The following is a 110,805-nucleotide window of genomic DNA, read 5'->3' on the forward strand; positions in this document are numbered from 1 at the left end:
CACCTACTGGATGAACCGGCTGCAGGACCTCGATCCTCGCCATCCGCTGTTCGTCACGCTGAACGCCTGCCGCGAGATCCGCCCGGACAAGATCATCGCCACCTATCGCTACACGCATCCGCTGTTCGACCAGCAGGCTGCCTCCGCCCAGCGGCGGCTCTGGCAGCTGCAGGGCCGGCGCGGAACCTGGTTCTGCGGCGCGCATTTCGGCAGCGGCTTTCATGAGGACGGGCTGCAGGCGGGACTTGCCGCAGCCGAAGCCGCCACGGGCCTGCGCCGGCCCTGGCAGGTGGAGGACGAATCCGGTCGCATCTTTACCGCTCCCCAGCTGGCGGCGGCCGAATGAGCACGGCCTCCGCCCTCTATGTCGGCACGGTGGTGCACCAGCGCCAGCGACCGAAGATGCACCGGCTGCGCTACAGCGTGTTTTCACTGCTGCTGGATCTCGATGAACTGGATGGCCTCGACCGTGGATTGAGGCTGTTCGGCCACAACCGCACCGCCGTCTACAGTTTCTGGGACAAGGACCACGGCACCGGCGAGGAAGGCGGGCTGCGCACCTGGGTGGAAAACCATCTTGCCGCGGCAGGTCTGCCGCATCGGGGCGTGCGCATCCGCATGCTCTGCTATCCGCGCATTTTCGGCTATGTCTTCAATCCCTTGACCGTCTATTTCTGCGAGGATCGCGACGGAAATCTGCTGGCCTTGCTCTATGAGGTCTGCAATACATTCATGGAACGTCATACCTATGTCATTCCCGCCGGCGGACGATCCGGGTCGGTTGTGAGGCATTCCTGCGCCAAGGCAATGTATGTGTCGCCCTTCGTGCCGATGGATTGCACCTACGACTTCGATATCCTGCCGCCGGGCGAGCATGTGAAAATCGCGATCAACGAACGGGACGGGCAGGGGAACCTGTTGTTCGCGAGTTTTACGGGGCACCGCCGGCCGCTCACCGATGCCAGCCTGGCGCGCGCGCTGTTCACCTTTCCGCTGATGACCATGAAGGTCATGGCGGGCATCCACTGGGAGGCCATGCGCCTCTGGCTGAAGGGCGTGCCGGTCCATCGGCACCAGCCCTCCGCCAGCCGCATTGCCAGCTCGGTGGAACATCCAGTCGTGAGGGGAGGAACGCAGACATGACGCATGCCGGACATGGAGATCCCATTCTCGTTGCAGACCGCGCACCGCTTTGGGAACGCATGCTGTGCCGCATGCTGGCCCGCACGCGCCATGGCCGCCTGACGGTGGTCTTTCCAAGCGGCCGCGAACACCATTTCGGCGAAGGCCGGCAAGGGCCGAATGCCACGATCCGCTTCAACCGCTCGCGCGTGCTGCGCCGTATCGTGACCCGCGGCAGCCTGGGTTTTGCCCGCTCCTATATGGATGGCGACTGGTCGACGCCCGATCTCGGTCAGGTTCTCGATCTCGCCATTGCCAATGAGAAGGACTGGGCAAGGCTTGCCCGACCGATGGCGCTGATGGCGCGCCTGGCCCACTGGCGCCACCGCCTGCGCAACAATTCGAAATCCGGCAGTCGCCGCAATATCGCCTTCCATTATGACCTCGGCAATGCCTTCTATCGCCATTGGCTCGACCGGACGATGACCTATTCCTCGGCGATCTACAGCCATCCCGACGCAAGTCTGGAGGAGGCGCAGCGGGAAAAATACGGCCGCATCATCCGCGAGCTCAACATTGGCCCGGACGATCATGTGCTGGAAATCGGCTGCGGCTGGGGCGGCTTCATGGAACAGGCGATCCGCAAGACCGGCTGCCGTGTTACCGGCCTGACGCTCTCGAAGGAACAGGCCGCCTTCGCCCGCCACCGGCTTTCCGAGGCCGGACTTGCGGAGAAGGGCGAGATCCGGCTGCAGGATTACCGCGATTGCCGCGGCCAGTTCACGAAGATCGTCTCGATAGAGATGTTCGAGGCGGTCGGTGAGGAACACTGGCCGATCTATTTCGAGCAGGTGCGCGAGCTTCTGGTGCCCGGCGGACAGGCGATGATCCAGGTCATTACGATTGATGAGAGCCGCTTCGAGCATTATCGGCGCCATGCGGACTTCATTCAGACCTATATCTTTCCGGGCGGCATGCTGCCGACACTCACGGGCTTTGCCGAGATTGCCCGCTCAGCTCGGCTGAAGGTTGAGGACTGTTTCCGTTTTGGCCGCGATTACGAGCGCACGCTTCTTGTCTGGGACAAGGCCTTCCGCGCCACCTGGCCAAAGATTGCGCCGCTCGGTTTCGACGAGCGATTCTTCCGCACCTGGCACTATTACCTGCATTATTGCGCCGCAGGTTTTCGAACCGGCCGCATCGATGTTGCCCAGTTCCGGCTGGAGAAGCCGGCTGTCTAAGCCTTCTCATCCCTACCCGTCATAACAAAAGGCCTCGGCGATCTGCTCGAGGCCTTTTGCAATGCATCACGCTCTTGATGAAGACCGTCATCCCGGCTTGCGCAGCATCCGCCGCGTGATGCGGAAAAGGAGGCTCTTCGGCAGGCTCGCAAGCAGCTTGATGGCGACGGCCATCTTCCAGGGAAAGATGATCTCGTAGCGGTTCGTCCTCAGGCCGGAGACAATCGCATCGGCGGCTTCGTCCGACGAGATGAGGAAGGGCATGGGAAAATCGTTCTTCTTTGTGAGTGGCGTGTCGACAAAACCCGGATTGATGATGCGAAGGCGCACCCCTTCGCGCTCCAGTTCCGGGTAAAGCGCCTGGCAGAGATTGTTGAGCGCGGCCTTGCTCGCTCCGTAAAACCCACCACCAGGCAAGCCGACGAGACCGGCTACCGAGGCGATCACGGCAATCTCGCCCTGCTTTCTGGCGATCATATCCGGAATGACGGCCTCCATGGTATTCGCCGTGCCGACCACGTTGAGGTTTATCGTGGTGGCGAGATCGCGGGCGTCGAAGCGGCGCACGCTGTCGCGCTTGTAGGTTCCGGCGGAGAAGATGGCGAGTTCGATCGGACCGTGGGTGACGCGGATGGCGTCTGCCGTCGCGAGTGCCGCGTCGCGATCCGTGATGTCCAGCGGGAAGGCAAAGACGCGGCCGGCATGCTGTTCGGCCAGCGCCTGCAGTTTTTCCGCGCTGCGGGCGCTGACGGCGACCCGCCACCCTTCCCGCGCAAGCCGTTCGGCGACCGCCTTGCCGATGCCGGAACTGGCGCCGGTGATCCAGGCGAGCCTGCCGGTCTGTGATGGGCTGGTGTCGTTCATGAAAGCCTCCGTGTCTGCTCAGTACTACGTGGCGGAGGCTGTTTGGTTCTTTCTGGATGAATGCGCGGTTCGGCAGCTGCCCGTCAGAAGGAAACGTCTAGCCGGGACGATACGCCCCCTCTGGCTGCCGCCATCTCCCCCACACTGGCGAGGGGCTATAGCAGTCGAAAAATGCCCCTCCCAACCCTCCCCACAAGGGGGAGGGCTTTAATCCAGCCGACCCGCCGAAGCCGATCGAAGCCCGGGCGGGTGCTGCAAAGTGTCTCCCCCTTGTGGAGAGAGGGGGCTTTGCCAAAGGTTCAAGCAAAAGTGGAAGGCGTCAAGCCTTGCCAAATCCGCCGGCTGTCGGCGTGCGGACGGTGATCGCCTCGCCGCTTGCAAGGTGCGTCTGGGCGCAGCCGGCCAGTTCCTCGATGGTGCCGTCGAGACGGCGAACGAGGGTCAGCCCGAGTTCGCCCGGCTCGCCGCCGTCCAGCCCGTGCGGACGGATGGTGCGGTGCGAGGAGAGGATCGCGCAGTCCATCGGCTCCAGGAAACGGATGGTGCGGTCCGTGCCGTCGCCGGCATGGAAGCGACCCTTGCCGCCGGAGCCCTTGCGGATATGAAAATCCTCCAGCAGCACCGGATAGCGGGTTTCCAGGATTTCCGGGTCCGTCAGGCGCGAGTTGGTCATGTGCACATGCACCGCATCGGTGCCGTTGAAACCGCGGCCATCGCGGAACCGGCCAGCCGGCGAACCGGAGCACAGGGTCTCGTAATACTGGTAAGTCTCGTTGCCGAAGGTCAGGTTGTTCATGGTGCCCTGGCTGGCGGCCATGGCGCCGAGCGCGCCGAACAGCGCATTCGTGACGTGCTGGCTGGTTTCCACATTGCCGGCGACGACGGCGGCCGGGTAATGCGGTTTCAGCATCGAGCCTTCCGGAACGATGATGCGGATCGGCTTCAGGCAGCCGGCATTCATCGGGATCGCGCTTTCCACCATGACGCGGAAGACATAAAGCACCGCCGCCCGGGTGACGGGTTCCGGCGCGTTGAAGTTGTTCTTCTTCTGCGCGCTGGTGCCGGTGAAATCCACGGTCGCCTCGCGGGCCTGCTTGTCGACCGTGATCTTCACCTTGATGGTGCTGCCCTGGTCCGTCGCATAGGAGAATTCGGAGTCCGAGAGCTTCTCGATGACACGGCGGACACTTTCCTCGGCATTGTCCTGCACATGGCCCATATAGGCCTTGACGACATCCAGCCCGAACTGCGCGATCATCTTGCGCATTTCGTGCACGCCCTTTTCGTTGGCCGCGATCTGGGCGCGCAGGTCGGCGACGTTCTGGGCGACATTGCGGGCCGGATAAGGATGGTCCGACATCAGGCGGATGATGCCTTCCTCGTCGAATCGGCCCTGATCCACCAGAAGCACGTTGTCGAACAGCACGCCTTCCTCATCGACGGTGGTGGCGAGCGGGGTCATCGAACCCGGCGCGGTGCCGCCGACATCGGCATGGTGGCCACGCGAGGCGACGTAGAAGAGGATATCCTTGCCCGCCTCATCGAAGACCGGTGTCACGACGGTAATATCCGGCAGATGCGTGCCGCCATTATAGGGCGCGTTGAGGGCAAACACGTCGCCGGGACGGATTTTGCCCCTGTTGGCGGCAATCACCGTTTCGACGGAACGGTCCATCGAGCCGAGATGCACGGGCATATGCGGCGCATTGGCAACCAGCGCACCATCGGCGTCAAAAACGGCGCAGGAGAAATCCAGCCGTTCCTTGATGTTAACGGAGGAGGCGGTGTTCTGCAGCGTCACGCCCATCTGTTCGGCGATCGACATGAAGAGATTGTTGAAAACTTCAAGCAGAACCGGATCGGCGGCCGTGCCGACGGCACCGGCGCGCGACAGCGTCTTCACCCGTTTCAGCACAACGTGATCGAGTGCCGTCACCTCGAAGGCCCAGCCTTCCTCGATCACGATCGTCTGGTGCGGCTCAACCAGCAGGGCCGGACCGTAAGCCTTCGCGCCCGGACGGATATCCTTGCGCAGGAAGACCGGAGCCTCACGCCAGGCACCACCGGAGAAGAAGCGGGTCTGAAGGGCTGCCAGCGGTTCGGCCTGATCGAGTTCGTGGCGCGGTTCATGCGAATCCGCCCCACCGCCGATGGCTTCCACCTCGTAGGATTCAAAGACGATCTCGCGCCCCTCGAAGGTGAAACCGAACTGCTTGCGGTGAGCCGCCTCGAAGGCTTCCACCATGGCATCTGCCGTGTCGAGCGTGACGGAGAGCGTCGTATCGGTGCCCTGATAACGCAAGTGTGCGCGATGCAGCACCTCGACATCCACAGCCGGCACACCCTGCGTCCGCAGTTCGGATATCACTGCACCGCTGAGCTCCGCCTGCAGCGACGGCAGGCTTTCCAGCGCCTCAACGAGCGGCGCCGAGACCGTGCGCTGGCGGGTGGCGCGGATATCCGCAAGACCCATGCCATAGGCCGAGAGGATGCCCGAGAAGGGATGGATCAGCACCGTCGAGATGCCGAGCGCATCGGCGGTCAGGCAGGCATGCTGGCCGCCGGCACCGCCAAAACAGGTCAGCACATAGTTCGTGACATCATAACCGCGCTGGACGCTGATCTTCTTGACGGCATTCGCCATGTTCTCGACCGCGATCGCCAGGAAACCATCGGCCACCGCCTCGGGCGTGCGCCCGTCGCCGATCTCGGCTGCAAGCTGTTCGAAGGCGGTGCGCACGGCATCGGCATCGAGCTTTTCGTTGCGGCCGGTGCCGAAAATGGCCGGAAACAGGTCCGGCGAGAGCTTGCCCAGCATGACATTCGCATCCGTTACCGTCAGCGGTCCGCCGCGGCGATAGGCCTTCGGCCCCGGATTGGCACCGGCGGAATCCGGCCCGACGCGAAAACGGCCGTTTTCGAAATGCAGGATGGAGCCGCCGCCGGCGGCAACCGTATGGATCGACATCATCGGCGCACGCATGCGCACGCCCGCGACCTCCGTCTCGAAGGACCGCTCCAGCTCGCCGTCGTAATGGGAGACGTCCGTGGAGGTGCCGCCCATGTCAAAGCCGATCATCCGGTCGAAGCCGGCGAGTTTGGACGTCTCGACCGCACCGACCACGCCGCCGGCCGGACCGGAGACGATCGCATCCTTGCCCTGGAACAGGCTGGCGGCCGTCAGGCCCCCGGAGGACTGCATGAACATCAACTGCGCGCCGTCTTCGCCGCCAGCGCCGAGTTCGCTCGCCACCTGCTCCACGTAACGGCGCAGGATCGGCGAAAGATAGGCATCGACCACGGTGGTATCACCCCGGCCGACCAGCTTGATGAGCGGCGACACCTCGTGACTGACGGAGACCTGGGTAAAACCGATCTCGCGGGCAATCTTCGCCACCACTTGCTCGTGGGCGGGGAAGCGGTAGGCATGCATGAAGACGATGGCAACGACGCGGAAGCCGGCGTCAAATTGCGCCTGCAGTTCGCTTCTGACCACATCCGCCTGCGGCTCGGCCTCGACCGTACCATCGGCACGCACGCGCTCGTCGATTTCGACGACGGCGCTGTAGAGCAGTTCCGGCTTCAGGATTTCCTTGGCAAAAATATCGGCGCGCGCCTGGTAACCGATCGCCAGCGCATCACGGAAACCGCGCGTGGTCACGAGCAACGTCTTTTCGCCCTTGCGCTCGAGAAGCGCATTGGTGGCGACCGTCGTGCCCATCTTGACGGCACCGATCAGCCCCGGCGGAATGGCCTCACCGGCCTTCAGCCCGAGGAGCTCGCGAATGCCCTGAACGGCCGCATCGCGATAGGCTTCCGGGTTTTCCGACAGGAGCTTGTGCGGGATCAGCCGACCATCCGGCGCGCGACCGACGATGTCTGTGAACGTGCCGCCGCGATCGATCCAGAAATCCCATTTTTTCTGCGTCATGTTCCCGTCTCCAGTTTCTGATTTGACGCCACAAAAACATTTCATCGACAAATCGTCAATGTTTAGTTGACGAAAAATGCCTCTTCCGTCATCATGCCTCAATCAACGGCAACAGAGGCGAAAAAGCCCGGCCGAAACCGGCAACCGAGGGGAAGCCAATGACTGCATATGCTGCGCCAAGCGGGAGGCCTTGCCATGTCTTCCGCTAAACAGAACCGCCACCATGCCCTTTTTCCCGACTGGCTCACAGCGCTGCTGGACGGGTTGTACCTCACGGCCGGATGGCTGGCCGGCGCCTTCCTGGTCGCGATCTTCCTGATCATGATTTCTCTTTCGGCGGGACGCCCGCTCGGCATCGACGTGCCGGCCGGTGATGATTTTGCCTCCTGGTGCATGGCGGCTTGCGCCTTCCTGGCGCTCGCCCACACCTTCCGTTCCGGCGAGCTGATCCGCATGGAACTGCTGATCGACAAGCTTAGCGGGCTACCGCGACGTCTGGTCGAGATCATCTGCACGGCGCTTGGCACGGCGGCGAGCGGTTATTTCGCCTGGTACGCCATCGACATGGTGCTCGTTTCCTTCGAGTTCAGCGACATGTCGCAGGGCGTGATCGCAGTTCCGCTGTGGATCCCGCAGCTTGGCATGGCCACGGGCCTCGGCATTCTGGCGCTCGGCTTCATCGATGAACTTCTCAACCTTCTGGCTGGCGGTGCTCCGCGCTACGAAAAACCGAAACCGGTAACGACGGATGAGTTCGTCGAGCGCGTGATGGAAAGCGGGGTGTGACGATGGACAGTATCCACCTGGTCGAGGTCTCCGGCCTCATTCTCGGCGCCCTCGTTTTCCTGCTGGCCGGCGGGCTCTGGATCGGTATGACGCTTCTGCTGTGCGGCTTCATTGCCATGCAGTTTGCCCCGCCCGGCATTTCCATCGGCGCGGCGCTTGCCACCAATGCCTGGAGTGGCAGCGCCTCCTGGAGCCTGACTGCCCTTCCTCTGTTCGTCTGGATGGGCGAGATCCTCTTCCGCACCAGGCTTTCGGACGAGATGTTCCGCGGCCTGTCTCCCTGGCTCAACTGGCTGCCTGGCCGCCTGATCCATGTCAACGTGCTGGGTTGCGGGTTGTTCGGCGCGGTCTCCGGCTCGTCGGCCGCGACAACCGCCACGGTGGCCAAGATCACGCTGCCGGAACTGAAGGCGCGCGGCTATGACGAGACGATCAGTCTCGGCTCGATTGCCGGTGCCGGAACGCTCGGTCTTCTGGTACCGCCGTCGATTCCGATGATCGTTTATGCGGTGGCGGCCAATGTCTCGATCATCCAGATGTTCATGGCCGGCCTGCTGCCGGCCGTCATCGTGATGGTACTCTACATGGGCGCGATCGGCGTCTGGGCCCTCATGAACCCCGGCAAGATGCCGCCAAAGCCTGCGGCCATTCCCTTCCGGCAGAAGCTGACGGAAACGCTGAACCTCATTCCGCTGGCTCTCCTCATCCTGACGGTCTTTTCAGCGCTGCTGATGGGCTGGGCAACCGCGACGGAATGTGCCGCCTGGGGTGTCCTTGGCTCGCTGGTTCTGGCCGCCTGGCAGCGGGCGCTGACCTGGAAATCCTTCCGGGACAGCGTGATGGGCGCAACCCGCATGACCGGCATGATCATGCTGATCCTGACGGGTGCCGGCTACATGTCGATCGCCATGGGTTATACCGGCATTCCGAACGCGCTGGCGGAGTGGGTCGACGGTTTCCAGCTCAGCCCCTATGCGCTGATCGCGGTGCTGACAGTGATGTATATCCTGCTCGGTTGCGCGATCGACGGCCTGTCGATGATCGTGCTGACCACGGTGGTGGTGCTGCCAATGATCCAGCAGGCCGGCTTCGACCTCATCTGGTTCGGCATCTTCCTGGTGCTGATGGTGGAGATGGCGCAGATCACGCCGCCGGTCGGCTTCAACCTCTTCGTGCTGCAGACGATGAGCGGCCGGGACAGCCTGGCCGTGGCTCGCGCCGCCCTGCCCTTCTTCCTGCTTCTCGTCGTCACCGTCGTCATCATCACGGTCTTCCCGGATATCGTGCTGATTCTGCCGAAACTGGCCTTTCCGGGATAACATCAACCAAGGGGAACTTGAGACCATGACACAGCCGATGCCAATCCTTCGCCGTCTGACGCTTGCCGCCGCAAGCCTGTTTGCCCTCAGCGGCCCATCGCTTGCCGAAACGCAGTGGGTTCTGCCCTCTGCCTATCCGCCGGCGAATTATCACGTCGAAAACCTCAACGCCTTTGCCAAGGATGTCGATACCGCCACCAAGGGTGCGTTGAAGATCACCGTCTATCCGAGCGCCTCGCTGTTCAAGGCGCCCGACATCAAGCGCGCCGTGCAGACGGGCCAGGCCCAGGTGGGCGAGGTCCTGCTGTCGCTGCACGAAAACGAAAACCCGGTCTTCGGCCTCGACGTCGTGCCCTTCCTGGCGACGAGTTTCGAACAGTCGAAGAAGCTGTGGGCGGCCTCCAAGCCGGCAATTGCCAAGGCACTCGACGGGCAGGGCCTGAAGCTGCTCTACGCCACCCCGTGGCCGCCGCAGGGCATTTACACCAAGAAGGACCTCAACACGGTTTCCGACATGAAGGGCCTGAAGTGGCGCGCCTATAATGTCGGCACCTCGCGGATTGCCGAGCTCGTCGGCGCGCAGCCGGTCACCATCCAGGCGGCTGAACTGCCGCAGGCGCTGGCAACCGGTGCCGTCGACGGACTGATGACCTCCAGCGCCACCGGCGTCGATTCAAAGATCTGGGAATCGCTGACCCACTATTATGACACCCAGGCCTGGCTGCCGAAGAACGTGACTTTCGTCAGCAAGAAGGCCTTTGCTGCCCTTGATCCGGCCACGCAGAAGGCCGTCGAAGAGGCAGCCGCCGCCGCCGAAGCCCGCGGCTGGAAGCTCGCCGAGGACAAGACCGCGGCCTACATGGCGACGCTGAAGGAGCACGGCATGACGGTTGCCGCGCCGAGCGCCGATCTCAAGAAAGGTCTTTCCGAGGTTGGCGACAAGCTGACGCAGGACTGGCTGGCCAAGGCGGGCGCCGATGGCGCCGCGATCGTGGACGCCTATAAGAAGATGTGATTTATGGGACGCCGCCGGACCTGTCCGGCGGCGTTTTTTTGCGGGAGACACAGCATGCCGAACCTCGATGACCAGACTGGGCCCATCGTTTCCTCGGAGCATCTGGCGAGCGGTGCCCTTCCCGCGCTGTCCGAAATCGAATTCGGCCTGGTGATGCTGAACCACGCCTTCAGCCGCTGGATGGTGCGCTGCATGGCCGCCTCCGGCGTTCCGGATCTCTCCCCCGTCGACACGCTGGTGCTGCACAACATCAACAGCCGCGGCAAACCGAAGACGCTCGCCGATATCGCCCTCGTGCTCAATATCGAGGACACCCACGTCGTCACCTATTCGCTGAAAAAGCTCGAGCGGCTGAAATTGATCAAATCCGGCAAGCGTGGCAAGGAAAAGCTGGTGATGGTGACGGAGGCCGGCGCCGATGCCTGTCGCCGCTACAAGGCCATGCGCGAAACTTTGCTGGTGCGTTCGGTTCTGTCGACCGAGGTTTCCGCCGAGACGCTGTCCGAAATTGCCGCACGCCTTCGTGCGCTCTCCGGCCATTACGACCAGGCCGCCCGCGCTGCGGCCTCGCTTTGACGGCCACCCTGGCGGCGACACCGACGCAGCTTCCGGTCTCTTGCTCCGCTGAGCGAGACATGCGAAAGCCCTTGCCTTCCCGCGGATTCCCCCCATTCCTTTCGTGACCAAAGAGACGAAAATGCCCCAGAAGATCATTATCGATACCGATCCCGGCCAGGACGATGCGCTCGCCATTCTCCTTGCACTGGCAAGCCCGGAGATCGAGGTTCTGGGGATCACGGCTGCGGCCGGCAATGTGCCGGTGACGCTCACCTCGAAGAACATCCGCAAGGTCTGCGAACTCGCGGGCCGCACCGACGTGAAGGTGTTTGCCGGCTGCGAAGGGCCGATGGAAGGCAGTCTGTTCACCGCCGAATACGTGCATGGCGCAACCGGCATGGACGGCGCCGACCTGCCGGAGCCCACCATGCCGCTTGAGCCGCAGCACGGCGTCGATTTCATCATCGAGACGCTGATGGCGCATGAGCCCGGCACCGTGACGATCTGCACCCTCGGCCCGATGACCAATCTCGGCACGGCACTTGACCGCGAACCGGCGATTGCCGCGCGCATCCAGCAGATCGTGTTGATGGGCGGCGGCCTGTTCGAAGGCGGCAACGTGACACCGGCCGCCGAGTTCAACATCTTCGTCGATCCGAAAGCGGCCAAGATCTGCTTCGGCTGCGGCGCACCGATCGTGATGATGCCGCTCGATGTGACCCACCAGACGCTGACGACGGCGAAGCGCGTCGCCGCGATCAAGGCGCTCGGAACGCCGCTTGCGGAGGCTGTTGTAGGCTGGCTGGAGTTCTTCGAACGTTTCGACGAGCAGAAATACGGCACCGATGGCGGCCCGCTGCACGACCCGAACGTGATCGCCTATCTCCTGAAGCCGGAGCTTTACGAGGGGCGGTTGTGCAATGTGGAGATCGAAACGGACTCGGCACTCACCAAGGGCATGACGGTTGCCGACTGGTGGGGCGTGACGACACGGCCGAAGAACGCCACCTTCATGCGCCATGTCGATGCCGACGGGTTTTATGCGCTTTTGACCGAACGGCTGGCAAGGCTTCCGGTCTGATCATCGCTTCGGCGAAAGAGGGCACCGGCTGGACGCCGAAGCCCTCTTGCAAACGTCAAGCGCTCTTCTTCAGCGCCGCATAGGCAACCGCCATGCGGGCGGCAAGGGCAGCATTGTTCTTCACCAGCGCGATGTTCGCCTTCAGGCTTTCGCCCTTCGACAATTCGTTGATGCGGGCGAGCAGGAAGGGCGTGAGGTCCTTGCGGCCGATGCCCTTTTCCTCTGCCTCGCGGACCGCATCGGCGATCGTGCCGTCGATGAAGTCCGGCGTCAGCGCGAATTCTTCCGGAATGGGATTGGCGATCATCAGGCCGGTGCCTGTGCCGAGCCCGTGATGCAGGTGCATGGCCCCGGCAATCTGTTCCGGCGTATCGAGGCGATGGTCCGCCTTGTAGCCGCTCTTCCGGGTGAAGAAGGCCGGGAAATCCTCCGTGCCATAGGCAATCACCGGCACGCGCTGGGTTTCCAGATATTCCAGCGTCTTGGCGATATCGAGGATGGATTTGACGCCGGCGCAGACGACGGCGGTCTTCGTCCGGCCGAGTTCGGTGAGGTCGGCGGAGATATCGAAGGTCTGTTCGGCGCCGCGATGTACGCCGCCGACGCCGCCGGTCGCAAAAATATCGATCCCGGCGAGATCGGCAAGCAGCATGGTGGCAGAGACCGTCGTGCCGGCGGAGGCCTTGCGCACCATGGCAACGGCGAGATCGCGGCCGGAGGCCTTCACGACGCCCTTCGCCTGGGCGAGTGCCTCGAGCTCGTCATGTTCGAGACCCGCCCGCAACTCGCCGCCGATCACGGCAATCGTGGCCGGCACAGCACCGTTTTCGCGCACCACGGCTTCGACGGCGAGCGCCGTATCCAGATTGGCCGGATAGGGCATGCCATGGGTGATGATGGTCGATTCAAGCGCCACCACAGGGCCACCGGCCGCCAGCGCCTCGGCGACCTCGCGGCTCAGTTTCGGTTTCAGAAGGGTCATGGTCATCCTTTCTCTTCGGCAAGCCGATGAAGATTGGCCTCCAGGAAGCGCGGCGAAAGCTCCGCATGCACGCTGGAGGCTGTTTCCGTGGTGAGAGCGCCGAGCAGCGCGCCCATTCGTGCCGCCCGGGCGGTCTCGTCGCCGACCAGCAGGCGATGGAGCGTGGCGGCGATCATGGCGTCACCCGCGCCGGTCATGTCGACCGGCTCGGCCTTCACGGCCGGAACGTGGCACACTGCCTCGCCGGATGCCACCGCAACGCCGCGCGGCCCCATGGTGACGATCGCCTCCTTCACGCCGAGCCGGGTGAGCGCCTCTGCCGCCTGAAAGCTGTCGTCGGCCCGCGGCTTTCCATGCCGGGCGAGCAGCGCGTTCGCCTCGTCCAGATTCATGAACAGGAGATCGATGCCGGTCAGATCCTGCGGCAGGCGAACCACCTTCGGCGTCGAGACAGCATCGATCGCCAGCCGGAAGCGGGCGCCCTGGCGGCGGATGACGAGATGCTGCAGCGTTTCCGCCGGCAGGTTGCAATCTGCAAAGACGAGGCTTGCAGAGGCAAGATGCGACCAGGCGCGGTCGACATGGCCGGGCTGGAAGAGATCGAAGATCCCCATATCGGCAAGCCCCAGCACCAGATCGCCGGCTGGATCCAGCACGGCGGCATATTCGGCCGTCGGACGCTCGCGCACGGTGACGACCTGGCTCACATCCACGCCACGTTCCCTCAGATGTGCGAGCATCGCACTGCCGGTCTCATCCTCTCCGACAATGGAAATGAAGCTGACCGGCGTGCCGAGCAGCGCCAGATTCTCCGCCACATTGCGGGCGACACCGCCAAAGCTCCTGGCACCATCGACAGGATTGGAGGTTTCGGGAATGATCGTCTGGCGCGCGCGATACTTGCGATCGAAGACGGCACCGCCGATGCACACCATGCGCGACGGCTCCGGCAGGACATAGCCGCGCCCCAGGATATAGCCCTTGTTGACGAGCTGCACCACATGCGCCGCCACCGTGGACCGGGCAAGGCCCAGCTGGTCGGCAATCTCCTGCTGGCCGGCAAAGGGATTGTCCCTGATCATCGTCAGGACAGCATTTTCCTGGGCACTCAGTTCTTCCATCGAAGCCTCGATCTGTCGTGCTGCGACTTGTCACAACTTTTGTTTCCGATGTCAACTGATGTTTTTCCAATCGTCACACGGCCTGTCCGGGCGCATCGGAGCGATGGCGCCAACGACCGTGTGACGGACTGCTGGCGCAGCATTTGCAGCTCTCCTTCCTGTCGATGATGGAGCAGACGGAACGAAAATCCTCGCGCGGGGTTCTTCCGTCATCGATCTGAAGCGCGAGAGGAGAGACCTTATGCGTAAGTTTATACTAACATCAACCGCTGTTCTTGCAGCGACTTTTGCGACTGCTGCTGCAGCGCAGGATGGAACGACGACAGGTGCGGCCGGTGGTGCGATCACCGGCGCCATCGTCGGGGGACCGGTGGGCGCCGCAGTCGGCGGCATCGCTGGCGCCGCTCTTGGCACCGCCATCGATCCGCCGCCGCAGGAGGTTGTCACCTATGTGCGCGCGCAACCGGCACCCCGGCCGGTGATGCTGGAACGCGAGGTCGTTGTCGGCGAGGCCATTCCCGACACGGTGGTGCTGACCCCGGTGCCGGAGCATGGCAACTATGCCTATGCGGTGGTCAACGAGCAGCGGGTGATCGTCGATCCGCAGACCCATACGGTCGTGCAGATCCTCGACTGATCGCGACAGACAATGAGGCAGGCGGGTTCCGGACGGCACCCGCCTTGCATCTGCCTAGACGAGGACCGCCTGTTCGACGCGGTCTTCCTGGCCGAAGAAGCGCAGGTAACGCTGCACCTCCTCCGGACTGCCCGTCGCCTTGCGCGGATTGTCGGAGAGCTTCACCGCCGGTCTTCCATTGGCTTCGCTGACCTTGCAGACGATGGAAATCGGCTTCAGCCCGTCGATCTGGCTCGGCGCGCAGCCGGCAAAATCATTGGTGAGGTTGGTGCCCCAGCCAAAACCCATGCGCACCCGGCCTTCGAAATGCCGATAGGTATCGATGATCGCATCGACATCAAGGCCATCGGAGAAGATCAGCAGCTTCTGCTTCGGATCGCGCCCCATCTTCTGCCACCAGGCAATGATCTTCTCGCCGCCTTCGATCGGCGGGGCGCTGTCGGGGCGAAAACCGGTCCAGTCAGCCACCCATTCCGGCGCATTGCGCAGGAAGGCGGCGGTTCCGAAGGCATCGGGCAGCACGATCAGCAGGTTGCCGCCATAGAGGCGGTTCCAGTCCTTCAGAACCTTGTAGGGTGCCGCGCGCAGTTCCGCATCGCTATTGGCAAGGGCTGCCACCACCATCGGCAGTTCGTGCGCATTGGTGCCGACAGCCTCCAGATCGGAATCCATGGCCAGAAGCACGTTGCTGGTGCCGGTGAAGGCCGGACCGATGCCCTCCTTCAGCGCTTCCACGCACCAGCGCTGCCAGAGAAAACTGTGGCGGCGGCGGGTACCGAAATCGGAGATACGCAGGCCCGGAAGCGTTCTCAGCCGCTCCACCTTTTCCCACATCTTCGCCTTGGCGCGGGCGTACAGTACGTCGAGCGTGAAGGGCCCGAGCGACTTCATCGCGGCGCGGGAGCGCAGCTCGTTGATGATGGCCAGTGCCGGAATTTCCCACATGGTGGTATCCGTCCAGCGGCCGTGGAAGGTCAGTTCATACTGGCCGTCGCGCTTGGAAAGCTCGTATTCCGGCAGCTGATAATGGGCAAGCCAGGCCAGGAATTCCGGCTCGAAGATCTGCGAGCGACCGTAGAAGGTATTGCCGGCGAGCCAGATCAGTTCCTTCTTCGACAATCTGAGCGAGCGTGCATGATCGAGCTGGTTGCGCAGTTCCTGCTCATCGATCTCCTCGGCCAGCCTGACGCTTTTGGTGCGGTTGATCAGCGAGAAGGTGACATCCGTATCCGGATAGAGTTTCCAGATCATCTGGAGCATCAGCAGCTTGTAGAAATCGGTATCGATCAGGCTGCGGATGATCGGGTCGAGCTTCCACGTGTGGTTATACACGCGTCTGGCGATATCGGTCTTTGCTGCCATGGCTGCCTCTGCCCTCGCCTCGTCCGGAAAGGGCTCCTTCCCTCAACATCAGAGGCATCGGCCGACGACCTCCCCGCACGTTATCGAAAAAACAGGGCTCAAAGTCCAGTGACCCAATCATCAAATCGATTGATGTTGGCGGCGGCCGGAAGCACGGCCCCGGCACGGCTTACGGCGTCGAGGAGGGCTGGGCGTTGGGATTGCCGGGCGCGGTGTCTCCGGCCGGCGGCGTTGCTGTCTGCTCGGCCGGCGGCTCGGTCGTCTGCGCCCACCATTCCACGGCGCCCCAGGCGAGCATGGCCAGCAGGAGGCCGCCCGCCAGCACCGCAATGACCGGCGCGCCGCGCCGGCCCTGGCGGGCCTCGGTGGCGCTCATCGGCATCTCGTCGCGATGCCCCTCCGGCTGGGGACGCGGATCGCTTGCCCGCGACCCACGACCGGTTTCGATCTCGTTGCGATCACTCATTGCGGCTTTCCTCCATGACGCGCCGCACGAAATGGCGCGCGGCCTTTCGGGGCAACGGGCGGAAAAGCGCTTTTGTTCCCGAACGGCTCCCGGCTACTGGCTGACGCTACCGGCCTCGACCGCACGCAGGTTGAAGGCGGCATCCATAAGCGCGCGGGTGTATTCGCTTTTCGGCGCGGCGAAGATCTGCTGCGAGGCTCCCTCCTCCATCACCTTGCCGGCGCGCATGACGATGACGTGGTTCGCCAGCGCCCGCACCACCTTCAGGTCATGACTGATGAAGAGATAGGCGAGATCATGCTTCTTCTGCAGATCGCGCAGCAGATCGACCACCTGCGCCTGTACCGTCATGTCGAGCGCAGACGTCGGCTCGTCCAGCATCACGAAGCGCGGCTTCAGCACCATGGCCCGGGCAATCGCGATGCGCTGCCGCTGGCCACCGGAGAATTCATGCGGGTAGCGCCAGCGGGTGGCAGGGTCGAGGCCCACCTCCTCCAGGGCTGCGGCCACCGCGCGATCGCGCTCGCCGGCCGACAGTGCGGGCGCATGCACCCTGAGGCCTTCGGCAATGATCTCGCCCACCGACATGCGGGGACTGAGCGATCCATAGGGGTCCTGGAAAACCACCTGCAGCCGGTCGCGCAGCGGACGCATCTGCCGGAAGGAATAGCCGCCGATATCGCTGCCGATGAAGCTGACGCGCCCTTCGGAGGAGATCAGCCGGGCAAGCGCCAGGCCGAGCGTCGTCTTGCCCGATCCGGATTCGCCGACGACACCGACCGTCTCGCCGGCGCGAAGCGTCACGTCGATACCATCCACCGCCTTCACATGATCGACCACGCGCCGCAGGAAGCCCGCCTTGATCGGGAACCAGACCCGGATCTCGCGCCCCTCCATCACCACCGGCCGCGACGGGTCCGCCTCGGGCGGCTCGCCGCGCGGCTCGGAGGACAGGAGATGGCGCGTATACTCATGCTGCGGGTTCTCGAAAACCTGACCGACGGGGCCGCTTTCGACGATCTTCCCCCCGGTCATCACGCAGACGCGATCGGCAAAGCGGCGCACGATGCCGAGATCATGGGTGATGAACAGGATGGACATGCCATACTGGCGCTGCAGCTTCTTCAGAAGCTCCAGGATCTGCGCCTGCACCGTCACGTCGAGCGCGGTGGTCGGCTCGTCTGCGATCAGCAGTTTCGGCCGGTTGGCAAGCGCCATGGCAATCATCACGCGCTGGCGCTGGCCGCCGGACAGTTCGTGCGGATAGGCCTTCAGCCGCTTCTCCGGCTCGCGGATGCCGACCTGCTGCAGGAGTTCCAGCGTGCGGCTGCGCGCCGCCTGCGGCGTCATCGCCTGATGCAGTTCGAGGATCTCGCCCACCTGCTGCTCGATGGTATGCAGCGGATTGAGGGAGGTCATCGGCTCCTGGAAGATCATGGTGATGTCGTTGCCGCGCACGGCGCGCAGCTCGCGTTCCGGCACCTTCAGGAGATCGCGGCCGCCGAACAGGATTTCGCCGGACGGGTGGCTGGCCGAGGGATAAGGCAGCAGCTGCAGGACGGAATTGGCGGTGACCGACTTGCCCGAGCCGCTTTCGCCGACGAGCGCCAGCACTTCGCCCTCGCCGATCTCGAAGGAGACCCGATCGACAGCGAGAGTTTGGCTTCCTCCCTGATGGAAGGCGACGGACAGATCGCGGACGGAGAGGAGCGCGTTGGTCATGCGGTCAGACTTTCCAGAAGGGCAGTGAGGGTTGGCTCGTCGGGGCGCTGCACCGTCAAGGACGTGATCGGCAATTTGCCGCGCAACGGGTGAACGAGTTCGTCAATGTCCGATAGACCTGTATCAGCAGACAGGAAAACGCCACATCCCGCGACAATGGCGCTTGCGAGGTGAAAGGCGTCCGGAAGCTTCGTCTTGCGTGAACCGGCTCTGATGAGCGAAGCGATCAAAAGAACCTTCGAAGATATCGGAACGGTGTTCAGCCAGGAACCACGGCCCATCCAGCCTTCGTAAGTTTCGATCAGGTCGCGGTTGCCATTCGCCAGCGGTTTCACAAGCAGATGGCTGTAGGTCAGCATGCTTGTGAAGGGTATGTTGCCCAAACTGCGGCAGGCAGCCAGAAGGGCAGCGAGCCTTTCCTGCTCCGGACCTTGAATTTCTTTGAACAGAATGAGGATATTCGTATCGAGGTACAGACGGGCAGGTGACCTCATTCGTCATCCCACTCGTCGCGTAGCTCGCGAATGCGCTGCACCGCTTCAGCCATGGATGTGCCATGACGATAGCGTTCCGGATAATCCTCACGATGCTTCAGAAGCTTCATGAGGTTTTCACCAGGATCAACCTCCTCGTCCTTCAGGTCGAAGAACGACTTCAGAGGGTCGACCTCATCCGGCATGACCTCAACGGTCACACGCGCCGACTCGGCATCGGGTAGTCCGGTCCGCATCTCTTCCGGAAGTTTGGAAATCGGGTAATGCTCCAGAACGATCTTGTTCATCCAAGCGACCTCGGGCAGGCGTGACGCCTTCGCCAATATAGCCTCACAACGGGAATAACGCGACCCTTCCTCACCGGTAGGTCTTCCTCGGGTCGAAGGCATCGCGCACGGCTTCGCCGATGAAGATCAGAAGCGACAGCATGATCGACATGGCGAAGAAGGCGGTCAGCCCCAGCCAGGGCGCCTGCAGGTTGTTCTTGCCCTGGGCGATCATCTCGCCGAGCGAGGGGGAGCCGGGCGGCATGCCGAAGCCGAGGAAATCGAGCGAGGTCAGCGTCGCAATCGACCCGGAGAGAATGAAGGGCAGGAAGGTCAGGGTCGCGACCATGGCATTCGGCAGCAGGTGGCGGAACATGATCGTCCAGTCGCCGACGCCCAGTGCCCGGGCGGCCCGCACATATTCGAAATTGCGGGCGCGCAGGAATTCGGCGCGCACCACCCCGACGAAGCCGACCCACTGGAAGAGCAGCATGACCCCGAGCAGCACGAAGAAGCCGGGCGGCAGGATGGCGGCGATAATCAGCAGGATGTAGAGCGAGGGCATTGAGGACCAGATCTCGATGAAGCGCTGCATCAGAAGATCCGTCCAGCCGCCGAAAAAGCCCTGGATGGCGCCGGCCGTCACCCCGATCAGCGCCGACAGCACGGTCAGCGCCAAGCCGAACAGCACCGAGATGCGGAAGCCGTAGATCAGCCGGGCCAGCACGTCGCGCGCCTGGTCGTCGGTGCCGAGCCAGTTGAGATTGCCGAGCGTGCACTTCGGATCATCGACGCCCTTTGGATAGGCACTGCAGCGCTCCTCGGCGCCCATCAGCCAGAAGGGGGGGGTCGGTGCGGAATGGGGAATCTCCGAATTCACCGTCTGGTAGGAGTAGCGCACCGGCGGCCAGATCATCCAGCCATTGGCGTTGATCTCGCCCTGGATGAAGTCCGAGCGGTAATCGGTCGTCGCCAGGAAGCCGCCGAACTTTTCTTCCGGATAGTTGACGAAGACCGGCACCAGAAGCTCGCCCTTGTAGGAGACGAGGATCGGGCGGTCATTGGCAATCAGTTCGGCCGACAGCGAGAGGCCGAACAGCACCAGAAAGATCCAGAACGACCAGTAGCCGCGCCGGTTGGCCTTGAAATTCTGCCAGCGGCGCAGATTGGTGGGCGACAGCCGGCGCCGGACGGGCGCATCGGCGGGAAGGACATCGCGGGACACCGAGGAGGGGGCGGGCGTGCTCATCACACCTCCCTCTTTTCGAAGTCGATGCGCGGATCGATCCAGGTATAGATCAGGTCGGAGACGAGGCCGACGACGAGACCGAGCAGCGAGAAGATGTAGAGCGTGCCGAACACGATCGGATAGTCGCGATTGATGACGGCCAGATAGCCGAGGCGCCCGAGCCCATCCAGAGAGAAGATGTTCTCGATCAGAAGCGAACCGGTGAAGAAGGCCGAGATGAAGGAGGCCGGAAAGCCGGCGATCACGATCAGCATGGCGTTGCGGAACACATGGCCGTAGAGCACCCGCCGTTCCGGCAGTCCCTTGGCGCGTGCCGTCACCACATACTGCTTCTTGATCTCGTCGATGAAGGAATTCTTGGTCAGCAGCGTCGTGGTGGCAAAGGCCGAGAGCGACAGCGCGATCAGCGGCAGCGTCAGGTGCCAGAAATAGTCGAGGATCTTCTGCCACCAGGGCAGCTCGCTCCAGTTGTCGGAGACGAGGCCGCGCAGCGGAAACCAGTCGAGGAAGGAGCCGCCGGCAAACAGCACGATCAGCAGGATGCCAAACAGGAAGCTCGGCACGGCATAGCCGATGATGATGATGCCCGAGGTCCAGACATCGAAGCTGGAGCCGTCCTTCACCGCCTTGCGGATGCCGAGCGGAATGGAGATCGCATAGGAGGCGATCATGATCCAAACGCCGAGCGATATCGAGACCGGCAGCTTGTCGATGATGAGGTCGAGCACCGATGCGTTGCGAAAGAAGCTCTCGCCGAAATCGAAGCGGATATAGTTCCACATCATGTCGAGGAAGCGGGTGAGCGGCGGTTTGTCGAAGCCGAACTGCTTTTCCAGCCGTGCCACGAGTTCCGGATCAAGCCCCTGCGCGCCGCGATAGCGCGCCTCCTCGCCACCGCCGACCGGCTGCAGGTCGGAGGCGCCACCGGAAAGCCGGTCGCCGCTGTCGGACCCCTGAATCTGGGCGATCACCTGTTCCACCGGGCCGCCGGGCGCAAACTGCACCACCAGGAAGGAAATGCCCATGATCCCGACGATCGTCGGGATCATCAGGAGAAGGCGCCGCAGGATATAGGCTCCCATCAGGCGTCTCCCGCTCGGCGGCAGGCGCCGCAGATCTCGTTCGGCATCAAGGGGTCCGCATCCTTCGTCATGACAATGGCCAGAATCAGCATGGCCCTATGTGGCCCGCCCCGGCCCCGTCGCACAAGCATTTTGGCAGTTCATTGCGCATCCTTGGCCCACCAGAGCGCGGGAAAGCCGATGCCGTATTCCGGAAGCGGCTCCGGATGGGCGAGCTTTGTCCAGTAGGCGATCTTCGTTTCGCCGGAATAGAACATCGGGATGACGAAGTGATTGGCGAGCAGCACCCGGTCCAGCGCATGCACCGCCGCCACCTGATCTTCCCGCGTCGGCGCCTGGATGATGAGGCGGATCAGCGCATCCACGGCAGGATCGGCAATGCCGCCATAATTCATCGAACCCGGCTGGCTGGCGGCGGCCGATCCCCAGTAGACGAGCTGATCGTTGCCGGGGTCCATCGTCTGGGCCCAGACGCCGAAGATCATGTCGAAGTCGAAATTGCGCACCCGGTTGACATATTGCGAGGAATCCACCGTGCGGATGCTGGCGTCGATGCCGATCTTCTTGAGGCTCGCCACATAGGGCAGCACGGTGCGCTCCATCGACGGACTGCTCAGAAGGATCTCGAAACGCATCGGCTGGCCGGTCTTGACGTTGACCATGCGGTTGCCCTTGAGCTCCCAGCCCGCCTCCTTGAACAAGGCGATCGCCTTGCGCAGGTTGTCGCGCACCTTCTGCGGATCGCCGTTCACCGGATTCGCATAGGGTTCGGTGAAGACGCGGGCCGGCACCTTGTCCTTCAGTCCGTTCAGGATCTCCAGTTCCTTGCCCTGCGGCAGGCCGGAGGATGCAAGATCGGTGCCCCAGAAGAAACTGTCGACGCGCTTCAGCCCGCCATAGGCGAGGTTCTTGTTCAGGTCCTCGAAATCATAGGCATAGTTCAGCGCCTCGCGCACGCGCGCATCCTTGAACTGGTCCCGCCTGAGGTTCGGCACATAGGCCTGCATCACGCCGCGGGCGCGGAATTCGTTGCGCAGAGCCTCGCGCTTGATGCGACCATCCTTCACCGCATCGAAGTCGTAACGCGTTGCCCAGCGGCTCGAACTGGTCTCCTGCCGGTAGTCGATGTTGCCCGCCCTGAAGGCTTCGAATTCCACGTCGCTGTCAGCAAAATAGGTATAGCTGATCACTCGAAAATTGTTCTGGCCGACATTGATCGGCAGGTCCTTGCCCCAGTAATCGTCACGCAACTCGTAGCGGATGGTGGAGCCCGCCTGGAAGGAGGCGATCCGGTAGGGGCCGGAGCCCAGCGGCGGCTCGAGGCTGGCCTTGGAAATGTCGCGCGGCTTGCCCTCTGCATCCTTGGCCTCGTACCAGTGCTTCGGCAGGATGGGAAACTCGCCGACGATGGCCGGCAGCTCCTTGTTGTTCTTTTCATCGAAGCGGAAGGTCACCTCCCGCTCGCCGGTCTTCTCCGCCGCGGTGACGTGGCGGTAGTAATTGGCGAGCAGATTGCTGTTGGCCTTGGCGCTCTCGAAGCTGAACACCACGTCTTCCGGCGTCACGGGCGCGCCATCCGCCCATTTCGCTTGCGCGCGCAGGCGGAAGGTGACGGAGGAGCGGTCGTCCGGCCAGGTCATGGCCTCCGCCAGCAGGCCATAGCGCACGCCGATCTCGTCCTCGGAGGAGGTGAGCAGCGTATCGAAGATCAGGGTCGTGCCGGAGGCCGGATTGCCCTTGTCCACCAGCGGGTTGAAGTTGTCATAGGTGCCTTCGTCGGCAAGCCTGAGCTCGCCCTGCTTCGGCGCCTTGGCATTGACATAGGGAAGCTGCTGGAAATCCGGCGGCAGCCTGGGCGGCTCCAGTGTGCCGATCGCATGATGCCAGGTCTGCTCCTCGGCAGCGGCAGCCATGGGCACAAGCGCCGCCGCGGCACAGGCAAGAACAAGACATGTCTTCCGGATGCGCGCCAAGAGCATTCAAAGACCCCTTTCTTTTTCGTTGTTGGCAGGAAGCATAAGGCAAAGCTCGCGAGAGTACAGCCTGCCGGCCCTCACAAGCTTTTGACGAGCAGGCGGGGCGAACGCCATGTTCGCGCCACCGTCATCGGTTGAGGATTCACCATCGGCCCAAATCAGTCTAAAATCGGGCCAGAACCGGCGGACCGTCTCCGCTGCCGCGACAATGCCAGGACCCGATGCCGATTTTCTCCACCTCATTGCCCCGCATGGCCACCGCCACGCTCCTGGTTGCCTCGCTGGCGCTGCCCTCCGCCGCCTTTGCCGATCAGGAGGCCAAGAAGGCCTTCGGTGCGGTTTCCGCCCCGAGTGGCGGCACACCCACGCCGATCGGCTCCTATGCCAAGGGCTGCATTTCCGGGGCCGTGGCGCTCGGCGACGACGGGCCGCACTGGCAGGCCATGCGTCTGTCACGCAACCGCCACTGGGGCATGCCGCAGACTGTGGCCCTGCTGGAGCGGCTGTCGGAGGATGCGGCGCGCATCGGCTGGGGCAATGGCATCCTCGTCGGCGACATGTCGCAGCCGCGTGGCGGACCGATGGCCTTCGGGCACGCCTCGCACCAGATCGGGCTCGATGTGGATGTCTGGTTCACGCCGATGCCGGAACAGCGGCTGACACGCCAGCAGCGGGAAACGCTGCCCTTCACCTCGATGCTGGACAAGAGCCGGTTCCTGACCGTCGACAGCCGCAAGTTCACGCCGACCGCCGCGCGGCTCGTGATGACAGCGGCGAGCTATCCGCAGGTGGAGCGCATCTTCGTCAATCCGGCGATCAAGAAGAAGCTATGCGAAAGCTGGACAGGCGACCGCGCGCTGCTCGGCAAGGTGCGGCCGATGTATGGCCATGACGAGCATTTTCACATCCGCCTGACCTGCCCGCCCGGCCTTGCCAGTTGCAAGGCGCAGGCGCCGGTGGCGGCCGGCGATGGCTGCGACAAGTCGCTCGCCTGGTGGTTCACCGACGAACCGTGGGCCAAGCCCGACCCGAAGAAGAAGCCGCCGGCACCGCCGCGGCCTGTGATGGTCTCGGATCTGCCGCGTGCCTGCGCCGCGCTGCTGTCGGCACCGGCCGCAGCCGGGCTTGCCCCGAGAGCCGCCGTGGCGCCCGTACCGGGTGCGCCGGTGGCCGATGATGCGGACGGCCCCGCCCCGTCTGCCGACATTCCCATGCCGCGCGCAAGGCCACTGGAATAGCGCGTGGCACCGCCTTGCGGCAGAGGCGCGACAGCCATGGCTGATGCGGCCGATGATCGGCATATAAATCGTTTTAAACCCTTTTCTTGCGCCCCCTGTTCGGTATAGAAACCGGCCTTGAGAGGAACATCCAAGGATAGGCCCGTGGCGGACAGACCCTGCATCGCACTCATCGCGCATGACCAGAAGAAGGACGAGATGGCCGCCTTTGCCAAGCAGCACGAGGCAGCCCTGTCGGGGTTCCGCATCGTGGCGACCGGCACGACCGGCGGGCGCGTGCTGGAAGCGGCGCCGGGTCTCGACGTGACGCGGCTGAAGAGCGGTCCGCTTGGCGGCGACCAGCAGATCGGCGCGATGATCGCCACCGGCGAAGTGTCGATGCTCATTTTCTTCACCGATCCGCTGACGCCGCTGCCGCATGACGTGGACGTCAAGGCGCTGACGCGCCTCGCCACCGTCTACGACATTCCGATGGCCCTCAACCGCGCCACGGCGGAAAAGCTGATCGATTTCCAGTAAGACCACCGCTAAAACCGCGGGTGAAACCTTGGCGCGAGCGGGCCGATGAGCGGCCGCAACTACGGAACCTTTGTGATGGCAAGAACGCTGGACACTGACAAGCCCGCCTTTCCGATCCTGATCGGCGACATCGGCGGCACCAATGCGCGGTTCTGGATCCTGACGGACGCCTTCGCCGAGCCGCTGCAGTTTCCCAACATCCGCACCGCCGACTTCCCGACGATCGAGGACGCCATCCAGAAGGATGTGCTGGACAAGACGTCGATCCAGCCGCGCTCGGCGATCCTGGCCATTGCCGGGCCGATCGAGGGCGACGAAATTCCGCTCACCAATTGCGACTGGGTCGTCCGGCCGAAGATCCTGATCGGCGATCTCGGCTTCGGCGACGTGCTGGTGATCAACGATTTCGAGGCACAGGCGCTGGCGGTTGCCACGCTGCCGGAAGAGGCGCGCGAAACGGTCGGCACCGTCTCCTCCGCCCCGCTGGCTTCCCGCGTGGTGTTGGGACCAGGCACCGGGCTGGGCGTTGCCGGCCTGGTCCATGCCCGCGACATGTGGTTTCCGGTGCCCGGCGAAGGCGGCCATGTCGATCTCGGCCCACGGACGGCCCGTGACGAGCAGGTGTTCCCGCATGTGGAACGCATCGAGGGCCGCGTTTCGGCCGAGCAGATCCTCTGCGGCCGCGGCCTGGTGAACCTCTATCGCGCCGTCTGTGCCGCCGACGGGGTGGAGCCCGCCTTTTCCGTACCGGCAGACATTACCGCGCATGGATTGTCCGGCGAAAACGCCCAGGCGGCCGAAACGCTGGTGCTGTTCGTCACCTATCTCGGCCGCGTGGCCGGCGACATGGCGCTGGTGATGATGGCCAAGGGCGGCGTCTATCTGGCCGGCGGCATTTCGCAGAAGATCGTGCCGGCCCTCAAGCGCCCTGAATTCCGCGCCGCCTTCGAGGACAAGGCACCGCACACGGCCCTGATGCGGCATATCCCGACCTTCGTGGTGACCCATCCGCAGGCAGCACTGGCAGGCCTTGCCTCCTTTGCCCGCACCCCCGGCCATTTCGGCATCTCGACCGACGGGCGTCGCTGGCGCGGCTGAGCCAGACGGCACCCGCCAAGGCGCGAATGCAACAGGAACCCGGAATCGCGGGCGGGTGCTAGCCAAGCATGTCGCGACTGGTTAAGACCGCGTCGCGGACGAAAATATTGCCGCGTTCTATGATGGGACCATCCTGTTGGAAGCAGCCGAAGCAGCAAACAAGCGCAACGCACACCTCGATTCCAGCACGCTGACCAGCGTGCTGAAACGCATCATCGCCGAAAATGGCCGTGAACATGTGCGTGGCTACATCTTCGCCATCATCTGTCTCGTGGTCGTTGCGCTCTCCACCGCCTTTACCGCCTGGATCATGGAATCGGTGGTCAACGAGGCCTTCGCCAACAAGCGGGCCGATCTCGTCTGGGTCATCTGCGGCGCAATCTTCATCGCCTTCGTGCTGCGCGGTCTTGCCACCTATGGACAGGCGGTGACGCTGTCGAAGATTGGCAACAACATCGTCGCGCAGTACCAGAAGCGGCTCTACACCCATCTGATGAAACTGTCGGTCGGCTTCTACAGCGAATCGCGCTCGGCCCATCTCGCCGCCCAGATCAGCCAGAACGTCAACGGCATCCGCGACGTGCTGAACCTCACCGTCACCTCGACCGCGCGCGACTTCCTGACGCTGATCGCCCTCATCTTCGTGATGGTCAGCAAGGACCCGGTGCTGTCGCTGATCGTGTTCGGCGTCGCACCGCCGCTGCTCTATGCGCTACGCTATGTCTCGAAGCGCCTGCGCAGCGCCACCCGCGAGTCGGTGGAACTGAACAGCCACGTCGTCGGCGCCATGCAGGAAACCATCCAGGGCATCTCCATCGTCAAGGCCTTCACGATGGAAGAGGAGTTGAGCCGCAAGGTGAACGGCATCATCAACGCCTCGGAAAACCGGGCGAACCGCATCGCCCGCCTGACGGAGCGCACCTCGCCGCTGACCGAAACCTTTGCCGGCCTGTCCATCTCCAGCGTCGTCGGCTATGCCGCCTTCCGCTCCATTTATGACGGCGTGCCGCCCGGTGCCTTCTTCGCCTTCGTTGCCGCCCTGCTGATGGCCTATGATCCGGCCCGCCGCCTTGCCAAGCTGCAGGTGCAGATGGAGCGCGCGGTGGTGAATGCCCGCATGATCTACGCCCTTCTCGACCTGCAGCCGCAGCAGCGCGAGCGCCCCGGCGCGCCGGACCTCGCGGTGAGCGAGGCCAAGGTCGAACTGAAGGGCGTCACCTTCCGCTACGGCGAAGGCGATGCAATCCTGAAGCAGGTGGACATCGTGGCCGAAGGAGGACAGACGACGGCACTGGTCGGGCCTTCCGGCGCCGGCAAGTCGACCATCATTTCCCTCATTCCGCGCTTCTACGATCCGGCCGAGGGCGCCATTCTTATCGACGGCCAGGACATTGCGCAGGTGACGAAGGCGTCGCTGCGCCGCCACCTCGCCTATGTCTCGCAGCAGCCCTATCTGTTCGAGGGCACCATTCGCGACAACATCCGCTACGGGCGCCCGGAAGCCAGCGATGCCGAGGTCGAGGAGGCCGCGCGGCTGGCCCATGCCCATGATTTTATCATCGCCCAGCCGCAGGGCTACGACACCCCCGTCGGCGAAAACGGCGTGACGCTGTCCGGCGGCCAGCGCCAGCGGCTGTCGATCGCCCGCGCTCTGGTACGCCAGGCGCCGATCCTGCTGCTCGACGAGGCGACATCCGCGCTGGACAACGAATCGGAAGCGGCGGTGCAGAAGGCGCTGGAAACCGCGATGAAGGGCCGTACCGTCGTCGTCGTCGCCCATCGCCTCTCCACCATCGTCAAGGCCGACAAGATCGTGGTGATGGCCGAGGGCCGCGTGGTGGAAGAAGGCAACCACGAGAGCCTTGCGCGTCGCCCGGACGGGCTTTACGCTCGCCTCAACAATCTCCAGACCCCCGTCTGACGAGGGTCTTTCGCACGCCGTTCCGATCAGACATTTCGCAAGGACATGGAGCCGTAATTCCGCATGAGCGAGCATGACATGAAGCTGGTGGTCGTGGGCGCCGCCGGACGGATGGGCCAGACCATCATCCGCGTCATCAGGGAAACGCCGGGCGTCGTGTTGCATGCCGCCATCGAGCGGGAGGGCTCCGCCTTCATCGGCAGGGATGCCGGAGAGCTGGCAGGAGCAGGAACGCTGGGTGTGCCGGTGACGAGCGATCCGCTGCAGGCCTTCCTGCATGCCGATGGCGTGATCGACTTCACCTCGCCGGCCGGCACGGTGGAATTTGCCGGGCTCGCCGCCCAGGCCCGCATCGTGCATGTCATCGGCACCACGGGCTGCAGCGAGGCGGACGAGGCAAGCATTGCCGCCGCCGCCCGCCATGCGCGCATCGTCAAGTCCGGCAACATGAGTCTCGGGGTCAACCTGCTCGGCGTGCTGGTGGAACAGGCGGCGAAGGCCCTGCCTGCTGCCGGCTGGGATATCGAGATCCTCGAAATGCACCACAAGCACAAGGTGGATGCCCCCTCCGGCACGGCACTCCTGTTGGGCGAAGCCGCCGCCCTGGGTCGCGGCATCGATCTGAAATCGCAGTCGGTGCGCGTGCGCGACGGCCATACCGGTGCGCGTCCGACCGGATCGATCGGCTTTGCCACGCTGCGCGGCGGCTCCGTCGTCGGCGAGCATTCGGCGATCTTTGCCGGTGAGGGCGAACTTGTCACCCTTTCCCACTCCGCGCTCGACCGCTCGATCTTTGCCCGCGGCGCGGTGGCCGCCGCTCTCTGGGCGCGTCATCAGAAGCCCGGCCTGTTTTCCATGCTCGACGTGCTCGGGCTGTCCCATTGATCCCTTGATCCCTTACTGGAGGCATACATGAGCGGAACCCTCGTCCTCGTTCGCCACGGGCAGAGCGACTGGAACCTGAAGAACCTTTTCACCGGCTGGAAGGATCCGGAACTGACCGAGCTCGGCGTCAAGGAAGCCGAGACCGGCGGCCAGGCGCTGGCCGATTACGGCATCAAGTTCGACATCGCCTTCACCTCGGCGCTGAAGCGCGCGCAGGAAACCTGCCGCATCGTGCTGGAGAAGGTCGGTCAGCCCGATCTGGAAACCGTTCGCGACCAGGCCCTCAACGAGCGTGACTATGGCGACCTCTCCGGCCTCAACAAGGACGATGCACGCGAAAAGTGGGGCGAGGAGCAGGTGCATATCTGGCGCCGCTCCTATGACGTGCCGCCGCCCGGCGGGGAATCGCTGCGCGATACCGGCGCCCGCGTCTGGCCCTATTTCATGACGGAGATCCTGCCGCGCGTGCTCCGGGGCGAAACGGTTCTGGTGGCCGCCCACGGCAATTCGCTGCGCTCGCTGGTGATGGTGCTCGACCGGTTGTCGAAGGAAGAGATCCTGAAGCTCAACCTCGCGACCGGCGTGCCGATGGTCTACAAGCTGAACGCCGATTCGACCGTCGCGTCCAAGGACGTTCTGGGCGACATGTCCGGCGCCCACTGAGCGCCTTCGCCGCAATCCGCTTCAGGGCGCTGCCGGCCTCCGGCGGCGCCTTTTTCAATGGAGGATCAGGCAGCGTCAGCGCCCGTACCAGTAGGCGCTGATCAGGCCGCTGGCGGTGAGCACCGAGAGGAAGGTACCGATGAGGATGCCGGGTTCCATGCGAATTCTCCCGTGGTGTATCTTGTCTCGCGCCCTCAATGCATGAGCGGCACAAAGGGTTGCACGAAACCGTTCGGAGAATGTCGGCGCTTGACATCGTTGCGTCATGGCTTTCGGCTAGAGGGCTTCTTCTTGTCACCAGCCACGGGTGAGTCTCCCTCTCATGCGCCATGCCGTCTATTTCGCTCCGCCCCAGGATGATCCGCTGAACCGTGCCGCCGCCCTCTGGCTGGGCCGCGATGCCTTTTCGCAAGACGGCATCACGCCGCCCGCCGATGCCGGCCTTCCGCTTGAGGAATGGCAGGCGCTGACGGCGGAACCGCGCCGCTATGGCTTCCATGCCACGCTGAAGGCGCCCTTTTCGCTCAGGGCCGGCAAAACGGCGGACGAGTTGGCCGACGCCTTCGATGCCTTCTGCAGGACGACCCCGGCCGTGACGATCCCCAAGCTGTGCCTGGCGGAGATCGGTCCTTTCTTCGCGCTGGTGCCGGACGGAGATTCGCAGGCGGTCGACGACCTCTGCGCCGCGATCACCCGCGTCTTCGAACCGTTCCGCGCACCGCTTTCGCCGGAGGATATGGCCAGACGCCGGCCGGAGCGGCTGACGGAGCGCCAGCGGGCCCATCTTGATGCCTGGGGCTATCCTTACGTGTTCGAGGAATTCCGCTTTCACATGACGCTGACTGGCCCGGTGCCGGAAGAGGCGCGCCCGCGCCTGCGCGCACTGCTCGAAGCCCGTTTCTCCGCCTTCACCGAACGCCCGCTTGCCATTGCCCATCTCGGCCTCTTCGTGGAGCCGGAACGGGGCGCCCCCTTCCATATTGACCGACATGCCCCCCTTGGCGGCACGCCGAACGCCGAAAGGAACCTCGCATGAGCCAGGAACTTGTCCTGAAGAACGCCCGCATCGTCCTCGAAGACAGCATTGTCGAAGGCGCCGTCCAGATCGTTGGCGGACAGATCGCCGACATTTCGGAAGGGGTGCTGGCCATCGGCGAGGATCTCGACGGCGATTTCCTCATTCCCGGCCTTGTCGAACTGCACACCGACCATCTGGAACAGCATTATTCGCCGCGCCCCGGCGTGCGCTGGGATACGACCGCCGCCATCCAAGCACATGATGCGCAGATCGCCACCTCCGGCATCACCACGGTCTTCGACTGCCTGCGTCTCGGCTCCGACGAGGACAGCGGCTTTCCGCGCGGCGAGATGCGACGGCTTGCCGATGCGATCGAGGCGGCCGAGACGGCGGGCCGGCTGCGGGCCGAGCACCTGATCCACCTGCGCTGCGAGGTGCCCTGCGCCGACGTGATCGACCAGTTTTCCGATTTCGAGGGCGACCCGCGCGTGCGGCTCGCCTCGCTGATGGACCACGCTCCCGGGCAGCGCCAGTTTCAGTCGCTGGAGCAGTACATTTTCTTCTACAAGAAGAAGCGCGGCATGACGGACGAGGCCTTCGAGGCCTTCATGAAGCTGAGGATGGAGGCTTCCGACCGCTATTCGGCCCGCCATCGCGACCAGCTGGCGGCACGCTGCGCCGAGCTTGGCATCACCGTGGCAAGCCATGACGACGCAACGCTCGCACATGTGGAGGAAGCCAGGGGCCATGGCGTGCGGCTGGCGGAGTTTCCGACCAGCCTGGAGGCGGCGCGCGCCTCGCATGCGGCGGGCATGAGCGTGCTGATGGGTGCGCCGAACGTGGTGCGCGGCAAGTCGCATTCCGGCAACATCGCCGCCCGCGATCTCGCCGATCTCGGCGTGCTCGACGTTCTCTCCTCCGACTACGTACCGCTCAGCCTGCTGCATGCGCCCTTCATCCTGGCCGACAGCATCGAGAGCCTCTCTTTGCCCCAGGCCATTGCCATGGTGAGCGCGACCCCTGCCCGCACGGTCGGCCTTTCCGACCGCGGCCGTATCGCACCGGGCTTGCGCGCCGATCTGGTGCGGGTCCATCGCATGGAAGGCGTGCCCGTCAGCCGCTCGGTCTGGCGCGCAGGACGGCGGGTGGCGTGATGGACAGGACCCTGCAGCCGCCGGCTCCCGAAGCCCCTGCCAGTCCGGCCGAAGGCGGCACAATGGCCGTCGTGGTCGGGCCGAGCGGCGCCGGCAAGGACACGCTGATGGCCTTTGCCGCAGCCCATTTTCGCGGCGAGCCGCGCCTTCGCTTCGTGCGCCGCTGCATCACCCGCCCGGCCGATGCCGGCGGCGAGGATCACGAGGGGATGAGCCCCGAGGCCTTCGCGGCGATGGAGCAGGCCGGCGGCTTTGCCGTATCCTGGACGGCGCACGGGCTGCATTACGGCATTCCACGCCGCACGCAGGAGGAGCTTGCCGCCGGCATGGTGCTGGTCGCCAACGGGTCCCGCTCCGCGCTGCCGCACTTCCGCGCGGCCTACAGGAACCTGCTGGTGATCAACATCACCGCCCGCCCGGAGATCCTGGCCGAGCGTCTGGAGGCGCGCGGCAGAGAAACACGGGACGATATTCTGGCTAGATTGCAGCGCGCCGAACTGTCCGTCGTCGGTGATTACCGTGTCCTGACGATCGACAACAGTGACAGCATTGAGCGTGCCGGAAAGAAACTTGTCGATATTCTTGCGGAAATTCTGAAACTTCCATGAAATGACGGAGTAGCGCACCCTTCGCGGAACCGATAGACTTGGCGAGGAGAAACGGTTATTCGCCCTTGCATAGAGTACGGGCATGGAAGGAGACCAGATGCAGCAGGCCACGATCCGGGACATGGCGACAGATGATGCGATTGCGGTGCTGGAGGCACGCTTGGTCGTTCTGGAAATCGTCACCATGTCGGCGCTTGCCATGGTCATGGACACGTCCGATACGGCCGACCGGGCACAAGCCAACAGCCTGATGCAGCTGATCCTCGAGACGGTGGACCATCGGTGCGGCGAACTTGGCTTTTCCCCCAATTGCAAGAGATCGGCGCGCGATTATGCCATGGGCCTGGTCGGCACGGCGCTTGCCTCGCTCTATCCTTCGCGCCCGAACTGAGGCGGGCGCCATTGGCCGTCCCCTGACTTGCCCACTGCGGCTTGCGCCTGACGTGCCGGCGCCCGGGACGGGCCCCGCAGGCCGGCAGTCATCAATGCGCTTCGTCCCAGTTGTGGGCCGCGCGTGCATCCACCTTCAGCGGCACCCGCATGGCCAGCGCCGGCATGGCGGCATGTTCCATGGTGGAGACAATCACGGGCATGGCCGCCTCGATCGCCTCGTCCTCCACCTCGAAGATCAGCTCGTCATGCACCTGCAGCAGCATGCGCACCCGCTCGGCAAGCCCGGCACCGGCCAGCGCCGGCTCGACCTGCACCATGGCCCGGCGGATGATGTCGGCGGCCGAGCCCTGAATGGGTGCGTTGATCGCCGCGCGCTCGTTGAAGGCGCGTACAGACGGGTTCGACGACTTGATCTCCGGATAATGTGCGCGACGCCCGAAGATGGTCTCCACATAGCCATGCTCGCGGGCAAAGGCCTTGGTGCTTTCCATGTAGTCGCGAATGCCGGGGAAGCGTTCGAAATACTTCTTGATGTAATCGCCGGCTTCCGAGCGCTCGATGCCGAGCTGGTTGGCAAGACCGAAGGCGGAAATGCCGTAGATGATGCCGAAATTGATCGCCTTGGCGCGGCGGCGCACCTCCGAAGGCATACCTTCCACCGGCACGCCGAACATTTCCGAGGCGGTCATCGCATGAATGTCGATCCCATCCGCAAAAGCCTGACGCAGCTGCGGAATGTCGGCGACATGCGCGAGAACGCGAAGTTCGATCTGGCTGTAGTCGGCAGAAAGCAGCTTGTGGCCGGGCGTCGCGATGAAGGCGGTGCGGATCTTGCGGCCCTCGGCATTGCGCACCGGAATGTTCTGCAGGTTCGGTTCGGAGGAGGACAGCCGCCCCGTGCTGGTGGAGGCCAGCGAATAGCTGGTGTGCACGCGCTTGGTCTGAGGATGCACATAGGAGGGCAACGCATCCGTATAGGTGCTCTTCAGCTTGGTGAGCTGGCGCCAGTCGACGATCTTGCGTGGCAGTTCGATGCCTTGCGCCGCCAGATCCTCCAGCACCTGCGCGGAGGTGGACCATTGCCCGGTCTTCGTCTTCGAGCCGCCGGGCAGGCCCATCTTGCCGAACAGGATGTCGCCGAGCTGTTTCGGCGAGCCGATATTAAAACGCTCGCCGGCAAGCTGGTAGATCTCGTCCTCGAAGCTTGCGGCCTTCTGTGCCAGTTCGCCGGAGAGGCGGGAGAGGATCTGGCGGTCGATGGTGATGCCGCGCTCTTCCATATGCGCCAGAACCGGCACCAGCGGCCGCTCCAGCCGCTCATAGACGCGGGCGAGACCTTCCGCGACCAGCCGCGGCTTCAGCACCAGCCAGAGCCGCAGCGTCACATCGGCATCTTCCGCCGCATAGGCGGTCGCCCTGTCGATCTCCACCCGATCGAAGGTGACGGCGGATTTTCCGGAGCCTGCCACGTCCTTGTAGGCGATCGGCGTGTGGCCGAGCCAGCGCTCGGAGAGCGCATCCATGCCATGCGCGCCGACACCGGCCTCCAGCACGTAGGAGATCAGCATCGTATCGTCGAAGCCGGCCATGCGGATGCCGTGCCGCTTCATGACGAGATAATCATATTTCAGGTTCTGCGCGACCTTCAGGACGGACGGGTCTTCCAGCAGATCCTTGAGGAGTGCCAGCGCTTCGGCCATCGGCACCTGCCCCTCGACCAGCTTCACACCGTCGCTGAACAGGTCGTCGCCGCCCGCCTTGTGGCCAAGCGGCAGATAGGCGGCGCGGATGGAGGATGAGGCGGGAGAGGCCGCATTGTCCTGAACCGCCAGCGAAATGCCGACCAGATCCGCCTGCATCGGATCGAGCGAGGTGGTTTCCGAATCGAAGGCAACGAAGCCCGTCTCGCGCGCGGCGGCGATCCAGCTTTTCAGCGTGTCCAGATCACGGATCGTGACATAGGCGGCATGATCGATGGGCTTGCCGAGAAAGGCCTCGTGACGGGCGCTCGCAAGGTCTGCGGCACGCGCGCCCTCGGCCTTGTCCGGAACGCTCGTGCCGGCGGCGGCAGAGGCGGCCGGCACGGCGTCGGTCGCCGGCATGTCCGCAGCGCCCGGATCAAGATCCGGACCGCGCGCGGCCGCGCCCCATTCCACCGGCACCTCCGCCGGATCGATTGCGCCGGCATCGCAGTCGCAGGCTTCCGCCACGCGACGCGTCAGCGTTCCGAATTCCATCGCCTTCAGGAAGGCGACCAGCTTCGGCCCGTCCTGCTTTTCGAGCACCAGCGCATCGAGGCCAAGCTCGAGCGGCACATCGGTACGCAGCGCCACCAGCTGGCGCGACAGCCGCGCCAGTTCGGCATTGGCCAGGATGTTCTCGCGTCGCTTGACCTGCTTGATCTCGGAGGCGCGGGCAAGCAGCGTGTCGAGATCGCCGAATTCCTCCAGCAGCTGGGCCGCCGTCTTCGGCCCGATGCCGGGAATGCCCGGCACGTTGTCGACGGAATCGCCGACCATGGCCTGCAGGTCGATCATCTTTTCCGGCGGCACACCCCATTTCTCGATGACATCGGGAATGCCGATCTGCTTGTCCTTCATGCTGTCGTACATGTGGACGTTGGGGGTCACCAGCTGCATCAGATCCTTGTCGGAGGAAATGATGGTGACATCGGCGCCGATCGCCTCGGCCGCCCGCGCATAGGTGGCGATGATGTCATCGGCCTCGAAGCCGTCCGTCTCGATGCAGGGAAGGTTGAAGGCCCGCGTCGCCTGGCGGATCAGGCCGAACTGCGGCACCAGTTCCTCCGGCGGCGCCGAGCGGTTCGCCTTGTATTCCGGATAGAGATCCTTGCGGAAGGTCTTCGATGAATAATCGAAGATCACGGCGAAATGCGTCGGCGTGACGCCCACATGGGTGTCGCGCGCATTGGTGAGCAGCTTCCACAGCATGTTGCAGAAGCCGGACACGGCGCCGACCGGCAGGCCGTCGCTCTTGCGCGTCAGCGGGGGAAGGGCATGGAAGGCGCGGAAGATGAAGCCGGAACCGTCCACGAGGAAGAGATGATCGCCTTTTTTCATGGGCGATGGATAGCGCGATGCAGGCCAAAGGTCCATTGCGGGCAGGCTGCGGCCTCGATAAAAAAGGACCAGTCCCCGCGCCGGAACCCAAGCCCATGACGCCACGCGATATTGCCGCCGCCTATGCCACACCCGCCGCCCTTGCCCTCCTTGTCGGCCTGCTGTGCCGCTGGGAAGGCGATTCCGGAGCCATGACCTTTCACAAGATACTGATCGCCCTTCTCTTTCCCCTGGCGCTGAAGGGGCTTCGCAGCTGCTTTTCCGGCGATGACGACAAGGCGCGCAACTGGGTGAGCGAGGTGGAGTACCAGATCCTTTCCGCGATCCTGACGGGCGCCTTCTTCGTGCTGATCGTCACGCCGGAGGCCGCGGCCGACCCGCTGCGCCAGGTTCTGATGTTTGCCATCTTCATCCTGCTGGCGGCACCGCTGCAGATCCTGCTGACCTGGCGAAGCCGGCGCGGCTGACCGGGTTCTTTCTCTGACGCGCCCCTCACCGCAACGTGACCGGGCCGTCATGCCGGCTTCCCTTGAAAAGCCGCAATGTGACAGCCATCTCTCAGGCACGGCACTGATCACGCCGCCGTCTGATTGCAGGCTTGTCCCCCGCCGCGTCAGACCGGACAAAGGCCTTATCCCCCTCTCCGGGCCTTTGTCCTCCCATAATCCGCCACGGCCATCCCCCTCTGGCCGTGGCGGTTTGCGTTGGGGCCGGGCGTTTTCCTGGCGCAGCCCCTCTGTTGCCAAGCCCGCCGGCAAAGAATATCCTGCTATATACCCTGTATCTGCTGCAGATCCCGGTGCTTCCGGGGATGCCCTGCCCGCTCCCGTTCTCGCGCTCCGGCAGGGGTCCATCGGTCGCATCGGCAACAGCAGGGTGAAAGGCTGTCGGTTGCATGGGCTTCGAGCGCGCGGATTCGGCACTGTATCTGGCCAGCCAGCTGGCCAAGGGTCTGTCGCGTGCCCTGCAGAGGCGCGCTGCCAGTCTCGGTTTCTCGCCCGGTCAGTTTCCTGTGCTTCTGGCGCTGTGGCAGGAGGATGGGCTGACCCAGCGCCAGCTTCTCGACCGGCTGGACATCGAGCAGGCGACGCTTGCCAATACACTCGCCCGCATGGAGCGCGACGGACTGGTCGCACGAAGCCCCCATCCGGCCGACCGGCGCGCCCAGATCGTGCGGCTGACGCCGCACGGCCGCGCGCTGGAGGCGACGGCGACCGATGCTGCCGCCTGCGCCGATGACGAGATCTTTTCAGGCTTCCGCCGCTTCGAGCGCGAACTGCTGCTGGAATACATGCGCATGGCGATCGCCAATGCCCGGCGCATGGACCGGGCGCCGGATGACGGTCGGGACAAGGGCGTCGGCAGGCAGCCTGCGGAGACGGCACAGGCTGACAAAGCGGCCGCCGGTGGTTCCCTCGGGGCGGAATAACCGCTAACCTGACGGCCTTCGCATTTTCCTCCCCGCAAGGCAGTCTTCGCAATGACCGATCTCTCCTCCGTTCTCGCCCGGGCCGACAGCAACCTTCCCGCCAGCCTGGAGCGGCTGTTCGACCTGGTGCGCATTCCCTCCATCTCGACCGATCCCGCCTACAGGGCCGATTGCCGCAAGGCCGCCGAATGGCTTGTGGCTGCGCTGACCGAACTGGGCTTCGATGCCTCGGTGCGCGACACCCCCGGCCATCCGATGGTGGTGGCGCATCACGCGGCCGGCCGCGCCGATGCGCCGCATGTGCTGTTCTACGGCCATTACGACGTACAGCCCGTCGATCCGCTGGATCTGTGGGAAAGCGACCCCTTCGACCCGAAGATCAAGGACCTCGGCAACGGTCGCAAGGTGGTGACCGGCCGCGGCACCTCCGACGACAAGGGCCAGTTGCTGACCTTCGTGGAGGCCTGCCGCGCCTACAAGGACGTCAACGGCGCACTGCCGGTCAAGATCACCATCCTGTTCGAGGGCGAGGAGGAATCCGGCTCGCCCTCGCTGAAGCCCTTCCTGGAGGCCAACCGGGAAGAACTGAAGGCCGAATATGCACTGGTCTGCGACACCAGCATGTGGGACGGGGAAACGCCGGCAATCGCTGCGACCCTGCGCGGGCTGGTCGGCGAGGAACTGACGATCACCGCCGCCGACCGCGACCTGCATTCCGGCCTGTTCGGCGGGGCGGCCGCCAATCCGATCCACATCCTGGCCGATATCCTGGCGGGCCTGCGTGACGAGACCGGCCGCGTGACGCTGGAGGGCTTCTATGATGGCGTCGAGGAAACGCCGGAAAACATCAGGGCCAGCTGGGCGACGCTCGGACGCGACGCGAAGAGCTTCCTCGGCGAGGTGGGTCTGTCGGAACCCTCCGGCGAAAAGGGGCGCTCCGTGCTGGAACTGACCTGGGCACGCCCGACCTGCGAGGTGAACGGCATCTGGGGCGGCTATACCGGCGAAGGCTTCAAGACGGTGATTGCAGCCAAGGCGTCCGCCAAGGTCTCGTTCCGCCTTGTCGGCACGCAGGACCCGTCCAGGATCCGCGAGAGCTTCCGCGCCTATGTGCGCTCGAAGCTGCCGGCCGACTGCCGCGTCGACTTCCACGAGCACGGCGCCTCGCCCGCCATCCAGCTGGCCTATGATTCGCCCGTGCTGACCAAGGCAAAGACGGCGCTTTCCGATGAATGGCCGAAGCCTGCCGTCGTCGTCGGCATGGGTGGCTCGATCCCGATCGTCGGCGATTTCCAGACCTATCTCGGCATGGATTCGCTGCTGGTCGGCTACGGCCTGATCGACGACCGCATCCATTCGCCCAACGAGAAGTACGATCTCACCTCGTTCCACAAGGGCATCCGCTCCTGGATCCGCATCCTGGACGCCCTCTGATTCGCGGTAAAGCAAAAGGGCCTCCCGCTGCAATGCAGACGGGAGGCCCTGAAAAGCAAAAAGGCCGGGAGCAACCCGACCTTTCCTTCCCGTTCCAGTCCTGCCAGTACATCCGTGGTCAGCCACGAAACGGGGTGGCATGTCGATCGCGACGGTCTGAACCGCCGCTGATGTCTCATCGTCTCTCGCTTCGGTTAATATCCGGTAAAGATATTCGCCTCTGCTGATGGACGGTGCAGCCTGCTGCTGCCGACATCGATCATCACGCCGCTTGATCCTGAAATGGGAATGGCGCCCCGCGATTGCAAGGGCGCCATCCAGAATTCTCGCAAAAATGCCGATAAGGAGGCCTGATCAGGCAGCCTTGAGGTGGTCGGCAGAAACGCGGCCCGAACGCTTGTCGGTGACCAGTTCGTAGGCGATCTTCTGACCGTCCTTGAGGCCGGACATGCCAGCGCGCTCGACGGCGGAGATGTGCACGAAAACGTCCTGGGCGCCGTCATCCGGCTGGATGAAGCCAAAACCCTTGGTGGCGTTGAACCACTTTACAGTACCAGTAGCCATTACGAAGTCCTTTCGCTCGCAACGTTGACTTGCCCCTCGCGAGAACGCGAAGAGCGCGGAATGTCGAATTTGCAGGAAAGGTCTCTTGCGCCGTCAGCGCGTCGTGCCGCTCGTCAAACAAATATCGATGCGCCTCAGGTAACGTCGGCAGGGGTGCAGTGTCAAGACCGCAGGGCGCGACATGATTGCCGCCGCGGACGCAACGGACCCGCCCCGGCACGTCGAAAGGCCCGGAATTCCTGCTGTATGACGAATGCCTGAAATGAAAGAAGCCTGGCGCGGGAGGAGGAGCGCCAGGCTTCTGAAACTGACCGGCAACCGGGAGGAGGAGGTGTTGCCAGTCCCATCAAACGACGTTGGGAGGAGGAGGTCGCCGTTCGATGATTGGAGAATACTCCATCCCCGATTAAAAAACAGCCAACATATCGCAGTGCAGCATTGCATTTTTCGCATATCTTCGGCGGACCGCTTGCCCCGCTTTCGCCATACCGCTAGGCTGCGCGCATGAGCCTGCAATCCGTCAAAGACTTCTTCGCCACCCACGCTGCGGACATTTCCGTCATCGAGACCGAGCAAAGCTCCGCCACCGTGGCACTCGCCGCCGAGGCGCATGGCGTCGATCCGGACCAGATCGCCAAGACGATCTGCCTTCGTGCCGGCGACAGCGTCATCCTCATCGTGGCGTCCGGCACAAGCCGGCTGGACAATCGCAAGTTCCGCGACCGGTTCGGCACCAAGCCGCGCATGCTGGGTGCCGAGGAAGTGGTCGAGCAGACCAGCCACCCGGTGGGCGGCGTCTGCCCCTTCGGACTGCCGCAGCCGCTGCCGATCTACCTCGACGCATCGCTGCAGCGCCATGCGCAGGTGGTTCCCGCCGCCGGGGCCATCAATGCCGCAGTCCGCATCACGCCGGAACGCATGGCCGACCTGGTCGCGGGAACCTGGGTTGATGTCTGCCAGCCCCCCGCCGACGCGCCCGCTCAGTAATAGCGGCGATACCAGGCCTGCTTCTGCTCCAGTGACGTGGAAGCCACCAGATAGCCGATGGCGAAGCCGATCCCGCCGATCAGCGTCATCAGCGTGGTGGCCGTTGCCGGATGTTCGCGGATGGCGCCTGCGACCGAAGCGGTTTCCTCATGCACATAGGCTGCCGCGGTGCCGGCACGTTCGCGCATCACCTCATAGGTTTCCGCGCTGAATTCGGAGAGCTTGTCGCGGATGCTCGCCACTTCGGCCTGCAGGGCCGACAGTTCGGCGCGCACAGCCGCACTCGATTCATCACCTGCGCGCCCGGCGTGGGCCTGGGCCTGGTTCATGCCTTCGGAATCTGCCATGGAAATCTCCTTGCTTGCGACCGCTCCTGGAAACGGAGGGTGCTGATGGTCCGCAGACCAATCAACGGCAAAGAAGGCGTTCGGTTCCGCCGGCGCGACACCGGCGCTTCTGGCAGGGTCAGGATCGGGACATCACGCAACGGCAGGACGCGCGCCAGACAGACGCGCATCTAATGCCGAAAAACAGCCGGTCGCCGCCGGCCGGGAGAGACTCAGGCCGCGCGAAAAACGCATCCGCGACAGCGGCAGGCATCAGCGCGCCTGCGCCAGGGCTTCCGCCAGCGAGGCCAGGGCCTCCTTCTCGCTCATGCCCTTCTGCAGCGAATTGACGAGAATCAGCGCCAATGCCTCGCCATCCGGGCTTGCCTTGCTGATCTGGTGCTGCGCACAAGCGGCATCGAACACCTGCTGAAGCAAGGACAGCTGCTCTGGATTGACAGGACGCCGAACAACCTGTGCATGCATTGCAACCTCCATTCCGAACGGCCATCATGCCGTCCAACCCGAGACACCGCATCCTTTCGCGTGAAAACTTCGCCGCTCAACGCCGGACGGAAAGGTCGGTTCCGAGCCTCGCTCCCGAAACACCGATACCGTCGAAGCCTAAAACCCATCGGCTAAGTTACAGTCGGTGAAGTTGTATGACCTGCCGCTAAATTTGCAACTACCATTATTCACCCGTGAGTTAGTATATACTCATTTTGACATATTTTTGGCGCGGTTCAACGTCGCGGCGCGATGCGGCTGCGCAGACGGCTTCCCGTCATGGTAGCACTGCGCCACACCGGGGCAATGGGCCTGCATGACCGCAGCCGCAGCGGCGGGCGGGATGCTTAACTTCCCCTTAAATCGCCGTATTTACAGTGCAACGAGCCCTTGAGAGTGCAGGCAGGTCCAGCAGGTCGGTCCCGCAGGCACCTCCTCCATCCATCGATCCGCGCGGCCGGGCCGTGCCTGGAAGTCCGGCGCGCCGGCAGGTCTGAACGAGAGAGAACGGGAGCACGGCCACAGCACATGGCATTGGGCAAGAAACCCCGCAACCGCGTCGAGCCTTCCTTTGGCGACGAAGAGCCGCAGGACGGCCTCCGCCTCGAGGCAGAGGACCGGATCGTCGGCAACGGCCATCGCAGGAAGGCGAAGGCCGTCCCATCCGATACGGACGACGACGAGGACGAGGACAGACCGCCGCGCAAGGCGGCGCGGGCGCGACGCAGCCGGCGTGAACGGCGCGGCCTGTTCGGCACCATCCGCGCGCTGATCTACTGGTGTCTGGTGCTTGGTGTCTGGGGCGCGATCGGCGTTGGCGGCCTCGTCGCCTATTATGCATCGCAGATGCCGTCCGCCAGCACCTGGTCGATCCCCGACCGGCCGCCCAATGTCAAGATCACGGCGCTCGACGGCACGCTGATGGCCAATCGCGGCGTGACCGGCGGCGAGGCGCTGGCGCTGGAGGAGATGTCGCCCTTCCTGCCGCAGGCGGTGATCTCCATCGAGGACCGGCGCTTCTATTCGCATTTCGGCGTCGACCCCTTCGGCCTTGCCCGCGCCTTCGTCAACAACCTGACCGGCCAGAGCATCCAGGGCGGCTCGACCATCACCCAGCAGCTGGCCAAGAACCTGTTCCTGTCGCCCGACCGCACCTTCGAGCGCAAGATTCAGGAGGTGCTGCTGGCGCTGTGGCTGGAGCACAAGTTCACCAAGGACCAGATTCTCGCCATGTATCTGAACCGCATGTATTTCGGTTCGAATGCCTATGGCGTGGAGGCCGCCTCACAACGCTATTTCCACAAGTCGGCGCGCGATGTGAACCTGGCGGAGGCGGCAACGCTGGCGGGCCTTCTGAAGGCCCCGACCCGTCTTTCGCCGGCCCGCGACCCGAAGGCGGCCGAAGCCCGTGCCCAGGTCGTTCTCGCCACCATGCGCGAGGAAGGCTACATCACCGAGGACGAGGTGAAGACGGCAATGTCGCAGCCGCCGGCCAAGGCGCGCAGCTACTGGAGCGGCGCCGAGCACTATGCGGCCGACATGGTGATGGACGAGGTGAAGTCGCTGATCGGCGAGGTGAAAAGCGACATCACCGTCGAGACCACCATCGACCTGCGACTGGAAAAGGAAGCCGACAAGGCAATGAACGATGTGCTGAAGAAGGACGGCGCCAAGCTCAACGCCTCGCAGGTGGCGCTTGTCTCGGTGGATGCCACCGGGGCGGTCCGCGCCCTGGTCGGCGGGCGCGACTATGCGGAAAGCCAGTTCAACCGTGCCTTCAAGGCCAAGCGCCAGCCGGGCTCCGCCTTCAAGCCCTTCGTCTATGCCGCCGCCCTGGAAGCCGGCTACACGCCCGACACGGTGATGGTCGACGGACCGGTGAAGATCGGCAACTGGACGCCGGAGAACTACGAGCAGAAATACAGCGGCAATGTCACGCTGACGACGGCGCTCGCCCATTCGCTGAACACGATTGCCGCCCAGCTCGTCGTGCAGCTCGGGCCCGAAACGGTCATCCGCATGGCGCACCGGCTCGGCATCGAATCGGAGCTGCAGCCGAATGCCTCGATCGCGCTCGGCACCTCGGAAGTCTCGCTGCTGGAACTGACGGCGGCCTATGCGCCCTTCATGAATGGCGGCTACAAGGCAACGCCGCATACGGTCAGCCGCATTCTCGATGCCGATGGAAAGGTGCTCTACGAGGCCGATTATTCCAGCCCGCCCAAGGTGCTGAGCGATCAGGTCGTTGCCACCATGAACGGCATGCTGAGCCATGTGCTGACCGAAGGCACCGGAAAGGCCGCCAGGCTTGCCAACTGGGAAGCCGCAGGCAAGACCGGCACCACCCAGTCCTTCCGCGACGCTCTGTTCGTCGGTTATACCAGCACGCTGACCACCGGCGTCTGGTTCGGCAACGACGATGGCACCTCAATGAAGAAGGTGACGGGCGGCGGCCTGCCGGCAAAGGCGTGGAAGGAATACATGACGGCCGCGCTCAAGGGCTACAGCCCGACGCCGCTGTTCGGTGTCGGCATCCAGCCTGCCCTGCCGCAGACGGAGCAGCCGGCCTCCGGCAACCTGTCGCTCAGCGATCTCATCTCGGGGGTTCTGCCGGGCAATGCGAAGGATCTGTATCCGCCTGCACCACCGGCGCCGGATGCGGAAAACGCGCCCACTGTGACCTCCGCACCGGTTACGCCCGCAGAGACCGCGGCTCCCCAGGCAGGCCTTCCCCGGACCGATGTTGCTCCGGCAAACGCCCAGCCATCCCGGCAGTCCGCAGGCACGCCGCGACAGGAGGCGGTTGCGCCTGCGGCGGCTCCCGCTGCCGTGCGTCCCGGCGACATGCGTCGTCTGGCGCCGCAAACGCAGACGGAGCCGGTGCGCGATTACCGCGACTACCGTGGCCCCTTCGATGGCCCCGTGCCACCGGCCAATGTCGGTGGCGGCGGACCTGTTCCGCCCGCCGAGGTGGGCGCCGGCCGCAACGGCCAGCCCCCCCGTCACACAACGCTTTTCGACATCATCATGGGCCAGTGAGACAGCCGCACGAAGCCTCCGTCAAAGGCTTATTTTTGCTCGCCTGTCGGCTGCTTCTCGCCTTGCAGTCGGAAAATCCGGTCCTTATATACGCCGCATGAAAGCAGCGTCATGCTGCAAAACCATCCCAGTCGAGGAGCTGTCAGCGGAATGCCTTTGAGGGGGTTCCGACAGTTCGCTTAAAGGAGAGAGAAGAAATGGCAAAAGTAATTGGCATCGACCTTGGTACCACCAATTCCTGCGTCGCCATCATGGATGGCAAGGACGCAAAGGTCATCGAAAATGCCGAAGGTGCGCGCACCACGCCGTCGATGGTCGCCTTCACGGATGATGGCGAGCGCCTTGTCGGCCAGCCGGCAAAGCGCCAGGCCGTGACCAACCCGACCAACACGCTGTTCGCCGTCAAGCGCCTGATCGGCCGCCGCTTCGACGACCCGACCGTGGAAAAGGACAAGGGTCTGGTTCCTTACGAAATCTCCCGCGGCGACAATGGCGATGCCTGGGTGAAGGCAAACGGCAAGGGCTACTCCCCCTCGCAGATCTCCGCCATGATCCTGCAGAAGATGAAGGAAACGGCAGAAGCCTATCTCGGCGAAAAGGTCGAAAAGGCCGTCATCACCGTTCCGGCCTACTTCAACGACGCCCAGCGCCAGGCCACCAAGGATGCCGGCCGCATCGCGGGTCTTGAAGTTCTGCGCATCATCAACGAGCCGACCGCTGCCGCTCTCGCCTACGGCCTCGACAAGAAGGACGGCAAGACGATCGCCGTCTACGACCTGGGCGGCGGTACCTTCGATATTTCGGTTCTGGAAATCGGCGACGGCGTCTTCGAAGTGAAGTCGACCAATGGCGACACCTTCCTCGGCGGTGAAGACTTCGACATGCGCCTCGTCGAATATCTCGCCTCCGAGTTCAAGAAGGACCAGGGCATCGACCTGAAGGGCGACAAGCTCGCGCTGCAGCGCCTGAAGGAAGCCGCCGAAAAGGCCAAGATCGAGCTGTCGTCCTCGCAGCAGACCGAAATCAACCTGCCGTTCATCACGGCGGATGCCTCCGGTCCGAAGCACCTTACGATGAAGCTGACCCGCGCCAAGTTCGAAAGCCTGGTCGACGATCTCGTCCAGCGCACCATCGCGCCCTGCAAGGCAGCGCTGAAGGATGCCGGCGTCACCGCAGCCGAAATCGACGAAGTGGTTCTCGTCGGCGGCATGAGCCGCATGCCGAAGGTTCAGGAAGTCGTCAAGCAGCTGTTCGGCAAGGAGCCGCACAAGGGGGTCAACCCGGATGAAGTCGTCGCGCTTGGCGCGGCCATCCAGGGCGGCGTCCTGCAGGGCGACGTCAAGGACGTGCTGCTGCTCGATGTAACCCCGCTGTCGCTCGGCATCGAGACGCTCGGCGGCGTCTTCACCCGTCTGATCGATCGCAACACGACGATCCCGACCAAGAAGAGCCAGGTCTTCTCGACCGCCGAGGACAACCAGCAGGCCGTGACGATCCGCGTCTCGCAGGGCGAGCGCGAAATGGCCGCCGACAACAAGCTGCTCGGCCAGTTCGACCTCGTGGGTCTGCCGCCGGCACCGCGTGGCGTTCCGCAGATCGAAGTGACCTTCGATATCGACGCCAACGGCATCGTGCAGGTTTCGGCAAAGGACAAGGGTACCGGCAAGGAACAGCAGATCCGCATCCAGGCTTCCGGCGGTCTCTCCGACGCCGACATCGAGAAGATGGTGAAGGACGCCGAGGCGCATGCGGAAGAGGACAAGAAGCGTCGTGCGGCCGTGGAAGCCAAGAACCAGGCCGAAAGCCTTGTCCATTCCACGGAGAAGTCGCTGAAGGAATATGGCGACAAGGTTTCCGAGACCGACCGCAAGGCGATCGAGGATGCCATTGCCAGCCTCAAGACGGCCATCGAGGCCTCCGAGCCGAACGCCGACGACATCCAGGCCAAGACGCAGACGCTGATGGAAGTCTCCATGAAGCTCGGCCAGGCTATCTACGAGGCACAGCAGGCGGAAGCCGGTGCCGAGGGTGGCAAGGCGGAAGACGGCGTGGTGGATGCCGACTACGAGGAAATCAAGGACGACAAGAAGTCGGCCTGACGGTCCGACGGGTGTTTCAACTGTAATCGCGTGACTATCCGGCTGCCCCTGTGCAGCCGGAACCCTTTCGGGAGCCGTTACCTCCATGGCAAAAGCTGACTATTACGAAACGCTGGGTGTCGGCAGATCGGCTGACGAGAAGGAGCTGAAGAGCGCCTTCCGCAAGCTCGCGATGAAATATCACCCGGACAAGAATCCGGGCGATGCGGAAGCCGAGAAGAAGTTCAAGGAGATCAACGAGGCCTACGAGACCTTGAAGGATCCCCAGAAGCGGGCGGCCTATGACCGCTTCGGCCACGCTGCCTTCGAACAGGGCGGCATGGGCGGCGGCGGTTTCGGCGGCGGCCAGGGCGGCTTCGGCGGCGCCGGTGGCTTCTCCGACATCTTCGAAGACATTTTTGGCGAGATGATGGGTGGCGGCCGTGCCCGCCGCTCCTCCGGCGGTCGCGAACGCGGCGCCGATCTTCGCTACAACATGGAAATCTCGCTGGAAGAAGCCTACGCCGGCAAGACCGCGCAGATCCGCGTGCCGACGGCCGTGACCTGCGATGTCTGCTCCGGGTCGGGCGCCAAACCCGGCACGCAGCCGAAGACCTGCGGCACCTGCCAGGGCTCCGGCCGGGTTCGGGCAAGCCAGGGCTTTTTCTCGGTCGAGCGCACCTGTCCGACATGTCACGGCCGCGGCCAGATCATTCCCGATCCCTGCACGAAGTGCCACGGCCAGGGCCGCGTGACGGAAGAGCGCTCGCTCTCGGTCAACATTCCGTCGGGCATCGAGGACGGAACGCGCATCCGCCTGCAGGGCGAGGGCGAGGCCGGCGCACGCGGCGGCCCGTCGGGTGATCTCTACATCTTCCTGTCGGTGAAACCGCACCAGTTCTTCCAGCGCGACGGGGCGGATCTCTACTGCACCGTGCCGATCTCCATGACGACGGCAGCCCTCGGTGGCACCTTCGATGTGGCGACGCTCGATGGCACGAAATCGCGCGTGACGGTTCCGGAAGGCACGCAGCCCGGCAAGCAGTTCCGCCTGAAGGGCAAGGGCATGCCGGTTCTACGCTCTTCGCAGACGGGGGATCTTTACATCCAGATCCAGATCGAGACACCGCAGAAGCTGACCAAGCGCCAGCGCGAACTGCTGCAGGAATTCGAGGAGATCTCGTCGAAGGAGAACAATCCGGAATCCACCGGCTTCTTTGCCCGGATGAAGGAATTCTTCGAAGGCTGAGCTGCGCCGGCCCAGCCGGCACAGCGCTGCGGTGAAGCGATGTGAACAGCGAATGCCCCGGTCGAAGCACGCGGCTGGCGCCGACGGCCCGCAGCGCATCCCCGGCATCCGGGGGCGTATCGTGATCTCGCCGGTGCGGCTCTGAGAGCCGCCCGGCAAGATCCCAGCGCCCCGGCCCTCTCCTATCCCGAAAATCCGCCGTTATCGAGGAAGGCCTGCTCCTGCCCGGTCGTTTCGCGCAGCAGGATCCTGTTGCGATGCGGGAAGCGGCCGAACCGTTCGATGATGTCATGGTGCTCGAGGGCATGCTTCAGTATGGCCTCGCCAAGCGGCGCGCAGAGACGGCAGCAGAGCTGCTGGTCGGCAAGATCCTCGGAATGCATGAAGGGCAGATAGAAAAATACCCTCAACGCCGGATCGACACGGGCATCGAAGCCCGCATCGAGAGCGATCCGCGCGGCATGACGGGCCAGGGCGTCGGTCGCATACATGTGCGCCGTGCCCCGGAAGCAGTTGCGGGGAAACTGGTCGAGAAGCAGGATCAGCGCCAGGCTGCTGTCCGGCGCGGCAAGCCAGTCGTCCAGATCCCGCCGGGCAGCGGCGAAATGCAGGTCGCGGAACCGGTCGTGGAAGGCTGCATCGAACGATGCATCCTTGTCGAACCATTTGTCCGGGCCGGCATCCCGCCAGAAACGCAGCACATCCCCGGCCTCAGCATGCGGTGCCGTCATCGCGCCTCGCTCAGTAATGCGGTGGCCGGGTGATGGCAGGCGCCTCGAGCGAGGACTCTTCCAGCGAGAGGAAGCGTTCCGTCAGCCGGTCGAGCTTGAGACGCGTCTGTTCGGTCACCTTCCATTGCTCGGCAAGCTGTTCGGAAAGCTCGTCGATCGTCTTCGTCTGGTAGGCGACGATCTCTTCGAGCTTGGTGATGCGATCGAGGTCGGAAAGCGTGTTTTCGGTCATGCTCTCTCTCCTATCCGAGCGGTCATTGGCTGAAAAGATCTGTATTGCCCCGCCGCGATTTCAAGCGTGGCCACGAGGGTCGGACGTTGCGACCCTCAATCAACCACCTGCGATCAGCGCAGCTCCTTCTTGCGCTTGTAGGGCATCAACATGACAGCCGATGCAGTGACGGCGCCGGCAAAGGTGAAGGACAGCGGCGTCGCCAGGATGAAGAAGACCAGAAACGGATGGCGGGAGCGCGCGATCCGCGTGCCGAGATCGCCGAGATCGAAGGCGATCATGGCAATCGCGATGCAAAGGCCGAGCGCGAAGCCGAACAGCGCGTTTGCGGCCAGGAAGCGCAGCATGTGCCAGTGGTCGGCGCGTGCTTCTTCGGGTGTGAGTTCCTCGTGCATGCTCATGGACCGCCCTCCTCTCGGGTCGATGAACTTCAGGCAAGTCTAACATGATTTGCCGCCGCGCGTTCCATGGATTTTTTCAAGGCGGCGCACCGTCTTGTCCGGCACCGCAAAACACCGCGGATTTCGGTCGCGATGCTTGCCTTGACGGGCCTGAAGGTCTAGCTCCCTTCCTCGTGCAACACCGAAGGCATCATGGCTGAAAAGACCTTCCTGACACGACTGACGCTGACCGACTTCCGCAACTATGCGGAAGCCTCGCTCCGGCTCGACCAGCGGCATGTGGTGCTGACCGGCGACAACGGCTCCGGCAAGACCAATCTGCTGGAAGCGGTCTCCTTTCTGTCGCCCGGCCGCGGCCTGCGCCGTGCGGTGCTTTCCGATGTCACGCGCGTCGGCGCCAGCGGAGGTTTTTCCGTCTTTGCCGAAGTCTGCGGCCGCGAGGGCGAGGTATCGATCGGTACCGGCATCGAGGCGGGCGAGGAGGCGACCAGCCGGAGGCTGCGCCTTAACGGCACGTCTGCCCGCTCGGTGGAGGAACTGACCGATCACCTCAGCGTGCTGTGGCTGACCCCTTCGATGGACGGGCTGTTCACCGGGGCTTCCGCCGATCGCCGGCGCTTTCTCGACCGGCTGGTGCTGTCGCTCGATCCCGCTCACGGACGGCGCGCCGCAGATTACGAACGGGCCATGCGCAGCCGCAACCGGCTTCTTTCGGAAGGTCGCTTCGACCCCGCCTGGCTGTCCGGCATCGAGGTGCAGATGGCCGAGCTCGGCATTGCCATAGCCGCCGCCCGCAGCGAGATGCTGGGCCTGCTGGCCGCCCTGATCGCCCGCAGCAGCGCCACCCCTTTCCCCTCGCCCGAGCTTTCGCTGTCCGGCTTCATGGATGATGAGGCGGGCCGTCCCTTTGCCGAACTGGAGGAGGAATTCCTCACCGCCCTGCGCGACAGCCGCCACCGTGACGCTGCCGCCGGCCGCACGCTGACGGGCCCGCATCGCACCGATCTTCTCGTGCGCCACCGGGAAAAGGACATGGAGGCCGAGCGCTGCTCGACGGGCGAGCAGAAGGCACTGCTTGTCGGTCTGGTTCTGGCGCATGCCCGGTTGACCGCCGACATGACCGGCCATGCGCCGGTGCTGCTGCTGGACGAAATCGCCGCCCATCTGGACGAGGGACGCCGCGCCGCGCTGTTCGATCTGGTCGACGGACTTGGCGGCCAGGCCTTCATGACCGGTACCGACCGCGCCATGTTTGCAGCGCTCGGCGACCGGGCGCAGTTCTTCACCGTGCATCAGGGAGCGGTCCTGTCGTGACCGGCGCGTGGAAAAACCGGGTTTCCCTTTGCCCGGACTGGATCTAGGCTCGGCCCATGGAATCACTCGGTCCCGACGAAATCGAACGCTACAAGCGACATATCCTGCTTCCGGAAGTGGGCGGCGAAGGGCAGCAGAAGCTGAAGCGCGCCCGCGTGCTGGTGATCGGCGCCGGCGGGCTCGGCGCGCCCGTGCTGCAGTATCTGGCCGCAGCAGGAATCGGCACGCTTGGCATCGTCGACGACGATCGCGTCTCGCTCTCCAACCTGCAGCGACAGGTGATCCACGATTCGGGCACGCTCGGCGCCATGAAGACCAGGAGCGCGACGGAGGCGATCGCCCGGCTCAATCCGCATGTGCGCACCATCGCCTTCGAGGAGCGTTTCGGGCCGGATTTTGCCGCCCTGCATCTCGGCCGTTTCGATCTCGTCATCGACGGCTCCGACAATTTCGACACCCGCTACGCCGCTGCGGATGCAGCGGAGGCGGCAAAGATTGCGCTGGTGACCGGCGCCGTTGGCCGTTTCGACGGTACGCTCACGGTGCTGAAACCGTGGGAGACGGACGCAGAAGGGCGCCAGAACCCCACCTATCGCGATCTGTTTCCCGCCCGCCCGCCGGAGGGGCTCGTTCCGGCCTGCGCGGAAACCGGCGTGATCGGCGCGCTCACCGGGGTGATCGGCACGCTGATGGCCATGGAGGCGATCAAGCTGATTGTCGGCATCGGCGAACCGCTGGTCGGCCGGCTGCTGATCTATGACTCGCTGTCGGCGAACTTCAACACGATCCGTTACAAAAGACGCAAGCCCAGGACCGCATCATGATCACGACGACCCGCATTCCCGACGGTTTCAGCGACTGGACCGGTCTTCTCGCGCTGATCCGCACCGCTTTCGCCTACATGGACGACGTGATCGATCCACCTTCATCCGCCCATCGGCTGACGCCGGAGAGCCTTGCCGAAAAGGCGCGCGGAGAAATCTGCTACCTGGCGCTCGAGGACGGAGTGCCGGTCGGCTGCATCTTTCTGAAACCGGAGGCGCCCGATTGTCTCTATGTCGGCAAGCTTGCCGTGCTGCCGCGCCTGCAGGGCAAGGGCGTGGGCCGCCGGCTGCTGCAGACGGCGGAAGACGAGGCGCGCCGCCGCAACCTGTCGCGGCTTCGCCTGGAAACCCGCATCGAACTCATGGCAAACCATGCGACCTTCGCCGCCTGGGGCTTTGCGAAAACGGCGGACAGGTCGCATCCCGGCTTCGACCGGATCACCTTCATCGAGATGCAGAAGGTGCTCCCCACCGCCGCGGAGCAACGCCAGCCCGAGGCCGTCAGCGGCTGAAGATCACCGTGGTCCTTGCAACCGGCAGCAGATATTTCGTTACCCAGGCAGTGTTGACCAGTGTTCCGTCCGCCTCCAGTTCCATCGTGTCATAGAAACGGACCTTGTTGGGCTTGGCCTCGGTGCCGAGATTGACGAGGTAATTGAACTTCGCCACCTTGCCCTCGATCACCACGTCGGTGGTGCCGATCACATCCTCGCGGGTACCGGTATAGCGGCCGGGTCCGGTCTTGGTGAAGCGCCAGGTCTTGCGGTCCGTCTCGCCGTCCGAGAAGGTGAAGTCCTCGCGCAGCACCAGGGTCTTTCCGTCCCAGCGGCCCGTCAGATCCACCTTGAATTCGCGCTTTACACCGTTGATCGCGCTGAACGATCCGGTGGCGCGCGTCCTGCCCTCGAAATATTGTTCCAGCACCAGATCCGCTGCATCCGCCGCCTGCGTCAATGTCAGCATCGAAAGCCCCATCGTGACCGAGAGCAATCCCTTCTTCATAGGGTGTCTCCTTTCCGCCTTTGCGCAGGGGTCTACGCTGGGCGCGGCAAACTGGATTGATTCCAATCTGGCTTTTGCGATCAAGGGCGCGTGAGGGCGATACCCGCGCAGCGGCAGGGCATCCGGCGGGTCTTGCGGAACGATCAGAGGCGGCTTGGCAGCACGCGGTTCGGCGGGCGGTGGCCGTCGAAGAAGGTACGGATGTTGATGATCACCTTGTCGCCCATGTCGATGCGGCCCTCGATGGTGGCCGACCCCATGTGCGGCAGCAGCACCGCCTTGCCTTCCTGCGCCAGCTTCAGAAGCTTCGGATTGACGAGCGGCTCGTTGGAGAACACGTCGAGACCGGCGCCGGCGATCCGGCCATCCTTCAGGAGCTGGATGAGCGCCGCCTCGTCGATGATGTCGCCCCGCGCCGTGTTGACGATGATGCTCGTCGGCTGCATCAGCGCCAGCCGCCGGGCGGAGAGAAGATGGAAGGTGGCGGGCGTCGAGGGGCAATTGACCGAGACGATGTCGACACGCGCCAGCATCTGGTCGAGGCTGTCCCAGTAGGTTGCCTCAAGCTCTTCCTCGGTGGCGGGACTGACCCGCTTTCGGTTGTGGTAATGGATCGACAGCCCGAAGGCCTTGGCGCGACGGGCAACGGCGGTGCCGATGCGCCCCATGCCGACAATGCCGATGCGCTTGCCGCCGATGCGCCGGCCGAGCATCCAGGTGGGCGACCAGCCGGCCCAGCTGCCGGGATCCTCCGTCAGCACCCGCGATCCCTCGATCAGCCGGCGCAGAACCGCAAAGATCAGCACCATGGTCATGTCGGCGGTATCTTCCGTCAGCACGTTCGGCGTATTCGTCACCGTGATGCCGCGCCGGGCCGCCGCATCGACATCGATGTGATCGACCCCGTTGGAAAAGCTGGCAATCAGCTTCAGCTGCGGGCCGGCCGCCTCGAGCAGGGCCGAATCGATGCGGTCCGTCACCGTCGGCACCAGCACGTCGGCAGTCCTCACCGCGTCCAGCAGTTGCTCCGCGCTTCGCGGCACGTCATCGATGTTGAGTTCCGCCTCGAAAAGTTCACGCATCCGCGTCTCGACCGCATCGGGCAGCTTGCGGGTGATATAAACCTTGGGCTTTTTCCTGGGGGTCATGGTCGTCCTTCGGAAGCTTGTTCAGATCTCGTTAACCAAGATCGGCGACATTCGGCGGATCAGGCGTTTTCTACCAGACCCGTCGGCGAAGACAAACAAAACCTCGCGCGTGGCGTTTGCAGGTCAGCATCCGCCCCGCCAGGCCGGCGCGGCCGATGCGCATCGAGAGAAGGCATATGCGACGTTTCATCCTTATCTCCTGCCTTGCCGGCGCGCTCGCGCTTGTCGGGACGTCGCTCGGCGCGTTGCCGGAACACACGCCGGCCCAGGCGCAGACGGCCAAGGGCGCCAGCGGCCTGCCGCTGCCGCGCTTCGTCAGCCTCAAGTCGCGGCGCGTCAACATCCGCGTCGGCCCGAGCACGGATTATGCCGTGTCCTGGATGTACCTCAAGGAGGGGCTGCCGATGGAAATCATCCAGGAATACGAGAACTGGCGGCGGGTCCGCGATGCGGACGGAACGGAAGGCTGGGTCAACCAGGCACTGCTTTCCGGCGAGCGCACAGCCCTTGCCGCCCCGTGGATGCGCGACAAGGGGCAGCAGGTCTTCGTCAACATGCGCCGCGAGCCGCAAAGCGCCTCGCAGGTCCTGGCCAAGCTCGAGCCCGGCGTCATCATGCGGCTGAAGGAATGCACCGGCGACTGGTGCCTGGCCATTGCCGGCTCGGTCGAAGGCTGGGTCTCCCAGTCGGAAATCTGGGGTGCCTATCCGGGCGAAGCCTTCAAATAGACAGGGCAGCCCGGCTGCCTGTGCAGCCAAATCCTCATTCGACGAGGGCAAGGGCCGCGGCGCGTGCCACGGCCCGCGAAGAAGACACAGGTCAGAGAAGACCGGCTTCCACAGCGGCATCCTTGAGGGAAACCATGGGACGCGGCCCGAAATGCTGGATGACGATGCCGGCCGCAAGGCAGCCGAGCTTGCCGCAGACATCAAGCGGCTTGCCGGCCGTGTAGCCGGCGAGGAAACCTGCGGCAAACAGGTCGCCGGCGCCGGTCGTGTCCAGCACCTTCTCCACCGCAATGGCATCCACCTTGTAGCGTTCCTCGCCGCGAAGGATGATCGCACCCTGTTCGCTCAGCGTCACGGCGGCGAGCTTGCAGTCGGCCGCCAGCATCCGCAGCGCCTCATCGAAATCCTGCGTCTCGTAGAGCGACAGGGCCTCGTGGCGATTGGCAAAGACGATATCGACCGTGCCGGAGCGCATCAGATCGAGAAATTCGCCGCGATACCGGTCGACGCAGAACGAATCCGACAGCGTCATCGACGTTTCGCGGCCATGCGCATGGGCGATGCGCGCGCATTCGCGGATCGCTTCCTTGGCGCGCGGCGGATCCCACAGATAGCCTTCGAAATAGGTGACCTTCGCCTCGGCCACCACATCGGTCTCGACATGCTCCGGCCCGAGGTCGACGCAGGCGCCGAGATAGGTGTTCATCGAACGCTCGCCATCCGGCGTGACGAAGATCATCGAGCGGGCGGTCGGCGGAAAGGTGCCGTCCGGCCGGGTTTCATAATGCACGCCCTGGGCACGAATGTCGTGCTGGAAGATCTTGCCGAGTTCGTCCTCGGCAACCTTGCCGAAATAGGCAGCCTTGGCACCGAAGCTTGCGACACCGGCCGCCGTGTTGCCGGCGCTGCCGCCGGAGGCTTCGTGTGCCGGGCCCATCAACGAATAGAGAAGCTCGGCGCGCTCCGCGTCGATCAGGTTCATCGCGCCCTTGATGATGCCGTTCTCCTCAAGAAACCGGTCGTCGCATCGCGACAGGATGTCGACAATGGCGTTGCCGATGGTCAGGACGTCGAACTTGCTCATTCAGCCTCAATCTCCGCAAGGTGGTGCCTTCTGCTCCTCATATAGCTTTCAGAGTTGAAGGAAAGGAAAAAGCGCCCGCAAAAGTCTGCTCGTCATGCGCGCGTCATGATTGCTGCATAAGGTTGCAGCATCGGATCGCAACCGGCCACGGATGCACTGGCGGAAGCGATCTCGATACCCTCGAAGGGATCGAAGCGGGCGTGAGGCCCGCTTTCGTGTTTTTTGGCACCGGCGCCACGGACCGGTTTGTCCCCTGCCCCCGAATGCGCTAAACGGGATTCCCGTCCGTGAAAGCCATCCCTCCGTGTCAGCCGTCTTTACCAATGTCGCCCCCGTCTTCCTGCTGATCCTGATTGGCTGGGTGGTGGCCCGCACCGGCGTGATGCGCGAGGAAACCGGCGACGCGCTGGCCGAGTTCGTCTTCAAGATCGCCCTGCCGACCCTGATTTTCCGCACGCTGGCCGAGGCGCATTTCGAGGGCACCTCGCCCTTTCGCCTGTGGATCGCCTATTTCGGCGGCGTCGCCATCACCTGGACGGTCGGTCACCTGATCGCCCGGCACCTGTTCGGGCGCGACGAGAAGATCGGCGTCATCGCCGGCATGTCCTCGGCCTTTGCCAACAACGTGTTCATCGGGCTGCCGCTCGTCGGCCGTTCGGTGGGCAATGACGGCATCGTGGCGCTCTCCATCCTGCTGGCCATCCACCTGCCCGCCATGATGGTGATCGGCACCATCCTGATGGAACAGGCCAGCGCCAGGGTGGATGGCGGCGGCCGCCGCAGCGTGCTGGCCGTGCTGCGGCAGGTGGGCAGCAATCTCAGCCGCAACCCGCTGGTGATTGCGCTGGCCCTCGGCCTTGCCTTCAACCTGTCAGGCTTCGGCACCCTGCCGGTCGTGCTCAAGAGCGTGGTGGACCAGATCGCCGCGGTGACGGCCGCCGCCGCGCTGATCTCGCTCGGCATGACGCTGCGCAAATATCCCGTGCACGGCAACCTGTCGCTGGCAACCGTGATGGCGTTGTTGAAGCTTCTCCTGTTGCCGGCGGCCGTCTTCGGTCTCTCGCACCTGCTCGGCCTTTCACCGGCCTGGGCCGCCGCCATGGTGCTGACCTCGTCGGTACCGACCGGCATCAATGCCTGGATCATCGCCACCCGTTTCCGCTCCGGCCAGAGCCTGGCGGCGTCGGTGATCAGCATCACCACGATTTTCGGCGTGGTTTCGGTGAGCTTCTGGGCCTGGCTGCTGAACTGAGTCCTGTGAGACCGGACGCGGCATGCCGAGACAAGGTCGTGCCGATGCAAGGAGGCCCGGCAATGCCGGGCCTCGAGGACAATGGAACGCCAGAGGCTCAGCGCCTCAATTGGTCGCCGGGGCGGGTGCGGCCGGCTCCGGCAGCGGGGCCGGATTGTCGGAAAGCGAGCGCAGATAGGCGATCACATTGGCTCGCTCGTCATCCTTCTTCAGGCCGGCAAAGCCCATGGCCGTGCCGGCGATATAGGCCTTCGGAGCCGCCAGGAAGTGGTTGAGATGCTCATAATCCCAGACCACCGAACCGCCCTTGGAAAAGTCCTTCATGGCCGCCGAATAGCTGAAGCCTTCATGTCCTGCGATCGGCCGATTCACGATGTTCCAGAGGCCGGGGCCGACCTTGTTGGGACTGCTCGGATCGGCCGAATGACAGCTCGCACACTTCTTGAAGGAATTGGCACCGGCGGCAGGATCTGCCGAAGCCAGCAGCTGCGCGATCGGTACCTGAGCAGGCGCTGCAGCCGCCTCGCCTCCCCCGGCGGACGATGCTTCCTCGGCCACGATGGCAAAGCCCGGCGTTGCGGGCGCTGGCGAATGGAACAGACCCTCGGATGCGATCGACACCGACATCATCACGAAGACAGTACTGAGCAGGGCCCCCACAGCCATGTTCGTATAGGCGTTCATTCGAAAAAAGCTCCTTCCCACCTGCTGGAATCGCAGGCGTCCCACCTTGAAATCCCTTGAAAGCTATGTCTTTTGCGACACTGGTGCAACCTGAATCAGTGAAGCGACCCTGAGACCTTTTGCCATCCTCCGGGAGCTAGGAAAGACGTTGATGCGCAATCCGGATTTCGACAGAACGCTCGTGCTCATCCCGGCGCGCATGGCCTCGACCCGCCTGCCCGGCAAGCCGCTCGCCGATATTTGCGGTGCGCCGATGATCGTCCAGGTTGCTCGCCGCGCCCGCGAGGCGGATGTCGGCCGGGTGATCGTCGCCGTCGATGACCAGCGGGTCTTCGATGTCGTTCAGGCTGCCGGCTTCGAGGTGGTGATGACGCGGGAGGATCACCAGTCCGGCTCAGACCGCATCCATGAGGCGGTTCAGAGCGCCGATCCGGACGGCAAGGCCGAGTTCATCATCAATGTGCAGGGCGACCTGCCGACCATCGATCCGGAGGCGGTGATGGCGTCCCTGCGCCCGATGCAGGACAGGGCAGTCGACATTGCCACGCTGACCGTCGAGATCGACAATGAGGAAGACAAGGTGCTGCCGCACATCGTCAAGGTGGTCGGCTCACCGCTGACCCCGACCCGGATGCGGGCGCTCTACTTCACGCGCGCCACCGCGCCCTATGGCGATGGCCCGCTCTATCACCATATCGGCCTCTATACCTATCGCCGCCGCGCGCTGGAACGCTTCGTCTCGCTCGGCCCCTCCGTGCTGGAGCAGCGCGAGAAACTGGAGCAGCTGCGTGCGCTGGAGGCCGGCATGCGCATTGATGTGGAGATCGTTGACTCCGTGCCGCTTGGCGTCGATACTCCGGCCGACCTCGAAAAGGCGCGTGCGATCCTCGCCAGCCGTTCCCTCTGATGGACATTCCCATGGTTTCGAAAACCAATCGCATCGCCTTCCAGGGCGATTTCGGCGCCAATTCCGACATGGCCTGCCGGGACATGTTCCCGGACATGGAGCCGCTGCCCTGCCCGACCTTCGAGGATGCCTTTACCGCGCTTGAAAGCGGCGAAGCGGATCTGGCCATGATCCCGATCGAGAACACGCTCGCCGGTCGCGTGGCCGATATCCATCATCTTTTGCCTGAATCACGGCTGCATATCATCGGCGAATATTTCATGCCGATCCGCTTCCAGCTGATGGTTCTGCCGGGCGTTGCACGCGACGAGATCCGTACCGTTCACAGCCACATCCATGCGCTCGGCCAGTGCCGCAAGATCATCCGCTCGAACGGCTGGAAGGGCGTTGTCGCCGGCGATACGGCGGGTGCCGCCAAACTGGTTGCCGAACGCGGCGACCGCTCGATGGCAGCCCTTGCGCCCCGCCTCGCCGCCGGCCTCTACGGGCTGGAGATCATGCAGGAGAATGTCGAGGATTCGGAAAGCAACGTCACCCGCTTCGTCGTGCTGTCGCGCGACGAAAAATGGGCCAAGCGGGCGGACGACAAGGACCTGATCGTCACCACCTTCGTTTTCAACGTGCGCAACATCCCCGCCGCACTCTACAAGGCGCTTGGCGGCTTTGCCACCAACGGCATCAACATGACGAAGCTGGAAAGCTACCAGATCGGCGGCAAGTTCGTCGCGACGCAATTTTATGCGGATATCGAAGGCCATCCGGACGATGCACCGGTGCGCCGCGCCTTGGAGGAACTGCGGTTCTTCTCCGAGAAGGTGCGCATCCTCGGCACCTATCTCGGCCATCCGATGCGGCGTTCGCTGCACGACGCCTGACCAAACCTTCCGTTTCGCCGGGGGAGACCTCCCCCGGCACCTTCCGATCATGTTCGCCTGCGGTGATCAGCGCCCTCCCGCGTCATCCTGCAGCCGGCAAAGGAGTTCCAATGCTGCTCGGGATTCTCGCAGGCCTCACCACATGCGCCCTGTGGGGCCTCACCTTTGTCGCTGCGCGGCTGGTTCACCCCTTCACGCTGTTCGACATCACCATCGGCCGTTATGCCATCTTCGGCCTCACCTGCGCGCTGACCATGCTGCACCCGCGTTTTCGTCTGCAGGGCGTTGGTGGCCAGCGGATCTTCATCGGCATGATGCTCGGCGTGATCGGTTATGTCGGTTATTTCGTGCTGGCGTCGCAGGCGGTGCTTCTGGCGGGTGCCGTCGTTCCGCCGCTGATCATCGGCATCATGCCGGTCATCCTGCCGGCGATCGCCAATCTGATGGACCGGTCCGTCGACTGGCAGCGGCTCGCGCTGCCACTTTTGATGATCGCCGCCGGCATTGCCGTCGTGAACGTCGAACTCGTCGCAAAACTCGATCTCGACGGGCAGCGGATGATGCTGGCGGGTGCCGGCTGCGCGATTGCGGCCCTGCTGGTCTGGGTGCTCTATGGCATCATCAATGCCAGGATCATGCGCTCGCCGAACCCGCCCACCGCCATGGACTGGACGAACCTGCACGGGCTCGGTGCACTTGCCGGCTCGCTCGTCCTGATCCCGATGGCCTCCAACACCTATGCCACCGCCTCGACGGATCAACTGCTGCATTTTCTCGCCTGGGCGCTGGTGCTGGGCATGGCCGCCTCCTGGCTGGCCACCTGGTGCTGGAGCTTTGCCTCCAACCGCCTGCCGCTGACGCTGACGGCCCAGCTGATCGTGGCGGAAACCGTGTTCGGGCTGATCTTCGGGCTGATGCTCGACCACCGGTGGCCGACCGCTTCCGAAGCGATCGGCGCGACCCTGCAGATCGCCGGCGTCTCGCTCGCCGTCCATGCGTTTACCCGGAAGCCGAAAGCCGGATAACTACCGGCTCCACTCCACCCAGTCGCGCATGAGGCGATGGGCAATCGCGCCGCGCGGCGGTGCAAAGGGCCCCTCGCCGGTCGGATCGGCCTCCAGCATCGCGGCAACCTCGGCACGGCTGAACCAGCGGCAGTCGGCCAGTTCCTGCTCGTCGCGGCGGATCTCGTGCGACAGCGCCTCGGCATAGCAGCCGATCATCAGCGAGTGCGGCATCGGCCAGGGCTGGGAGGCATGATAGCGCACGCGTCCCGTCTCGATGCCGGATTCCTCCAGCGTTTCACGGCGCACGGCGTCCTCAATGGTTTCACCCGGCTCGACGAAGCCGGCGAGCGTCGAATACATGCCCGGCGCAAAGTGATGGCCGCGGCCCAGCAGCACGCGGTCGTTTGCCACATCCACCGTCAGCATGATGACGACCGGATCGGTGCGCGGAAACATCATGTGCCCGCAGGCGGGACAGCTGCGCTTGTAGCCGCCGAGCTGGCTCTCCGTCTTCGTGCCGCATTTGCCGCAGAAGCGGTTGGCGGCGTTCCAGTGGGTGAGGCTCAGCGCCTGTGCGACCTCACCCAGCGTCTCCTCGTCCAGCAGGCTATCGCGAAAGGCAGAGCGGGCGTCGGTGATCTTGAACTGGCTCTCCAGCTGCTCCAGCGGCATCGCAATGCTGACGGCAAGTCGCGGCTCGCCATTTTGCCGGTAACCGAGCAGGATCAGTGTCTCCATGTCCGGGTGCAGGCCGGCCAGTTCATTTTTGGCAAACAGCGCATCCAGCACCTGGTCGTCATGCTTGAGAACCAGTTTGCCGCCGGCAAGCACCAGAATATGGGCGCCGTCATGGGAAACCGCCTGTTCCAGGCAGTCCTCCGTGCGGTGTTCGGCACCGCGATCGAGGCGATTGCCGGAAAAGGCGGTCAGCCGGCTGGCTTCCGGATGCGGCGCATCCGTTTCGAAAAGAGAAATGCTCATGGGGACATCGCTTCGTTGAGCGCCTTGAGGAAGGCCTGTTTTGCCGGATCATCGTAAGGAACAGCCGTGCCGAACCCCCAGATCGGGCCGGGCCAGTTGGCATCGCCCTCGTTGCGCGCCACCACATGCACATGCAGCTGGGAAACGACATTGCCAAGCGCACCGATATTGATCTTCTTTGCGCCGGTGACCTTTTTCAGCGCTTCGGCGATCATGTTCGTCTCGAAGGTCAGCATGGCCTGGTCGAGCGGCGCCAGTTCGAAGATCTCGGTCTTGTCGGCCCGCTGCGGCACCAGCATCAGCCAGGGCCACCGGCTGTCCTTCAACAGCCGCAGCTGGCACAGACCCAGCGCAGTGACGAATTCGGAATCCCGTTCCAGCCGGGCATCCAGCTCAAATGCACTCAAGGTGTCCTCCGGAGTTTTTCCTCTTGCTAGCAGTTTTTTGACGGCTTGGCTTGCATTTGCTGCGCGAAACGACGATATGTCCCCTCGGGAGGTTGGTGGTGGACGAGCCACTCGCCAACCGGGTCAGGTCCGGAAGGAAGCAGCCCTAACGAGCCCGGCACGGGTCGCCGTGCCAGCCTCCCACCTTCTAACTCTTTCATGGTCAGCTTCCGGTCCGGCCGCAAGGCTGGTCAAAGGCTGGTATAGCCGATCGGGGCTGGCGGGACTTGATGAGCGACACCGGGCTGACAGTTTCGGGAACGACCGCAACGGGGAACGCCGGCTACCGCGTTCTGGCGCGAAAATATCGCCCCAAGGATTTTTCGGACCTGATGGTCGGCCAGGAGCCGATGGTCCGCACCCTCACCAACGCGTTTGAGACGGGCCGCATCGCCCAGGCCTACATGCTGACCGGCGTGCGCGGCGTGGGCAAGACGACGACCGCCCGCATCCTTGCCCGTGCGCTGAACTACAAGACCCCCGAGATCGACAAACCGACCATCGACCTGCGCATTCCCGGCGAACATTGCCAGGCCATCATGGAAGGCCGTCATGTCGACGTGATCGAGATGGACGCCGCCTCGCATACCGGCATCGATGATATCCGCGAGATCATCGAGCAGGTGCGCTACCGTCCGGTTTCGGCCCGCTACAAGGTCTATATCATCGACGAAGTGCACATGCTCTCGACGCAGGCCTTCAACGGTCTCCTGAAGACCTTGGAAGAGCCGCCGGAACATGTGAAGTTCATCTTCGCCACCACCGAAATCCGGAAAGTTCCGATCACGGTTCTGTCGCGCTGCCAGCGTTTCGACCTGCGCCGCATCAGCGCCGCCGATCTGGTCGGCCTGTTCTCCGCGATCCTCGGCAAGGAGGGCATCGGCTTCGAGCCGGAGGCGCTCTCGATGGTGGCGCGTGCGGCGGAAGGCTCTGCCCGCGACGGCCTGTCGCTGCTCGACCAGGCGATCGCCCATGGCGGCGGTGCCGTTCAGGTAGAAACCGTGCGCGGCATGCTGGGCCTTGCCGACCGCGCCCGTATCGTCGATCTGTTCGAACATGTCGTCAAAGGCGACGTGACGGCGGCGCTGCAGGAGTTTGCCGCGCAATACGAGGCCGGTGCCAACCCCGTCGTCGTGCTGACGGATCTTGCCGATTTCACCCACCTCGTCACTCGTATCAAATATATTCCCGAGGCCGGCGACGATCCGTCGCTGAGCGAGGTGGAGCGGGTGCGCGGCGCCGAATTTGCCGGCACTGTGGCGGTCACCACGCTGTCGCGCATGTGGCAGATGCTGCTGAAGGGCATTCCGGAAGCCGAGAATGCGGCACGCGCCGCCGGTGCCGCCGAAATGGTGCTGATCCGCCTCACCCATGCCGCCCATCTGCCCTCGCCGGAAGATGCCGCGCGTCGCGTCGCCGACCTCCTGAACGGCGGTGGCGAGGCGGGTTCTCCCGCATCCTCGGCCGGCAATGGCGGCGCCCGCGCCAGCCTTGGCGCAGCGCCGGTAATGGCACGCGGCACCGACAGCGCGCCCGCGCCGCGCATGGCCGCCGGCGGCGCTTCGGGCGGGCCGACGGCGATGCTTGCCGCGGTTCCCTCCACGCCGCAGCCGATGGCCGTTGGCCGCACGGAAGAGCGCCCTGCCCCGCAACCCGGCCCTGCGGCAGTCCCGGCCCCCAAGGTACCGATCACCTCGCTGTCCGACATCGCCGAACTGTGCGCCAGGAACCGCGATCCGAAGCTGAAGGCCTTGCTGCGCAGCTTCGTGCGGCTGGTTCGCATCGATCCCGGCCGGCTGGAAATCAACCTGCCGCCAGACGCGCCGAAAAGCATCGTCGGCGATCTGCAGCGGCGGCTGGAGGAATGGACCGAAACCCGCTGGATGGTGATTCTCAGCCGCGAGCAGGGATCGCCCACGCTGGCCGAGGTGGAAAGCCAGGCCCGCGAGGCCCGCCTCACCGACGCGCGCGCCGATCCGGATGTCGCCGCCATCCTCGCCCAGTTTCCGGGCGCACGCATTACCGACGTGCGCATCCGCGTCAGCGAGGAGAACGAGGCCGAGGAGATCAAGCCGCCTGCCACCATCGAGACGGAAGAGGGCGACATCCTGCCCGGCGACGATATCGAATTCTGACACCCCGACACGACGAGACAAAGGAGCGACCCGATGCGCGACATCATGGGCATGATGGGCAAGGTCAAGGAAATGCAGGCCAAGATGGAGAAGGCGCAGCAGGAAATTGCCGCGCTGGAAGTCGAAGGCAAGGCCGGCGGCGGCCTCGTGACCGTGATCCTCAGCGGCAAGGGCGAACTGCGCGGCCTGAAGATCGACCCCTCGCTCTTCAAGGAGGACGAGGTGGAAATCCTCGAGGACCTGATCGTCGCCGCCCACAAGGACGCCAAGGACAAGAGCGAAGCCCAGGCGCAGGAGAAGATGGCGGCCCTGACGGCCGGCCTTCCGCTGCCGCCCGGCATGAAGCTGCCGTTCTGAGTCAGAGACCGGCTTGACGCCCCCCTGACATCTCAGGCAAGCGCCGGCATCTGCCGGCGCTCGTGCATCCGGATGCGTCTTGCGAGAACGGAATCGCTCGAAACGCTCCATCTCCTGGCTTTCGCGCAATCGCGGACGTGAAACCGGTTCCCGCTTTCGCCGGAATTACCTTAACCGCCAATCAGCGCGCGCAGTCTCTCCCCGATCGGGAGAGAGAGATAGCGGCCCCTCTCTTCCTCGCGTAGGCGACCGGGGCGAAGCTGCAGCAGTTCCGGCATGGTGACGGACGGCCCGGCGAAAGGTTGAAAAGTCACCGCCTCGCCCGTCTGCAGAAGGCCCTGCCGCAGCACGCGGCAGTAGAAGCCGGGTCGCGCCACGGCGTTGAAGCGTCTGGCGAAATACGGGTCGCCCATGCGGGCGGCAAGCGTCGCACAGGGCGTGCGGGTCGCCGTCACCTCCAGAAGGACGTCCGCCGTCTCGAAACGGTCGCCCACGCGGACACTGCGGCTGTCCGCGCCCTCGATGACAAGGTTCTCGCCGAAGGTTCCAGGCGGCAGCGGCATGCCGAGCTCATCCTCCCAGGCCGAAAGATCGATCGTGCCCAGCCCGTAGACGGCCTGATCCCGACCGCCGTGATGTTTGCGGTTCAGCACCGAATCACCCAGCAATCCGGTCTCATCGACCATCACGGCACCGCTGACCGGAACCTTGTTGAGGCCGGTCTTGTAGGTCTTGCCCGGCACCTTCTCGGGCCGTCCGATGCAGATGGCGCTGACTTTCATGGGAGATGCCTCACTGTGCGATTCCGTTTCCAACGCTTATCGTCTAAAAGCGGCGCATGGCAAAACGCGTCACCGGTCCCGAAATCGAAAAACTCATCCAGCTGCTGGCCAAGGTTCCGGGGCTCGGCCCCCGTTCCGCACGGCGGGCGGCCCTGCATCTGATCAAGAAACGCGAGCAGTTGATGGGCCCGCTGTCGGTGGCGCTCGGCGAAGCCTATGACAAGGTCAAGGTGTGCTCGCGCTGCGGCAATGTCGATACCAGCGACCCCTGCACGGTCTGCACCGACGACCGGCGCGACCAGTCCGTCATCATCGTCGTGGAAGATGTTTCCGATCTCTGGGCGCTGGAGCGGGCCGGCGCGATGAACGCCGCCTACCACGTGCTGGGGGGAACGCTCTCGCCGCTCGATGGCGTCGGGCCGGACGACCTCAACATCAAGGGGCTCGTTGACCGGGCGAGCGAAGGCGGCATCCGGGAAATCATCCTCGCCGTCAACGCGACGGTGGAGGGCCAGGCAACGGCGCATTACATCACCGACCGGCTGGCCGAGCTGCCGGTCAAGATCACAAGGCTGGCGCATGGCGTGCCGGTGGGCGGCGAACTGGACTATCTGGACGAGGGAACACTGACGGCCGCACTTCGGGCGCGCACGGCGATTTGAGGGTGACGGGAGGAGGAGATACAGTGATCAGGCTTCTTCGGAACTTCCTCACCGGACGGCACGAAATTTCCAGGTCTTCGGTGGCTACGAACAGATCATCGAGACCTCACCTCTCCTTAAGCGGAACGACGACTGGATGGGTCACAAAGACCCCTCCCCAACCCCTCCCCACAAGGGGGAAGGGCTTAACCTGCCGCAGCCTCGTCGCCTTGATCCGGGCAGGCCGCAGCGGCAAGTCTTCTCCCCCCTTGTGGGGGAGATGGCCGGCAGGCCAGAGGGGGTCTGTTTGGGTTGGCAAACGTTGTCTCGTGGCGTTGACGCTCCTTGGCCTCAACACGGCCTCCCTCCCCGCCCACGCCGCACCCTCGAAATCCGAGGTGGAAGCCGCGTTCCGCACCTGGATCAGCCGCGATCTGGCACCGGAGGCGCGCAAGGCGGGCGTTTCGGAGAAGACGATCGAGCGTGCGTTCCAGGGAGTTACCCTCAACTGGTCGCTGCCGGATCTCGTGCCGCCCGGCACGACACCGCCGAAGGAGCAGGACCAGAGCCAGGCGGAATTTTCCTCGCCCGGCGCCTATTTCTCCGAACAGCGCCTGCAGGGGCTCGCCGCCACCGGCAGGATGCTGGCTCAGACCCATGCGGCGACGTTGCGCAAAATCGAAAAGACCTATGGCGTGCCGGGTGCCATCGTCATTGCCGTCTGGGGCCGCGAATCCGGTTATGGCCGGGCAAAACTGCCCTACTCTGCCATTGAAGTGCTGGCGACCAAGGCCTTCATGTCGACCCGCAAGGAGATGTTCCGCACCGAACTCATCGACGCGCTGCGCATTCTCGAACACGGCGACGTCGTGCCGGGGCGGATGATGGGCTCCTGGGCCGGCGCACTTGGCCAGCCGCAGTTCATGCCGTCGAGTTATGTCAGATACGCCGTCGATTTTGATGGGGATGGCCGCGCCGATATCTGGGATTCGGTGCCCGATACGCTGGGATCGATCGCGCATTACCTTGCGCTGAAAGGCTGGCAGCGCGGCCGCGACTGGGGCTTCGAGGTGAGCATCCCCAGGGACGTATCCTGCGCACAGGAAGGGCCGGACCTCGCGAAACCGATTTCCGCCTGGGCCGCGAGCGGCATTACCCGCGTCTCGGGCAAGGCCTTTCCCACCGACGAGGCGAAGTTGTCCGGCATGATGCTGGTTCCGGCCGGGCGGCACGGACCGGAATTCATCGTCACGCCGAATTTCTACGTGCTGAAGGAATACAACAATTCCGATCTCTACGCGCTCTTCATCGGCAATCTGGCCGATCGCATTGCGTACGGCGGTGGCGCCTTCCAGGGCCAATGGGGGGCCGTCGGCAAGATGCTGCGCTCGGATGTGCTGGCCATGCAGAAGACCCTGCAGGCGAAGGGCTATGATGTCGGCAAGGCGGATGGGCTCGCCGGTTTCAAGACCCGCCGTTCGCTCGGCGACTGGCAGGCGAAGAACGGTCTGACGCCCACCTGTTTTCCGGATGAAAGCCTGAAAGCGAAATTGCGCTAAAGGCTAAGCTTGAATCCTTCGTGGCTCGCCTCGAAGCCCAGCTGCTCATAGAAGCGCAATGCATCCTCGCGGCGCTTGTCTGAGGTGAGTTGCACGAGGCCGCAGCCGCGCTTGCGGCACTCCTCGATCGCCCAGAGCATCATCTCGCGCCCGAGACCGCTGCCGCGCTGGTCGCTTGAAATGCGCACGCTCTCGATCTGGCCGCGCCAGAGGCCGAGGCGCGAGAGACCGGGAATGAAGCTGATCTGCAGGCAGCCGATCACCCCGCCCGCCTCACTCAGCACCACCGCAAGCAACTGGTTGGGGTCCGTTTCGATGGCGGAAAAGGCCTCGACATAGCGCGCATCGACCGGGTCCGAGACCACCTCGCGCGAAAGACCGAGCTGGTCGTCTGCGAGCATCGCCACGATGGCGGCGAGATCCCGGCGCTCTGCTTTGCGGATTCGGACCATGCGCCTGCCCTCAATGATGAAGATCGATGGAGGTTTTCTGGAAAATATCGTCGCCGGCATCGTGCGGTGGAATGGCCTGGCGTTCGATCATCCGGTGGACGCGCGGCCCATCCGGCCCGGCATGCAGGGCGCGGATGCGTGTCCAGACTTCCGAATCCGCCTGGGTGCGGCGCTGGTTATGGCGCACGTAATCGGCCCAGGTGGCGGTATGGTAGGTTTCGGTCCAGATGTCCGGGTTTTCGAGATCGCGCATCAGCGCCCACTGGCGGGCACCGTCACGGATGCGGATGCGGCGGCGCTCCGACATCAGGGCGAGAAACTCCGGCACGTTCTCCTCGCGGATCGTATAATCGACAAGCAGGACGATCGGACCGCTGCGCGGCTGCAGATCGAGACGCAGCGACGGTTCCCGGAAGGTATTGGCCGGATCGAGATTGAGGGTCTCGAGCGAGGGAAGCGCAAATTTCCAACCCACCAGCGCGCCGAGCACCATCACGAGGCTCGCAATCATCAGCGAGGTGGCAACCCCATGCTCCTCCGCGATCGTGCCCCAGACCCAGCTGCCGACCGCGATACCGCCAAAGGCCGCCGTCTGGTAGAAGGAGAGCGCCCGGCCCACCACCCAGCGCGGCGTCGATAGCTGAACGGTCGTGTTGAACAGCGACAACGCCAGGACCCAGCAGGCCCCAGGCACGAGAAGGATGAGGCAGGTCAGCCAGGTGGAGGTGGAGAGTGCGGCCACCACGGCGCTGGCCGCAAAGCCGGTAAAGGACAGCCGCACGATCATTTCGCTGGAACAGAGTTCGCGCAGACGCGCGTTCAGCATGGCGCCGCCGACCGCCCCGACACCAAAAGCGCCCAGCATGAAGCCATAGGTCAGCGGGCCGCCCGCCACCAGATCCCGCGCCACCAGCGGCAGAAGCGCCAGGATGGCGCTGGCCGACAGGCCAAACAGCGCGGAGCGGAACAGCACATTGATCAGCTTCGGCGACATGGCCACATAACCGAAGCCGGCCGAGAGCGCCCGCCCCAGTGTTTCGCGCGGCAGCTTGCTGGACGGCAGTTCCGGGCGCCAGCGAAGCAGGGCGTAGATGAGCGCGAGATAGCTGACGGCATTGGTGGCAAAGGCCGCAGCGGCGCCGAAACCGGCCACGATGGCCCCGCCGATCGCCGGCCCGAGGCTTCGGGTGATGTTGAAGCCGACACTGTTCAGCGTCACTGCCGCCGGCAGGATGGCGCGCGGCACCATATCGCCGACCGAGGCCTGCCAGGAGGGATTGTTGAGTGCCGTGCCGCAGCCGATCAGGAAGGTGAAGGTCAAAAGCAGCCAGGGATTGAGCCAGCCGAAGAACGCGAACAGCGTGAGCAGCAGCGAGACCGCCAGCATGAAGCCCTGCGCCGCCAGCATGATGCTGCGGCGGTTGAAATTGTCGGCAAGCGCACCGGCCACCAGCGAAAACAGCATGATCGGCAGCGCCGTCGAGGACTGGACGAGCGCCACCATGTTCTCCGAGCTGGAGATGGCGGTCATCATCCAGGCGGCGCCGACCGCCTGAATCAACCCGCCGAAATTGGAGGCGATGCTGGCAATCCAGATGGTGCGGAATGTCTGGTGACCGAAAGGCGCCAGGGGAGAAACCCGCTCGGGCACGGTGGACCTCTCTGAGAATCATGCGTCACCGGTAAACTAGTCACCCAGCCCATGGCGGCAAGCACAAAAGAGGCCCCATCCGCAGCCTACCGCGCAAGGCCTTGCAATTGGCCGGTTTAGCGCGTATATGACCATTAAATTCTTGATCGGCAGATGAAGAGTGGGCCCGCGAAGGACCCGCTCTTTTTTGTTAGGCGGTCAGGCAAACGGAACATCATCGCCGGGACGGCGACCACGCCGAAAGACCACATGCAGGACAGCCAGAAGGAAGCGCGTCTCATCGTCGAGACGGGTCTCGACCTCAGGATTGCGGAAATCATCGAGCCGACACTGGAGGCGATGGATTTTCGCCTCGTCCGGGTGCGGCTTCTCAACCAGAACGGCCTGACGCTGCAGATCATGTGCGAGCGCAACGACGGCACGATGACCGTGGAGGACTGCGAGGCGGTCTCCATGGCGGTTTCGCCGGTTCTCGATGTGGAAGATCCGATCGATAAGGCGTATCATCTGGAAGTGTCCTCGCCCGGAATCGACCGGCCGATGGTGCGCAAGTCCGATTTCGTCCGCTGGAGCGGGCATCTGGTGAAGTGCGAGACCTCCGTTCTGCTCGACGGCCGCAAGCGTTTCCGCGGCAAGATCGCCGAGACGGACGAGAACGGCTTCACCCTGGAGCGCGATCAGGTGGCCTATGGCGAAGAGCCACGCGTGATCGTTCCCTATGCGGCGCTGGCGGAAGCCAAGCTGATCCTGACGGACGACCTGATCCGGGATGCGTTGCGCGCCGACAAGCTGGCCAAGGCGGAAGCCGCCAACCAGAACGACGAAGCCGACGAAGACTGAACCGAACCCATTTGGCCCGCCGCACCCCGGCAGGCAGCAGACATTCGATCTACGGAGACCGACGACAATGGCAGTGAGTGCGAACCGGCTAGAACTTCTGCAGATCGCAGATGCAGTGGCGCGCGAAAAGGTCATCGACCGCGAGATCGTTCTGGCCGCCATGGCCGACGCGATCCAGAAGGCGGCCCGCTCCCGCTACGGCACGGAAAGCAACATCCGCGCCGACATCAATTCCAAGACCGGTGAGATCCGCCTGCAGCGTCTGCTGGAAGTGGTCGAGCAGGCCGAAGACTACAGCACGCAGATCCCGCTGCTTCTGGCCCGCGACCGTAACCCGGACGCCAAGATCGGCGATTTCATTGCCGATCCGCTGCCGCCGATGGATTTCGGCCGCATCGCCGCCCAGTCGGCCAAGCAGGTGATCGTGCAGAAGGTGCGCGAGGCCGAGCGTGACCGCCAGTATGACGAGTTCAAGGACCGCGTCGGCGAAATCGTCAACGGCACCGTCAAGCGCGTCGAATATGGCAATGTCATCGTCGACCTCGGCCGTGGCGAAGGCATCATCCGCCGCGACGAGATGATCCCGCGCGAAAACATGCGCTATGGCGACCGCGTCCGTGCCTATGTCTACGACGTGCGCCGCGAGCAGCGTGGCCCGCAGATCTTCCTGTCGCGTACCCATCCGCAGTTCATGGTGAAGCTCTTCACCATGGAAGTGCCGGAAATCTACGACGGCATCATCCAGATCAAGTCGGTGGCCCGTGACCCGGGTTCGCGCGCCAAGATCGCCGTGATCTCGAACGACTCGTCCATCGATCCGGTCGGCGCCTGCGTCGGTATGCGCGGCTCCCGCGTCCAGGCGGTTGTCGGCGAACTGCAGGGCGAAAAGATCGACATCATCCCGTGGTCGGCCGATCCGGCCTCCTTCATCGTCAACGCACTGCAGCCGGCGGAAGTCGCCAAGGTCGTGCTCGACGAAGATGCGGAGCGCATCGAAGTGGTGGTTCCGGACGAGCAGCTGTCGCTCGCCATCGGCCGTCGCGGCCAGAACGTCCGTCTTGCCTCGCAGCTGACGGGCTGGGACATCGACATCATGACGGAGGCCGAGGAATCGGAACGCCGCCAGAAGGAATTCAACGAACGCACCAACCTGTTCATGGATGCGCTCGACGTGGACGAGATGGTCGGCCAGGTTCTCGCTTCCGAAGGCTTCGCCCAGGTGGAAGAACTTGCCTATGTCGATCTCGACGAGATCTCCTCGATCGACGGTTTCGATGACGACACCGCCAACGAGATCCAGACCCGTGCCCGCGAATATCTCGACCGCATCGAAGCGGAAATGGATGCCAAGCGCCGCGAACTCGGTGTGTCCGACGAACTGCGCCAGATCGAGGGCCTGACTGGCAAGATGCTGGTGGCGCTCGGCGAGGATGGCATCAAGACCGTGGAAGACTTTGCCGGCTGCGCCGCCGACGACCTGATCGGCTGGACCGAACGCAAGGACGGCGAGACGAAGAAGTACGAAGGCATCTTCTCGAAGTTCGACGTCTCCCGCGTCGAGGCAGAGAACATGATCGTCCAGGCGCGTCTGCTGGCCGGCTGGATCACCGAAGAGGATCTGGCCCGCGAACAGGTCGAAGAGACCGAGGAAGACGGCGCTGACGAGGAGGCGGACGCCGCTGCCGAACAATGATCGCGGCGCCCGAACATGACGCGGACGACGAGGAACTGGTCGTGAACGATCGCACCTGCATCGTCACGCGCGAGGCGACCGATCCGGCGGACCTCATCCGCTTCGTCGCGGGGCCGGATGGCCAGGTGGTGCCGGATCTGAAACGCCAGCTGCCGGGTCGCGGCTGCTGGATCCGGGCCGAGCGGGCCCTGGTCGAGCGGGCGATGCAGCGCAAGCTGTTCTCGCGGGCGCTGAAGACGGAGGCGAAGGCCTCCGTCGATCTCGCCGATCTGGTCGACCGCCTGCTGGTGGCCGACATGGTCGGCATGATGAACATGGCGCGCAAGGCGGGCCAGTTCGTCTCCGGCGCCATGAAGGTGGATGCCGCCGTTCGTGGCGGCGAGGCCGTGGGCGTGTTTCATGCGGCCGATGCCGCCGCCGACGGCGTGAGAAAGATTGACCAGGCCCGCAAGGCCTGGCGGCTCGGAACGGATGCCGAGGAGGACATACCCTCCTTCCGGCTTCTGACCGCGGCCGAAATGGACGAACTGATGGGCCAGAATGCTTTTATCCATGCCGCGGCGCTTGCCGGACAGGCGGGTGAGGGTGTAGTGAAGCGCGCAACCAAGCTCGAAACGTACCGCAATGGCGGTCACTCCGGAGCGAATGGCGGCGCTGGCCGGTCAAGGACATGACGCGGTTACCGGCAATTGCCGGCCGCCGCATTGGAAGACATGTATTGAACGACAGGTCCTGATGGTTTCCATCCGTTCCTGTCGGAAGGAACAGGAACGGATGACCGACAGTAAAGACGACAAGACAATCAGCGTTACGGGAAAGAAGACCCTCACCCTGAAGCCCTCAGGGATGGCCCAGGGTACCGTACGCCAGGATATGGGTCGCGGTCGCACCAAGGCGGTCGTGGTGGAGACGCGCAAGCGTCGCCCGCTCCGCCCGGAAGATGAAAAGCCGATTACACCGGTGGCAGCCCCTGCCCAGCCGCAGCAGCGCCCGGCCGAGGCAGCAGCGCCGGCTCCGCAGCCGCGCCCGGCCCAGCCCGCGCCGCCGCCGCGCATCCACCAGCCCAACCAGCAGCAGCGTCCGCAGCAGGGCCAGCGTCCGCAGGGCCACCAGAACCATCAGGGCCGCCCGCAGCAGCCGCAGCGCCAGCCGGACCGTCCGCGCGGCAATGTTCTGCATGACCTTTCGGCCAGCGAAATGGACGCCCGCCGCCGCGCACTTGCCGAGGCGCAGGCCCGCGACGTGATCGAGGCCAAGCAGCGCGCCGAAGAGGAAGCCCGCCGCAAGGCCGAGGAAGCCCGCCGTGCCGAAGAGGCCCGCGCCGAGGAAGCCCGTCTGGCCGAGGAAGCCAAGGCTGCTGCCGAAACCGCAAAGCACGAAGCCGCGGTAGCACCTCAGCCGGCAGCCCCAGCCGAGCGCCCGACAGCGCCGGCACCTGCCCAGCCGGCACCGCAGCCGGTCGCCGCACGCGCTCCGGAATCGCGGCCGCAGGCCCCCCGCCCCGCCGCTCCCGGCGCGACGCCGGCACCGACCGGTATCGCGCCGCGCAGCCGCAAGGCCTCCGACGACGAGGACGATGATCGCGGCCCCGCCCGCGGCCCGGCACGCGGCAAGGTTGCCGCACCGGCTCCCGCCAAGGTTCCCGCCCGTCCGAAGGAAGACGACCGCCGCCGCGGCAAGCTGACGGTGACCACGGCCGATGTCGACGAGGACGGTTCCGCACGCGGCCGCTCGCTGTCTGCCATGCGCCGCCGGCAGGAGAAGTTCCGCCGCAGCCAGATGCAGGAAACGCGCGAAAAGGTCATGCGCGAAGTCATCCTGCCGGAAACCATCACCATTCAGGAACTGTCGCAGCGCATGTCCGAACGCGCCGTCGACGTCATCAAGTACCTGATGAAGGAAGGCCAGATGATGAAGCCGGGCGACGTCATCGACGCCGACCTCGCAGAACTCATCGCGACCGAATTCGGCCATACGGTGAAGCGCGTTTCGGAATCCGACGTTGAGGAAGGTATCTTCAACGTGGCTGACGACGCGGGCGAGCTTCTGCCGCGTCCGCCGGTCGTTACCATCATGGGTCACGTCGACCACGGCAAGACCTCGCTGCTCGATGCGATCCGCAAGGCGAACGTCGTGGCCGGCGAAGCCGGTGGCATCACCCAGCACATCGGTGCCTATCAGGTCGAACAGAACGGCCAGAAGATCACCTTCATCGACACCCCCGGCCACGCGGCGTTTACCGCCATGCGTGCCCGTGGTGCGCAGGTGACCGACATCGCGATCCTGGTGGTGGCGGCCGACGACAGCGTGATGCCGCAGACGATCGAGTCCATCAACCATGCCAAGGCGGCAGGTGTTCCGATCATCGTGGCGATCAACAAGATCGACAAGCCGACGGCGGATCCGCAGCGCGTTCGCACTGCCCTGCTGCAGCACGAAGTGTTCGTGGAATCCATGGGCGGTGAAACGCTGGACGTCGAAGTCTCGGCCAAGAACGGCCTGAACCTCGACAAGCTGCTGGAAGCCATCCTGCTGCAGGCCGAAGTGCTGGACCTGAAGGCCAATCCGAACCGCACGGCAGAAGGTTCGGTCATCGAAGCCCAGCTCGACCGCGGTCGCGGTGCGGTTGCAACCGTTCTGATCCAGAAGGGCACGCTGAAGCCCGGCCAGATCATCGTGGCCGGCGACCAGTGGGGCCGCGTTCGCGCTCTCGTCAACGACAAGGGCGAGCACGTCAAGGAAGCGCTGCCGGCCATGCCGGTCGAGATCCTCGGCCTGTCTGGCACTCCGGCTGCCGGTGACAAGTTCGCCGTGGTCGAGAACGAAGCCCGCGCCCGCGAGATCTCCGAGTATCGCCAGCGTCTGGCCCGCGACAAGGCGGCTGCCCGCCAGTCCGGTTCGCGCGGTTCGCTGGAACAGATGATGAGCCAGCTGCAGACCTCCGGCATGAAGGAGTTCCCGCTGCTCATCAAGGGCGACGTGCAGGGCTCGATCGAAGCCATTGCCGGCGCGCTGGAAAAGCTCGGCACCGACGAAGTGCGTGCCCGCATCGTCCATTCGGGCGTCGGCGGCGTGACGGAATCGGATATTTCGCTGGCCGAAGCCTCGAATGCCGCCATCATCGGCTTCAACGTGCGTGCCAATGCCCAGGCCCGCACGCTGGCCGAGCGCACCGGCACCGAAATCCGCTACTACAACATCATCTACGATCTGGTGGATGACGTGAAGGCAGCAATGTCGGGCCTGCTCTCGCCGGAACGCCGCGAAACCTTCCTCGGCAATGCCGAGATCCTCGAGGTGTTCAACATCACAAAGGTCGGCAAGGTCGCCGGTTGCCGTGTCATCGAAGGCAAGGTGGAGCGCGGTGCAGGCGTGCGTCTGGTGCGCGACAACGTGGTCATCCACGAAGGCAAGCTCAAGACGCTCAAGCGCTTCAAGGACGAAGTCTCCGAAGTGCCGGTCGGTCAGGAATGCGGCATGGCCTTCGAGAACTACGAAGACATCCGCGCCGGCGACACGATCGAGTGCTTCCGCGTGGAACACGTCACCCGTACGCTCTGAGGCACGGGACAGACCGAACAGAACCATCCAGCGCCGGGCCTTCGTGCCCGGCGTTTTCGTGTGCGAGCACCGGTTTGTGCGGGCTGAGGCCGGGCGTGTTCAGCCGTGCCGGTCACGCCGGAAAGGCAATGCGTTCGCCCCAACTGCCGGCGCGCGCGACAATGCGACGCGGCCGAATCGGCAGACGCTCCGCCTTTTCGTGAAATTTCCGACACATTATTGTTGCCAACGGAAGTCAAGTTTACTATCGGGTAGGCCTTGAAGCACATGCGGCGACCTGGCCATGGATCGCAACGCGCCGCATTGTGAACCAGCCGGAAAGTGGCCTTGCGGCTGAGCGCCTGCCAGTGAAACCTCCGGAGTTTGCCCATGCCGATCCTCTTGCCTCTGACCGCCCAGCCGGGGACCATGCCGAAGGCCCGGAAAGCGAGACTCGGCGCGGCAGCACTTCTGGTCGGCGCGGTGCTGATCTGCCCGGTGACCCATGCCCAGACCGCAGCGCCCGCCGATACCCAGGCCGCACCGGCCGGCACGCAACCGCGCCTTGCCGCCCCAACCGCAACGACGGCACCCGACGCTGCAGCCACGACACCGGCGGCGGAGCCGACAGCGCCGGCCAATGTCCCGGCAGCAGCTCCGACGGAGACGAGTTCCCCGGCAACCGCAGCCGGACCGCAGGCGGCCGCGCCTCAGCCTGAAGCGACCGGCGCCGCCGCACAGCCAGCCGATGCAGCGCAACCCGTCGCAGGCGAACAGCCTGCAATCCAGGCGGCAGCGCCCGCGCCGCAGGCTGCCCCCGCCGATCCGGCACCGGCCGCCAGCGAGGCGGATCTCCTGACCCAGTTCATGCATCCGGCGCCGCGCACCGACATTCCGCACGATCTTTCGCCGGTCGGCATGTTCATGGCGGCGGACTGGGTGGTGAAGGGCGTCATGATGGGTCTTGCCCTCGCCTCGCTGATCACCTGGACGGTATGGCTGGCCAAGTCTCTGGAACTGGCCGGCGCCCGTCGCCGCGTCAACGCCGTGATCAAGGCCATCCGCAAGGCACGCACCCTGTCGGAGGCACTCGCCGCAACCGAGCGGCGCGGCGGCCCGGCAGCGCTGATGCTGCGGGAGGCGGCACAGGAATTGAAACTGTCGGAAGCGGCCCTCGACCATGCCGAAAATGCCGGCGTGAAGGAGCGCGTCTCCTCCTCGCTGTCGCGGATCGAGGCCTTTGCCGGGCGTCGGATGATGCGCGGCACCGGCGCCCTGGCGACCATCGGCTCCGTCGGCCCCTTCGTCGGCCTGTTCGGCACGGTCTGGGGCATCATGAATTCCTTCATCGGCATTTCGCAATCGCAGACGACCAATCTCGCCGTCGTCGCGCCCGGCATCGCCGAAGCGCTTCTGGCGACGGCCATCGGCCTCGTGGCGGCCATTCCGGCCGTGGTGATCTACAACATCTTCGCCCGCTCCATCACCGGCTATCGCCAGTTGCTGGCGGATGCCGCAGCCGGCGTCGAACGGCTGGTCAGCCGCGATCTCGACTTCCGCAAGGTTCCGCCGGGGTCGCGCAGCAAGTCGTCCGTATCGCTCGTCGCGGGAGAGTGAGCCATGGCTGGCGGCATTCGCGAAGGCGGCGGCGACGACCTGCCGGAAAACCACGAGATCAATGTCACGCCGTTCATCGACGTGATGCTCGTGCTGCTGATCATCTTCATGGTGGCCGCACCGCTGGCCACCGTGGATGTGAACGTGGACCTGCCGGCATCGACGGCCAAGCCCGCACAACGCCCCGACGAGCCGCTTTACCTGACGGTGAAGCAGGATCTGAGCCTCAATCTCGGCAACGATCCGGTGCTGCGCGAGCAGCTGGCGGCGACACTGGACCGCACCACCGCCGGCAACAAGGATACCCGCATCTTCCTGCGCGCCGACAAGTCCGTCGATTACGGGCAGTTCATGGAGGTCATGAACCTGCTGCGGGACGCTGGCTATCTGAAGATCGCGCTGGTGGGACTTGAGACCGTGCCCGGCGCGGCACCGCCGCTGGCCGCACCCGCTGCCGGCCAGGGCGGCACGAGCGGAGCCACGCCATGACCCTTTCCATGCATCGCAGCAAGGCCGGCAGACTGGGCGAGGCCGCCCTTTGGACCGGCGCCGCCACCTTCGTGCTTGCGGCCCATATCGCGGCGGCGGCCGTGGCGCTGCGCGAACAGCCGATTGAAGCCTCCGATGCCGCTCCGCCGGCCGCCATCATGATCGAGCTTGCGCCCGAACCGGTGGCCGCGGCCACCGACGAGACGGTGGTGTCCGACGAACTTCAGGATTCGCAGGAAGTGAAGAGCGAAACCGCCGAACCGGTGGAAGAACCGCCGCCGGAGCCGGTGGTGGAGCCGCTTCCCGACACGCCGCCGCCCGAAGAGGTGGTGGAGCAGAAGCCTCTGCCGCCGGAAGAGGTGGTCGAGGAGGCCGAGCCGCAGGAGCCGGTTCCCGAAGTCACCCAGACCATTCCGGAGGAACAGCCAGAGCAGCCGGAAGAGCCGGAGCCGGTGGATCCGGTGGTCGAGCAGCAGCTTGCCATGCTGGAAAATGTCGAGGTTCCGCTTCCCGTGGTCCGTCCGCCGGAACCGGAAGAGGTGAAGGAAGAGGCCCCGAAGCCGGAGCCGAAGAAGGTGGCACAGCGCGTGCCGCCGAAGCCGAAGCCACCTGCCGCCAAGGCCGCACAACAGGCCAAGGCGGAGGTGCAGCAGGCAGACCAGACCGCGGCGACCCGCACCTCCGAAAGCCTGGCCGGTTCCTCCGTCTCGCCGGCGCGCTGGCAGGCGCGGCTGGCAGCCCATCTGGCCCGCCAGCGCGGCAAGTGCCCGGCCACCGGGCGCGGCAGCACGGCCTATGTGACCTTCCGTATAGACAATGGCGGCAATCTATCCGGCGTTTCGCTGTCACGCTCCTCCGGCTATGCCGATTTCGACAGCTACATGGTCGATCTGGTGCGCCGCGCCTCTCCCGTTCCGCCGCCGCCGGCCGGTATCGGCGACAAGGTGACCGTGCCGCTGGGCTACAAGAACTGCTGAGACGGCTCGCTCCGCGCCGGACGGGGCACGCCACTGCCCGGTCTGCGGGTCTCATCCCGCCGCAAAGCACGCCCTCCGGCAAAGCCTGCGGCGGTCGGCGATTTCCGGCCCGGCCGGAGCGCCCCCTTCACGCCCGACAGGCGTCTTTCGGGCGAAAAGCGATTTCGCAATCGCGGACGATGCTGTAGAGGGAAAGCGATGCGGCCGACCGTTGCTGGGCAGCGGAAAGCCGTCCCGCCGCAGGATACCCGCCCCATGCACATCAGCCTTGCCGATCTCGAAGCCCGCATTGCCGCCGTCTTCGAAGCCAATGGCGTAACCGCCGTCACCGCCCTTTCCGTTGCCCGCGCCCTGGTGGCCGCAGAGGCCGCCGGCCAGTCCGGACACGGGCTGCGCCGCGTCCTCGCCTATGTTGCCCAGGTGCGCAGCGGCAAGGTGGACGGGCAGGCCGTGCCCCGGGCGAGACGCACGCGGCCGGGTATGCTCGCCATCGATGCCGCCTTCGGCTTTGCCTATCCGGCGCTCGATCTTTGCGTGACGGAGCTTGCCCCGCTGGCGCGGCAGCAGGGCATTGCCGCCGCCGCCATTCACCGCTCGCATCATGCCGGCGTGATGGCGCTGACCGTGGAGCGCTTTGCCGAACAGGGTCTGGTGGCGATGATGTTTGCCAATGCCCCGGCCTCGATGGCGCCCTGGGGCGGCAGGCGGCCGCTTTACGGCACCAATCCGATTGCCTTTGCCGTGCCGGTGGCGGGCGAAGAACCGATCGTCATCGATCTGGCACTTTCCAAGGTGGCGCGCGGCAAGGTGATGGCCGCGCAACAGAAGGGCGTCGCGATCCCCGACGACTGGGCGCTGGATATCGACGGCCGGCCGACCACCGATCCCGATGCAGCACTGAAGGGCACCATGGCGCCCGCCGGTGGCGCCAAGGGCGCCGCCCTTGCCTTCATGGTGGAGGCTCTGTCGGCAGCGCTGGCAGGCGCGTTGTTCTCCTACGAGGCAAGCTCCCTGTTCGACGACAAGGGGCCGCCGCCCGCGCTCGGCCAGTATCTCATCGCCATCGATCCGGATGCGGCAACGGGCGGCGGCACGGCCGAGCGGCTGGCAATGCTCGCTGCCGAAATGGGTCGGGAAGAGGGCGTGCGCCTGCCCGGCCGGCGTGGCCGCAGCCTCAGGCGGATGGCGGCCGAGGAGGGCCTGAGCGTCGAGGACAGGGTGATGGCGGACATCGACGCCCTCTGACCCGCAGCCTGGCAGGCGCCACCCGCGCCGGTCTCCGTTTCGGCTGCGCAGTTTTCAGCTGCGCAGGGCCTGCGCCGGCGACTGCCGATAGGCCATCAGCGCCGGAATGGCGGCAAACACCATGCCGGTGGCGAGCAGGATCAGCGCCATTGCGCCATCCCCGGCGGCAAATTCCACCGGCAGGATCACGCCGGTCTGGCGGGTAAAGGCATCGCCGATCAACCGGGCAGCGAGATAGCCGCCGCCAAAGCCGAGCGCAATGCCCATCAGCACCAGCACGAGCAGCTCGCTCCAGACGATGCCGAACACCGCCAGACGCGGGGCACCGAAGGCCCGCAGCGCGCCGATCTGCCGCCGCCGCTGTGTCACGTGAATCACGCTCACCAGCAGCAGGGCCGCCGCAACCAGCGCCTGCGATCCGGCCGCCACGGCCGAGAGCACCATCTTGGCATCGCCGAGCGTCCCGTAAAGCCGCGTCAGCACTTCGCCGGGAAACACCGCAAGCGTGCCGGCCGTGCGGTACTCCTGGCGCAGGCGGTAGGCATCGGCGATCGTCTTCGGTTTCACGAGAATGGCCGGCAGGCCGGGCGCCTCGTCGGTGAAGACCTCGTTGAGTGCCGCATCGGGATCGATATGGCCGTGGTGATGACCATCCTCGTCATGGTCATCCGCGCCATGCTCGCCCTCGCCATCATGATCGTGATCCGCCGGAACGGCTGACGGAGGAGCAGCATCGCTTGGCGCTCCAACATCGGAAACCTGCTGAACCGCCGGCACCGAGGCTCCCTCGTCTTCATGATGATCGTGGCCATGCGCTTCTGCAGCGTGATGATCCTCATCATGATGGCCCTCATGGTCCTCGTCATGATCTTCATCGTGATGATCGTGGCCAAGGCCGTGGATGTGCCAGACGGCCTGCACGGGCACCAGAATGGCGCGATCCCACGGTGTGCCGGTGGGTTTGACGCGACCGACGACCCGGTAGGTGATTTCCGTATGCGTTTCCCCGCCGGTTTCGGCCGTGCCATGCATCGGCTTGATCTCGGCCCCGAGCGGCAAATGGACCGCGGCCCCGACGATCGCTTCCCCTTCATGGGCAAACAAGCCGCCTTCGGCAAAGCCAGCCGTGGTTCCCTTTACTAGCGCTGTCGTGGTGCCGACGAGCGGATAGCCCATGAAGCTATCGCCGAAGCCGACCGGCGCGGCCCAGGCGACGCGCGGATCGGTGGCGAGCTTCGCCAGGACGCTGCCGGGCACCAAAGGCAATGGCGAGGGCTGCAGAAAGACGGAGGACAGAACGAGCTGCGTTTCGCTACCGGCTGCTCCCACCACCAGATCGAAGCGCTCGGCGGCGCGGGCGCTGCCGAGCCGCAGGGCGCGCTCCTGCAGGGTGACGGCCACGCCAAGCGCGGTTGCCAGCGCAACCAGCAAGACCAGAACAAAGGCGCCGAGCCAGAGCCGGCGCAGATCGGCCAGAACGAAGGAAATCATGCCGCCACCTCTGCTGCTGCGCTGTCGGTCACGATGCGACCGGCGGCCAGCGCCAGGCGCCGGTCGAGGCGCTCGATCAGCCGCGGGTCATGCGAGGCGACGATCAGCGTCGAGCCGGTCTCTGTCGCCACCTCCAGCAGAAGATCGCCGACCGCCGCACCGCTCTCGACGTCGAGGCTTGCGGTCGGCTCGTCCGCCACGATAACGCCCGGCTGGCGCAGCAGGGCACGCGCGATCGCCACCCGCTGCATTTCGCCGCGCGACATGGTCTCGACGCGCTGGCTTGGCCGCGCAAGCCCGACCCGCGCGAGAAGGTCCTGAGCGCGCGCGACGGTTGCCGCATCGGCAGCCCCGGCCAGACGGGCGGGCAACAGCACATTGGCCAGCGCGGTGAGCCCCGCAAACAGATGGAAATCCTGCATGACGAGCCCGACATTCTGCGCACGCCAGCGGTCGCGGCCGCTTTCGGAGAGCGGCGCGATGTCGGAACCGTTCCACAGCACACGGCCCTGGCGCACGCGTTCAAGACCGCTCACGATGTTGAGAAGCGTGCTCTTGCCGGAGCCGGAGCCGCCGGTCACGGCGAGATGCTGGCCGGAAGGGACGTCGAGCCGATCGATGACGAGCACCGGCTGCTGCAGGTCAGGCACGCGCACGACGAGATTTTCGATGGAGAGGCTCAGCATGTCACACCGCAGCATAACGAGCATCGCGCAACCGCAGCAGGCTCACGAATCCCGTCTCCGGGTCTGTCCATGAGCCGGTTTCGAGACGGCCGGTCACCTCGATCGTCTGGTTCGCCTGGGTGAAGGTCTGGCGGGCCGAGAGATAGACCACCACGATATTGTCCGGCCAGTCGGCATCCGACGAGCAGAAGGGGCAGAGGGACATGGGGATCTCGGTCAGCACGAAGAAGGCCGCTTCGGCCTTGAGCGGTGGCGCCATGAAGCCGCGCATGGAGACGGATTTACCCTCGAGCGCCTTTGTCTTTTCCGAAAACTGGAGGCCGAGCGGCGTGACCTTGCCATAGAGTTCGTCGAAGCCGAGCATGCTCGCGGCAGCTGCGACGGGACGGACAGTCAGCAGCGGGGGCGCTGCCATCGCCATGCCTGCCAGGAACAGGCGGCGCGAAACCGGATGCTGCAGGAGGGTCATCATGTCGGCATCTCCTTCCTTGAACGCTTCCACCCGCCGGGACGGCGGGTGGAATTTCGCCTGGTCGTCAAGGCCGGATCTTTCGACCCGGCCCGGGCATGGCGATGCTTACCTTGCGCCGAGCGCGAAGGTATCGACCAGCACCTTGTAGATGTCGCTTTCTTCCATGTAGCCCTTGAAGCCTTCCGAACCGGGGCCTGTGGCCTGCAGAACGACATCGTCGACAGCGTGGACTGCGGTGTCGGCAGAACGCGGCAGGTTGCCTTCGCGGAAGACGGCGCCCGGAACGTTCTTGTAGGCTTCGTTGGCGACGTACTGCTTCTTCTCGTTCTGAACGGACGGCTCGAACGGGCCGTCCATCTTCGGACGCCAGGTTTCGTAATAGTCCGGGAAGTTCGAGGAGAAGACGGCCAGGCGACGCGACACGTCAACCTTGTCCGGATAGCCGTCGCCATCCTTGTCTTCATAGTTCGGGAAGCCGGCATCGGCATAGGTGCCGACCTTTTCGCGCATCTCGGTGCCCGGCTTGTCGTCATCGATGGTGCCGATGATCGAGACGCCGTGGGTGTGGTCGCCGGTGACGACGATCAGCGTGTCCGGGTTGTTCTTCAGGAATTCAAGACCAAGGCCGATCGCCTGGTCGAATTCGATGGTTTCATACATGGCGCGGTCCCAGTCCATCGGGTGGGACATCTTGTCGATCGAAGCGCCTTCCACCATCAGGAAAAAGCCTTCCGGGTTCTTCGACAGCTTGTCGAGGGCGGCCTTGGTCATGTCGACGAGGCCCGGCTGGTTCGGGAACTTCTCGACCGTGCCCTTCTTCAGCTGCTGGCGGTCAAGCACGGTGTCCATGTTGCCGGTGTGGAAGAGACCGAGAACCTTGTCGCCGTCAGCCTTGGCCAGTTCGTCCTTGGTGGTGGCCAGCGTGTAGCCGGCGTCCTTGAACAGGGCGATGAAATCCTTGTCGTCCTTGCGCTTGGAACCGGCAACGGACTTGGGGAGGAAATAGGCGGAGCCGCCGCCGAGGATGACCTCCGGCTTTACGTCGTAGAACATGCCGGCGATTTCCGCCTTGTCGCCGCGGGCGCGGGTGTGGGAGACGACGGCAGCCGGCGTTGCGTCTTCGATTTCGGCATTGGAGACGACGCCGATCGACTTTTTCGTCGTGCGGCGCAGCGCTTCGGCAATGGTCTCGACCTTCGGATCGTCCAGCGTGTTCGGCGTGCGGTCGGCATAAACGCCAAGCGCGTTCACGGCCGTCTTGTGGCCTGTCATGTAGGCCGACATGGTGTTGGCGCTGTCGGTGGCGATCGCATTGGTGGAGGAGGTGCCGACGAAGGCCATCCGGTCCAGCACATCCATGTTGAGGTGGCCATTGGCCTTGCCCTCGGTCATGCCCTTGGACATGATGCGGGCGCCGGTGCGGTGCGCAACCGAGAGGCCGTCGCCGAGGAAGAAGATGATGTTCCTGGCCTTCGGGGTGGCCTGGGTGCCATAGACGTTCCAGGTGACGCTCTTCTTCTCGTCACCGGCGGAGACTTCCACCTTGTAGTCGCCGGCCTTGGCGATCTTGACGCCGCGCAGCAGAACGGCCGAGCCAAGAACCTTGTCTTCCTTGCCCTTTTCTTCGGCAATGAAGCTGGCTTCGGCGCCGAGAACGGCCTTGTAGTCCTGGCCGTTGACGGTGATCTTGACGTCTTCCGGCTTCACGACCGACTTGAACTCGACCTTGAAGTCGAAGGGCGACCCCGTGAGGATGGTGGCGCGATCAAGCGGATAGACGGTCGCGGCCTGGGCACCGGTAACGAGTGCCGTGGTTGCGACGAGGGCAGCAAGGAGAGTGCGCATGGTTGCCTCGAAACGTGTGTGTTGGTCACGTTCCGGCTATAATCACGCGCGATGACATTCGCGTGAAACAGAAATCCCTAAAACAACCCTTGATACGTTATACAGTTACGAATCCTGAAACGCAAAAAGCCTGCCGCGGGAGGAGGTGCGGCAGGCTTTTAAACTTGATCGGCAATTGGGAGGAGGAGGAGGTTGCCGATCTTTTCGTCGCGACGCTGGGAGGAGGAGGAGTGCGTCGCTTCGATGCTTGACATATAGGTGAGGCCGATGATTCCAACAAGGCCGCTGCTGCATTGCAGCAATGCGCATAATGCAAGGCTTGTGACCGCCAACGACCGGCGGCGCGCCAAATTAAGGCATATTCAGCGCCGGCCGTCTGGTTTATAGGGGGCGGACGAACAGAGAAGGCAGGACATGAGCACGATCCGCTATCACGAGGCAGACATTTCCGCCGAGGACGCCGCGCGCTATGACGGCGCCATCGCCATCGATACCGAAACGCTGGGCCTGGTGCCTCGCCGGGACCGGCTGTGCGTCGTGCAGCTGTCGCCGGGCGACGGCACGGCCGACGTGATCCGCATTGCCGCCGGGCAGAGACAGGCTCCCAATCTGGTAGCGCTTCTGGCCGATGCCAGCCGCCCGAAGATCTTCCACTATGGCCGCTTTGACATTGCCGTGCTCTATCACACCTTCGGCGTGACGACCGCATCCGTCTTCTGCACCAAGATCGCCTCGCGGCTGACGCGCACCTATACCGACCGGCACGGCCTGAAGGACAATCTCAAGGAACTGCTGGACATCGACGTGTCGAAGGCCCAGCAGCAATCGGACTGGGCGGCGGAGACCCTCTCCCAGGCGCAGCTCGAATATGCCGCCTCCGACGTGCTGCACCTGCATGCGCTGCGTGACAAGCTGACCCAGCGCCTGCTGCGCGACGGCCGCATGGAACTGGCGCAGGCCTGCTTCGACTTCCTGCCGAGCCGCGCCAAGCTGGACCTGCTCGGCTGGGAAGAGACGGACATCTTCGCCCATAGCTGAAAGAACTCGCAACCGCCGGTTAGCCTTCGCTTAACCGGCGCCCGCCACCCTTGAGGCGATTCGCAAGGACAGCCCGGGGGGACCGCAAGCCATGCTCATCGCTCAAGCGCCATCGACCGGTACGATCGCCACCGGCCTCCTGCAGTCGATGCTGGATGAAACGGAAGAAAGGCGTCGCGAGGAGGAGCGGCAAAAATCCGGTCAGAAGCCGGATCCGGTGACCGAAGCGCGGATTGCCGCAAGCGAGGAAGCCCGGCAGGCACGCGACAGGATCAGCGGCGCGCTGTTTTCGGCCACCAGGGTCGACCTCAACGAATTGAAGGCGCAGCTTTACCAGAAGCTTGGCGAGTCTGTCGGGGTGGAGCAGACGGATGACATGTCGTCCTATGCCTATGGCCGCGCCATCGAAACGGCGCTCGCCGAACTGTCGCCGCAGGCCACGATCGACCTGAAGGCGGAGCTCGGGCTGGATGAACTCGGCCTGTCCCTGTCGACGGTGATCGAGGCGATCAAGAACCCCTATGCGGACGCGGCGGTGACGCTCGAAACGGCGCTGGAAAAGCAGCACGGCAATGGCAGCATGACGCAAAGCGAGACTGCCAAGGTTCTGCAGAGGCTGGAGGACGTAGCCGATCCGAAGACGCTTGCCGAGCTGAAGCTCGGCGATCAGGGCTATGATCCGACCCGCGTGGCGGATGAGGAAACCGATACGGAGCGGCTCGAGGACATTGCCGCCCGGGAAGCCTCTGCCAAGCTCGATGACGTGCAGGAGATGCATCGGGCACTTGCCGAACGCAATGCGGCGGCCGCCGCGACCGGCAGCCTGGCGGCGCAGGCCGGCACGACGGACGACGCTGCCGATGCGCCGGAAGACCTTCTGGTCATCTTCGCCGCCGCGCTTGAAAGTGCCGGAACCGATGCCGCAAGCACGGACGAGACGGCGCAGTCCGTCGCCTCCTCCGCCGACGCCGGGCAGGAGGCAGACCTTGCCGGATCGCAACAGGAGGCACCGCTTTCCGAGGCTGCCCGCGCGGAACAGGCCGCCGAGCAGGCGGAAGCTGAAATGGGACTATCCGAACCGTTGGACGGGCTGATCGGGCTCTCGCTCGATGAACTCGGCCTCTATCGGCTGCTGAAGCCCACCCGGGAGCTGGTGGCCTGAACGGCCTGCCCCGGACGCGCAGGGAGGCACCCGATCCAGGGCACAGCATTCCCGAATGTTAAAATTTTAGCAAAATCTTAACATTTTCAGGTCATGCTTGGCCATTCATCGGCATGAAATGTCGCCATGAGGCGCCGCGGCCCACCAGGTCGCCCGTAGGTTCCGCGAAGCCGGTCTGTCCTGCCAACCGACAACAGCGTGGAGCAGACTCATGTTGCCCCCTGTCGCCGCCCTTTCGGACACATCCTTCGATCTCTCCGGCCAGCCCGGCCAGATGCCGGCCCTGCCGCGCATCGAACTGTCGCTCGGACGCGCGGACGCCGATCCGCAGAGCCCGGCAACTGCTGCCCCCGGCGCAAGCCGGTTCGGCCTTCTGTCGCTTTCCGGCCAGATGCAGCTGTCGCAGGGCCTCTCGGTGGTGGCCGAAACCATCGGCGCCCTGCTGAAGATCAACCGCAATGCCGGCGAATCGCTGGCCGACTACAGCGACCGCATCGCCGAAGCCATTTCCGCCCTGTCCGGGCCGGAGAAGCTGGCGCTCCAGCGGGCCCTGAACCAGCTGATGCAGGGGTTCACGCTGCGCCTTCTGACCGACATCCTGAAGAACCCGTTCGGCCCCGAGGCGACGCGCGTGGCCCTGCAGATCGAGGCAGCGGCCTATCACGAGCGCGATCCCGCAACGCGACGCGTCGTGACCTCCTACTGGCAGAATGCCGGAGCGGATGCCGCGCAGGGGCCGATCGGCCCGCAGGCCGCGGCAGCCGGCGATGCCCGCCGCCTGCCCGGCGAATGGCTGCGATCTGGCGCCACCGGCGAAGGAAGAGCCCTGACGAGCCCGCTGATGCAGGGACGGCCGGAAGGCGCCTCCGCTTTCCCGGTACGGCCGGAACACGACGAGCCGGCACCGCTGACAGAGGCCGGAAGGCATTCGGGCGACAACCGGGACCTAGCCTCCGGACCGGCAGCGCTCACCGGCACAGTCAGCCGGGGGGACATCGCTTCGGCGACGGGACTGCCGCCAGCGGCAACGACAGGCTTCACTGCCGCGCCGGCCGCGGATATTGCGCCGATGCGGGCCGCCACACCGCTCGCGATGGCCGGCAAGGCGTCGGAACCACCTGCCGCAGAGGCCTCCGCTGCTCCCTCGCTGCCGGCAACGCAGGAGACGGCAGCCTCCCTTGCCGGCGAGGATGCGACTTATGACGGGCCGGCCCTTGCACGCCGCATGACCGGGCCGGAAGAGGCCATGGACCATGCCGCAGCCCTGCCGCGCCCCGGCCTTCCCACCGCCGGCGATGTGCCGGTGCCCGTGGCCGCCGCCTGGCTTTCCGGCCTCTATGCCGATGAAGGAGGCACATCCTGGCCGCTCACCCATGTCCTTGCGGACGCAGCCGCCGATCCTCAACCGACCGCGACCGGCCCCGAGCCTGACAGCGCCCGGGATGCGGCAGCCGACCCGCGGACCGCCGATGCCGCGGGCGAAGCTTCGTCTTCCACGGCGACAGCCGGTGAGCGTGGTGCGCCGGCTGCCCCATCCTCACAGACGGGGGCAGCACCGGCACAGGCCACCCCGGGCCAGCCGCCATCCGCGCCCTCCCCGGCCGTCGGTGCGCCGCGCGATGCCGTTCTGCCGGCCTATGTGCCCTATGGGCCGCAGGGCATGCCGGAAGACGAGGAGATGCCGCTGGTGCGGGCCGTCGACGGAGATGACGAGGATCGCCAGCATGGCCGCCGCCGGGGCGGTCAGCCGCAGCGCGATACGGCAGAGGATGAAGTGCCGCGACAGGCAGAGGATGCGGGGGAAGATGGACCGGAGGCAAAGGTCGCAGAGCCCGGCCCGTTCGATGCAGAGGAGGCGTCGCTCCCTCCCGCGCCGGCCGAGGACAGTGCCCAGGGTTTCTACCAGAGACTGGCCGCCTGGTGAGCAATCACCACAACAAAAAACCCGCCGGATCGCTCCGGCGGGTTTCCTTATAGCCATGCCAACGAGGATTAGTCGTTGCTGCGGTTCTTGAGCGCTGCGCCCAGGATGTCGCCGAGCGATGCGCCCGAGTCGGACGAACCGAACTGAGCGACGGCTTCCTTCTCTTCGGCGATCTCGAGAGCCTTGATCGACAGCATGATCTTGCGATCCTTCTTGGAGAAGTTGACGACGCGGGCGTCGACAAGCTGACCAACCTGGAAACGCTCCGGACGCTGCTCGTCGCGGTCACGCGACAGATCGCCACGGCGGATGAACGAGGTGATGTCTTCGTGGTTGACGAGCTTCACTTCGATGCCGCCATCGTTGACGCCGATGACTTCGCACGACACGACGGCGTTCTTGCGCAGGTCGCCGGACTGGGCAGCTTCACCGACCGTGTCACGGCCGAGCTGCTTGATGCCGAGCGAGATGCGCTCCTTCTCGACGTCCACATCGAGAACAACAGCGCGAACGACGTCGCCCTTGTTGAATTCCTCGATGACCTGCTCGCCCGGACGGTTCCAGTCGAGGTCGGAGAGGTGAACCATGCCGTCCACATCGCCATCGAGGCCGATGAACAGGCCGAATTCGGTCTTGTTCTTGACTTCGCCTTCAACTTCCGTGCCAGCCGGATGGCTGAACGCAAAGGCCTGCCACGGGTTTTCGAGCGTCTGCTTCAGGCCGAGCGAAATGCGGCGCTTGGACGGATCGACTTCGAGAACGACCACGTCAACTTCCTGGCTGGTGGACAGGATCTTGCCGGGGTGAACGTTCTTCTTCGTCCAGGACATTTCGGAGATGTGGATGAGGCCTTCGATGCCCGGCTCCAGCTCAACGAATGCACCGTAGTCGGTGATGTTGGTGACGGTACCGGAGATCTTCTTGCCAACCGGGTACTTGGCGGAGATGCCATCCCACGGATCCGACTCGAGCTGCTTCATGCCGAGCGAGATGCGGTGGGTTTCCTGGTTGATGCGGATGATCTGAACCTTGACCGACTGGCCGATGTTCAGGATTTCCGACGGATGGTTGACGCGGCGCCATGCCATGTCGGTGACGTGCAGCAGGCCGTCGATGCCGCCGAGATCAACGAACGCACCGTAATCGGTGATGTTCTTGACGACGCCGTCAACAACCTGGCCTTCTTCGAGGTTCTGAACGATTTCCGAACGCTGTTCGGCACGCGACTCTTCGAGAACCGTGCGGCGCGAGACAACGATGTTGCCGCGGCGCTTGTCCATCTTGAGGATTTCGAAGGGCTGCGGGTTGTGCATGAGCGGCGTGACGTCGCGGATCGGACGGATGTCGACCTGCGAACGCGGCAGGAAGGCAACAGCGCCGTCGAGGTCGACCGTGAAGCCGCCCTTGACCTGGTTGAAGATGACGCCTTCGACGCGCTCGCCGGCTTCGAACTTGGCTTCCAGACGGATCCAGCTTTCTTCGCGGCGAGCCTTCTCGCGCGACAGAACGGCTTCGCCCAGAGCGTTTTCGATGCGCTCGACGTAAACTTCGACTTCGTCGCCGACCTTCAGCGAGCCGTCCTTGCCCTTGGCGCCGAATTCCTTCAGCGGAACGCGGCCTTCGACCTTGAGGCCGACGTCGATGACGGCAACGTCCTTCTCGATCGCCGTGACCGTGCCCTTGGCAACATAGCCTTCGGCCAGATCGTGGGATGCAAAGGATTCCTCGAGCAGGGCTGCGAAATCATCCCGCGTGGGGTTTGCTACTGACATGAAATCTCCTGATCGTGCCGCCATGGGCACGCAATGCGCCGGGGGTTCGTGTTGTTCATACCCAAAGATCAAGTCCGCCCTACACACTTCGAGGGCAATCCGGCGCGGGGACCAGGTCTTCAAGCGATGTGTTGTTTGCTGATGCGCCGGCCAGGCCGGCGGATCGTTCAGTTCCGGTTCAAGGCTGCGTCGATGATGGTCTTCGCCGCCTGAAATGCGGCCTCTATACTCATTTCCGAGGTATCAAGCAAGTGCGCATCGGCCGCCGGTTTCAGCGGACTGTCTGCCCGGCCCATGTCGCGCTCGTCGCGCTTTTTCACATCCGCAAGGATGGTCTCGTAATCGGCATTCCCGCCGCCGGCAAGCACCTCGTCATGACGCCGGCGTGCCCGCACCTGCGGCGAGGCGGTGACATAGAGCTTCACCGGCGCATCTGGGCAGACAACGGTGCCGATGTCGCGCCCGTCCAGCACCGTACCGGGCGCCCGCGCGGAAAAGCTCCGCTGCGCCTCCACCAGCGCCCGCCGTACGGCGGGCATCACCGCAATCTTCGACGCCGCCTCGCCGATATGGTGCTGTTCCAGCACCGAACGGTCGAGGCCCGCCAGATCCACCGCCCTGGCCACGCGTTCCGCCACCGCCTCGTCGTCGAGCGGCAGACCGGCCTCCAGCAGCGCACGGGCCGTGGCGCGATAGGTGAGGCCCGTATCGAGATGATGGAAGCCATAGGTTTCGGCGATCCGCCGCGCCAGCGTGCCCTTGCCCGCCGCAGCCGGCCCGTCGATGGCGATGATGAAGGTCATGACAGTCTCCCGGTTTGTGGCCCTCCTTAACCGAAGACCGGCCGGTGTGTCACCATGCGCCCGCAGTCATGCCGGCTGGTGCGCGCATTGCCGCCACCTGCGGGGCATGCGCCTAGCCGAGATCGATCCGCTGCGCGAAAAGCGGCACGCGACCCGCGATCCGCACCTCCCGACCGGCTTCGCAGCGGACCTGCGCGACCTCGGCACCGAACAGACGCAGGATCGCCGGAAAGACCTGCGCCTCCCCGCCCTCCGGTTCGCGCAGAACCGTGTCGCCGCAGCCCGCAAGCGCAGCCAGCATCAGGGCAGGTCTCAACCACGTTGCGCCTTCGCGCCCCTGCGGCCCTTCCGGCAGATCCCGAAGCAGCGGGCCTGCCAGCCGGGGGCCACGCACCCGCAGCAGGTCGGCATCGATCGCCTCCACCTGCATGCCCATCAGCGCCAGCGGCTGAAGCAGGGGCTGCATCTGCTGCGGCGCGCAGCGAAGCGCAAGCGGGAAATCGTAAAGCCCGGCAAGGCCAAGCAGCAGGGCGGCCAGTTCGGGATCGGCGCCGGCCTCGCAGATGCCCTGCGGCTCGAGCAGCGCGCCATTGCCGACGCCATTCACCAGCCATGCGGAGCCCGTGTGCCGCATGCCGATGCCGAAACGGGAAAGAAGCCCCGCCGCCTGAGCCAGCATGGGCATGTCCGGCAGCCCCTCGATCCGGCTCTCGCCGGCCGAAAGCCCTGCGACGAACAGGAGAAACAGGCGGGAAAGGCGGTCTGCGGGCAAGGGAAAGGCGACCGCCGGCCGAGCGCCGGACAGCGACCGATCCAGTGCACCCTCGTTCGACATTGACCGACCCTTTTTTATGGCTAGCATTGATGCGGGCGGCCGGCGAAAAGCCGGAGCGCGCCTGACGCGACGTGCGGCTCCCTATCACAAACTTTCCCCCGGGTCATGCGCGGCAGGACCGGAAAATCGCGCCGTTTGGCGGCCAAGTTTGTCTTTGACATGCCTGGGGACAATGAGTAAGGGGACCGGCTAGCATTTTAGCGCCGCCTTTGCGGCAACGCCGAGGAAATCGGCATTCTCACGGGGCTTTGACAGTGGCAAAAGCGGAACTTGGAACCAAGCGCATCGACCCGGATACGGGCAAGAAATTCTACGACCTCAACCGCGATCCGGTTGTCTCTCCCTATACCGGCAAGTCCTGGCCGCTCTCCTTCTTCGAGGAGACGACGGCACAGATGAAGATGGAACAGGACGAAGAGGAAGAGGTCGCGGAAGTCGATACCGAGAACCCCGATGTCGAACTGGTCTCGCTCGAAGAGGGTGATGACGCAGCGGCCGGCGACGACATTCCCGATATCGGCGACGACGACGTGGAAATCGACGGCGACGACGACGACACCTTCCTCGAAGCGGACGAAGACGACGACGATGACGACGTCTCCGGCATCATCGGCGTCGGCGGCGACGAAGACGAGGTCTGATTTTCCTTGAGAATTCAGGCCCGGATGAAAAAAATGCCGGGCCTGTCATTTTTTGGCTTGCACTCCGAAACGACCGGACGTATTAAGCCGCCACCCCGCCGGAAACGACGCTTCCACGGGGTTCCCGGAACCGGAAAATGCCCGGTACCCTGATGGGGCTATAGCTCAGCTGGGAGAGCGCTTGCATGGCATGCAAGAGGTCAGCGGTTCGATCCCGCTTAGCTCCACCAAACATTTTTTCTGTTTCCGTTTTCTCCAAGTTGCCATACGTTTTTATATGTTCTGAAAACAGCCGCGCGGGCTGGTACTCTATTGTCGTGCCGCCTCCCCACGTTGCCGACATACCGCACTGGGTTTAGCCATAGACCGATAGATCGAGGCAGAAACGGTGGCGTCTTGCCATGTTCGTAGTTGTTGCGTCCGATTGACTTGCCCGATAAGTACGCCCTCACTGTGCGTCGAGGTGCAGAATGTCAGATCGCAGTTTCCGCCATCATTCAACTGCACCGGAAGCTCACCGCATTACGCTTCCATTGGCGACGGCCGACAACGGCATTTCCATTTCAAACTGCGATAGCGGCCCCGACGTCGAGGAATTTCTCGGTGCCTATGACTGCGAGTTCGACCTGCGCATTGCCACGGATCAAGTCGCATTATTGGCGCTTCACCTCATCAAGGACGGATTTTTTCCTGAAGCGGATAGCGTCGACGCACTCGAACACTATTACGAGAGTATAGGCATGAGCGCGCTTCAATGGTCATGGTGCTCCTGACACCGTGAGAATACGCACCCCACCAGGTCGCGAACGCGGTTAACCCACCGCCAGAGAGAAACTACCCCTACCGCCGCGGCTCGCCGCCCGGCGCATAGACGCTTTTGCGCTCGAAGCGGAACTTGTGGCCGCACTGGCAGCGCAGCATGTATTTCCGCGGATCGCGGGCGGCAAATTCGGTGTAGAAACCCTTCGGCATCTCGTCCACCTGGAAGCCGGGGTCCTTGCGGCGCGGGTCGTCGTCTTCGGAAACCTCGGCAAAGCCGGAGTGTCCGCACTGGGGGCATTCGAGTTTTCGGGAATATCGGTCGCGTGCTGCCATGGCCGCAGAGGTAGAGGCTCGCGGGCGGGCTGGCAAGGGGCGGATGCCGCCTCGCTTTCATCCGTCCACCCCTTGCCGTGGCCGGCAGGGCGGGCGAGATAGGCAACATGACGCCCGAGACCACGCCCGCCGATCTTGCCGCCTTCTTCGACCGCAGCGCGGTGGAGGTGGCGCGTGACCTGATCGGCGCCACCTTCTGCGTCGATGGCGTCGGCGGCATTGTCGTCGAGACGGAGGCGTATCAGCCGGATGACCCGGCATCCCACAGCTTTCGCGGCGAGACCCCGCGCAACCGCGCCATGTTCGGCCCGCCGGCGCAGACCTATGTCTATCGCTCCTACGGCATTCACTGGTGCCTGAATTTCGTCTGCCGGCCGGGCAGCGCGGTGCTGATCCGCGCGCTGCAGCCGGTGGCGGGTATCGAGACCATGATTGTCAGACGCGACCTTGCCGATCCCCGCCTGCTCTGTGCCGGGCCGGGGCGGCTGTGCGAAGCGCTTGGCATCGATCTCTCGCATGACGGTCTGCCTTTGACGAACCCGCCCTTTGCGCTGCAATTGACGAGCCTGCCGCCGCCCGTCGTCTACGGGCCGCGCATCGGCATCAGTCGCGCGGTGGATCTTCCCTGGCGTTTCGGGCTTTCCGGATCGCGTTTCGTCAGCAGGAAATTCGGGCAGGGCTCGTGAGCCGTCAGAATCTGCGCCGCCATCACAGAATCTAGTTTAAACTTAAAACAATCTTGCTATTCTCGCCGCAGCAGCAGCCGGAGCTTTCGATCACGCCGGCGCCACCTGCAGGGGCCCTGCCCGATGGGACGGACATGATGACAGATTTCGAACAGACCCGCCGCCTCTTCCACATGCCGGAGGGGGTGATCTATCTGGATGGCAATTCGCTCGGCCCCCTGCCGCTTGCGGCACGGCAGCGGGTGGCGGCCATGATGAGCGACGAATGGGGCGAGATGCTGATCCGCGGCTGGAACGAGGCCGGCTGGATGGCGATGCCGCGACGGATCGGCGACCGCGTTGGCCGCCTGATCGGCGCGCCGCAGGGCAGCGTGGTGATGGGCGACACGCTCTCCATCAAGGTCTACCAGGCGCTGGCCTCGGCCCTCGACATCGCGGCCGAACGGCATCCGGAGCGCCGCATCATCCTCTCCGACAACGGCAATTTCCCCTCCGACCTCTATATGGCCGAAGGCCTGATCCAGACGCTGGACCGTGGCTATGAGCTGAAGGTGGTCGACCCCGAAGCCGTCGAGGCGGCAATCGACGAGACGGTTGCCGTCACCCTGCTGACGGAGGTGGATTACCGCACCGGCCGCCTGCACGACATGGCGGCGCTGACGGCAAAGGCACATGCCGCAGGCGCCCTTTGCGTCTGGGATCTCGCCCATTCGGCCGGCGCCATCCCGGTCGATCTGCTCGGCGCCGATGCGGACTTCGCGGTCGGCTGCACCTACAAGTATCTGAACGGCGGCCCGGGCGCCCCGGCCTTCATCTATGTCTCCCCGCGCCATGCGGACCGCGCCCGCCCGGCCCTCTCCGGCTGGCTCGGCCACGAGCGCCCCTTCGCCTTCGACCTGCATTATCGCCCCGGCGATGGCATCGACCGCATGCGGGTCGGCACGCCGCCGATCCTGGCGCTTGCGGCGCTCGATGCCGCGCTGGATGCCTGGGATGGTGTCGAGATGGCGGATGTGCGGAAAAAATCCATCGCGCTCTGCGATCTCTTCATCGCCGAGGTCGAGTCGCGCTGCCCTGAACTGGTGCTCGGCTCGCCGCGTGACGGCACGCAGCGCGGCAGCCAGGTCTCCTTCCTGCATCCGGAGGGCTATGCCATCATGCAGGCGCTGATCGCCCGCGGCGTGATCGGCGATTTCCGCGCGCCGAACGCCATCCGCTTCGGCTTCACGCCGCTCTATATCGGCGAGCGCGAAGTGATCGCCGCCGTCGACATTCTCTCGGACATCATGACCAACAGGCTGTGGGACCAGCCGCAGTTCAAGAAGAAGGCGCTCGTGACGTGACGGCCAAGACCTACGACCCCGCCCAGGAAGGGGCGCAGATGTCCTTCCGCGAGCGCATGTCCTATACGGACTACCTGCAGCTCGATCCGATCCTTTCGGCCCAGAAGCCGCTGTCATCGGCGCATGACGAACTGCTGTTCATCATCCAGCACCAGACCTCGGAGCTCTGGATGAAGCTGGCGATCCACGAGATCACCTCGGCGATTGCCGCGATCCGGCGCGACAATCCGCAGCCGGCCTTCAAGATGCTGACGCGGGTGGCGCGCATCTTCGAACAGCTGAACGGCGCCTGGGACGTGCTGCGCACCATGACGCCCAGCGAATATACCGAATTCCGCAACGCGCTCGGCCAGTCCTCGGGCTTCCAGTCCTATCAGTATCGGGCGATCGAATTCCTGGCCGGCAATCGCAACCTCGCAATGCTCGGACCGCACAGCCACCGGCCGGACCTGATGGAACATCTGGAAGGGATCCTGGCGCGCCCGAGCCTCTATGACGAGGCGATCCTGCTGCTGGCGCGCAACGGCTTCGACATCGGTGCGGATGCCGAACGCAGTTCCTGGCGCGACAAGCGCAGCGAGAACGACAAGGTGCTGGACGCCTGGCGCCAGGTCTATGCCGCCCCGGCCCGCTACTGGGATCTGTATGAACTGGCGGAAAAGCTGGTGGATTTCGAGGATTACTTCCGCCGCTGGCGGTTCAACCACGTGACCACCGTCGAGCGCGTCATCGGCTTCAAGCGCGGCACCGGCGGCACCTCCGGTACACAGTATCTGAAGAAGATGCTGGAGGTGGAACTCTTCCCCGAACTGTGGCGGGTGCGTACCGTGCTCTGACAGCCGCGACGAATCAGCCAGGAGACCCGCCATGCTTTTCCACCGCATCACCGACTGGGACGACGCCTATGCCAATGGCGGCAATATTCCGCGCGGTGACGCATGGCCGGGCGCCTGGGTGGAGCCGGCACGGGCCTATCGCGAGCGGCTTGCCGCCGAAGGCCGCGCGAAGATCGACCTTGCCTATGGCGAGGGCGCGCGCAACCGTTTCGACCTGTTTCTGCCGAAGGCAACGCCAAAGGGTCTCGTCGTCTTCGTCCACGGCGGCTACTGGCAGGCGCTCGACAAGTCCTACTGGTCACATCTGGCGGCCGGCAGCGTGGAAAACGGCTATGCGGTGGCGATGCCCGGCTACACGCTCTGCCCGGAGGCGCGCATCGGCGACATCGTGCAGGAAATCGCAGCCGCGATCAGTGATGCGGCTGGCGAGATCGACGGGCCGGTGCACCTGACGGGCCATTCCGCCGGTGGCCATCTCGTCACCCGCATGGTGGCGGAAGCCTCGCCGCTGCCAGAAGCCGTGCGGGCGCGGGTGCGCACCGTGGTGTCGATCTCAGGCGTGCATGATCTGCGCCCCCTGCTTGGCACCGGCCTCAACATCAAGCTGCGCCTGACGCCTGAGGAGGCTGCCGCCGAAAGCCCGGCGCTGATGCTGCCCGGCAAAGACACCCGCCTGTTCTGCTGGGTCGGCGGCAACGAGCGCGCCGAGTTCCTGCGCCAGAATGCGCTGATGGCCAGCCTCTGGCTCGGCCTTGGCGCCGAAACCGGCGCCCATGTCGAACCCGACCGGCATCACTTCAACGTGGTGGACGGGCTGGCCGATCCGCAGCATCCGCTGACCCTCACGCTGCTGTCGTGATGCGATGCAAAATGTGATGGTGCGCGGCGGTGCACGACCGTTCCACCGCCGCCACCTCTCCGGCTAGTCTGCGCCGAGGGCGATTCGTCGCCGGTCGCGCAGCGCGGCCGCAGGGCAGATCATGACACGGGCAAGACGACGCAACATCATTCGGGTGCAGCGGACCTGGACGGGGCTTGGCCTCGTCGGGGCGATTTCCTTCATCGCCGGCATGACCGATGCCATCGGCTTGCGCCTCTCCGGCGATTTCGTCTCCTTCATGACCGGCAACACGACGCGGGCAGCAATTGCCATGGCCGATGGCGACCTTCACCATGGCTTCGTGCTGCTCGCGGCCATCTTCACCTTCGTCGCCGGCAATGCGCTCGGCATTGTCGTGGCCCATCTCGTCCCGCGCCGCATCTTCGGCGTGCTGGCCTGTGTATCGCTGCTGCTTGCACTGGGCGCGATGATGCAGGCGCCGGCCCTGCATCTCGTCCGCTTCTATGTTGTGGTGCTGGCCATGGGCATGGTGAATGCCACGGTGGAGCACATCGAGGGACTGCCGATCGGGCTCACCTATGTCACCGGCGCATTGTCGCGGCTGGGGCGCGGCATCGGTCGCTTCCTCATGGGCGACAGGCAGCTCGACTGGAGCATCCAGCTGGTGCCCTGGCTCGGCATGGTGAGCGGCGCCATCATCGGCGCGCTGCTCGGCATCGCCATGCCGCAGACGGCACTCATCGTCGCGGCCCTGCTCGCCATGGGGGTGGCGCTGTTTTCGCTGCGCATCCGACGCGCCCTGCACAGGCGTTATAACCAGCGCGTGATCCGCCCGCAGGCGCCCCATCCGGCGCGTCCGCCCCTTCGCAAGTGAGCTGATGTTCTATCTGTCCAAGATCTTCTGGCTGCTGGTGCAGCCCCTGTCGCTGGCCTTCCTGCTGGTCCTTGCCGGGCTCGTGGCCGCAATCGCCGGCGCCCGCCGGTCTGGCCTTCTGCTGTCCGGCGGCGGGGCGCTCGTGCTCTTCGTCACCCTCTACACCACCACCGGTGCCCTGCTGCTGCAGGCGCTGGAGGCACGCGTGCCGAAACCGGCCACCGATCCGGCCTCGATCGCCTGCATGATCGTGCTGGGCGGCGCCATCGAGAATGATGTGGTCGCCTCGCGCGGCGGGGTGGAACTGAACGCGGCCGCCGACCGCTACACGCAGGCGCTGCGGCTGGCCCTGTCGCATCCGGAGGCAAGGATTCTCGTCTCCGGCGGCGATGGCTCGATCAGCGGACGCTTTCCGGGAGAGGCGGGCCTGTCGGAGCAGTTTTTTGCGGCGCTCGGCGTGCCGCCGCAGCGGCTGATCAAGGAAAACACCTCGCGCAACACCTGGGAAAACACGCTGAACACGAAGGCGCTGCTGGCCGAAAACGGCCTGACCGACTGCCTGCTGATCACCTCCGGCTTCCACATGCCGCGCGCGCTGGCGCTGTTCCGCAAGGCCGGCATTGCCGTCACACCCTATCCGGTGGATTTCCGCAGCCGCGGCAACGAGCGGCCGGGCTTCGATTTCACCCAGCCTTCGCTGAATGCCCAGAACACCGCAACGGCCGTGCGCGAATGGCTGGGCCTGCTCGGCTATTACCTCGCCGGCCGAATCGACTGGCCGTTCTGAGGCGGTTCATTTCCGGGAAATCGTCACCATGCGGGCGCCACGCACCCGCACGGTCATTTCGCAGGGCGTGGTGTCGGTGCGCTCGCAATAGCGCGGCGCCATGCTGAAGACGAAGACCATGTTGCCGAAGCGCTTGATGAAATCATAGCCATAGAGCTGCGCGGTCGCCATCATGAAGTAGCCGCCCTCCTTGACCTGGAGGTAGAAGTTGTAGGGGCAACCGTCGGCGTCGCAGCTGACGCCCTTCTCACCATCGCAGGTCACGGCGCCATGATTGGCGATCGCATCGATGATGCCGTCGTTGTTGATGTCCATGCGCGTCAGGAAATCCTCGCCGAACTCCACCGTCCGGCACTGCTGGCGAAAGAAATCCTTCTCGTAGATCTCCGGGTCGGACAGCAGCTTCTGCTGTGCCCCAGCCAGGGCCGGCAGCAAGGTCAGCGCCAGGACCTGCAGGACCGTGATGAAAACAAATCGCACGCGCCTCTTCCTCGTGTTCATTCGCCTGTAGACAACGCCCGGCCGCAATGGCCGCAGGGCAAAACCACCGCTATGCTTAGGGCCACGCACTTGCGCGACGCTGGTGCAGAGGGGACGAGGACGCGATGTCGCTGCTGATGGTGCTGGATTATGCAGGCGTGGCGCTGTTTGCTGCGACCGGCGCGCTTGCCGCCTCGCGCAAGCAGCTGGATCTCATTGGCTTCCTGTTCTTTGCCGCGGCAACCGGCGTCGGCGGCGGCACGCTGCGCGACCTCGTGCTGGGTCAGGCTCCGGTGTTCTGGGTGAAGGATCCGACCTATCTGGTGATCTGCGCCGGTGTCGGCATCTTCGTCTTCCTCACCGCCCATCGGGTGGAATGGCGCTACCGGATGCTGATCTGGCTCGACGCCGTCGGCCTCTCCGCCTACAGCGTGATGGGTGCTGCCAAGGGCTTTGCCGTGACCCAGTCGCCGACGATTGCCATCGTCACCGGCACGATGACCGCGACCTTCGGCGGCATCCTGCGCGACCTGATTGCCAACGAGCCCTCGATCCTGCTCAGGCCGGAGATCTATGTCACCGCGGCTCTTGCCGGGGCAAGCGCCTATACGGCCACGCATCTTCTCGGCCTGCCGCTGGCCTATAGTTCGGCAGCCGGCATCTTCGTCGCCTTTGCGCTGCGCGGCGGCGCGCTGCATCACGGCTGGACGCTGCCGCGCTATCGCCCGCGCGCAGGTCGCCCGCCGGACGAGGCCTTGCCGAGAAAGAAGGATTGAGAGGCGGTCAGCGCTGCTTTTCGCGCAGGCGGATGATCACGTCGACATGGGCGATTTCCATGCCCTCCGGCGGTTCCGGAATATTGTCGATCTGCAGATTGCTCACCGGAATGTCGAGCACCTCGTTGCGGCCTTCCACGAAGAAGTGATGGTGGTCGGAAACATTGGTGTCGAAATAGGTCCTGGCGCTTTCCACCGCCAGCACCCGGATGAGGCCGGCTTCGGTGAACTGGTGCAGCGTGTTGTACACCGTCGCAAGCGACACAGGAACGCCGGCCAGCGAGGCCTCCTCATGCAGTTCCTCGACCGTCAGGTGGCGATCTCCCTTGGCAAACAGAAGATCGGCCAGGGCAACGCGCTGACGCGTCGGGCGAAGCCCGCAATCGCGCAGTCTGGTCTCCACATTGGTCACGGCATCAGCCATCGGTGACGCAAGCTCCTGTCAAGCCGGTATATCTAGAGCGCAGGATATAACTTTAACTGCGTCCGCTTTCAATACCACAACCCCCTGCCGGGCCTGCAACGGCGGGGAAATGCGAAATTTTGGCCCGAAAGCCTCTGGTTTGCCGGTTCCGCTTCCTATATGCCGACCTGAATCAACTCGGATCGGTCTGCCTTGCGAAAACGCAGGGCCGATCCGCGCGCTTCAATTTCAGGCGGTCTTGCAGTAAAGACGCAGGGCATCGCGACGAGGGGGAACGGACAGGCCTCATGGACAGCAGACAATCGAGCTTCTCTTACGAAGAAATCCTAGCCTGTGCGCACGGCCAGATGTTTGGACCTGGCAATGCGCAGCTGCCGCTGCCCCCCATGCTGATGGTTCACCGCATCACGGAGATCTCTGAAACCGGCGGCGCCTTCGACAAGGGCTATATCCGCGCCGAATATGACGTGAAGCCAGATGACTGGTATTTCCCCTGCCACTTCGAGGGCAACCCCATCATGCCCGGCTGCCTCGGTCTTGACGGGATGTGGCAGCTGACCGGCTTCTTCCTCGGCTGGCTCGGCGAAGAGGGGCGCGGCATGGCGCTGTCCACCGGCGAAGTGAAGTTCAAGGGCATGGTTCGCCCGAACACCAAGCTTCTGCAATACGGCATAGACTTCAAGCGCGTGATGCGCGGACGTCTCGTGCTCGGCACTGCCGACGGCTGGCTGAAGGCCGACGGCGAAACCATCTACCAGGCCACCGATTTGCGCGTTGGCCTTTCGAAGGACAAGACGGCCTGATATCGCTCGGGCACGTTTTCAGGAAACAACAAGGGTTAGATCAGATGCGACGGGTAGTTGTCACAGGCCTTGGTGTGGTCTCCTCGATCGGCAACAATGCCGCGGAAGTCACCGCATCTCTGCGCGATGCCAGGTCCGGCATCTCCTTCTCGAACGATTTCGCCGAACACGGGTTCAAGTGCCAGGTCTGGGGCCGGCCGAACATCGACACGACCGATCTCGTCGACCGCCGTGCCATGCGCTTCCTCAGCCAGGGCGGCGCGTGGAACCACGTGGCCATGAAACAGGCGATCGCCGATTCGGGTCTCGAGGACAAGGATTACGCCGAGAACGAACGCGTCGGCATCATCATGGGCTCGGGCGGTCCTTCCACCCGCACCCTGATCGAGGCCGCCGAGATCACCATGAAGAACAACAGCCCGAAGCGCATCGGCCCCTTTGCCGTGCCGAAGGCAATGTCTTCGACGGCCTCTGCCACGCTTGCCACCTGGTTCAAGATCCACGGCGTCAACTACTCGATCTCGTCGGCCTGCTCGACCTCGGCGCATTGCATCGGCAATGCGGTGGAGATGATCCAGTGGGGCAAGCAGGACATGATGTTTGCCGGCGGCCACGAGGACCTCGACTGGACGATGTCGAACCTGTTCGACGCCATGGGTGCCATGTCCTCGAAGTACAACGACAGCCCGGCCACCGCTTCGCGCGCCTATGACCTGAACCGCGACGGCTTCGTGATCGCCGGCGGTGCGGGTGTGCTGGTTCTCGAGGAACTGGAGCATGCCAAGGCCCGCGGCGCCAAGATCTATGCGGAAGTCGTCGGCTACGGCGCCACCTCGGACGGCTACGACATGGTCGCCCCGTCCGGCGAAGGCGCCATCCGCTGCATGCGCCAGGCGCTGAAGACTGTCGATGGCCCGGTGGATTACGTCAATACGCACGGCACCTCGACACCGGTCGGTGATTCCAAGGAAATCGGCGCCATCCGCGAGGTCTTCGGCGAGAAGATGCCCCACATCCAGTCGACCAAGTCGCTCACCGGCCATTCGCTCGGTGCGGCCGGCGTGCAGGAATCGATCTACTCGCTCCTGATGATGCAGGCCGGCTTCATCGGCGAAAGCGCGCATATCCAGGAACTCGATCCCGAATTCGACGGCGTGCCGATCGTGCGCGAGCGCATCGACAATGCCAGGATCGATATCGCCCTTTCCAACTCGTTCGGGTTTGGCGGCACCAATGCCACGCTCGTCTTCCAGCGCTACAACGGATAAACCCATGAGCGGAATCATGCAGGGTAAACGCGGCCTCATCATGGGGGTCGCGAACAATCATTCGATCGCCTGGGGAATTTCCAAGGCGCTCGCGGCCCAGGGCGCCGAACTGGCCTTCACCTATCAGGGCGAGGCGCTCGGCCGCCGCGTCAAGCCGCTCGCCGCCGAGCTGAATTCCGACTTCATCATCCCGTGCGACGTGGAAGACATCGCCTCCGTCGATGCCGTCTTCGCGGCCATCGGCGAGCGCTGGGGCAAGCTTGATTTCGTCGTGCATGCCATCGGCTTCTCCGACAAGAACGAACTGAAGGGTCTTTACGCCGACACCACGCGGGAAAACTTCAGCCGCACCATGGTGATCTCCTGCTTCTCCTTCACCGAGATCGCCAAGCGGGCGGCCGCCCTGATGGACGAGAACGGCGCCATGCTGACGCTGACCTATGGCGGCTCGACGCGGGTGATCCCGAACTACAACGTGATGGGCGTCGCCAAGGCCGCGCTGGAGGCTTCGGTGCGCTATCTGGCTGCCGATTACGGCCCGAAGGGCATTCGCGTCAACGCGATCTCGGCCGGTCCGGTGCGCACGCTGGCCGGTGCGGGCATCTCGGATGCGCGGGCGATCTACTCCTGGAACCAGAAGAACTCGCCACTGCGGCGCACCGCGACGATCGAGGACCTCGGCGGCTCCGCCCTCTACCTGCTGTCCGACCTGTCGCGCGGCGTGACCGGCGAGATCCACTATGTGGATGCCGGCTACAACATCACCTCGCTGCCGACGCTGGAGCGTCTGCGCAACGCCGACGCCGAATAAGCAGCCATACCATCGCTTGCAGAATGGCCCCGGATGCGACGCATCCGGGGCCTTTGACATTCTGGGTCACAGAAAGCGGCGCAGCTTACTTGCGCGCGTGCAGCACCTTGAAGCGGGCATTGCGGCACACTTCGCCGCTGTCCTTGAATTCCGAAGCCAGCACCTGCTCATAGGGCAGGCCGCGATTGGCGACCATCAGCAGCTGGCCGCCGATGCGCAGGGCCGAGGCGGCGGCCTTGATAAAGGCCTGCCCGATCGCCGGATCGGCCGCATGGCCCTCATGGAAGGGCGGGTTCATAATGACGAGATCGTATTTCTCCTTGACCGGCTCGGATACGAGATCCTGCCAGAAGAAACGCGCGGCAAGATCCGGGCAGTTGGCCGCGAGATTCTTCCTGGCGAATTCCAGCGCCCGGTGATCGGCCTCAAACAGATCGATGCGGTTGGTGCGCGGTGAGGCTTCTGCCAGCATCACCGAGAGATAACCCCAGCCCGCGCCGAGATCGGCGGCATTGCCGTCGAAATCCGTCGGCAGGCGGCTGGCGAGCAGTTCCGAGCCCGCATCGACCCGATCATGCGAGAAGGTGCCCGGCACGGCTTTGAAGCGGTTCTCGATCAGCTGCGGCTGTTTGGAGAACCTGGCGACCGCTGCCGAAACATCCGCGGGGCGGGTGAACCAGGCAACGACGCCGTGATATTTCGGCATGTGCTCGATGGCAAAACCCAGATTGGCAATCTGCTTGCGCAGCGGCTGGATGCCGTCTTCCTTGGCGCCGGCCAGCACGATCAGGCCACCTTCGCGCACCCGCAGGAGCGCCTGGGCGACATTCTCCTCGTTTTCGCCCTTGTGCTTGCCGCAGAGGATCAGCGCGCCCTCATAGCCCTCGCCCTCCAGCTCCGGCACCACATGCGCGCCGTTGACGCTCAGCGGCCGAAACAGCGGCCGAAGCGGCTGCACGTTGACGATCTCGGCACCAAAGCCGTCCGGCAGGCGCGGCCCGACCTCGGCGGACAGGAAAAGGATACGACTGCCCTCGCCCGGCATCGGTAAAATGCCGGTGGTGAAGGGATGGAACAGGGTCTTGACGGCGTCGCGGATCATGGCGGTCTTCCGGGGCTTGGATAGCAAAGGGGCGCGGAAACCTCCCGCGCCCCAGGATCACTCGAGGATGAGAGGGTTTATTCGGCGGCAGCGTCGCCGTCAGCCTTCTTCTTCTCGCCAACGATTTCCTGGCCGGTGGCCTGGTCAACGACCTTCATCGACAGGCGCACCTTGCCGCGCTCATCGAAGCCCATCAGCTTGACCCAGACCTTGTCGCCTTCCTTGACGACGTCGGAGGTCTTGGCGACGCGCTCGGAGGCGAGCTGCGAGATGTGCACGAGGCCGTCGCGGGCGCCGAAGAAGTTGACGAAGGCTCCGAAATCGGCGGTCTTGACGACCGTGCCTTCGTAGATGGCACCGACTTCCGGCTCGGCGACGATGGAATGGATCCACTTGCGGGCCGCTTCGATCTCCTTGCCGGAGGCAGAGGCGATCTTCACGGTGCCATCGTCTTCGATGTTGATCTTGGCGCCGGTCTTCTCGACGATTTCGCGGATGACCTTGCCGCCCGAACCGATGACTTCACGGATCTTGTCGACCGGAATGTTCATCACTTCGATGCGCGGCGCAAATTCGCCGAGCTGGCCGCGGCTCTCGGTGATGGCCTTGGCCATTTCGCCGAGAATGTGCTTGCGGCCGCCCTGTGCCTGGTTGAGCGCGACCTTCATGATCTCTTCCGTGATACCGGCGATCTTGATGTCCATCTGCAGCGAGGTGATGCCGGCTTCGGTGCCGGCAACCTTGAAGTCCATGTCGCCGAGGTGGTCTTCGTCACCGAGGATGTCGGAGAGAACCGCGAAACGATCGCCTTCCAGGATGAGGCCCATGGCGATACCGGCAACCGGCTTTGCCAGCGGCACGCCGGCATCCATCAGCGCCAGCGAGGTGCCGCAGACGGTGGCCATCGAAGACGAGCCGTTCGACTCGGTGATTTCCGAGACGACGCGCAGCGTGTAGGGGAACTGTTCCGTCGTCGGCAGCATCGGATGGATGGCGCGCCAGGCAAGCTTGCCATGGCCGATTTCGCGGCGGCCCGGCGAACCCATGCGGCCGGTTTCACCAACCGAGTAGGGCGGGAAGTTGTAGTGGAGCATGAACTGCTCCTTGTACATGCCCGTCAGGCTGTCGACATACTGTTCGTCTTCGCCGGTGCCGAGCGTTGCAACAACGAGCGCCTGGGTTTCACCGCGGGTGAAGAGCGCCGAACCGTGCGTGCGCGGCAGGATGCCGACTTCGGCAACGATCGGGCGGACCGTTTCCAGGTCGCGGCCGTCGATGCGGCTCTTGGTGTCGAGGATGTTCCAGCGGACGATCTTCGCCTGCAGGTGCTTGAAGACGGCGCCAACGACTTCCGCCGTGTACTTGGCTTCGCCATCGGCCGGCAGGAAGTGCGCCTTCACCTTGGCCTTGACGGCGTCGACGGCAGCGTAACGATCAGCCTTCTGGGTGATCTTGTAGGCGTCGCGCAGTTCGGCTTCGGCAAGCTTCAGCATTTCGGCTTCGAGTTCGGAATGATCTTCCGGCTCGAATTCGCGCGGCTCCTTGGCTGCCACTTCGGCGAGCTTGATGATCGCGTCGATGACCGGCTGGAAACCCTTGTGGCCGAACATGACGGCGCCGAGCATGACGTCTTCGTTCAGTTCCTTGGCTTCGGATTCAACCATCAGGACGGCGTCCTGGGTGCCGGCAACAACGAGGTCGAGGCTCGACTCGTCCATCTCGTCGAGATGCGGGTTCAGAACGTATTCGCCGTTGATGTAACCGACGCGCGCACCGCCGACCGGGCCCATGAAGGGAACGCCGGAGAGCGTGAGCGCTGCCGAGGTGGCGACCATCGACAGGACGTCCGGGTTGTTTTCCAGATCATGCTGGATGACGGTGACGACGACCTGCGTGTCGTTCTTGTAGCCTTCCGGGAAGAGCGGGCGGATCGGGCGGTCGATCAGGCGGGAAACGAGCGTTTCGTTTTCCGACGGACGGCCTTCGCGCTTGAAATAGCCACCCGGGATCTTGCCGGCGGCGTAGGTCTTTTCCTGGTAGTTGACGGTGAGCGGGAAGAAATCCTGGCCCGGCTTCGGCTCCTTGGCGGAAACGACGGTGGCCAGAACAACGGTCTCGCCATAGGTGGCGATGACGGCGCCGTCAGCCTGGCGGGCAACCTTGCCCGTTTCCAGCTTCAGCGGGCGGCCTGCCCATTCGATTTCGACGGAATGCGTATTGAACATGATTCAAGTCCTTCTTGCGCGGCGGCGACGCCTCTTCCGGAGAAGATGCGGGCTCTGGCCTGCGCTTGTGGTGACACGATCACGGGCAAGACAACGGGAGGCTTTCATCGGTCCGAACGCCTGTTCGAACACGCAAAAGGATGACCGGAGGAAACCATCCTGATCATCGCGCGCCGCATCGTCATTGCGGCGAAAGCATCCGGCAATCCTGCCCCATGACAGGTCATCGGTTACGTTTGGCAGGTCCGGCCCATCCGGGCCCGCCAGGAAAATTCGCCCGTCTCGGGCAGCATGTGGTCCGGACTGTCTCGCCCGGATGGACAACCGGCGGACAATCGACTGATCGCCCGCCGGAACGTTTGTCTTAGCGACGGATACCGAGGCTCGCGATGAGCTTCGTGTAGCGAGCTTCGTCCTTCTTCTTCAGGTAATCGAGAAGCGAACGGCGGCTCGAAACCATCTTGAGGAGACCACGACGCGAGTGGTTGTCCTTCTTGTGGCCCTTGAAGTGTTCGGTGAGGTTGTTGATCCGCTCGGTCAGGACAGCAACCTGGACTTCCGGCGAACCGGTGTCGCCTTCGACGGTTGCGTATTCCTTGATGAGGGCAGCCTTACGCTCTGCAGTGATCGACATCGGACAATCCTTTCTGATGTGAGGAATTGAGGGACGCCGCAAGCCGGGATGTCGTCCAGCTTCGGCCATGAAAGCTACCTGCGGCCCGCATTGCAGGCCGCCTAGCTGGCGGTGCGTATAACGCATCCGCCAAGCGATGGGAAGGGGAATGTTCCGGGCCCCGCGAGAGGGCGGTCAGACAAACACCCGCTTCGGGCGGAACTCGCCCTGGCCGATTTCGCCGATCGCCACCAGCTTGCCGCCGGAAAGCGCCACGGCCTCCGGTTCGGCGACGGGGGCGTCGCGACCGCGCAGGATGATCGGATTGCCCATGCGCAGGCGGTGTGCCTGATCGTCGCTGATGCGGATCTGCGGCAGGGCCGAAAGCGCCTCGCTGGTATCGACGAGGAAGGCATCGAGGGCGGCAAGGCGCTCGTCGCGGTCTTCGATCGCCTCCAGCGCCACCAGATCGGCGAGCGGCACCATCGTCTCTTCGGCGAAGGGCGCGACAAAGGTGCGGCGCAGGCCGGAAATGTGGCCGTAGCAGCCGAGCTCGCGGCCGAAATCACGGGCAAGCGAGCGCACATAGGTGCCCTTGCCGCACTCCACCTCGAAGAAGGCGCGGTCGGTCTCGACCTTCAGCAGCGTCAGCCGGTGGATTTCCACCTCGCGCGAGGGAATCTCCACGGTCTCGCCGTCGCGCGCCAGATCATAGGCGCGTTCGCCGGCGATCTTGATTGCGGAGAACTGCGGCGGGATCTGGCTGATCGTGCCGGTATAGGCGGGCAGCAGCGCCCGGATCGCCGCCTCGTCCGGGCGCGTGTCGGAGGTGTGCGTCACCTCGCCTTCCAGATCGTCGGTCGAGCGCTCCTCGCCCCAGGTCACGGTGAACTCGTAGATCTTGCGACCGTCCATCACGTAAGGCACGGTCTTGGTGGCATCGCCGAGCGCGATCGGCAGCATGCCGGAGGCAAGCGGATCGAGCGTGCCGGCGTGTCCCGCCTTCTGGGCGTTGAACAGCCACTTGATCTTGCCGACGGCTTCGGTGGAGCCGAAATCGACCGGCTTGTCGAGAATCAGCCAGCCGGAAACCGGCCGGCCCTTGGGTTTGCGGGGTCTGGACATCGTGCTCTGTTCTTATTGGTCGGTGTCGTCGCCGGCGTCAGGTGCAAGATCCCGCTGGACCTCGGGCGAACGCAGCAACTCGTCGATCTTCTTGTAGTTGTCGAAGCTGGTATCGTCGCGGAAGCGCACTTCCGGCATGTATTTCATCTGGCGCAGCTGGCCGCCCAGCCGGCCGCGGATGAACTTCGCATTGCGGTTCAGCGCTTCGATCACCTTGGCATGGTCCGACACGCCGAGCGGCGTCACATAGGCCGTGGCGATCTTGAGGTCGGGCGACATGCGCACCTCGGACACGGAGATCACCGTCTTCTCGATGATGTCGTCGCGCACCTCGCCGCGCTGCAGAACCTGGGTAATGGCGGCGCGAACCTGTTCGCCGACACGCAGCATGCGCTGCGACGGCGCAGAAGATGTAGCTTTGCTCATTGTTGTTTTTCTTTCCTTCGGGCCAGTCTCAGGGCTTCAAGTCTAGCAGATTTCAAGCCGGATGGCGCGGGCAAGGGCGCTCCATGCCCTGCCTTGTCCGAAAGGTCAAGATTTGCCGGCCTTCCCGATGCGTTTCTTTGCCATCGCCCCGCCTTGCGGGCAGGCGATCAGGTTGCATCTTGACCTTTGGCCAGATTTTGCCATCTTCTCGGATGTCTCCCCGGACCGGACCGATCCCCGGGGATTGAACTTTGGTGCCGGGCCCCTCTGGCGAGAGTTTTTACGGCGCTCTCGCGATGTCGGTACCGCCTGCAAAACAGCCGGCGGATTGAACCTGCCATGATCTTGTCCATCATCCTGACCACGGGTGCGCCCCTTGGCGCGCAGTCCCGTTTCTCCTCCATCCCCACCCCTTGCCACCGGGAGGTCTGCGCATGAGCCAGTCCCCCTCGCAGACATCGACCCTCGGCTATTTCCGCTGGGCCTTCATTGTCACGATTCTCGGCCTCGTCCTCGGCGGCGTGCTGGGCTGGCAGTCCACCGGCACGCTCGGCGGCATGCTGACGGTCTTCTTCATCTGCACCGTGCTGGCGGTGCTGGAAATCTCGCTCTCCTTCGACAATGCCATCGTCAATGCCAACAAGCTGAAGGACATGACGCAGGTCTGGCAGCAGCGCTTCCTGACCTGGGGTATCCTCATTGCCGTCTTCGGCATGCGCATCGTCTTCCCGCTGCTGATCGTGGTGATCGCCGCCGGCATCGGCCCGATCGATGCCGTCATCCTCGCGGCGGCCCAGCCGGAGGAATATGCGCGCATCATGCACGAGGCGCATCTGCCGATCGCCGCCTTCGGCGGCACCTTCCTGATGATGGTTGGCCTCACCTTCTTCTTCAACCATGAGAAGGACGTGCACTGGATCGAGGTCATCGAAAGCCGGGTGGCGCGCTTTGCCACCATCAAGGGCGTGGAAATCGCCTTCGTGCTGCTGCTGATCATGGTCTTCTCGCAGTTCCTGCCGGAAGCGGAGGCCTCCACCTTCGTGCATGCGGCCGTCTATGGCCTGCTGACCTTCCTGCTGGTCGAGGTACTGGGCGGCGTGCTGGATGCTTCGCAGAAGGCGATGAGCGAAGCGGCGAAGGGCGGCCTTGGCGCCTTCATCTACCTCGAAGTGCTGGATGCCAGCTTCTCCTTCGACGGCGTGATCGGCGCCTTCGCCCTGACGCAGAACCTGTTCGTCATCGCCATCGGTCTCGGCATCGGCGCCATGTATGTGCGTTCCATGACCATCATGCTGGTGGAAAAGGGCACGCTGGCGGAATACCGCTACCTGGAGCACGGCGCCTTCTACGCCATCCTGATCCTGTCGGTGATCATGTATGTGCAGACCATGGTGCATATTCCGGAGGTGATCACCGGCCTCGGCGGCGCGGGCCTGATCGGCCTGTCGCTCTGGTCGTCGATCCGCCACAACCGGCAGGAACGCCGGCATGCGCAGGAACTGCACCAGGGCGTTTGATCGGGCGCACTTCGCATGCCATGAAACAGGATATGCGCGGGCCCTTCGGGGCCCGCCTGCTTTCGGGAGGAGAGACCATGAACGACACGCAAAAGGCCGGCGTCGAGAGCCGGCTTGCGCCGCTTGCGCGGGTAGAACGCTTCAGCCGCGCCGTTTTCCTGGCATCGGGTGCCGATGCGGCAACGGCGGATGCCGCCACCGCGGCCATGCTGCACGCCTCGCGGCTCGGCGTCGACAGCCACGGCATCCGCCTGCTCGACCATTATGTGGCGGCCATTGCCGGCGGGCGGGTCAATGGCCGGCCGACCCTCAGCTTCGAAGAAAATGGCGGTGCCATATCTCGGCTGAATGCCGATCACGCGCATGGCGCGCTGGCCACCTACCGCGCCATGGACCGGGCGATCGAACTCGCCGGCCGCTTCGGCATCGGCGCCGTGTCGATCCGCGACAGTTCGCATTTCGGTGCGGCCGGCGCCTATGCGCTGCAGGCGGCCCGCCGCGGCTTCATCGGCCTTGCAGTGTGCAATTCCGACAGTTTCGTACGCCTGCATGATGGCGCTTCCCGCTTTCACGGCACCAATCCGATCGCCTTCGGCGTGCCGGTGGGCGACGGCAATCCCTGGCTTCTCGACATGGCGACAAGCGCCATTCCCTATAACCGGGTGAAGCTCTACGAGAGCCTGGCACGGCCGCTGCCGGAGGGAACGGCCTCGGATGGGCAGGGCATCGATACCACGCTTCCTTCCGAGGCCGAGATGCTGGCGCCGCTTGGGACGGCCTTCGGCTTCAAGGGCGCGGGGCTCGCCGGCATGGTGGAAATCCTGAGCGCGGTGCTCTCCGGCATGACGCTGAGCTTCGACATCCTGCCGATGGGCGGTCCCGACATGGCGACACCTCGCCGTCTCGGCGCCTTCGTGCTGGCGATGAAGCCCGCCGCCTTCCTCAGCGAGGAGGTGTTCCTCGCCGGCATGGCACGCTATCTCGAGGGACTGCGCAACTCGCCCGCCCGCGCCGGCACCACGGTTCTGGCGCCCGGCGATCGCGAA

Annotated in this window: 105 protein-coding genes, 1 tRNA gene, 1 other RNA gene and 1 pseudogene (2 of these 108 cut by a window edge); 65 read left to right on the plus strand and 43 right to left on the minus strand. The window is 64.4% G+C overall.

From position 1 onward, the window contains the following. The 3 genes in view from KLP42_RS16385 to KLP42_RS16395 are tightly spaced (each overlapping or abutting the next) and all read left to right on the plus strand, a layout consistent with a single transcriptional unit that may run on beyond the window. Window positions 1-346, plus strand: the 3' end of a protein-coding gene (locus tag KLP42_RS16385) for an NAD(P)/FAD-dependent oxidoreductase (protein ID WP_215568026.1). 998 nt of this gene lie to the left of the window's left edge; 346 of the gene's 1,344 nt are visible here — the last part of the coding sequence; its start codon lies off the left edge, out of view; it ends in the stop codon at window positions 344-346. After that, window positions 343-1,143: a DUF1365 domain-containing protein gene (locus KLP42_RS16390; protein ID WP_215568027.1), complete on the plus strand. Its 801-nt coding sequence runs from the start codon at window positions 343-345 to the stop codon at window positions 1,141-1,143. The genes KLP42_RS16385 and KLP42_RS16390 overlap by 4 nt, the downstream gene beginning before the upstream one ends. Continuing rightward, complete coding sequence (locus tag KLP42_RS16395; RefSeq protein ID WP_215568028.1) at window positions 1,140-2,363, plus strand: SAM-dependent methyltransferase; 1,224 nt, start codon at window positions 1,140-1,142, stop codon at window positions 2,361-2,363. The genes KLP42_RS16390 and KLP42_RS16395 overlap by 4 nt, the downstream gene beginning before the upstream one ends. An 87-nt stretch (window positions 2,364-2,450) precedes the next feature. On the opposite strand, the gene KLP42_RS16400 is transcribed toward KLP42_RS16395, so the two are convergent. Continuing rightward, a complete protein-coding gene (locus KLP42_RS16400; RefSeq protein WP_215568029.1) occupies window positions 2,451-3,227 on the minus strand; it encodes an SDR family NAD(P)-dependent oxidoreductase in 777 nt (258 codons plus the stop codon). 319 nt (window positions 3,228-3,546) lie between these two features. Then, entirely contained in the window at window positions 3,547-7,158 is a 3,612-nt protein-coding gene (locus KLP42_RS16405; protein WP_215568030.1) for a hydantoinase B/oxoprolinase family protein, read from the minus strand. A gap of 195 nt (window positions 7,159-7,353) precedes the next feature. Here KLP42_RS16405 and KLP42_RS16410 point away from each other — a divergent pair, with 195 nt between their 5' ends. The 5 genes from KLP42_RS16410 (at window position 7,354) to KLP42_RS16430 (ending at window position 11,917) form a co-directional block, all read left to right on the plus strand. Continuing rightward, window positions 7,354-7,944 (plus strand): TRAP transporter small permease, encoded by a 591-nt coding sequence (locus KLP42_RS16410; RefSeq protein WP_215568031.1) that lies wholly within the window; start codon window positions 7,354-7,356, stop codon window positions 7,942-7,944. 2 nt (window positions 7,945-7,946) lie between these two features. Continuing rightward, window positions 7,947-9,263: a TRAP transporter large permease gene (locus tag KLP42_RS16415; protein ID WP_215568032.1), complete on the plus strand. Its 1,317-nt coding sequence runs from the start codon at window positions 7,947-7,949 to the stop codon at window positions 9,261-9,263. Window positions 9,264-9,288: 25 nt separating this feature from the next. Next, on the plus strand, window positions 9,289-10,278 hold the full coding sequence (locus tag KLP42_RS16420; protein ID WP_215568033.1) for a TRAP transporter substrate-binding protein: 990 nt from the start codon (window positions 9,289-9,291) through the stop codon (window positions 10,276-10,278). Between the two features lie 54 nt (window positions 10,279-10,332). After that, window positions 10,333-10,854 carry a winged helix DNA-binding protein gene (locus tag KLP42_RS16425; protein ID WP_215568034.1) on the plus strand — a complete coding sequence of 174 codons (522 nt, stop codon included), beginning with the start codon at window positions 10,333-10,335 and terminating at the stop codon, window positions 10,852-10,854. 121 nt (window positions 10,855-10,975) lie between these two features. Further along, window positions 10,976-11,917, plus strand: coding sequence for a nucleoside hydrolase (locus KLP42_RS16430; RefSeq protein ID WP_215568035.1), 942 nt, complete (start codon window positions 10,976-10,978; stop codon window positions 11,915-11,917). A gap of 55 nt (window positions 11,918-11,972) precedes the next feature. Here the strand turns inward: KLP42_RS16430 and KLP42_RS16435 are convergent, their stop codons facing one another. Together KLP42_RS16435 and KLP42_RS16440 are read right to left on the minus strand one after the other, a co-directional pair. Then, window positions 11,973-12,899: a pseudouridine-5'-phosphate glycosidase gene (locus KLP42_RS16435; RefSeq protein WP_286675482.1), complete on the minus strand. Its 927-nt coding sequence runs from the start codon at window positions 12,897-12,899 to the stop codon at window positions 11,973-11,975. Window positions 12,900-12,901: 2 nt separating this feature from the next. Then, entirely contained in the window at window positions 12,902-14,020 is a 1,119-nt protein-coding gene (locus KLP42_RS16440; RefSeq protein WP_215568037.1) for a carbohydrate kinase, read from the minus strand. Between the two features lie 241 nt (window positions 14,021-14,261). On the opposite strand from KLP42_RS16440, the gene KLP42_RS16445 reads away from it, so the two are divergent. Further along, a complete protein-coding gene (locus KLP42_RS16445; RefSeq protein ID WP_215568038.1) occupies window positions 14,262-14,657 on the plus strand; it encodes a DUF1236 domain-containing protein in 396 nt (131 codons plus the stop codon). Window positions 14,658-14,711: 54 nt separating this feature from the next. Here KLP42_RS16445 and pncB read toward each other — a convergent pair whose 3' ends face one another. The 8 genes from pncB to KLP42_RS16485 all read right to left on the minus strand — a co-directional run bounded on the left by pncB (window position 14,712) and on the right by KLP42_RS16485 (window position 23,277). After that, window positions 14,712-16,019 (minus strand): nicotinate phosphoribosyltransferase, encoded by a 1,308-nt coding sequence (gene pncB, locus KLP42_RS16450; RefSeq protein ID WP_215568039.1) that lies wholly within the window; start codon window positions 16,017-16,019, stop codon window positions 14,712-14,714. Window positions 16,020-16,188: 169 nt separating this feature from the next. Then, complete coding sequence (locus KLP42_RS16455; protein WP_215568040.1) at window positions 16,189-16,485, minus strand: hypothetical protein; 297 nt, start codon at window positions 16,483-16,485, stop codon at window positions 16,189-16,191. 93 nt (window positions 16,486-16,578) lie between these two features. Further along, on the minus strand, window positions 16,579-18,207 hold the full coding sequence (locus tag KLP42_RS16460; RefSeq protein ID WP_215568041.1) for an ABC transporter ATP-binding protein: 1,629 nt from the start codon (window positions 18,205-18,207) through the stop codon (window positions 16,579-16,581). Further along, on the minus strand, window positions 18,204-18,701 hold the full coding sequence (locus KLP42_RS16465; protein WP_215568042.1) for a type II toxin-antitoxin system VapC family toxin: 498 nt from the start codon (window positions 18,699-18,701) through the stop codon (window positions 18,204-18,206). Before KLP42_RS16465 ends, KLP42_RS16460 begins: the two co-directional genes overlap by 4 nt. Further along, complete coding sequence (locus KLP42_RS16470; RefSeq protein ID WP_143126604.1) at window positions 18,698-18,988, minus strand: hypothetical protein; 291 nt, start codon at window positions 18,986-18,988, stop codon at window positions 18,698-18,700. The genes KLP42_RS16465 and KLP42_RS16470 overlap by 4 nt, the downstream gene beginning before the upstream one ends. A gap of 70 nt (window positions 18,989-19,058) precedes the next feature. Beyond that, entirely contained in the window at window positions 19,059-20,216 is a 1,158-nt protein-coding gene (locus KLP42_RS16475) for an ABC transporter permease (protein WP_215568043.1), read from the minus strand. After that, entirely contained in the window at window positions 20,216-21,298 is a 1,083-nt protein-coding gene (locus KLP42_RS16480; RefSeq protein WP_215568044.1) for a microcin C ABC transporter permease YejB, read from the minus strand. Before KLP42_RS16480 ends, KLP42_RS16475 begins: the two co-directional genes overlap by 1 nt. Before the next feature lie 140 nt (window positions 21,299-21,438). Then, the gene (locus KLP42_RS16485; RefSeq protein ID WP_215568045.1) at window positions 21,439-23,277 is read right to left on the minus strand and encodes an extracellular solute-binding protein; all 1,839 of its coding nucleotides are present in this window, start codon (window positions 23,275-23,277) and stop codon (window positions 21,439-21,441) included. A gap of 218 nt (window positions 23,278-23,495) precedes the next feature. On the opposite strand from KLP42_RS16485, the gene mepA reads away from it, so the two are divergent. The 10 genes from mepA (at window position 23,496) to KLP42_RS16535 (ending at window position 32,769) form a co-directional block, all read left to right on the plus strand. Then, window positions 23,496-24,512, plus strand: coding sequence for a penicillin-insensitive murein endopeptidase (mepA, locus tag KLP42_RS16490; protein WP_215568046.1), 1,017 nt, complete (start codon window positions 23,496-23,498; stop codon window positions 24,510-24,512). Window positions 24,513-24,656: 144 nt separating this feature from the next. Continuing rightward, window positions 24,657-25,031 carry a methylglyoxal synthase gene (locus KLP42_RS16495; RefSeq protein ID WP_215568047.1) on the plus strand — a complete coding sequence of 125 codons (375 nt, stop codon included), beginning with the start codon at window positions 24,657-24,659 and terminating at the stop codon, window positions 25,029-25,031. 75 nt (window positions 25,032-25,106) lie between these two features. Beyond that, window positions 25,107-26,129: a glucokinase gene (locus KLP42_RS16500; protein ID WP_215568048.1), complete on the plus strand. Its 1,023-nt coding sequence runs from the start codon at window positions 25,107-25,109 to the stop codon at window positions 26,127-26,129. 136 nt (window positions 26,130-26,265) lie between these two features. Beyond that, entirely contained in the window at window positions 26,266-28,050 is a 1,785-nt protein-coding gene (locus KLP42_RS16505; protein ID WP_215568049.1) for an ABC transporter ATP-binding protein, read from the plus strand. 63 nt (window positions 28,051-28,113) lie between these two features. Continuing rightward, window positions 28,114-28,935 (plus strand): 4-hydroxy-tetrahydrodipicolinate reductase, encoded by an 822-nt coding sequence (gene dapB, locus KLP42_RS16510; RefSeq protein ID WP_215568050.1) that lies wholly within the window; start codon window positions 28,114-28,116, stop codon window positions 28,933-28,935. A gap of 27 nt (window positions 28,936-28,962) precedes the next feature. Beyond that, window positions 28,963-29,598 (plus strand): 2,3-bisphosphoglycerate-dependent phosphoglycerate mutase, encoded by a 636-nt coding sequence (locus KLP42_RS16515; RefSeq protein ID WP_215568051.1) that lies wholly within the window; start codon window positions 28,963-28,965, stop codon window positions 29,596-29,598. 322 nt (window positions 29,599-29,920) lie between these two features. Beyond that, the gene (locus KLP42_RS16520) at window positions 29,921-30,634 is read left to right on the plus strand and encodes a DUF1045 domain-containing protein (protein ID WP_215568052.1); all 714 of its coding nucleotides are present in this window, start codon (window positions 29,921-29,923) and stop codon (window positions 30,632-30,634) included. Further along, the gene (locus tag KLP42_RS16525) at window positions 30,631-31,770 is read left to right on the plus strand and encodes an alpha-D-ribose 1-methylphosphonate 5-triphosphate diphosphatase (protein WP_215568053.1); all 1,140 of its coding nucleotides are present in this window, start codon (window positions 30,631-30,633) and stop codon (window positions 31,768-31,770) included. Before KLP42_RS16520 ends, KLP42_RS16525 begins: the two co-directional genes overlap by 4 nt. Next, window positions 31,770-32,378, plus strand: a complete 609-nt coding sequence (phnN, locus tag KLP42_RS16530) for a phosphonate metabolism protein/1,5-bisphosphokinase (PRPP-forming) PhnN (RefSeq protein ID WP_215568160.1) — start codon at window positions 31,770-31,772, stop codon at window positions 32,376-32,378. Before KLP42_RS16525 ends, phnN begins: the two co-directional genes overlap by 1 nt. Window positions 32,379-32,475: 97 nt before the next feature. Further along, window positions 32,476-32,769 (plus strand): hypothetical protein, encoded by a 294-nt coding sequence (locus KLP42_RS16535; protein ID WP_215568054.1) that lies wholly within the window; start codon window positions 32,476-32,478, stop codon window positions 32,767-32,769. 91 nt (window positions 32,770-32,860) lie between these two features. Here KLP42_RS16535 and polA read toward each other — a convergent pair whose 3' ends face one another. Beyond that, a complete protein-coding gene (gene polA / locus KLP42_RS16540) occupies window positions 32,861-35,851 on the minus strand; it encodes a DNA polymerase I (RefSeq protein WP_215568055.1) in 2,991 nt (996 codons plus the stop codon). Window positions 35,852-35,946: 95 nt separating this feature from the next. Here polA and KLP42_RS16545 point away from each other — a divergent pair, with 95 nt between their 5' ends. From KLP42_RS16545 to KLP42_RS16555, 3 genes and pseudogenes are all read left to right on the plus strand, one after another. Beyond that, window positions 35,947-36,318, plus strand: coding sequence for a hypothetical protein (locus KLP42_RS16545; RefSeq protein ID WP_215568056.1), 372 nt, complete (start codon window positions 35,947-35,949; stop codon window positions 36,316-36,318). A 428-nt stretch (window positions 36,319-36,746) separates the two neighbouring features. Then, window positions 36,747-37,172, plus strand: a pseudogene (locus tag KLP42_RS16550) (MarR family winged helix-turn-helix transcriptional regulator); the annotation flags it as partial. 159 nt (window positions 37,173-37,331) lie between these two features. Beyond that, window positions 37,332-38,714 (plus strand): dipeptidase, encoded by a 1,383-nt coding sequence (locus KLP42_RS16555; protein ID WP_215568058.1) that lies wholly within the window; start codon window positions 37,332-37,334, stop codon window positions 38,712-38,714. A gap of 354 nt (window positions 38,715-39,068) precedes the next feature. On the opposite strand, the gene KLP42_RS16560 is transcribed toward KLP42_RS16555, so the two are convergent. Then, complete coding sequence (locus tag KLP42_RS16560; RefSeq protein ID WP_215568059.1) at window positions 39,069-39,278, minus strand: cold-shock protein; 210 nt, start codon at window positions 39,276-39,278, stop codon at window positions 39,069-39,071. A gap of 504 nt (window positions 39,279-39,782) precedes the next feature. On the opposite strand from KLP42_RS16560, the gene KLP42_RS16565 reads away from it, so the two are divergent. After that, window positions 39,783-40,265 (plus strand): YbaK/EbsC family protein, encoded by a 483-nt coding sequence (locus KLP42_RS16565; RefSeq protein WP_215568060.1) that lies wholly within the window; start codon window positions 39,783-39,785, stop codon window positions 40,263-40,265. Here the strand turns inward: KLP42_RS16565 and KLP42_RS16570 are convergent. After that, complete coding sequence (locus KLP42_RS16570) at window positions 40,259-40,612, minus strand: hypothetical protein (protein ID WP_215568061.1); 354 nt, start codon at window positions 40,610-40,612, stop codon at window positions 40,259-40,261. The two genes, KLP42_RS16565 and KLP42_RS16570, sit on opposite strands and share 7 nt — an antisense overlap. 252 nt (window positions 40,613-40,864) lie before the next feature. After that, complete coding sequence (locus tag KLP42_RS16575) at window positions 40,865-41,029, minus strand: hypothetical protein (protein ID WP_215568062.1); 165 nt, start codon at window positions 41,027-41,029, stop codon at window positions 40,865-40,867. A 597-nt stretch (window positions 41,030-41,626) separates the two neighbouring features. Here KLP42_RS16575 and KLP42_RS16580 point away from each other — a divergent pair. The 3 genes from KLP42_RS16580 (at window position 41,627) to dnaJ (ending at window position 47,464) form a co-directional block, all read left to right on the plus strand. Continuing rightward, window positions 41,627-44,137 (plus strand): transglycosylase domain-containing protein, encoded by a 2,511-nt coding sequence (locus KLP42_RS16580; protein WP_215568063.1) that lies wholly within the window; start codon window positions 41,627-41,629, stop codon window positions 44,135-44,137. Between the two features lie 197 nt (window positions 44,138-44,334). Beyond that, window positions 44,335-46,236 (plus strand): molecular chaperone DnaK, encoded by a 1,902-nt coding sequence (gene dnaK, locus KLP42_RS16585; protein ID WP_215568064.1) that lies wholly within the window; start codon window positions 44,335-44,337, stop codon window positions 46,234-46,236. Between the two features lie 85 nt (window positions 46,237-46,321). Beyond that, on the plus strand, window positions 46,322-47,464 hold the full coding sequence (gene dnaJ / locus KLP42_RS16590) for a molecular chaperone DnaJ (RefSeq protein WP_215568065.1): 1,143 nt from the start codon (window positions 46,322-46,324) through the stop codon (window positions 47,462-47,464). Window positions 47,465-47,646: 182 nt separating this feature from the next. Here the strand turns inward: dnaJ and KLP42_RS16595 are convergent, their stop codons facing one another. The 3 genes from KLP42_RS16595 to KLP42_RS16605 all read right to left on the minus strand — a co-directional run bounded on the left by KLP42_RS16595 (window position 47,647) and on the right by KLP42_RS16605 (window position 48,828). Continuing rightward, window positions 47,647-48,195 (minus strand): DUF924 family protein, encoded by a 549-nt coding sequence (locus tag KLP42_RS16595; protein ID WP_215568066.1) that lies wholly within the window; start codon window positions 48,193-48,195, stop codon window positions 47,647-47,649. 10 nt (window positions 48,196-48,205) lie between these two features. After that, the gene (locus tag KLP42_RS16600) at window positions 48,206-48,427 is read right to left on the minus strand and encodes a SlyX family protein (protein ID WP_215568067.1); all 222 of its coding nucleotides are present in this window, start codon (window positions 48,425-48,427) and stop codon (window positions 48,206-48,208) included. A 113-nt stretch (window positions 48,428-48,540) separates the two neighbouring features. Beyond that, window positions 48,541-48,828 carry a hypothetical protein gene (locus KLP42_RS16605; protein ID WP_215568068.1) on the minus strand — a complete coding sequence of 96 codons (288 nt, stop codon included), beginning with the start codon at window positions 48,826-48,828 and terminating at the stop codon, window positions 48,541-48,543. A gap of 192 nt (window positions 48,829-49,020) precedes the next feature. Between KLP42_RS16605 and recF the strand changes: the two genes are divergently transcribed. From recF to KLP42_RS16620, 3 genes are read left to right on the plus strand one after another with little or no spacing between them, the layout of a single operon-like run. Next, a complete protein-coding gene (gene recF, locus KLP42_RS16610; RefSeq protein WP_215568069.1) occupies window positions 49,021-50,142 on the plus strand; it encodes a DNA replication/repair protein RecF in 1,122 nt (373 codons plus the stop codon). Window positions 50,143-50,198: 56 nt separating this feature from the next. Further along, the gene (gene moeB / locus KLP42_RS16615; RefSeq protein WP_215568070.1) at window positions 50,199-50,966 is read left to right on the plus strand and encodes a molybdopterin-synthase adenylyltransferase MoeB; all 768 of its coding nucleotides are present in this window, start codon (window positions 50,199-50,201) and stop codon (window positions 50,964-50,966) included. Beyond that, window positions 50,963-51,478: a GNAT family N-acetyltransferase gene (locus KLP42_RS16620; protein ID WP_215568071.1), complete on the plus strand. Its 516-nt coding sequence runs from the start codon at window positions 50,963-50,965 to the stop codon at window positions 51,476-51,478. Before moeB ends, KLP42_RS16620 begins: the two co-directional genes overlap by 4 nt. Here KLP42_RS16620 and KLP42_RS16625 read toward each other — a convergent pair. Together KLP42_RS16625 and KLP42_RS16630 are read right to left on the minus strand one after the other, a co-directional pair. Beyond that, window positions 51,468-51,968, minus strand: coding sequence for a DUF3833 family protein (locus KLP42_RS16625; protein ID WP_215568072.1), 501 nt, complete (start codon window positions 51,966-51,968; stop codon window positions 51,468-51,470). The genes KLP42_RS16620 and KLP42_RS16625 overlap by 11 nt on opposite strands. A gap of 143 nt (window positions 51,969-52,111) precedes the next feature. Then, the gene (locus KLP42_RS16630; protein ID WP_215568073.1) at window positions 52,112-53,116 is read right to left on the minus strand and encodes a 2-hydroxyacid dehydrogenase; all 1,005 of its coding nucleotides are present in this window, start codon (window positions 53,114-53,116) and stop codon (window positions 52,112-52,114) included. Window positions 53,117-53,292: 176 nt separating this feature from the next. On the opposite strand from KLP42_RS16630, the gene KLP42_RS16635 reads away from it, so the two are divergent. Beyond that, window positions 53,293-53,844, plus strand: a complete 552-nt coding sequence (locus KLP42_RS16635; protein WP_215568074.1) for an SH3 domain-containing protein — start codon at window positions 53,293-53,295, stop codon at window positions 53,842-53,844. Between the two features lie 91 nt (window positions 53,845-53,935). Here the strand turns inward: KLP42_RS16635 and KLP42_RS16640 are convergent, their stop codons facing one another. Then, window positions 53,936-54,928 carry an adenosine kinase gene (locus KLP42_RS16640; RefSeq protein WP_215568075.1) on the minus strand — a complete coding sequence of 331 codons (993 nt, stop codon included), beginning with the start codon at window positions 54,926-54,928 and terminating at the stop codon, window positions 53,936-53,938. Window positions 54,929-55,232: 304 nt separating this feature from the next. Here KLP42_RS16640 and KLP42_RS16645 point away from each other — a divergent pair, with 304 nt between their 5' ends. Continuing rightward, window positions 55,233-56,180, plus strand: coding sequence for an AEC family transporter (locus KLP42_RS16645; protein WP_215568076.1), 948 nt, complete (start codon window positions 55,233-55,235; stop codon window positions 56,178-56,180). A 105-nt stretch (window positions 56,181-56,285) separates the two neighbouring features. On the opposite strand, the gene KLP42_RS16650 is transcribed toward KLP42_RS16645, so the two are convergent. After that, the gene (locus KLP42_RS16650; protein WP_215568077.1) at window positions 56,286-56,864 is read right to left on the minus strand and encodes a c-type cytochrome; all 579 of its coding nucleotides are present in this window, start codon (window positions 56,862-56,864) and stop codon (window positions 56,286-56,288) included. Window positions 56,865-57,015: 151 nt separating this feature from the next. On the opposite strand from KLP42_RS16650, the gene KLP42_RS16655 reads away from it, so the two are divergent. From KLP42_RS16655 to KLP42_RS16665, 3 genes are all read left to right on the plus strand, one after another. Beyond that, complete coding sequence (locus KLP42_RS16655) at window positions 57,016-57,771, plus strand: 3-deoxy-manno-octulosonate cytidylyltransferase (RefSeq protein WP_215568078.1); 756 nt, start codon at window positions 57,016-57,018, stop codon at window positions 57,769-57,771. Window positions 57,772-57,782: 11 nt separating this feature from the next. Beyond that, window positions 57,783-58,646 (plus strand): prephenate dehydratase, encoded by an 864-nt coding sequence (locus KLP42_RS16660; RefSeq protein ID WP_215568079.1) that lies wholly within the window; start codon window positions 57,783-57,785, stop codon window positions 58,644-58,646. Between the two features lie 110 nt (window positions 58,647-58,756). Continuing rightward, the gene (locus KLP42_RS16665; protein ID WP_215568080.1) at window positions 58,757-59,671 is read left to right on the plus strand and encodes a DMT family transporter; all 915 of its coding nucleotides are present in this window, start codon (window positions 58,757-58,759) and stop codon (window positions 59,669-59,671) included. Here the strand turns inward: KLP42_RS16665 and nudC are convergent, their stop codons facing one another. Both nudC and KLP42_RS16675 read right to left on the minus strand, forming a co-directional pair. After that, window positions 59,672-60,634, minus strand: a complete 963-nt coding sequence (nudC, locus tag KLP42_RS16670) for an NAD(+) diphosphatase (RefSeq protein ID WP_215568081.1) — start codon at window positions 60,632-60,634, stop codon at window positions 59,672-59,674. After that, complete coding sequence (locus KLP42_RS16675; RefSeq protein WP_215568082.1) at window positions 60,631-61,041, minus strand: HIT family protein; 411 nt, start codon at window positions 61,039-61,041, stop codon at window positions 60,631-60,633. Before KLP42_RS16675 ends, nudC begins: the two co-directional genes overlap by 4 nt. 87 nt (window positions 61,042-61,128) lie before the next feature. On the opposite strand from KLP42_RS16675, the gene ffs reads away from it, so the two are divergent. The 3 genes from ffs to KLP42_RS16690 all read left to right on the plus strand — a co-directional run bounded on the left by ffs (window position 61,129) and on the right by KLP42_RS16690 (window position 63,572). Continuing rightward, an RNA gene (gene ffs / locus KLP42_RS16680) (signal recognition particle sRNA small type) lies at window positions 61,129-61,225 on the plus strand. 85 nt (window positions 61,226-61,310) lie between these two features. Further along, window positions 61,311-63,215, plus strand: coding sequence for a DNA polymerase III subunit gamma/tau (locus KLP42_RS16685; RefSeq protein WP_215568083.1), 1,905 nt, complete (start codon window positions 61,311-61,313; stop codon window positions 63,213-63,215). A 33-nt stretch (window positions 63,216-63,248) separates the two neighbouring features. Then, complete coding sequence (locus KLP42_RS16690) at window positions 63,249-63,572, plus strand: YbaB/EbfC family nucleoid-associated protein (protein ID WP_143124249.1); 324 nt, start codon at window positions 63,249-63,251, stop codon at window positions 63,570-63,572. Window positions 63,573-63,742: 170 nt separating this feature from the next. Here KLP42_RS16690 and KLP42_RS16695 read toward each other — a convergent pair whose 3' ends face one another. Beyond that, a complete protein-coding gene (locus KLP42_RS16695; RefSeq protein ID WP_215568084.1) occupies window positions 63,743-64,354 on the minus strand; it encodes an MOSC domain-containing protein in 612 nt (203 codons plus the stop codon). Window positions 64,355-64,410: 56 nt separating this feature from the next. Between KLP42_RS16695 and recR the strand changes: the two genes are divergently transcribed. Beyond that, entirely contained in the window at window positions 64,411-65,016 is a 606-nt protein-coding gene (gene recR, locus KLP42_RS16700) for a recombination mediator RecR (RefSeq protein ID WP_215568085.1), read from the plus strand. A 308-nt stretch (window positions 65,017-65,324) separates the two neighbouring features. Further along, window positions 65,325-66,554: a lytic murein transglycosylase gene (locus tag KLP42_RS16705; protein ID WP_215568086.1), complete on the plus strand. Its 1,230-nt coding sequence runs from the start codon at window positions 65,325-65,327 to the stop codon at window positions 66,552-66,554. Here the strand turns inward: KLP42_RS16705 and KLP42_RS16710 are convergent. Next, window positions 66,551-67,006 carry a GNAT family N-acetyltransferase gene (locus KLP42_RS16710; RefSeq protein WP_215568087.1) on the minus strand — a complete coding sequence of 152 codons (456 nt, stop codon included), beginning with the start codon at window positions 67,004-67,006 and terminating at the stop codon, window positions 66,551-66,553. The genes KLP42_RS16705 and KLP42_RS16710 overlap by 4 nt on opposite strands. Before the next feature lie 10 nt (window positions 67,007-67,016). Continuing rightward, window positions 67,017-68,657 carry an MFS transporter gene (locus tag KLP42_RS16715; RefSeq protein ID WP_215568088.1) on the minus strand — a complete coding sequence of 547 codons (1,641 nt, stop codon included), beginning with the start codon at window positions 68,655-68,657 and terminating at the stop codon, window positions 67,017-67,019. Between the two features lie 249 nt (window positions 68,658-68,906). Here KLP42_RS16715 and rimP point away from each other — a divergent pair, with 249 nt between their 5' ends. From rimP to KLP42_RS16755, 8 genes are all read left to right on the plus strand, one after another. After that, complete coding sequence (rimP, locus tag KLP42_RS16720) at window positions 68,907-69,497, plus strand: ribosome maturation factor RimP (protein ID WP_215568089.1); 591 nt, start codon at window positions 68,907-68,909, stop codon at window positions 69,495-69,497. A gap of 67 nt (window positions 69,498-69,564) precedes the next feature. After that, window positions 69,565-71,190 (plus strand): transcription termination factor NusA, encoded by a 1,626-nt coding sequence (gene nusA / locus KLP42_RS16725; RefSeq protein ID WP_215568090.1) that lies wholly within the window; start codon window positions 69,565-69,567, stop codon window positions 71,188-71,190. Continuing rightward, the gene (locus KLP42_RS16730; protein ID WP_215568091.1) at window positions 71,187-71,864 is read left to right on the plus strand and encodes an RNA-binding protein; all 678 of its coding nucleotides are present in this window, start codon (window positions 71,187-71,189) and stop codon (window positions 71,862-71,864) included. Before nusA ends, KLP42_RS16730 begins: the two co-directional genes overlap by 4 nt. A 100-nt stretch (window positions 71,865-71,964) precedes the next feature. Next, window positions 71,965-74,751, plus strand: a complete 2,787-nt coding sequence (infB, locus tag KLP42_RS16735; RefSeq protein ID WP_215568092.1) for a translation initiation factor IF-2 — start codon at window positions 71,965-71,967, stop codon at window positions 74,749-74,751. 408 nt (window positions 74,752-75,159) lie between these two features. Further along, a complete protein-coding gene (exbB, locus tag KLP42_RS16740) occupies window positions 75,160-76,347 on the plus strand; it encodes a tonB-system energizer ExbB (RefSeq protein WP_215568161.1) in 1,188 nt (395 codons plus the stop codon). 3 nt (window positions 76,348-76,350) lie between these two features. After that, on the plus strand, window positions 76,351-76,836 hold the full coding sequence (gene exbD / locus KLP42_RS16745) for a TonB system transport protein ExbD (protein WP_215568093.1): 486 nt from the start codon (window positions 76,351-76,353) through the stop codon (window positions 76,834-76,836). Continuing rightward, the gene (locus tag KLP42_RS16750) at window positions 76,833-77,813 is read left to right on the plus strand and encodes an energy transducer TonB family protein (protein WP_215568094.1); all 981 of its coding nucleotides are present in this window, start codon (window positions 76,833-76,835) and stop codon (window positions 77,811-77,813) included. Before exbD ends, KLP42_RS16750 begins: the two co-directional genes overlap by 4 nt. Before the next feature lie 255 nt (window positions 77,814-78,068). Then, the gene (locus KLP42_RS16755) at window positions 78,069-79,058 is read left to right on the plus strand and encodes an Ldh family oxidoreductase (protein WP_215568095.1); all 990 of its coding nucleotides are present in this window, start codon (window positions 78,069-78,071) and stop codon (window positions 79,056-79,058) included. 54 nt (window positions 79,059-79,112) lie between these two features. Here KLP42_RS16755 and KLP42_RS16760 read toward each other — a convergent pair whose 3' ends face one another. The 4 genes from KLP42_RS16760 to KLP42_RS16775 all read right to left on the minus strand — a co-directional run bounded on the left by KLP42_RS16760 (window position 79,113) and on the right by KLP42_RS16775 (window position 83,552). Beyond that, window positions 79,113-80,549 carry an ABC transporter permease gene (locus tag KLP42_RS16760; protein ID WP_215568096.1) on the minus strand — a complete coding sequence of 479 codons (1,437 nt, stop codon included), beginning with the start codon at window positions 80,547-80,549 and terminating at the stop codon, window positions 79,113-79,115. Beyond that, window positions 80,546-81,235, minus strand: coding sequence for an ABC transporter ATP-binding protein (locus tag KLP42_RS16765; protein WP_215568097.1), 690 nt, complete (start codon window positions 81,233-81,235; stop codon window positions 80,546-80,548). Before KLP42_RS16765 ends, KLP42_RS16760 begins: the two co-directional genes overlap by 4 nt. 1 nt (window position 81,236) lies before the next feature. After that, a complete protein-coding gene (locus KLP42_RS16770) occupies window positions 81,237-81,707 on the minus strand; it encodes a hypothetical protein (RefSeq protein ID WP_215568098.1) in 471 nt (156 codons plus the stop codon). Window positions 81,708-81,812: 105 nt separating this feature from the next. Then, window positions 81,813-83,552: an alkaline phosphatase gene (locus tag KLP42_RS16775; RefSeq protein ID WP_215568099.1), complete on the minus strand. Its 1,740-nt coding sequence runs from the start codon at window positions 83,550-83,552 to the stop codon at window positions 81,813-81,815. 414 nt (window positions 83,553-83,966) lie between these two features. On the opposite strand from KLP42_RS16775, the gene KLP42_RS16780 reads away from it, so the two are divergent. From KLP42_RS16780 to KLP42_RS16790, 3 genes are all read left to right on the plus strand, one after another. Beyond that, on the plus strand, window positions 83,967-84,590 hold the full coding sequence (locus KLP42_RS16780; protein WP_215568100.1) for a ribonuclease D: 624 nt from the start codon (window positions 83,967-83,969) through the stop codon (window positions 84,588-84,590). Window positions 84,591-84,681: 91 nt separating this feature from the next. Then, the gene (locus KLP42_RS16785) at window positions 84,682-85,752 is read left to right on the plus strand and encodes a hypothetical protein (protein WP_215568101.1); all 1,071 of its coding nucleotides are present in this window, start codon (window positions 84,682-84,684) and stop codon (window positions 85,750-85,752) included. 211 nt (window positions 85,753-85,963) lie between these two features. Next, window positions 85,964-87,676 carry a hypothetical protein gene (locus KLP42_RS16790; RefSeq protein WP_215568102.1) on the plus strand — a complete coding sequence of 571 codons (1,713 nt, stop codon included), beginning with the start codon at window positions 85,964-85,966 and terminating at the stop codon, window positions 87,674-87,676. A 68-nt stretch (window positions 87,677-87,744) separates the two neighbouring features. Here the strand turns inward: KLP42_RS16790 and rpsA are convergent, their stop codons facing one another. The 3 genes from rpsA to KLP42_RS16805 form a co-directional block, all read right to left on the minus strand. Further along, the gene (rpsA, locus tag KLP42_RS16795) at window positions 87,745-89,448 is read right to left on the minus strand and encodes a 30S ribosomal protein S1 (RefSeq protein ID WP_215568103.1); all 1,704 of its coding nucleotides are present in this window, start codon (window positions 89,446-89,448) and stop codon (window positions 87,745-87,747) included. A gap of 167 nt (window positions 89,449-89,615) precedes the next feature. Next, complete coding sequence (gene cmk / locus KLP42_RS16800) at window positions 89,616-90,251, minus strand: (d)CMP kinase (protein ID WP_215568104.1); 636 nt, start codon at window positions 90,249-90,251, stop codon at window positions 89,616-89,618. 112 nt (window positions 90,252-90,363) lie between these two features. Beyond that, on the minus strand, window positions 90,364-91,086 hold the full coding sequence (locus KLP42_RS16805; protein ID WP_215568105.1) for a 3-phosphoshikimate 1-carboxyvinyltransferase: 723 nt from the start codon (window positions 91,084-91,086) through the stop codon (window positions 90,364-90,366). A gap of 254 nt (window positions 91,087-91,340) precedes the next feature. Here KLP42_RS16805 and KLP42_RS16810 point away from each other — a divergent pair, with 254 nt between their 5' ends. The 3 genes from KLP42_RS16810 to KLP42_RS16820 all read left to right on the plus strand — a co-directional run bounded on the left by KLP42_RS16810 (window position 91,341) and on the right by KLP42_RS16820 (window position 92,500). Beyond that, window positions 91,341-91,727 (plus strand): TIGR02300 family protein, encoded by a 387-nt coding sequence (locus tag KLP42_RS16810; RefSeq protein ID WP_215568106.1) that lies wholly within the window; start codon window positions 91,341-91,343, stop codon window positions 91,725-91,727. 154 nt (window positions 91,728-91,881) lie between these two features. After that, window positions 91,882-91,957 (plus strand) — tRNA-Ala (locus tag KLP42_RS16815). A gap of 240 nt (window positions 91,958-92,197) precedes the next feature. Further along, a complete protein-coding gene (locus KLP42_RS16820) occupies window positions 92,198-92,500 on the plus strand; it encodes a hypothetical protein (protein ID WP_215568107.1) in 303 nt (100 codons plus the stop codon). 67 nt (window positions 92,501-92,567) lie between these two features. On the opposite strand, the gene KLP42_RS16825 is transcribed toward KLP42_RS16820, so the two are convergent. Then, on the minus strand, window positions 92,568-92,822 hold the full coding sequence (locus tag KLP42_RS16825; protein ID WP_143124275.1) for a hypothetical protein: 255 nt from the start codon (window positions 92,820-92,822) through the stop codon (window positions 92,568-92,570). 107 nt (window positions 92,823-92,929) lie between these two features. Here KLP42_RS16825 and KLP42_RS16830 point away from each other — a divergent pair, with 107 nt between their 5' ends. From KLP42_RS16830 to KLP42_RS16855, 6 genes are all read left to right on the plus strand, one after another. Beyond that, window positions 92,930-93,508 carry a DNA-3-methyladenine glycosylase gene (locus tag KLP42_RS16830; protein ID WP_215568108.1) on the plus strand — a complete coding sequence of 193 codons (579 nt, stop codon included), beginning with the start codon at window positions 92,930-92,932 and terminating at the stop codon, window positions 93,506-93,508. Window positions 93,509-93,645: 137 nt separating this feature from the next. Then, the gene (gene kynU / locus KLP42_RS16835) at window positions 93,646-94,851 is read left to right on the plus strand and encodes a kynureninase (protein WP_215568162.1); all 1,206 of its coding nucleotides are present in this window, start codon (window positions 93,646-93,648) and stop codon (window positions 94,849-94,851) included. Between the two features lie 38 nt (window positions 94,852-94,889). Beyond that, entirely contained in the window at window positions 94,890-95,687 is a 798-nt protein-coding gene (kynA, locus tag KLP42_RS16840; RefSeq protein ID WP_215568163.1) for a tryptophan 2,3-dioxygenase, read from the plus strand. 31 nt (window positions 95,688-95,718) lie between these two features. Next, window positions 95,719-96,546 (plus strand): hormone-sensitive lipase, encoded by an 828-nt coding sequence (locus tag KLP42_RS16845; RefSeq protein ID WP_215568109.1) that lies wholly within the window; start codon window positions 95,719-95,721, stop codon window positions 96,544-96,546. A gap of 121 nt (window positions 96,547-96,667) precedes the next feature. Further along, window positions 96,668-97,402, plus strand: coding sequence for a YoaK family protein (locus tag KLP42_RS16850; protein WP_215568110.1), 735 nt, complete (start codon window positions 96,668-96,670; stop codon window positions 97,400-97,402). A 4-nt stretch (window positions 97,403-97,406) separates the two neighbouring features. Then, on the plus strand, window positions 97,407-98,189 hold the full coding sequence (locus KLP42_RS16855) for a YdcF family protein (RefSeq protein WP_215568111.1): 783 nt from the start codon (window positions 97,407-97,409) through the stop codon (window positions 98,187-98,189). 6 nt (window positions 98,190-98,195) lie between these two features. Here the strand turns inward: KLP42_RS16855 and KLP42_RS16860 are convergent, their stop codons facing one another. Further along, entirely contained in the window at window positions 98,196-98,669 is a 474-nt protein-coding gene (locus tag KLP42_RS16860) for a hypothetical protein (RefSeq protein WP_215568112.1), read from the minus strand. A gap of 125 nt (window positions 98,670-98,794) precedes the next feature. On the opposite strand from KLP42_RS16860, the gene KLP42_RS16865 reads away from it, so the two are divergent. Further along, on the plus strand, window positions 98,795-99,445 hold the full coding sequence (locus tag KLP42_RS16865) for a trimeric intracellular cation channel family protein (RefSeq protein WP_215568113.1): 651 nt from the start codon (window positions 98,795-98,797) through the stop codon (window positions 99,443-99,445). Between the two features lie 7 nt (window positions 99,446-99,452). On the opposite strand, the gene irrA is transcribed toward KLP42_RS16865, so the two are convergent. After that, window positions 99,453-99,869 carry an iron response transcriptional regulator IrrA gene (gene irrA / locus KLP42_RS16870; protein WP_215568114.1) on the minus strand — a complete coding sequence of 139 codons (417 nt, stop codon included), beginning with the start codon at window positions 99,867-99,869 and terminating at the stop codon, window positions 99,453-99,455. Window positions 99,870-100,156: 287 nt separating this feature from the next. Here irrA and fabA point away from each other — a divergent pair, with 287 nt between their 5' ends. The 3 genes from fabA to fabI are packed head-to-tail and all read left to right on the plus strand — an operon-like array spanning window position 100,157 to window position 102,751. Continuing rightward, complete coding sequence (fabA, locus tag KLP42_RS16875; protein WP_215568115.1) at window positions 100,157-100,672, plus strand: 3-hydroxyacyl-[acyl-carrier-protein] dehydratase FabA; 516 nt, start codon at window positions 100,157-100,159, stop codon at window positions 100,670-100,672. A gap of 44 nt (window positions 100,673-100,716) precedes the next feature. After that, entirely contained in the window at window positions 100,717-101,940 is a 1,224-nt protein-coding gene (gene fabB / locus KLP42_RS16880; RefSeq protein ID WP_215568116.1) for a beta-ketoacyl-ACP synthase I, read from the plus strand. Between the two features lie 4 nt (window positions 101,941-101,944). Beyond that, window positions 101,945-102,751, plus strand: coding sequence for an enoyl-ACP reductase FabI (fabI, locus tag KLP42_RS16885; RefSeq protein WP_215568117.1), 807 nt, complete (start codon window positions 101,945-101,947; stop codon window positions 102,749-102,751). A gap of 85 nt (window positions 102,752-102,836) precedes the next feature. On the opposite strand, the gene KLP42_RS16890 is transcribed toward fabI, so the two are convergent. The 5 genes from KLP42_RS16890 to rbfA all read right to left on the minus strand — a co-directional run bounded on the left by KLP42_RS16890 (window position 102,837) and on the right by rbfA (window position 108,242). Further along, entirely contained in the window at window positions 102,837-103,853 is a 1,017-nt protein-coding gene (locus KLP42_RS16890; RefSeq protein WP_215568118.1) for a class I SAM-dependent methyltransferase, read from the minus strand. Between the two features lie 77 nt (window positions 103,854-103,930). Further along, entirely contained in the window at window positions 103,931-106,078 is a 2,148-nt protein-coding gene (gene pnp, locus KLP42_RS16895) for a polyribonucleotide nucleotidyltransferase (RefSeq protein ID WP_215568119.1), read from the minus strand. A gap of 364 nt (window positions 106,079-106,442) precedes the next feature. After that, a complete protein-coding gene (rpsO, locus tag KLP42_RS16900) occupies window positions 106,443-106,712 on the minus strand; it encodes a 30S ribosomal protein S15 (RefSeq protein ID WP_215568120.1) in 270 nt (89 codons plus the stop codon). A gap of 174 nt (window positions 106,713-106,886) precedes the next feature. Further along, the gene (gene truB / locus KLP42_RS16905) at window positions 106,887-107,816 is read right to left on the minus strand and encodes a tRNA pseudouridine(55) synthase TruB (RefSeq protein ID WP_215568121.1); all 930 of its coding nucleotides are present in this window, start codon (window positions 107,814-107,816) and stop codon (window positions 106,887-106,889) included. A gap of 12 nt (window positions 107,817-107,828) precedes the next feature. Next, on the minus strand, window positions 107,829-108,242 hold the full coding sequence (gene rbfA / locus KLP42_RS16910) for a 30S ribosome-binding factor RbfA (RefSeq protein WP_215568122.1): 414 nt from the start codon (window positions 108,240-108,242) through the stop codon (window positions 107,829-107,831). Window positions 108,243-108,676: 434 nt separating this feature from the next. On the opposite strand from rbfA, the gene KLP42_RS16915 reads away from it, so the two are divergent. Together KLP42_RS16915 and KLP42_RS16920 are read left to right on the plus strand one after the other, a co-directional pair. Beyond that, complete coding sequence (locus KLP42_RS16915) at window positions 108,677-109,759, plus strand: DUF475 domain-containing protein (RefSeq protein WP_215568123.1); 1,083 nt, start codon at window positions 108,677-108,679, stop codon at window positions 109,757-109,759. A 77-nt stretch (window positions 109,760-109,836) separates the two neighbouring features. Further along, window positions 109,837-110,805 carry the 5' portion of an Ldh family oxidoreductase gene (locus KLP42_RS16920; RefSeq protein ID WP_215568124.1) on the plus strand. Its footprint extends 114 nt past the window's final position, so 969 of the gene's 1,083 nt are visible here — the first part of the coding sequence; the start codon lies at window positions 109,837-109,839; the stop codon falls past the right edge of the window.

Origin of the sequence: Rhizobium sp. CSW-27, from assembly GCF_018760785.1 — a bacterium.
Lineage (GTDB): Bacteria > Pseudomonadota > Alphaproteobacteria > Rhizobiales > Rhizobiaceae > Neorhizobium.

What these genes read in the sequence shown, in the direction of transcription:
- KLP42_RS16390 (WP_215568027.1), top strand. Translation starts at nt 343, where the DNA reads ATGAGCACGGCCTCCGCCCTCTATGTCGGCACGGTGGTGCACCAGCGC.
- KLP42_RS16395 (WP_215568028.1), top strand. Translation starts at nt 1,140, where the DNA reads ATGACGCATGCCGGACATGGAGATCCCATTCTCGTTGCAGACCGCGCA.
- KLP42_RS16400 (WP_215568029.1), bottom strand. Translation starts at nt 3,227, where the DNA reads ATGAACGACACCAGCCCATCACAGACCGGCAGGCTCGCCTGGATCACC.
- KLP42_RS16405 (WP_215568030.1), bottom strand. Translation starts at nt 7,158, where the DNA reads ATGACGCAGAAAAAATGGGATTTCTGGATCGATCGCGGCGGCACGTTC.
- KLP42_RS16410 (WP_215568031.1), top strand. Translation starts at nt 7,354, where the DNA reads ATGTCTTCCGCTAAACAGAACCGCCACCATGCCCTTTTTCCCGACTGG.
- KLP42_RS16415 (WP_215568032.1), top strand. Translation starts at nt 7,947, where the DNA reads ATGGACAGTATCCACCTGGTCGAGGTCTCCGGCCTCATTCTCGGCGCC.
- KLP42_RS16420 (WP_215568033.1), top strand. Translation starts at nt 9,289, where the DNA reads ATGACACAGCCGATGCCAATCCTTCGCCGTCTGACGCTTGCCGCCGCA.
- KLP42_RS16425 (WP_215568034.1), top strand. Translation starts at nt 10,333, where the DNA reads ATGCCGAACCTCGATGACCAGACTGGGCCCATCGTTTCCTCGGAGCAT.
- KLP42_RS16430 (WP_215568035.1), top strand. Translation starts at nt 10,976, where the DNA reads ATGCCCCAGAAGATCATTATCGATACCGATCCCGGCCAGGACGATGCG.
- KLP42_RS16435 (WP_286675482.1), bottom strand. Translation starts at nt 12,899, where the DNA reads ATGACCCTTCTGAAACCGAAACTGAGCCGCGAGGTCGCCGAGGCGCTG.
- KLP42_RS16440 (WP_215568037.1), bottom strand. Translation starts at nt 14,020, where the DNA reads ATGGAAGAACTGAGTGCCCAGGAAAATGCTGTCCTGACGATGATCAGG.
- KLP42_RS16445 (WP_215568038.1), top strand. Translation starts at nt 14,262, where the DNA reads ATGCGTAAGTTTATACTAACATCAACCGCTGTTCTTGCAGCGACTTTT.
- pncB (WP_215568039.1), bottom strand. Translation starts at nt 16,019, where the DNA reads ATGGCAGCAAAGACCGATATCGCCAGACGCGTGTATAACCACACGTGG.
- KLP42_RS16455 (WP_215568040.1), bottom strand. Translation starts at nt 16,485, where the DNA reads ATGAGTGATCGCAACGAGATCGAAACCGGTCGTGGGTCGCGGGCAAGC.
- KLP42_RS16460 (WP_215568041.1), bottom strand. Translation starts at nt 18,207, where the DNA reads ATGACCAACGCGCTCCTCTCCGTCCGCGATCTGTCCGTCGCCTTCCAT.
- KLP42_RS16465 (WP_215568042.1), bottom strand. Translation starts at nt 18,701, where the DNA reads ATGAGGTCACCTGCCCGTCTGTACCTCGATACGAATATCCTCATTCTG.
- KLP42_RS16470 (WP_143126604.1), bottom strand. Translation starts at nt 18,988, where the DNA reads ATGAACAAGATCGTTCTGGAGCATTACCCGATTTCCAAACTTCCGGAA.
- KLP42_RS16475 (WP_215568043.1), bottom strand. Translation starts at nt 20,216, where the DNA reads ATGAGCACGCCCGCCCCCTCCTCGGTGTCCCGCGATGTCCTTCCCGCC.
- KLP42_RS16480 (WP_215568044.1), bottom strand. Translation starts at nt 21,298, where the DNA reads ATGGGAGCCTATATCCTGCGGCGCCTTCTCCTGATGATCCCGACGATC.
- KLP42_RS16485 (WP_215568045.1), bottom strand. Translation starts at nt 23,277, where the DNA reads ATGCTCTTGGCGCGCATCCGGAAGACATGTCTTGTTCTTGCCTGTGCC.
- mepA (WP_215568046.1), top strand. Translation starts at nt 23,496, where the DNA reads ATGCCGATTTTCTCCACCTCATTGCCCCGCATGGCCACCGCCACGCTC.
- KLP42_RS16500 (WP_215568048.1), top strand. Translation starts at nt 25,107, where the DNA reads ATGGCAAGAACGCTGGACACTGACAAGCCCGCCTTTCCGATCCTGATC.
- dapB (WP_215568050.1), top strand. Translation starts at nt 28,114, where the DNA reads ATGAGCGAGCATGACATGAAGCTGGTGGTCGTGGGCGCCGCCGGACGG.
- KLP42_RS16515 (WP_215568051.1), top strand. Translation starts at nt 28,963, where the DNA reads ATGAGCGGAACCCTCGTCCTCGTTCGCCACGGGCAGAGCGACTGGAAC.
- KLP42_RS16520 (WP_215568052.1), top strand. Translation starts at nt 29,921, where the DNA reads ATGCGCCATGCCGTCTATTTCGCTCCGCCCCAGGATGATCCGCTGAAC.
- KLP42_RS16525 (WP_215568053.1), top strand. Translation starts at nt 30,631, where the DNA reads ATGAGCCAGGAACTTGTCCTGAAGAACGCCCGCATCGTCCTCGAAGAC.
- phnN (WP_215568160.1), top strand. Translation starts at nt 31,770, where the DNA reads ATGGACAGGACCCTGCAGCCGCCGGCTCCCGAAGCCCCTGCCAGTCCG.
- KLP42_RS16535 (WP_215568054.1), top strand. Translation starts at nt 32,476, where the DNA reads ATGCAGCAGGCCACGATCCGGGACATGGCGACAGATGATGCGATTGCG.
- polA (WP_215568055.1), bottom strand. Translation starts at nt 35,851, where the DNA reads ATGAAAAAAGGCGATCATCTCTTCCTCGTGGACGGTTCCGGCTTCATC.
- KLP42_RS16545 (WP_215568056.1), top strand. Translation starts at nt 35,947, where the DNA reads ATGACGCCACGCGATATTGCCGCCGCCTATGCCACACCCGCCGCCCTT.
- KLP42_RS16555 (WP_215568058.1), top strand. Translation starts at nt 37,332, where the DNA reads ATGACCGATCTCTCCTCCGTTCTCGCCCGGGCCGACAGCAACCTTCCC.
- KLP42_RS16560 (WP_215568059.1), bottom strand. Translation starts at nt 39,278, where the DNA reads ATGGCTACTGGTACTGTAAAGTGGTTCAACGCCACCAAGGGTTTTGGC.
- KLP42_RS16565 (WP_215568060.1), top strand. Translation starts at nt 39,783, where the DNA reads ATGAGCCTGCAATCCGTCAAAGACTTCTTCGCCACCCACGCTGCGGAC.
- KLP42_RS16570 (WP_215568061.1), bottom strand. Translation starts at nt 40,612, where the DNA reads ATGGCAGATTCCGAAGGCATGAACCAGGCCCAGGCCCACGCCGGGCGC.
- KLP42_RS16580 (WP_215568063.1), top strand. Translation starts at nt 41,627, where the DNA reads ATGGCATTGGGCAAGAAACCCCGCAACCGCGTCGAGCCTTCCTTTGGC.
- dnaK (WP_215568064.1), top strand. Translation starts at nt 44,335, where the DNA reads ATGGCAAAAGTAATTGGCATCGACCTTGGTACCACCAATTCCTGCGTC.
- dnaJ (WP_215568065.1), top strand. Translation starts at nt 46,322, where the DNA reads ATGGCAAAAGCTGACTATTACGAAACGCTGGGTGTCGGCAGATCGGCT.
- KLP42_RS16595 (WP_215568066.1), bottom strand. Translation starts at nt 48,195, where the DNA reads ATGACGGCACCGCATGCTGAGGCCGGGGATGTGCTGCGTTTCTGGCGG.
- KLP42_RS16600 (WP_215568067.1), bottom strand. Translation starts at nt 48,427, where the DNA reads ATGACCGAAAACACGCTTTCCGACCTCGATCGCATCACCAAGCTCGAA.
- KLP42_RS16605 (WP_215568068.1), bottom strand. Translation starts at nt 48,828, where the DNA reads ATGAGCATGCACGAGGAACTCACACCCGAAGAAGCACGCGCCGACCAC.
- recF (WP_215568069.1), top strand. Translation starts at nt 49,021, where the DNA reads ATGGCTGAAAAGACCTTCCTGACACGACTGACGCTGACCGACTTCCGC.
- moeB (WP_215568070.1), top strand. Translation starts at nt 50,199, where the DNA reads ATGGAATCACTCGGTCCCGACGAAATCGAACGCTACAAGCGACATATC.
- KLP42_RS16620 (WP_215568071.1), top strand. Translation starts at nt 50,963, where the DNA reads ATGATCACGACGACCCGCATTCCCGACGGTTTCAGCGACTGGACCGGT.
- KLP42_RS16625 (WP_215568072.1), bottom strand. Translation starts at nt 51,968, where the DNA reads ATGAAGAAGGGATTGCTCTCGGTCACGATGGGGCTTTCGATGCTGACA.
- KLP42_RS16630 (WP_215568073.1), bottom strand. Translation starts at nt 53,116, where the DNA reads ATGACCCCCAGGAAAAAGCCCAAGGTTTATATCACCCGCAAGCTGCCC.
- KLP42_RS16635 (WP_215568074.1), top strand. Translation starts at nt 53,293, where the DNA reads ATGCGACGTTTCATCCTTATCTCCTGCCTTGCCGGCGCGCTCGCGCTT.
- KLP42_RS16640 (WP_215568075.1), bottom strand. Translation starts at nt 54,928, where the DNA reads ATGAGCAAGTTCGACGTCCTGACCATCGGCAACGCCATTGTCGACATC.
- KLP42_RS16650 (WP_215568077.1), bottom strand. Translation starts at nt 56,864, where the DNA reads ATGAACGCCTATACGAACATGGCTGTGGGGGCCCTGCTCAGTACTGTC.
- KLP42_RS16655 (WP_215568078.1), top strand. Translation starts at nt 57,016, where the DNA reads ATGCGCAATCCGGATTTCGACAGAACGCTCGTGCTCATCCCGGCGCGC.
- KLP42_RS16660 (WP_215568079.1), top strand. Translation starts at nt 57,783, where the DNA reads ATGGTTTCGAAAACCAATCGCATCGCCTTCCAGGGCGATTTCGGCGCC.
- KLP42_RS16665 (WP_215568080.1), top strand. Translation starts at nt 58,757, where the DNA reads ATGCTGCTCGGGATTCTCGCAGGCCTCACCACATGCGCCCTGTGGGGC.
- nudC (WP_215568081.1), bottom strand. Translation starts at nt 60,634, where the DNA reads ATGAGCATTTCTCTTTTCGAAACGGATGCGCCGCATCCGGAAGCCAGC.
- KLP42_RS16685 (WP_215568083.1), top strand. Translation starts at nt 61,311, where the DNA reads ATGAGCGACACCGGGCTGACAGTTTCGGGAACGACCGCAACGGGGAAC.
- KLP42_RS16690 (WP_143124249.1), top strand. Translation starts at nt 63,249, where the DNA reads ATGCGCGACATCATGGGCATGATGGGCAAGGTCAAGGAAATGCAGGCC.
- KLP42_RS16695 (WP_215568084.1), bottom strand. Translation starts at nt 64,354, where the DNA reads ATGAAAGTCAGCGCCATCTGCATCGGACGGCCCGAGAAGGTGCCGGGC.
- recR (WP_215568085.1), top strand. Translation starts at nt 64,411, where the DNA reads ATGGCAAAACGCGTCACCGGTCCCGAAATCGAAAAACTCATCCAGCTG.
- KLP42_RS16710 (WP_215568087.1), bottom strand. Translation starts at nt 67,006, where the DNA reads ATGGTCCGAATCCGCAAAGCAGAGCGCCGGGATCTCGCCGCCATCGTG.
- rimP (WP_215568089.1), top strand. Translation starts at nt 68,907, where the DNA reads ATGCAGGACAGCCAGAAGGAAGCGCGTCTCATCGTCGAGACGGGTCTC.
- nusA (WP_215568090.1), top strand. Translation starts at nt 69,565, where the DNA reads ATGGCAGTGAGTGCGAACCGGCTAGAACTTCTGCAGATCGCAGATGCA.
- KLP42_RS16730 (WP_215568091.1), top strand. Translation starts at nt 71,187, where the DNA reads ATGATCGCGGCGCCCGAACATGACGCGGACGACGAGGAACTGGTCGTG.
- infB (WP_215568092.1), top strand. Translation starts at nt 71,965, where the DNA reads ATGACCGACAGTAAAGACGACAAGACAATCAGCGTTACGGGAAAGAAG.
- exbB (WP_215568161.1), top strand. Translation starts at nt 75,160, where the DNA reads ATGCCGAAGGCCCGGAAAGCGAGACTCGGCGCGGCAGCACTTCTGGTC.
- exbD (WP_215568093.1), top strand. Translation starts at nt 76,351, where the DNA reads ATGGCTGGCGGCATTCGCGAAGGCGGCGGCGACGACCTGCCGGAAAAC.
- KLP42_RS16750 (WP_215568094.1), top strand. Translation starts at nt 76,833, where the DNA reads ATGACCCTTTCCATGCATCGCAGCAAGGCCGGCAGACTGGGCGAGGCC.
- KLP42_RS16755 (WP_215568095.1), top strand. Translation starts at nt 78,069, where the DNA reads ATGCACATCAGCCTTGCCGATCTCGAAGCCCGCATTGCCGCCGTCTTC.
- KLP42_RS16760 (WP_215568096.1), bottom strand. Translation starts at nt 80,549, where the DNA reads ATGATTTCCTTCGTTCTGGCCGATCTGCGCCGGCTCTGGCTCGGCGCC.
- KLP42_RS16765 (WP_215568097.1), bottom strand. Translation starts at nt 81,235, where the DNA reads ATGCTGAGCCTCTCCATCGAAAATCTCGTCGTGCGCGTGCCTGACCTG.
- KLP42_RS16770 (WP_215568098.1), bottom strand. Translation starts at nt 81,707, where the DNA reads ATGATGACCCTCCTGCAGCATCCGGTTTCGCGCCGCCTGTTCCTGGCA.
- KLP42_RS16775 (WP_215568099.1), bottom strand. Translation starts at nt 83,552, where the DNA reads ATGCGCACTCTCCTTGCTGCCCTCGTCGCAACCACGGCACTCGTTACC.
- KLP42_RS16780 (WP_215568100.1), top strand. Translation starts at nt 83,967, where the DNA reads ATGAGCACGATCCGCTATCACGAGGCAGACATTTCCGCCGAGGACGCC.
- KLP42_RS16785 (WP_215568101.1), top strand. Translation starts at nt 84,682, where the DNA reads ATGCTCATCGCTCAAGCGCCATCGACCGGTACGATCGCCACCGGCCTC.
- KLP42_RS16790 (WP_215568102.1), top strand. Translation starts at nt 85,964, where the DNA reads ATGTTGCCCCCTGTCGCCGCCCTTTCGGACACATCCTTCGATCTCTCC.
- rpsA (WP_215568103.1), bottom strand. Translation starts at nt 89,448, where the DNA reads ATGTCAGTAGCAAACCCCACGCGGGATGATTTCGCAGCCCTGCTCGAG.
- cmk (WP_215568104.1), bottom strand. Translation starts at nt 90,251, where the DNA reads ATGACCTTCATCATCGCCATCGACGGGCCGGCTGCGGCGGGCAAGGGC.
- KLP42_RS16805 (WP_215568105.1), bottom strand. Translation starts at nt 91,086, where the DNA reads ATGTCGAACGAGGGTGCACTGGATCGGTCGCTGTCCGGCGCTCGGCCG.
- KLP42_RS16820 (WP_215568107.1), top strand. Translation starts at nt 92,198, where the DNA reads ATGTCAGATCGCAGTTTCCGCCATCATTCAACTGCACCGGAAGCTCAC.
- KLP42_RS16825 (WP_143124275.1), bottom strand. Translation starts at nt 92,822, where the DNA reads ATGGCAGCACGCGACCGATATTCCCGAAAACTCGAATGCCCCCAGTGC.
- KLP42_RS16830 (WP_215568108.1), top strand. Translation starts at nt 92,930, where the DNA reads ATGACGCCCGAGACCACGCCCGCCGATCTTGCCGCCTTCTTCGACCGC.
- kynU (WP_215568162.1), top strand. Translation starts at nt 93,646, where the DNA reads ATGACAGATTTCGAACAGACCCGCCGCCTCTTCCACATGCCGGAGGGG.
- kynA (WP_215568163.1), top strand. Translation starts at nt 94,890, where the DNA reads ATGTCCTTCCGCGAGCGCATGTCCTATACGGACTACCTGCAGCTCGAT.
- KLP42_RS16845 (WP_215568109.1), top strand. Translation starts at nt 95,719, where the DNA reads ATGCTTTTCCACCGCATCACCGACTGGGACGACGCCTATGCCAATGGC.
- KLP42_RS16850 (WP_215568110.1), top strand. Translation starts at nt 96,668, where the DNA reads ATGACACGGGCAAGACGACGCAACATCATTCGGGTGCAGCGGACCTGG.
- KLP42_RS16855 (WP_215568111.1), top strand. Translation starts at nt 97,407, where the DNA reads ATGTTCTATCTGTCCAAGATCTTCTGGCTGCTGGTGCAGCCCCTGTCG.
- KLP42_RS16865 (WP_215568113.1), top strand. Translation starts at nt 98,795, where the DNA reads ATGTCGCTGCTGATGGTGCTGGATTATGCAGGCGTGGCGCTGTTTGCT.
- irrA (WP_215568114.1), bottom strand. Translation starts at nt 99,869, where the DNA reads ATGGCTGATGCCGTGACCAATGTGGAGACCAGACTGCGCGATTGCGGG.
- fabA (WP_215568115.1), top strand. Translation starts at nt 100,157, where the DNA reads ATGGACAGCAGACAATCGAGCTTCTCTTACGAAGAAATCCTAGCCTGT.
- fabB (WP_215568116.1), top strand. Translation starts at nt 100,717, where the DNA reads ATGCGACGGGTAGTTGTCACAGGCCTTGGTGTGGTCTCCTCGATCGGC.
- fabI (WP_215568117.1), top strand. Translation starts at nt 101,945, where the DNA reads ATGAGCGGAATCATGCAGGGTAAACGCGGCCTCATCATGGGGGTCGCG.
- KLP42_RS16890 (WP_215568118.1), bottom strand. Translation starts at nt 103,853, where the DNA reads ATGATCCGCGACGCCGTCAAGACCCTGTTCCATCCCTTCACCACCGGC.
- pnp (WP_215568119.1), bottom strand. Translation starts at nt 106,078, where the DNA reads ATGTTCAATACGCATTCCGTCGAAATCGAATGGGCAGGCCGCCCGCTG.
- rpsO (WP_215568120.1), bottom strand. Translation starts at nt 106,712, where the DNA reads ATGTCGATCACTGCAGAGCGTAAGGCTGCCCTCATCAAGGAATACGCA.
- truB (WP_215568121.1), bottom strand. Translation starts at nt 107,816, where the DNA reads ATGTCCAGACCCCGCAAACCCAAGGGCCGGCCGGTTTCCGGCTGGCTG.
- rbfA (WP_215568122.1), bottom strand. Translation starts at nt 108,242, where the DNA reads ATGAGCAAAGCTACATCTTCTGCGCCGTCGCAGCGCATGCTGCGTGTC.
- KLP42_RS16915 (WP_215568123.1), top strand. Translation starts at nt 108,677, where the DNA reads ATGAGCCAGTCCCCCTCGCAGACATCGACCCTCGGCTATTTCCGCTGG.